The sequence below is a fragment of the Kosakonia sp. Marseille-Q7440 genome (genome assembly GCF_965119485.1).
In genome coordinates, this window is the sequence record NZ_CBCPLT010000002.1 from 56,855 (window position 1) to 171,807 (window position 114,953).

The 114,953-nt window shown below is 55.3% G+C and carries 103 protein-coding genes, 4 tRNA genes, 3 rRNA genes, 1 pseudogene and 1 other annotated feature (2 of these 112 running past the window's edge); of the genes and pseudogenes, 54 read left to right on the forward strand and 57 right to left on the reverse strand.

The window, feature by feature from the left end:
• From ACWPW2_RS14140 to trxA, 11 genes are all read right to left on the reverse strand, one after another.
• Positions 1-767: the 5' portion of a TDP-N-acetylfucosamine:lipid II N-acetylfucosaminyltransferase gene (locus tag ACWPW2_RS14140; RefSeq protein ID WP_454123739.1), read on the reverse strand. It extends 313 nt beyond the left edge of the window; only the first 767 of its 1,080 coding nucleotides appear in the window; its start codon is at positions 765-767; its stop codon lies beyond the left edge, outside the window.
• Positions 764-2,014 carry a lipid III flippase WzxE gene (gene wzxE / locus ACWPW2_RS14145; RefSeq protein ID WP_454123741.1) on the reverse strand — a complete coding sequence of 417 codons (1,251 nt, stop codon included), beginning with the start codon at positions 2,012-2,014 and terminating at the stop codon, positions 764-766. Before wzxE ends, ACWPW2_RS14140 begins: the two co-directional genes overlap by 4 nt.
• Position 2,015: 1 nt before the next feature.
• On the reverse strand, positions 2,016-3,146 hold the full coding sequence (gene rffA / locus ACWPW2_RS14150; RefSeq protein ID WP_454123743.1) for a dTDP-4-amino-4,6-dideoxygalactose transaminase: 1,131 nt from the start codon (positions 3,144-3,146) through the stop codon (positions 2,016-2,018).
• A 4-nt stretch (positions 3,147-3,150) separates the two neighbouring features.
• A complete protein-coding gene (rffC, locus tag ACWPW2_RS14155) occupies positions 3,151-3,828 on the reverse strand; it encodes a dTDP-4-amino-4,6-dideoxy-D-galactose acyltransferase (RefSeq protein WP_454123745.1) in 678 nt (225 codons plus the stop codon).
• A 9-nt stretch (positions 3,829-3,837) separates the two neighbouring features.
• Positions 3,838-5,100, reverse strand: coding sequence for a UDP-N-acetyl-D-mannosamine dehydrogenase (gene wecC, locus ACWPW2_RS14160; protein ID WP_454123747.1), 1,263 nt, complete (start codon positions 5,098-5,100; stop codon positions 3,838-3,840).
• On the reverse strand, positions 5,097-6,227 hold the full coding sequence (gene wecB, locus ACWPW2_RS14165) for a non-hydrolyzing UDP-N-acetylglucosamine 2-epimerase (RefSeq protein ID WP_023479595.1): 1,131 nt from the start codon (positions 6,225-6,227) through the stop codon (positions 5,097-5,099). The genes wecC and wecB overlap by 4 nt, the downstream gene beginning before the upstream one ends.
• A 55-nt stretch (positions 6,228-6,282) precedes the next feature.
• Positions 6,283-7,329, reverse strand: coding sequence for an ECA polysaccharide chain length modulation protein (gene wzzE / locus ACWPW2_RS14170; protein WP_454123749.1), 1,047 nt, complete (start codon positions 7,327-7,329; stop codon positions 6,283-6,285).
• A gap of 13 nt (positions 7,330-7,342) precedes the next feature.
• Positions 7,343-8,446 carry a UDP-N-acetylglucosamine--undecaprenyl-phosphate N-acetylglucosaminephosphotransferase gene (gene wecA / locus ACWPW2_RS14175; RefSeq protein ID WP_023479557.1) on the reverse strand — a complete coding sequence of 368 codons (1,104 nt, stop codon included), beginning with the start codon at positions 8,444-8,446 and terminating at the stop codon, positions 7,343-7,345.
• A 241-nt stretch (positions 8,447-8,687) separates the two neighbouring features.
• Positions 8,688-9,947, reverse strand: coding sequence for a transcription termination factor Rho (gene rho, locus ACWPW2_RS14180; protein WP_023479599.1), 1,260 nt, complete (start codon positions 9,945-9,947; stop codon positions 8,688-8,690).
• Positions 9,948-10,034: 87 nt separating this feature from the next.
• Complete coding sequence (locus ACWPW2_RS14185) at positions 10,035-10,133, reverse strand: rho operon leader peptide (RefSeq protein WP_124971653.1); 99 nt, start codon at positions 10,131-10,133, stop codon at positions 10,035-10,037.
• A 161-nt stretch (positions 10,134-10,294) separates the two neighbouring features.
• Complete coding sequence (trxA, locus tag ACWPW2_RS14190) at positions 10,295-10,624, reverse strand: thioredoxin TrxA (RefSeq protein ID WP_023479590.1); 330 nt, start codon at positions 10,622-10,624, stop codon at positions 10,295-10,297.
• Between the two features lie 144 nt (positions 10,625-10,768).
• On the opposite strand from trxA, the gene rhlB reads away from it, so the two are divergent.
• Together rhlB and ppx are read left to right on the forward strand one after the other, a co-directional pair.
• Positions 10,769-12,040, forward strand: a complete 1,272-nt coding sequence (rhlB, locus tag ACWPW2_RS14195) for an ATP-dependent RNA helicase RhlB (protein WP_023479570.1) — start codon at positions 10,769-10,771, stop codon at positions 12,038-12,040.
• Between the two features lie 5 nt (positions 12,041-12,045).
• A complete protein-coding gene (ppx, locus tag ACWPW2_RS14200; protein ID WP_454123753.1) occupies positions 12,046-13,530 on the forward strand; it encodes an exopolyphosphatase in 1,485 nt (494 codons plus the stop codon).
• A gap of 51 nt (positions 13,531-13,581) precedes the next feature.
• Here ppx and ACWPW2_RS14205 read toward each other — a convergent pair whose 3' ends face one another.
• The 7 genes from ACWPW2_RS14205 to rep all read right to left on the reverse strand — a co-directional run bounded on the left by ACWPW2_RS14205 (position 13,582) and on the right by rep (position 21,603).
• On the reverse strand, positions 13,582-15,210 hold the full coding sequence (locus ACWPW2_RS14205; RefSeq protein WP_454123755.1) for a class I SAM-dependent methyltransferase family protein: 1,629 nt from the start codon (positions 15,208-15,210) through the stop codon (positions 13,582-13,584).
• Between the two features lie 61 nt (positions 15,211-15,271).
• Complete coding sequence (locus ACWPW2_RS14210) at positions 15,272-16,222, reverse strand: hypothetical protein (RefSeq protein WP_454123757.1); 951 nt, start codon at positions 16,220-16,222, stop codon at positions 15,272-15,274.
• Between the two features lie 30 nt (positions 16,223-16,252).
• The gene (fabG, locus tag ACWPW2_RS14215; protein WP_023479582.1) at positions 16,253-16,993 is read right to left on the reverse strand and encodes a 3-oxoacyl-ACP reductase FabG; all 741 of its coding nucleotides are present in this window, start codon (positions 16,991-16,993) and stop codon (positions 16,253-16,255) included.
• A gap of 12 nt (positions 16,994-17,005) precedes the next feature.
• Positions 17,006-17,779 carry a MaoC/PaaZ C-terminal domain-containing protein gene (locus ACWPW2_RS14220; protein ID WP_454123759.1) on the reverse strand — a complete coding sequence of 258 codons (774 nt, stop codon included), beginning with the start codon at positions 17,777-17,779 and terminating at the stop codon, positions 17,006-17,008.
• Positions 17,776-19,050, reverse strand: coding sequence for a beta-ketoacyl-[acyl-carrier-protein] synthase family protein (locus ACWPW2_RS14225; protein WP_454123761.1), 1,275 nt, complete (start codon positions 19,048-19,050; stop codon positions 17,776-17,778). Before ACWPW2_RS14225 ends, ACWPW2_RS14220 begins: the two co-directional genes overlap by 4 nt.
• 1 nt (position 19,051) lies before the next feature.
• Entirely contained in the window at positions 19,052-19,303 is a 252-nt protein-coding gene (locus ACWPW2_RS14230; protein WP_454123763.1) for a phosphopantetheine-binding protein, read from the reverse strand.
• A gap of 278 nt (positions 19,304-19,581) precedes the next feature.
• Positions 19,582-21,603, reverse strand: coding sequence for a DNA helicase Rep (rep, locus tag ACWPW2_RS14235; protein WP_277174521.1), 2,022 nt, complete (start codon positions 21,601-21,603; stop codon positions 19,582-19,584).
• Positions 21,604-21,748: 145 nt separating this feature from the next.
• Between rep and ppiC the strand changes: the two genes are divergently transcribed.
• A complete protein-coding gene (gene ppiC / locus ACWPW2_RS14240; protein WP_001140255.1) occupies positions 21,749-22,030 on the forward strand; it encodes a peptidylprolyl isomerase PpiC in 282 nt (93 codons plus the stop codon).
• Between the two features lie 50 nt (positions 22,031-22,080).
• Here the strand turns inward: ppiC and ilvC are convergent, their stop codons facing one another.
• Positions 22,081-23,556, reverse strand: coding sequence for a ketol-acid reductoisomerase (gene ilvC / locus ACWPW2_RS14245; protein ID WP_023479616.1), 1,476 nt, complete (start codon positions 23,554-23,556; stop codon positions 22,081-22,083).
• A 153-nt stretch (positions 23,557-23,709) separates the two neighbouring features.
• Here ilvC and ilvY point away from each other — a divergent pair, with 153 nt between their 5' ends.
• Positions 23,710-24,600: an HTH-type transcriptional activator IlvY gene (gene ilvY / locus ACWPW2_RS14250; RefSeq protein ID WP_124970897.1), complete on the forward strand. Its 891-nt coding sequence runs from the start codon at positions 23,710-23,712 to the stop codon at positions 24,598-24,600.
• Here the strand turns inward: ilvY and ilvA are convergent.
• From ilvA to ilvL, 6 genes are all read right to left on the reverse strand, one after another.
• Positions 24,597-26,141 (reverse strand): threonine ammonia-lyase, biosynthetic, encoded by a 1,545-nt coding sequence (ilvA, locus tag ACWPW2_RS14255; RefSeq protein ID WP_279794897.1) that lies wholly within the window; start codon positions 26,139-26,141, stop codon positions 24,597-24,599. The two genes, ilvY and ilvA, sit on opposite strands and share 4 nt — an antisense overlap.
• A gap of 2 nt (positions 26,142-26,143) precedes the next feature.
• Complete coding sequence (gene ilvD, locus ACWPW2_RS14260; RefSeq protein WP_023479566.1) at positions 26,144-27,994, reverse strand: dihydroxy-acid dehydratase; 1,851 nt, start codon at positions 27,992-27,994, stop codon at positions 26,144-26,146.
• A 186-nt stretch (positions 27,995-28,180) separates the two neighbouring features.
• On the reverse strand, positions 28,181-29,110 hold the full coding sequence (locus tag ACWPW2_RS14265; protein WP_076770438.1) for a branched-chain amino acid transaminase: 930 nt from the start codon (positions 29,108-29,110) through the stop codon (positions 28,181-28,183).
• Between the two features lie 17 nt (positions 29,111-29,127).
• The gene (gene ilvM / locus ACWPW2_RS14270; RefSeq protein ID WP_023479554.1) at positions 29,128-29,397 is read right to left on the reverse strand and encodes an acetolactate synthase 2 small subunit; all 270 of its coding nucleotides are present in this window, start codon (positions 29,395-29,397) and stop codon (positions 29,128-29,130) included.
• Positions 29,394-31,040: an acetolactate synthase 2 catalytic subunit gene (gene ilvG / locus ACWPW2_RS14275; protein WP_454123768.1), complete on the reverse strand. Its 1,647-nt coding sequence runs from the start codon at positions 31,038-31,040 to the stop codon at positions 29,394-29,396. Before ilvG ends, ilvM begins: the two co-directional genes overlap by 4 nt.
• A gap of 138 nt (positions 31,041-31,178) precedes the next feature.
• Complete coding sequence (gene ilvL, locus ACWPW2_RS14280) at positions 31,179-31,277, reverse strand: ilv operon leader peptide (protein ID WP_032229281.1); 99 nt, start codon at positions 31,275-31,277, stop codon at positions 31,179-31,181.
• 319 nt (positions 31,278-31,596) lie between these two features.
• Between ilvL and ACWPW2_RS14285 the strand changes: the two genes are divergently transcribed.
• The gene (locus ACWPW2_RS14285) at positions 31,597-33,117 is read left to right on the forward strand and encodes a YifB family Mg chelatase-like AAA ATPase (RefSeq protein WP_279794896.1); all 1,521 of its coding nucleotides are present in this window, start codon (positions 31,597-31,599) and stop codon (positions 33,115-33,117) included.
• A 26-nt stretch (positions 33,118-33,143) separates the two neighbouring features.
• On the opposite strand, the gene ACWPW2_RS14290 is transcribed toward ACWPW2_RS14285, so the two are convergent.
• Positions 33,144-33,482, reverse strand: coding sequence for a DUF413 domain-containing protein (locus ACWPW2_RS14290; protein WP_023479578.1), 339 nt, complete (start codon positions 33,480-33,482; stop codon positions 33,144-33,146).
• A gap of 118 nt (positions 33,483-33,600) precedes the next feature.
• Between ACWPW2_RS14290 and hdfR the strand changes: the two genes are divergently transcribed.
• Positions 33,601-34,422 carry an HTH-type transcriptional regulator HdfR gene (gene hdfR / locus ACWPW2_RS14295; RefSeq protein ID WP_034812870.1) on the forward strand — a complete coding sequence of 274 codons (822 nt, stop codon included), beginning with the start codon at positions 33,601-33,603 and terminating at the stop codon, positions 34,420-34,422.
• A gap of 123 nt (positions 34,423-34,545) precedes the next feature.
• On the opposite strand, the gene ACWPW2_RS14300 is transcribed toward hdfR, so the two are convergent.
• From ACWPW2_RS14300 to ACWPW2_RS14330, 7 genes are all read right to left on the reverse strand, one after another.
• Positions 34,546-34,621: transfer RNA gene (locus tag ACWPW2_RS14300), tRNA-Trp, on the reverse strand.
• 8 nt (positions 34,622-34,629) lie between these two features.
• Positions 34,630-34,706 (reverse strand) — tRNA-Asp (locus ACWPW2_RS14305).
• A 55-nt stretch (positions 34,707-34,761) separates the two neighbouring features.
• A 5S ribosomal RNA gene (rrf, locus tag ACWPW2_RS14310) occupies positions 34,762-34,877 on the reverse strand.
• 92 nt (positions 34,878-34,969) lie between these two features.
• A 23S ribosomal RNA gene (locus ACWPW2_RS14315) occupies positions 34,970-37,876 on the reverse strand.
• A 178-nt stretch (positions 37,877-38,054) separates the two neighbouring features.
• Positions 38,055-38,130 (reverse strand) — tRNA-Ala (locus ACWPW2_RS14320).
• Between the two features lie 108 nt (positions 38,131-38,238).
• Positions 38,239-38,315, reverse strand: a tRNA-Ile gene (locus ACWPW2_RS14325).
• A gap of 73 nt (positions 38,316-38,388) precedes the next feature.
• Positions 38,389-39,930: ribosomal RNA gene (locus ACWPW2_RS14330) — 16S ribosomal RNA — on the reverse strand.
• The 16S, 23S and 5S rRNA genes sit together here with 4 tRNA genes alongside, the layout of an rRNA operon.
• Positions 39,931-40,384: 454 nt before the next feature.
• On the opposite strand from ACWPW2_RS14330, the gene ACWPW2_RS14335 reads away from it, so the two are divergent.
• Both ACWPW2_RS14335 and mdtD read left to right on the forward strand, forming a co-directional pair.
• On the forward strand, positions 40,385-41,074 hold the full coding sequence (locus ACWPW2_RS14335; protein WP_454123771.1) for a FadR/GntR family transcriptional regulator: 690 nt from the start codon (positions 40,385-40,387) through the stop codon (positions 41,072-41,074).
• A 10-nt stretch (positions 41,075-41,084) separates the two neighbouring features.
• Positions 41,085-42,488 (forward strand): multidrug transporter subunit MdtD, encoded by a 1,404-nt coding sequence (gene mdtD / locus ACWPW2_RS14340; RefSeq protein ID WP_454123773.1) that lies wholly within the window; start codon positions 41,085-41,087, stop codon positions 42,486-42,488.
• On the opposite strand, the gene rbsR is transcribed toward mdtD, so the two are convergent.
• The 7 genes from rbsR to kup all read right to left on the reverse strand — a co-directional run bounded on the left by rbsR (position 42,480) and on the right by kup (position 50,409).
• On the reverse strand, positions 42,480-43,472 hold the full coding sequence (rbsR, locus tag ACWPW2_RS14345; protein ID WP_094192957.1) for a ribose operon transcriptional repressor RbsR: 993 nt from the start codon (positions 43,470-43,472) through the stop codon (positions 42,480-42,482). The genes mdtD and rbsR overlap by 9 nt on opposite strands.
• Before the next feature lie 3 nt (positions 43,473-43,475).
• On the reverse strand, positions 43,476-44,405 hold the full coding sequence (gene rbsK, locus ACWPW2_RS14350) for a ribokinase (RefSeq protein ID WP_454125226.1): 930 nt from the start codon (positions 44,403-44,405) through the stop codon (positions 43,476-43,478).
• Between the two features lie 111 nt (positions 44,406-44,516).
• Positions 44,517-45,407, reverse strand: coding sequence for a ribose ABC transporter substrate-binding protein RbsB (gene rbsB / locus ACWPW2_RS14355; RefSeq protein ID WP_076769274.1), 891 nt, complete (start codon positions 45,405-45,407; stop codon positions 44,517-44,519).
• A gap of 26 nt (positions 45,408-45,433) precedes the next feature.
• Positions 45,434-46,399 carry a ribose ABC transporter permease gene (rbsC, locus tag ACWPW2_RS14360; RefSeq protein ID WP_042711909.1) on the reverse strand — a complete coding sequence of 322 codons (966 nt, stop codon included), beginning with the start codon at positions 46,397-46,399 and terminating at the stop codon, positions 45,434-45,436.
• A 5-nt stretch (positions 46,400-46,404) separates the two neighbouring features.
• On the reverse strand, positions 46,405-47,910 hold the full coding sequence (gene rbsA / locus ACWPW2_RS14365) for a ribose ABC transporter ATP-binding protein RbsA (protein WP_454123776.1): 1,506 nt from the start codon (positions 47,908-47,910) through the stop codon (positions 46,405-46,407).
• Positions 47,911-47,917: 7 nt separating this feature from the next.
• Entirely contained in the window at positions 47,918-48,337 is a 420-nt protein-coding gene (rbsD, locus tag ACWPW2_RS14370; protein WP_124971049.1) for a D-ribose pyranase, read from the reverse strand.
• A gap of 203 nt (positions 48,338-48,540) precedes the next feature.
• Positions 48,541-50,409 carry a low affinity potassium transporter Kup gene (kup, locus tag ACWPW2_RS14375; RefSeq protein WP_076769276.1) on the reverse strand — a complete coding sequence of 623 codons (1,869 nt, stop codon included), beginning with the start codon at positions 50,407-50,409 and terminating at the stop codon, positions 48,541-48,543.
• 223 nt (positions 50,410-50,632) lie between these two features.
• On the opposite strand from kup, the gene ravA reads away from it, so the two are divergent.
• Together ravA and viaA are read left to right on the forward strand one after the other, a co-directional pair.
• Entirely contained in the window at positions 50,633-52,126 is a 1,494-nt protein-coding gene (gene ravA / locus ACWPW2_RS14380) for an ATPase RavA (protein ID WP_279793887.1), read from the forward strand.
• On the forward strand, positions 52,123-53,574 hold the full coding sequence (gene viaA, locus ACWPW2_RS14385; protein ID WP_139567942.1) for an ATPase RavA stimulator ViaA: 1,452 nt from the start codon (positions 52,123-52,125) through the stop codon (positions 53,572-53,574). The genes ravA and viaA overlap by 4 nt, the downstream gene beginning before the upstream one ends.
• Here the strand turns inward: viaA and asnA are convergent.
• A complete protein-coding gene (gene asnA / locus ACWPW2_RS14390) occupies positions 53,571-54,563 on the reverse strand; it encodes an aspartate--ammonia ligase (RefSeq protein ID WP_454123780.1) in 993 nt (330 codons plus the stop codon). The two genes, viaA and asnA, sit on opposite strands and share 4 nt — an antisense overlap.
• Positions 54,564-54,713: 150 nt before the next feature.
• Between asnA and asnC the strand changes: the two genes are divergently transcribed.
• The 13 genes from asnC to ACWPW2_RS14455 all read left to right on the forward strand — a co-directional run bounded on the left by asnC (position 54,714) and on the right by ACWPW2_RS14455 (position 66,227).
• A complete protein-coding gene (asnC, locus tag ACWPW2_RS14395) occupies positions 54,714-55,172 on the forward strand; it encodes a transcriptional regulator AsnC (protein ID WP_039054911.1) in 459 nt (152 codons plus the stop codon).
• Between the two features lie 117 nt (positions 55,173-55,289).
• Positions 55,290-55,739: an FMN-binding protein MioC gene (gene mioC, locus ACWPW2_RS14400; RefSeq protein ID WP_124971061.1), complete on the forward strand. Its 450-nt coding sequence runs from the start codon at positions 55,290-55,292 to the stop codon at positions 55,737-55,739.
• Positions 55,740-56,111: 372 nt separating this feature from the next.
• Positions 56,112-58,001 (forward strand): tRNA uridine-5-carboxymethylaminomethyl(34) synthesis enzyme MnmG, encoded by a 1,890-nt coding sequence (gene mnmG / locus ACWPW2_RS14405; RefSeq protein ID WP_454123782.1) that lies wholly within the window; start codon positions 56,112-56,114, stop codon positions 57,999-58,001.
• Between the two features lie 95 nt (positions 58,002-58,096).
• Positions 58,097-58,720, forward strand: coding sequence for a 16S rRNA (guanine(527)-N(7))-methyltransferase RsmG (gene rsmG / locus ACWPW2_RS14410; RefSeq protein ID WP_042717098.1), 624 nt, complete (start codon positions 58,097-58,099; stop codon positions 58,718-58,720).
• A 618-nt stretch (positions 58,721-59,338) separates the two neighbouring features.
• On the forward strand, positions 59,339-59,719 hold the full coding sequence (gene atpI / locus ACWPW2_RS14415; RefSeq protein ID WP_124971064.1) for a F0F1 ATP synthase subunit I: 381 nt from the start codon (positions 59,339-59,341) through the stop codon (positions 59,717-59,719).
• 8 nt (positions 59,720-59,727) lie between these two features.
• Positions 59,728-60,546, forward strand: a complete 819-nt coding sequence (gene atpB, locus ACWPW2_RS14420; RefSeq protein WP_242388953.1) for a F0F1 ATP synthase subunit A — start codon at positions 59,728-59,730, stop codon at positions 60,544-60,546.
• Between the two features lie 48 nt (positions 60,547-60,594).
• The gene (gene atpE / locus ACWPW2_RS14425) at positions 60,595-60,834 is read left to right on the forward strand and encodes a F0F1 ATP synthase subunit C (protein ID WP_007369368.1); all 240 of its coding nucleotides are present in this window, start codon (positions 60,595-60,597) and stop codon (positions 60,832-60,834) included.
• A gap of 58 nt (positions 60,835-60,892) precedes the next feature.
• Entirely contained in the window at positions 60,893-61,363 is a 471-nt protein-coding gene (atpF, locus tag ACWPW2_RS14430; RefSeq protein WP_042714832.1) for a F0F1 ATP synthase subunit B, read from the forward strand.
• A 13-nt stretch (positions 61,364-61,376) separates the two neighbouring features.
• Positions 61,377-61,910 (forward strand): F0F1 ATP synthase subunit delta, encoded by a 534-nt coding sequence (atpH, locus tag ACWPW2_RS14435; RefSeq protein WP_042714834.1) that lies wholly within the window; start codon positions 61,377-61,379, stop codon positions 61,908-61,910.
• A 12-nt stretch (positions 61,911-61,922) separates the two neighbouring features.
• A complete protein-coding gene (atpA, locus tag ACWPW2_RS14440) occupies positions 61,923-63,464 on the forward strand; it encodes a F0F1 ATP synthase subunit alpha (protein ID WP_042714836.1) in 1,542 nt (513 codons plus the stop codon).
• Between the two features lie 50 nt (positions 63,465-63,514).
• Positions 63,515-64,378 carry a F0F1 ATP synthase subunit gamma gene (gene atpG / locus ACWPW2_RS14445; protein WP_124971067.1) on the forward strand — a complete coding sequence of 288 codons (864 nt, stop codon included), beginning with the start codon at positions 63,515-63,517 and terminating at the stop codon, positions 64,376-64,378.
• Between the two features lie 26 nt (positions 64,379-64,404).
• Positions 64,405-65,787 carry a F0F1 ATP synthase subunit beta gene (gene atpD, locus ACWPW2_RS14450; RefSeq protein ID WP_124971070.1) on the forward strand — a complete coding sequence of 461 codons (1,383 nt, stop codon included), beginning with the start codon at positions 64,405-64,407 and terminating at the stop codon, positions 65,785-65,787.
• A 20-nt stretch (positions 65,788-65,807) separates the two neighbouring features.
• Positions 65,808-66,227, forward strand: coding sequence for a F0F1 ATP synthase subunit epsilon (locus ACWPW2_RS14455; protein ID WP_042714842.1), 420 nt, complete (start codon positions 65,808-65,810; stop codon positions 66,225-66,227).
• A 334-nt stretch (positions 66,228-66,561) separates the two neighbouring features.
• Here the strand turns inward: ACWPW2_RS14455 and ACWPW2_RS14460 are convergent, their stop codons facing one another.
• Positions 66,562-68,667 carry a right-handed parallel beta-helix repeat-containing protein gene (locus tag ACWPW2_RS14460; RefSeq protein ID WP_454123788.1) on the reverse strand — a complete coding sequence of 702 codons (2,106 nt, stop codon included), beginning with the start codon at positions 68,665-68,667 and terminating at the stop codon, positions 66,562-66,564.
• Between the two features lie 343 nt (positions 68,668-69,010).
• Here ACWPW2_RS14460 and glmU point away from each other — a divergent pair, with 343 nt between their 5' ends.
• From glmU to ACWPW2_RS14480, 4 genes are all read left to right on the forward strand, one after another.
• Positions 69,011-70,381, forward strand: a complete 1,371-nt coding sequence (gene glmU / locus ACWPW2_RS14465; protein WP_454123790.1) for a bifunctional UDP-N-acetylglucosamine diphosphorylase/glucosamine-1-phosphate N-acetyltransferase GlmU — start codon at positions 69,011-69,013, stop codon at positions 70,379-70,381.
• A gap of 243 nt (positions 70,382-70,624) precedes the next feature.
• Complete coding sequence (gene glmS, locus ACWPW2_RS14470) at positions 70,625-72,454, forward strand: glutamine--fructose-6-phosphate transaminase (isomerizing) (RefSeq protein ID WP_454123792.1); 1,830 nt, start codon at positions 70,625-70,627, stop codon at positions 72,452-72,454.
• 97 nt (positions 72,455-72,551) lie between these two features.
• A complete protein-coding gene (locus ACWPW2_RS14475) occupies positions 72,552-74,813 on the forward strand; it encodes a type VI secretion system Vgr family protein (protein ID WP_279793899.1) in 2,262 nt (753 codons plus the stop codon).
• Between the two features lie 10 nt (positions 74,814-74,823).
• Complete coding sequence (locus tag ACWPW2_RS14480; protein WP_042714846.1) at positions 74,824-75,171, forward strand: hypothetical protein; 348 nt, start codon at positions 74,824-74,826, stop codon at positions 75,169-75,171.
• A gap of 44 nt (positions 75,172-75,215) precedes the next feature.
• On the opposite strand, the gene ACWPW2_RS14485 is transcribed toward ACWPW2_RS14480, so the two are convergent.
• Positions 75,216-75,605, reverse strand: coding sequence for a hypothetical protein (locus ACWPW2_RS14485; protein WP_454123795.1), 390 nt, complete (start codon positions 75,603-75,605; stop codon positions 75,216-75,218).
• Positions 75,606-76,040: 435 nt separating this feature from the next.
• Here ACWPW2_RS14485 and pstS point away from each other — a divergent pair, with 435 nt between their 5' ends.
• The 5 genes from pstS to phoU all read left to right on the forward strand — a co-directional run bounded on the left by pstS (position 76,041) and on the right by phoU (position 80,669).
• A complete protein-coding gene (gene pstS, locus ACWPW2_RS14490) occupies positions 76,041-77,081 on the forward strand; it encodes a phosphate ABC transporter substrate-binding protein PstS (protein ID WP_454123796.1) in 1,041 nt (346 codons plus the stop codon).
• A gap of 124 nt (positions 77,082-77,205) precedes the next feature.
• Entirely contained in the window at positions 77,206-78,165 is a 960-nt protein-coding gene (gene pstC, locus ACWPW2_RS14495) for a phosphate ABC transporter permease PstC (protein WP_076769285.1), read from the forward strand.
• Positions 78,165-79,055, forward strand: a complete 891-nt coding sequence (gene pstA / locus ACWPW2_RS14500; RefSeq protein WP_076769286.1) for a phosphate ABC transporter permease PstA — start codon at positions 78,165-78,167, stop codon at positions 79,053-79,055. Before pstC ends, pstA begins: the two co-directional genes overlap by 1 nt.
• A 46-nt stretch (positions 79,056-79,101) precedes the next feature.
• Positions 79,102-79,875 carry a phosphate ABC transporter ATP-binding protein PstB gene (gene pstB, locus ACWPW2_RS14505; RefSeq protein ID WP_042714852.1) on the forward strand — a complete coding sequence of 258 codons (774 nt, stop codon included), beginning with the start codon at positions 79,102-79,104 and terminating at the stop codon, positions 79,873-79,875.
• Between the two features lie 68 nt (positions 79,876-79,943).
• A complete protein-coding gene (gene phoU, locus ACWPW2_RS14510; RefSeq protein ID WP_042714854.1) occupies positions 79,944-80,669 on the forward strand; it encodes a phosphate signaling complex protein PhoU in 726 nt (241 codons plus the stop codon).
• Between the two features lie 38 nt (positions 80,670-80,707).
• On the opposite strand, the gene ACWPW2_RS14515 is transcribed toward phoU, so the two are convergent.
• Genes ACWPW2_RS14515 through yieH form a run of 3 tightly spaced genes read right to left on the reverse strand, consistent with a single transcriptional unit; the run spans position 80,708 to position 82,916 of the window.
• Positions 80,708-81,610 (reverse strand): ADP-ribosylglycohydrolase family protein, encoded by a 903-nt coding sequence (locus ACWPW2_RS14515; RefSeq protein ID WP_279793902.1) that lies wholly within the window; start codon positions 81,608-81,610, stop codon positions 80,708-80,710.
• A gap of 27 nt (positions 81,611-81,637) precedes the next feature.
• Positions 81,638-82,225 carry a PF03691 family colicin E2 tolerance protein CbrC gene (cbrC, locus tag ACWPW2_RS14520; RefSeq protein WP_042714856.1) on the reverse strand — a complete coding sequence of 196 codons (588 nt, stop codon included), beginning with the start codon at positions 82,223-82,225 and terminating at the stop codon, positions 81,638-81,640.
• Positions 82,226-82,250: 25 nt separating this feature from the next.
• Positions 82,251-82,916 carry a 6-phosphogluconate phosphatase gene (yieH, locus tag ACWPW2_RS14525; protein WP_124971165.1) on the reverse strand — a complete coding sequence of 222 codons (666 nt, stop codon included), beginning with the start codon at positions 82,914-82,916 and terminating at the stop codon, positions 82,251-82,253.
• A gap of 167 nt (positions 82,917-83,083) precedes the next feature.
• On the opposite strand from yieH, the gene ACWPW2_RS14530 reads away from it, so the two are divergent.
• A complete protein-coding gene (locus tag ACWPW2_RS14530; protein ID WP_312120400.1) occupies positions 83,084-84,421 on the forward strand; it encodes an NCS2 family permease in 1,338 nt (445 codons plus the stop codon).
• A 53-nt stretch (positions 84,422-84,474) separates the two neighbouring features.
• On the opposite strand, the gene ACWPW2_RS14535 is transcribed toward ACWPW2_RS14530, so the two are convergent.
• The 6 genes from ACWPW2_RS14535 to rpmH all read right to left on the reverse strand — a co-directional run bounded on the left by ACWPW2_RS14535 (position 84,475) and on the right by rpmH (position 89,368).
• Entirely contained in the window at positions 84,475-85,212 is a 738-nt protein-coding gene (locus tag ACWPW2_RS14535; protein ID WP_454123801.1) for a 4'-phosphopantetheinyl transferase family protein, read from the reverse strand.
• Positions 85,213-85,422: 210 nt separating this feature from the next.
• Entirely contained in the window at positions 85,423-86,787 is a 1,365-nt protein-coding gene (gene mnmE, locus ACWPW2_RS14540; RefSeq protein WP_094422653.1) for a tRNA uridine-5-carboxymethylaminomethyl(34) synthesis GTPase MnmE, read from the reverse strand.
• 193 nt (positions 86,788-86,980) lie between these two features.
• A complete protein-coding gene (yidC, locus tag ACWPW2_RS14545; RefSeq protein ID WP_454123804.1) occupies positions 86,981-88,627 on the reverse strand; it encodes a membrane protein insertase YidC in 1,647 nt (548 codons plus the stop codon).
• A gap of 2 nt (positions 88,628-88,629) precedes the next feature.
• The gene (yidD, locus tag ACWPW2_RS14550; RefSeq protein WP_076769289.1) at positions 88,630-88,887 is read right to left on the reverse strand and encodes a membrane protein insertion efficiency factor YidD; all 258 of its coding nucleotides are present in this window, start codon (positions 88,885-88,887) and stop codon (positions 88,630-88,632) included.
• The gene (rnpA, locus tag ACWPW2_RS14555; protein WP_076769290.1) at positions 88,851-89,210 is read right to left on the reverse strand and encodes a ribonuclease P protein component; all 360 of its coding nucleotides are present in this window, start codon (positions 89,208-89,210) and stop codon (positions 88,851-88,853) included. The genes yidD and rnpA overlap by 37 nt, the downstream gene beginning before the upstream one ends.
• A gap of 17 nt (positions 89,211-89,227) precedes the next feature.
• On the reverse strand, positions 89,228-89,368 hold the full coding sequence (gene rpmH, locus ACWPW2_RS14560; RefSeq protein ID WP_000831330.1) for a 50S ribosomal protein L34: 141 nt from the start codon (positions 89,366-89,368) through the stop codon (positions 89,228-89,230).
• A gap of 603 nt (positions 89,369-89,971) precedes the next feature.
• Here rpmH and dnaA point away from each other — a divergent pair.
• The 11 genes from dnaA (at position 89,972) to ACWPW2_RS14615 (ending at position 103,360) form a co-directional block, all read left to right on the forward strand.
• Complete coding sequence (gene dnaA, locus ACWPW2_RS14565) at positions 89,972-91,369, forward strand: chromosomal replication initiator protein DnaA (protein WP_094422659.1); 1,398 nt, start codon at positions 89,972-89,974, stop codon at positions 91,367-91,369.
• A 4-nt stretch (positions 91,370-91,373) separates the two neighbouring features.
• A complete protein-coding gene (gene dnaN / locus ACWPW2_RS14570; protein WP_042715130.1) occupies positions 91,374-92,474 on the forward strand; it encodes a DNA polymerase III subunit beta in 1,101 nt (366 codons plus the stop codon).
• Between the two features lie 138 nt (positions 92,475-92,612).
• Positions 92,613-93,686 carry a DNA replication/repair protein RecF gene (recF, locus tag ACWPW2_RS14575; RefSeq protein WP_042715128.1) on the forward strand — a complete coding sequence of 358 codons (1,074 nt, stop codon included), beginning with the start codon at positions 92,613-92,615 and terminating at the stop codon, positions 93,684-93,686.
• A gap of 28 nt (positions 93,687-93,714) precedes the next feature.
• Positions 93,715-96,129 (forward strand): DNA topoisomerase (ATP-hydrolyzing) subunit B, encoded by a 2,415-nt coding sequence (gene gyrB / locus ACWPW2_RS14580; protein WP_454123808.1) that lies wholly within the window; start codon positions 93,715-93,717, stop codon positions 96,127-96,129.
• Positions 96,130-96,256: 127 nt separating this feature from the next.
• Positions 96,257-97,069, forward strand: a complete 813-nt coding sequence (yidA, locus tag ACWPW2_RS14585) for a sugar-phosphatase (protein ID WP_042715125.1) — start codon at positions 96,257-96,259, stop codon at positions 97,067-97,069.
• 243 nt (positions 97,070-97,312) lie between these two features.
• Complete coding sequence (dgoR, locus tag ACWPW2_RS14590; protein WP_042715123.1) at positions 97,313-98,002, forward strand: D-galactonate utilization transcriptional regulator DgoR; 690 nt, start codon at positions 97,313-97,315, stop codon at positions 98,000-98,002.
• Positions 97,999-98,877 carry a 2-dehydro-3-deoxygalactonokinase gene (locus tag ACWPW2_RS14595; protein WP_454123811.1) on the forward strand — a complete coding sequence of 293 codons (879 nt, stop codon included), beginning with the start codon at positions 97,999-98,001 and terminating at the stop codon, positions 98,875-98,877. Before dgoR ends, ACWPW2_RS14595 begins: the two co-directional genes overlap by 4 nt.
• A complete protein-coding gene (locus tag ACWPW2_RS14600) occupies positions 98,861-99,478 on the forward strand; it encodes a 2-dehydro-3-deoxy-6-phosphogalactonate aldolase (RefSeq protein WP_454123813.1) in 618 nt (205 codons plus the stop codon). Before ACWPW2_RS14595 ends, ACWPW2_RS14600 begins: the two co-directional genes overlap by 17 nt.
• On the forward strand, positions 99,475-100,623 hold the full coding sequence (gene dgoD, locus ACWPW2_RS14605; RefSeq protein ID WP_054803538.1) for a galactonate dehydratase: 1,149 nt from the start codon (positions 99,475-99,477) through the stop codon (positions 100,621-100,623). The genes ACWPW2_RS14600 and dgoD overlap by 4 nt, the downstream gene beginning before the upstream one ends.
• Before the next feature lie 121 nt (positions 100,624-100,744).
• Positions 100,745-102,082, forward strand: a complete 1,338-nt coding sequence (locus tag ACWPW2_RS14610; RefSeq protein WP_454123815.1) for an MFS transporter — start codon at positions 100,745-100,747, stop codon at positions 102,080-102,082.
• A 51-nt stretch (positions 102,083-102,133) separates the two neighbouring features.
• A complete protein-coding gene (locus tag ACWPW2_RS14615) occupies positions 102,134-103,360 on the forward strand; it encodes a DUF3748 domain-containing protein (RefSeq protein WP_454123817.1) in 1,227 nt (408 codons plus the stop codon).
• Position 103,361: 1 nt separating this feature from the next.
• Here ACWPW2_RS14615 and ACWPW2_RS14620 read toward each other — a convergent pair whose 3' ends face one another.
• A complete protein-coding gene (locus tag ACWPW2_RS14620; protein ID WP_124966932.1) occupies positions 103,362-103,691 on the reverse strand; it encodes a YceK/YidQ family lipoprotein in 330 nt (109 codons plus the stop codon).
• Positions 103,692-103,937: 246 nt separating this feature from the next.
• Positions 103,938-104,009: a sequence feature (ROSE (Repression Of Heat Shock gene Expression) occurs in the 5'-region of heat shock genes and acts as an RNA thermometer to modulate expression.), on the forward strand.
• Between ACWPW2_RS14620 and ibpA the strand changes: the two genes are divergently transcribed.
• From ibpA to ACWPW2_RS14640, 4 genes are all read left to right on the forward strand, one after another.
• Positions 104,003-104,416 carry a small heat shock chaperone IbpA gene (ibpA, locus tag ACWPW2_RS14625; protein ID WP_042715112.1) on the forward strand — a complete coding sequence of 138 codons (414 nt, stop codon included), beginning with the start codon at positions 104,003-104,005 and terminating at the stop codon, positions 104,414-104,416. It overlaps the preceding feature by 7 nt.
• Before the next feature lie 108 nt (positions 104,417-104,524).
• Positions 104,525-104,956, forward strand: coding sequence for a small heat shock chaperone IbpB (ibpB, locus tag ACWPW2_RS14630; protein WP_454123820.1), 432 nt, complete (start codon positions 104,525-104,527; stop codon positions 104,954-104,956).
• Between the two features lie 103 nt (positions 104,957-105,059).
• Positions 105,060-106,193, forward strand: coding sequence for an AAA family ATPase (locus tag ACWPW2_RS14635; RefSeq protein ID WP_454123822.1), 1,134 nt, complete (start codon positions 105,060-105,062; stop codon positions 106,191-106,193).
• Entirely contained in the window at positions 106,193-106,660 is a 468-nt protein-coding gene (locus tag ACWPW2_RS14640) for a PIN domain-containing protein (RefSeq protein ID WP_454123824.1), read from the forward strand. The genes ACWPW2_RS14635 and ACWPW2_RS14640 overlap by 1 nt, the downstream gene beginning before the upstream one ends.
• A gap of 107 nt (positions 106,661-106,767) precedes the next feature.
• Here ACWPW2_RS14640 and oxlT read toward each other — a convergent pair.
• A pseudogene (oxlT, locus tag ACWPW2_RS14645) lies at positions 106,768-108,033 on the reverse strand (oxalate/formate MFS antiporter).
• A gap of 276 nt (positions 108,034-108,309) precedes the next feature.
• Between oxlT and ACWPW2_RS14650 the strand changes: the two are divergent.
• From ACWPW2_RS14650 to ACWPW2_RS14665, 4 genes are all read left to right on the forward strand, one after another.
• Positions 108,310-109,980 carry a putative transporter gene (locus tag ACWPW2_RS14650; protein WP_454123826.1) on the forward strand — a complete coding sequence of 557 codons (1,671 nt, stop codon included), beginning with the start codon at positions 108,310-108,312 and terminating at the stop codon, positions 109,978-109,980.
• A gap of 33 nt (positions 109,981-110,013) precedes the next feature.
• Positions 110,014-110,361, forward strand: coding sequence for a YidH family protein (locus ACWPW2_RS14655; RefSeq protein ID WP_042715102.1), 348 nt, complete (start codon positions 110,014-110,016; stop codon positions 110,359-110,361).
• On the forward strand, positions 110,351-110,701 hold the full coding sequence (locus tag ACWPW2_RS14660; protein WP_042715099.1) for a DUF202 domain-containing protein: 351 nt from the start codon (positions 110,351-110,353) through the stop codon (positions 110,699-110,701). Before ACWPW2_RS14655 ends, ACWPW2_RS14660 begins: the two co-directional genes overlap by 11 nt.
• 94 nt (positions 110,702-110,795) lie before the next feature.
• Positions 110,796-111,884, forward strand: a complete 1,089-nt coding sequence (locus tag ACWPW2_RS14665) for a cellulase family glycosylhydrolase (RefSeq protein WP_454123828.1) — start codon at positions 110,796-110,798, stop codon at positions 111,882-111,884.
• Here the strand turns inward: ACWPW2_RS14665 and emrD are convergent.
• From emrD to tisB, 3 genes are all read right to left on the reverse strand, one after another.
• Positions 111,787-112,971 carry a multidrug efflux MFS transporter EmrD gene (emrD, locus tag ACWPW2_RS14670; protein ID WP_139567958.1) on the reverse strand — a complete coding sequence of 395 codons (1,185 nt, stop codon included), beginning with the start codon at positions 112,969-112,971 and terminating at the stop codon, positions 111,787-111,789. The genes ACWPW2_RS14665 and emrD overlap by 98 nt on opposite strands.
• 177 nt (positions 112,972-113,148) lie before the next feature.
• Entirely contained in the window at positions 113,149-113,982 is an 834-nt protein-coding gene (locus ACWPW2_RS14675; protein ID WP_454125228.1) for an EamA family transporter, read from the reverse strand.
• A 119-nt stretch (positions 113,983-114,101) separates the two neighbouring features.
• Positions 114,102-114,197 carry a type I toxin-antitoxin system toxin TisB gene (gene tisB, locus ACWPW2_RS14680; protein ID WP_076769296.1) on the reverse strand — a complete coding sequence of 32 codons (96 nt, stop codon included), beginning with the start codon at positions 114,195-114,197 and terminating at the stop codon, positions 114,102-114,104.
• Between the two features lie 515 nt (positions 114,198-114,712).
• Here tisB and ivbL point away from each other — a divergent pair.
• Positions 114,713-114,811, forward strand: coding sequence for an ilvB operon leader peptide IvbL (ivbL, locus tag ACWPW2_RS14685; RefSeq protein ID WP_124966939.1), 99 nt, complete (start codon positions 114,713-114,715; stop codon positions 114,809-114,811).
• Positions 114,812-114,916: 105 nt separating this feature from the next.
• Positions 114,917-114,953 carry the 5' end (the start) of an acetolactate synthase large subunit gene (gene ilvB / locus ACWPW2_RS14690; RefSeq protein ID WP_124966940.1) on the forward strand. The gene runs 1,652 nt beyond the window's last position, so the window shows 37 of its 1,689 coding nt (coding positions 1-37); the start codon lies at positions 114,917-114,919; its stop codon lies off the right edge, out of view.

The window sequence follows — 114,953 nt, forward strand, 5'->3', positions numbered from 1 at the left end:
GCATCAAAATCCATTTTCTCATCGAGGATGCGCAGGTTATCAGCGCTGAAGAGCGCCAGCCCGGCGCTGCGCACCGACGCGATATAAGCCTCGTTATTCGCCGGGTAGCCCATCGGCACAATGATACTGACCGTATCGCCAAACTGACGGTGGATCGCCTGCAAAGCAGCAATATGCTCATTGCTGGCATCGCCGGAGTTGCCGACCAGAATCGTCAGCTTGCCCGTCTGCGGGCGCTCATCCGCCATATTGTTCAGCGCCGGATCCATACGCGTTGGGAAGTAGAGCAATTCACCGGGCACTTTAGGATTACGTTCGGCAAACCACGCCAGATCGCCACGGGTTGCGAAGATACGGCCCACGCGGCGCTGCGCTAAGCGCCGCAGCGGATAGAAGAGACGGAATTTCAGGCTGCGGGAGACCTCATACAGATCGGCGCCCCAGGCGTGCCAGTAAAATTGCTCGCGCTTGATAGCCCCTTGCAGAAGTGCCAGCCAGAGATCGAAATTAAACTGACCATGAAAAAAGAAGCGTTGCTGACGTTGCGCTTTCGCCTGGGCAATTACCGCCTTTGCCAGCGTCTTTTTGTCGGGATAAAAATGCAGCGTCAGCGCAGGATAGAGCGCCCGCTGCGACTCGTCGCGCCCGACAACCATAAACTCGCGGGCATACTCTCCCGATGCCGCGAGATGGTCATTAAAGAAGCGCAGCACAGTTTGGTTATGGTGTGGGATATCCGATCCCAGTATGTGAATCAGTGCAGTCATGCCTTTTTACGCCAAATCAAAAAAACGCCGCAACAAACAGCGAAATAGATAATGTAGGTGGCCATGTAGGCCTGCGCCGCGCCCGCCGCGCCGTGCGCCGGGATAAGCCAGCGCGCAAAGAGCGTCAGCAGCGCAAACTGGCTTATCTCAGCCAGTATATAGAATCGCAGTGAAGCCTTCGCGATGACTAAATAGCCAAAGACGTAAGCCCCCACTTTCAATACATCCCCGACCAGCTGCCAGGCGAAGAGATCGCGCATGGCGATAAACTTCTCGGAAAAGAGCAGCCAGATTGCCAAATCGCGCAGCAGCCAGACGCCGAGGCTTACCGCCGCAACGGCAGGCAGAACAAAGCGCAATGACCTGCCGATTTCACGCGAAATCTCCTGCTTCGTCACCAGCCGCGACAATGTCGGTAACAGATAGACGCTAAACGAGGCGGTAATAAACTGCAGGTAAGCATCTGAGATGGTGCTTACACCCTGCCAGATCCCCACATCATCCCAGCTGTAATGAGCAGCAAGCTGGTTTCGCATCATCACGTAAGCCAGCGGCATCGTAAACGAGGTGATGAGTGCCATCAGGGTAAATTTACCCAGTTGGCCGGCCAAAACACGATCCCACTGCGGCCTAAAGAAACGCAACGGTATCGCTTTACGTCTCAGCAACATCGCCATCGCCGGGATCACCACCAGCGCGGGTACCAGCGCCAGCCCCAGCAGCGCACCCTGATAGCCGCCGATGCGATAACAGAGATACCAGGCCAGCACGCCAATGAGGCTACCGATAATCAGCGACAGCGCATTTCCTGCCGCATCGCGGAACCCCTTCATCACTGCAAGCAGCAGGTTGGCCCAGGCGATGCCCATCTGCACCAGCGCAACTAAACGCACAAGACCCTGATAGTGGGTATGACCAAACAGCCCCTGGCTGATGGGCGCAGCGGCGAGCAGGAACAGCAGCGCCAGCAGGGTTGAGAAACCGAGCACCATCGCCGATGAGGTGCCAACAACCACGCGCAGACGCGCTGGATCGTCATGAGACTGCGCCACAAACTTAGTGACGCCATTAAAAATCCCCGCGCCCGCCAGCACGCCAAGCACGGTAATTAGCTGGCGAAAGTTACCAGCCTGTCCGACGCCGGATGGCCCGAACGCCATCGCCAGCAGCTTGACCACCAGCAGGCCCGCGCCGATTTTGACCAGCGTGCTTGCGGCAGTCCAGAGCGATGCTTTTGCCAGTGACATATCAGCTGAAGTAGCTCAGAAGCGTGCTGATCACCGTCCGCTGATTGACCGACGCCAGGTTGTAGAAGAGCGGCAGGCGAAGCAACCGCTCACTCTCTTGCGTGGTATAGCGGTCTTCGCCGTGAAACGTGCCGAACTTCTCACCGGCCGGCGAGGCATGCAGCGGAATATAGTGGAACACCGCCAGGATCTCCGCTTCCTTCAGGAAAGCGATCAGTTTGCTGCGATCCGCTTCGTCGCGCAGCTTAATGTAAAACATGTGCGCGTTGTGGCTGCACTCTGCCGGAATCGAGGGCAGCTCAATGCGCCCGGATTTTGCCAGCGGGGAGAGCGCATCATAGTAGTTTTGCCACAAGGCCAGCCGCTGCTGGTTAATGCGATCGGCCGACTCCAGCTGCGCCCACAGGTAGGCAGCCTGCAAATCGGCCATCAAATAGCTGGAGCCGATATCGCGCCAGGTGTACTTATCGACCTGCCCGCGGAAAAACTGGCTGCGGTTGGTGCCCTTTTCACGAATCACTTCGGCGCGTTCAACCAGCGCGCGATCGTTAATCAGCGTCGCGCCGCCTTCACCGCCCGCGGTGTAGTTTTTGGTTTCGTGGAAACTAAAGCAGCCAATATGGCCGATGGTGCCTAATGCCCGCCCTTTGTAGGTCGACATCACGCCCTGCGCGGCATCTTCCACCACAAACAGCTTATGCTTTTGCGCGATCGCCATGATGGTATCCATTTCGCAGGCGACGCCCGCGTAATGCACCGGCACAATCGCGCGCGTCTTATCGGTGATTGCCGCTTCAATCCGCGTCTCATCGATGTTCATCGTATTCGGGCGGATATCAACGAAGACAATCTTCGCCCCGCGCAGCACAAAGGCGTTGGCGGTGGAGACGAAGGTGTAGCTCGGCATGATCACTTCATCGCCAGGCTGGATATCCAGCAGCAGCGCGGCCATCTCCAGCGATGCGGTGCATGAAGGCGTCAGCAGGACTTTGGCACTGCGAAAACGCTGCTCCATCCACTGCTGGCAGCGGCGGGTAAAACCGCCGTCGCCGCATAATTTCCCGCTGCCCATTGCCGACTGCATGTAGTCAATTTCCGTTCCTACTACCGGTGGTGCATTGAAAGGGATCATAGCGTTACCTGTATAGCCATAAGGCGGTGCTTTCTATATTCGCGCCGCTCTGAATATATCGTTTAAGTGCGGCAGTATTCCCAAGCTGGGTCGCCACACGCACATGCGTTAACTGCCGCGCTCGCGCCCACTGGCACGCCGCCTGCATCAGTTTTTCGCCCATACCGCGTCCGCCGAGCAGGCCAATACGCGCCTCGTGCTCATTAAGCTGGCGAAGGGAGACAAAACCGCTAATTGCATCGTCCTGCGCGTGGAAGATCAGACACTGGTGGTCGAAAAGCCCCTTTACCGCATTTTCAATCCACTGCGCATAGAAACGACCGCTCGCATCAGGCGCGTACCAGGGCGTACGAAAGCGGCTCTGGACAAACATCTCTTCCGCCATCTGGCGCAGCGCGGGAATATCGCTTTCATCTGCCACAGTGGCGACGGGATCGATACCCTGTGCGGCAACCGGCAGCAGCAGATCGATTTCACCTTCGACCAGTTGAAAACCCTGCTGTTGCAGGGCATCAAGCTGATGGGTTTGCGCGGCGGGCAATTTCACCTGCAGGCGTTCCCACTGTGCAAAATCTGCGCCAGTGAGCGCGGGCGCGGAAGAATTCAGACGAATAATCCCACTGCGCACGCCAAAAAAGGCGCTTTCCCATGCCAGCTCATCTATCGTGCCATGCACCGCCATGCTAAATCCTTAGCGCCAGACGCCTTTGGTATCAACGACCCACAGCTGCGAAATGGTGGCGGCATCAACCGTTTTAAACTGCTTATGGTCGACCAGCATCACCAGCACATCGGCCTGCGCCAGCGCATCCTGGGTATTAACCAGCGTGCTCTGCCCGGCCATTTTCTCCGGCAGCGTGTCGATATTCGGTTCGACGACCAGCGTTTGGCCGCTGTGCCACTGGGCGATGTCGTGCGCGATCTCCATTGCCGGGCTTTCACGCAGATCGTCAATGTTCGGTTTAAACGCCAGCCCGAAGCAGGCAATTTTAACCTCGCTGGCGCGCTTGCCAGTCGCGGTCAGGCAATCGGCGACCGTGGCTTTCACCTGGTTCAGCACCCAGTGCGGTTTGTGATCGTTCACTTCACGCGCGGTACGGATAAGCCTTGCCTGATCGGGGTTCTGCGCCACGATAAACCACGGATCGACCGCGATACAGTGACCGCCAACGCCCGGGCCGGGTTGCAGGATATTGACGCGCGGATGGCGGTTCGCCAGGCGGATCAGCTCCCAGACGTTGATCCCCTGATCGGCGCAAATCAGCGACAGTTCATTGGCAAAAGCGATGTTAACGTCGCGGAAGCTGTTTTCCGTCAGCTTGCACATCTCAGCGGTGCGGGCGTTAGTCACTACGCACTCGCCTTCAAGGAAGATTTTATAAAGCTCGCTGGCGCGGGCGGAACACTTGGGTGTCATGCCGCCAATCACGCGGTCATTTTTAATCAGTTCGACCATTACCTGGCCCGGCAGCACGCGCTCCGGGCAGTAGGCGATATTCACGTCCGCCTGCTCGCCAGCCTGCTGAGGGAAGGTGAGATCCGGGCGCGCCTCGGCGAGCCACTCTGCCATCTGCTCCGTCGCGCCAACCGGCGAGGTCGATTCGAGGATCACCAGCGCGCCTTTATGCAGCACGGGCGCAATGGATTTAGCTGCCGCTTCAACGTAGGCCATATCCGGCTCGTGATCGCCCTTAAAGGGTGTTGGCACCGCAATCAGGTAGGCGTCTGCCGCAACAGGCGTGGTGCTGGCGCGCAGGTAACCGCCCTCCACCGCCGCTTTTACTACGCTATCCAGTTCCGGCTCAACGATGTGGATCTCACCACGATTAATGGTCTCCACGGCACGCGCGTTGATATCCACCCCCACGACCTGCTTCTGCCGGGAAGCAAAAGCCGCTGCGGTAGGCAGGCCAATGTAGCCGAGGCCAATCACGGAAATGGTTGTAAAGCTCATAGTGTTACCTGATTGTGTTTAAGTGCGTGCAAAATTCGGCCACAAGCCTGCCCATCCCCGTAAGGGTTGTGCGCGCGGCTCATGGTCTGCCATGCTTCATTGTCATTAAGCAGGAGCGTGACCTCATCGACGATGCGCTGGCGATCGGTACCCACCAGTTTTACGGTTCCGGCATCGACGGCCTCTGGCCGCTCGGTCGTGTCACGCATCACTAGCACCGGTTTACCCAGTGAAGGCGCCTCCTCCTGAATACCGCCGGAGTCCGTCAGGATCAGCCAGGCGTGGTTCATCAACCACATGAAGGGTAAATAGTCCTGCGGCTCAATCAAAAAGACATTTTCAACCGGCCCGAGAATGCGGTTTACCGGTTCGCTGACGTTAGGATTGAGGTGCACGGGATAAACAATCTGGACATCGTCATGCCGGGCAGCAATATCTGCCAGCGCGTGACAAATCTGCTCGAAGCCCTGGCCGAAGCTCTCCCGGCGATGGCCGGTAACCAGCACCAGCTTTTTCTTTGCATCAAGGAAAGGATAACGGGCTGCCAGCGCCTCATATTGCGCGGGGTTGTTCATCACGCTATCGCGTACCCAGAAGAGCGCATCGATCACCGTATTACCGGTGACGAAAATGCGCTCATCGGCGACATTTTCCCGGCGTAGATTTTGCCGGGAGTTCTCCGTCGGCGCGAAGTGGTACATTGCCAGATGACCTGTCAGCGTGCGGTTAGCCTCTTCCGGCCAGGGTGAGGAGAGATCGCCGGTGCGCAGACCCGCCTCCACATGCCCCACGGGTATGCGTTGATAAAACGCGGCGAGGCTTGCAGCAATAGTGGTAGTGGTATCGCCGTGAACCAGCACGACATCCGGACGAAATGCTTCAAGAATGGGTTTTAATCCCTGCAAGATGCCGCAGGTAATTTCGGTCAGCCCCTGCCCGGGACGCATAATATTTAGATCGTAATCCGGGACAATAGAAAAGAGGTTCAGCACCTGATCGAGCATCTCCCGATGCTGTGCAGTGACGCAAACTCTTGCCTCAAAGTCAGGATCCTTTGCCAGCGCATGAACCAGCGGTGCCATTTTGATGGCTTCTGGTCGCGTGCCGAATACGGTCAGTACTTTCACAACGATTCTCTTTAATTAGAGGATGGAGGCATAGCGCCCCCATCTCAGACGGCGTTTAGTTCGAACGGCGACGTGCTAACGCCACCCCAGCTCCGGTTAACGCACCGACAATTCCCCACATAATCATCAGGAAAGCACGACGCGGGCTGTCGCGTTTCACCGGCTCTTCCGGTGTACGCAGATATCGATAGGTCTGAAAACGCGGATCCAGCGTCGGGCCGACGTTGAGAGTATTCAGCATCGCCCGGTTTTGATCATAGTCCAGATCGTATTGCGGCCCCACCGCCTGCAGGTTTTCCAGACGTGCCTGCAGCATCGGGCGACCAAGCATAAAGAGTTCAGAATCCGGCAGTTCATCTGTCGGAATATCGGTCACATTGCGCGAGATATTGTTTTGCTCAGCGATTTTCAGCGCCTGCTCAACATTGTGGACGCGCCGTTTGTAGATAGCTTTCGCCACCTCTTCCTGACGTTTCACCTGCGCTTTCATCTGAATAGTACGCGCAGCCCATGCACCTTTCAGTTCATCATTCAGATGGCTGGCGGCGCGCTGGCTGGCGAAAGCAATGTATTGACGCAGCAGATTGTTCGCGTCCGGCGCGGTTTCGGCGATCAGCTTGACGTTGTCATTCTGGTTGCGCACGGCATCACCTGGCGTGTACTGGATATTGTTGATGAGGTCGTCAAGCATCGCGGCATCCGCTTTGCTGTTGCCGACACGGCGCTGCTTGTAATAGTCGGTTTGCGACCAGAAATCACGACGCGTGTCCCAGGCAGCAAGCTGCATGATGAACTCTTTATACGCCTCATCCATGACAGAAACTTGCTCTACTGGCGCAAGGTTCGCTTTAACATCCAGGTTGCGCAGAAATTGCTGCTGAGAGTAGTAACCGCCAAGCATGTTGACGGTTGGGCGGTCGGTAACAGCGGTGGCTCCCCACTCCTGGGGAGCAAAAAAGGTCCAGACCAGCGCCAGCAAAGAGAAGAGCAGCGCTACGCCAGCAATCCAAAATTTTCCTGCCCACAAAGTACGAAACAAACCCCGAATATCCAGTTCATTTTCCGTAACAGCTGAAGGTGTTTCCGACGCTTGTTGAATCATCGCTTTCCCGATTTTACTTGGTTAGTGTTGATTTTTGACCTCTGCTACGGCGCATTCTGCGTTTGATCCGTTTGATAAAACGCGCCACTTTCCATGCGCGCTTAATACAGTAGCCATACAGAAAGAATGCTAGCAAGAATAATGCCAACATCACCCATTCAGGGACCAAATGAAGATATTCCGCAGTCACGCCAATCGTTGCCAGCAGCGCAGCGGCAAGCGTAATGAGAACGAATGCCTGACGAGAGGTAAAGCCAGCGCGCATGATCAGATGGTGAATATGTTGGCGATCGGGAGAGAAAGGACTCATGCCTTTGCGCAGGCGACGGTACATAATCGCCACCATATCCATCAGCGGAATGGCGATTATCCACAGCGCCGTCACCGGGCTAATAGGGTGAGTTTTGCCCTGCGTAGTTTCCAGTAAAATCCAAATCACGGTAAAGCCGATGAGCGTACTCCCGGCATCACCCATAAAGACTTTGTAGCGACGCCCAAGCGCGCCCAGGTTAAGCAGAATGTAGGGCAAGATGGCGGCAATCATGGCGAAACACCACAGCGCGAGGCTTGATTGACCATCGAACCACAGAATGAAGCCAATCGCGGCAAACGATACGCAGGAGAGCCCGCCAAGCAAGCCGTCGATACCGTCGACCATATTAAAGGCGTTGATCGCGGCCCACACGGCAAAGAGCGTAAGCAGGTAACCGAACGGGCCGAGCACCATCTCCCATGAGCCGAAGATGTAGCCAAGGCTGCTGAGATAGAGTTTACCGACCACCATCATCACGACGGCGACAAGGGCCTGAACAGAAGCACGGAATTTAACGCTGATGTCGAAGCGATCGTCCAGCGCGCCAATTAAAACCAGCGCGCCGGCGCAAAGAAGATAGAGAGCGGCGTGAGGAATATAATAATTTGTGATCCCAAAGGTAAAGCAGATGCCCGCATAGACCGAGATGCCACCAACCAGCGGTATCAATCCCTGGTGACGCTTACGGAAGTTGGGCTTGTCAACCAGACCGATCCGTTTTGCTACTTTGCGCGCAACAAATAAGAAAAGCATAGTAAACAAAAAAATACTGAATAATTCAGTAAAAGCAGTGAGTAGATTCACAATGCATGCTCTCAGCTAATGTTTATCCTAACAGTATAACGACAGAGCTATGGCCCATAAAAGGAGAAAGCGAGCCTTACGCTGATATTATTTTTTTCTTTTAAACCAGCAGATATTTTGAAGATCAATAACCTATCCGGTCCCGCCAGCTCTGGATAATGCCTGGTCCAGTGCATATAGCGTATAGCCCACCAATGAAAAACGCCACGTAAAAACGTGGCGCTTCGGGGGTTTATTTAAATTAAGAGCGCTTCATCATGTCGAAGAACTCATCATTGGTCTTCGTCATGGCCAGCTTGTTGATGAGGAACTCCATCGCGTCAATCTCACCCATCGGGTGAATGATTTTGCGCAGGATCCACATTTTCTGCAGCTCTTCCTGCGTGGTGAGCAGCTCTTCTTTACGGGTACCGGAGCGGTTGTAATCAATCGCCGGGAAGACGCGTTTTTCCGCGATTTTACGTGAGAGGTGCAGCTCCATGTTACCGGTGCCTTTAAACTCTTCGTAAATCACTTCATCCATCTTCGAACCGGTATCGATAAGCGCAGTGGCGATGATGGTCAGGCTACCGCCCTCTTCCACGTTACGCGCAGCACCGAAGAAGCGCTTCGGACGGTGCAGGGCGTTCGCATCCACACCACCGGTCAACACTTTACCGGAAGCCGGAACAACGGTGTTGTACGCACGCGCCAGACGGGTGATGGAGTCGAGAAGGATAATGACATCTTTCTTATGCTCAACCAGGCGTTTCGCTTTTTCAATAACCATCTCAGCAACCTGCACATGGCGGGAAGCCGGTTCGTCGAAGGTTGACGCAACCACTTCTCCTTTCACCAGGCGCTGCATTTCCGTCACTTCTTCCGGACGTTCATCAATCAGCAGCACCATCAGCACGCAGTCAGGATGGTTGTAAGCGATGCTCTGCGCGATGTTCTGCAACAGCATAGTTTTACCGGCTTTCGGCGGTGCCACAATCAGACCACGCTGACCACGACCGATCGGCGAAGCCAGATCGAGAACGCGTGCAGTTAAATCTTCAGTAGAGCCGTTACCGCGTTCCATACGCAGACGAGAGTTCGCATGCAGCGGCGTTAAGTTCTCAAACAGAATCTTATTGCGCGCATTTTCCGGTTTATCGTAGTTCACCTCGTTAACTTTCAGCAGTGCAAAGTAACGTTCACCTTCTTTAGGTGGGCGAATCTTACCTGAAATGGTGTCACCGGTGCGGAGGTTGAAACGGCGGATTTGGCTGGGGGATACGTAGATGTCGTCGGGACCGGCAAGGTAGGAGCTGTCTGCGGAGCGGAGGAAACCAAATCCATCCTGCAGAATCTCCAGCACACCGTCGCCGAAGATATCTTCGCCACTCTTTGCGTGCTGCTTCAGGATGGCGAAAATGATGTCCTGTTTGCGCATACGGGCCAGGTTTTCCAGCCCCATATTTTCGCCGAGAGTGATAAGCTCAGAAACCGGCGTATTCTTTAATTCGGTAAGATTCATAATGGTGTGGGTTCTTAAACTCGGGGTGATACTCGAACTTAATGTTGTGAATGGTATGGCAGGGTCATCCATGCCTGTTAGCGGCCATCAACTCATGTCTAATCGGTGCCTGGTCACAGGAGAGTACGCAGAACTGAAACGATAAGACGGAATGAGCGACAAGCCCGGAATCTGTCTACTTCTCAACGCGGCTGAGATGCTCAGCGGGAAGTATTGGGGTAATGCAAGGTTCAAACAACTATAGATATGTTTAGAACGAAGTCAAAACTAAATTAGCACGGCTGGGGTCGGGCGTCCAGCAATCCTGGCAATTTAGGAGAGCTGGCCGCACCGATGCGAGTCTGGAATTACGCCAGGTTAGCGTCCAGGAACTCTTTCAACTGACCTTTGGACAGTGCGCCCACTTTGGTCGCCGCCACTTCGCCGTTTTTGAACAGCAGCAGGGTCGGGATGCCACGGATACCATACTTCGGCGCGGTGCCTGGGTTCTGGTCGATGTTCAGTTTCGCAATGGTCAACTTGCCTTCGTACTCATTAGCGATCTCATCCAGAATCGGGGCGATCATTTTGCACGGTCCACACCACTCTGCCCAGAAATCAACGAGCACGAGCCCGTCCGCTTTGAGTACATCCGTGTCAAAACTATCGTCAGTCAGGTGAATAATTTTATCGCTCATATATAACTCCACAGGAATAAGCCTGGCATGTTGGTGTAGCATAAAACAGCAACGTGTTGATGCCACAATAGCCAACTAAAGGTTGACTTTATTTCACCGGATACGCTTTCGTAAAGCAATAGTAAGCTGATATTCTACCACACTATGAGCAAAACACATTTAACAGAACAGAAGTTTTCCGACTTCGCCCTGCACCCAAAAGTGATAGAAGCCCTTGAAACTAAAGGCTTTCATAATTGCACGCCTATTCAGGCTCTCGCCCTTCCGCTGACGCTGGCGGGTCGTGATGTTGCAGGTCAGGCGCAAACCGGTACCGGTAAAACGATGGCGTTTTTAACGTCAACGTTTCATTATCTCCTCTCTCACCCTGCAATCGAAGACCGTAAAGTTAACCAGCCGCGCGCGATTATCATGGCGCCGACACGTGAACTTGCGGTGCAAATTCACGCCGATGCAGAGCCGCTGGCACAGTCGACAGGGCTGAAGCTGGGTCTGGCTTATGGCGGTGATGGCTACGACAAACAGCTGAAAGTGCTGGAAAGCGGCGTCGATATTCTTATCGGCACCACGGGTCGTATGATCGATTACACCAAACAGAACCATATTAACCTGGGCGCGATTCAGGTCGTGGTGCTGGACGAAGCCGATCGCATGTACGATCTGGGCTTTATTAAAGATATCCGCTGGCTGTTCCGCCGTATGCCGGCAACCGATCAGCGCCTCAATATGCTCTTCTCCGCTACGCTCTCCTACCGCGTGCGTGAACTGGCATTCGAGCAGATGAACAACGCAGAATATGTTGAAGTGGAACCGGAACAGAAAACCGGCCACCGCATTAAAGAAGAGCTTTTCTACCCGTCTAACGACGAGAAAATGCGTCTGCTGCAGACCCTGATTGAAGAAGAGTGGCCGGATCGCGCCATTGTTTTCGCCAATACCAAACACCGCTGTGAACAGATCTGGGGCAGCCTGGCCGCCGATGGTCATCGCGTTGGCCTGCTGACGGGCGACGTGGCGCAGAAGAAACGCCTGCGTATCCTGGATGAGTTCACCCGTGGCGATCTCGATATCCTGGTTGCGACCGACGTCGCAGCGCGTGGCCTGCACATTCCGGCTGTAACGCACGTCTTTAACTACGATCTGCCGGATGATTGCGAAGATTACGTTCACCGTATCGGCCGTACCGGTCGCGCGGGTGCCAGCGGTAACTCGATCAGCCTTGCGTGCGAAGAGTACGCGCTGAACCTGCCGGCAATTGAGACCTACATTGGTCACTCTATCCCGGTCAGCAAATATAACCCGGATGCGCTGCTCAGCGAGCTGCCGCCGCCGAAGCGCTTAACGCGTTCTCGCCCGGCTAATGGTCCGCGCCGTAGTGGTGGTGGCGCGCCGCGTAATCGTCGTCGTTCAGGTTAATTACTATGCTCGGTTCCGCCTCGCTCTACGCAGCTATTGATCTCGGTTCCAACAGTTTTCATATGCTGGTTGTGCGCGAGGTGGCTGGCAGTATCCAGACTCTGTCGCGTATTAAACGCAAAGTCCGCCTCGCGGCGGGCCTGAGCCAGGACAATCGCCTCTCTCAGGAGGCGATGGAACGCGGCTGGCAGTGTCTGCGCCTCTTTTCCGAACGTCTGCAAGATATCCCGCAACAGCAGATCCGCGTGGTGGCGACCGCCACGCTGCGTCTGGCCGTTAATGCGCATGAGTTTCTCGACAAAGCGCAGGAGATCCTCGGCTGTCCGGTACAGGTGATCAGCGGCGAAGAAGAAGCCCGTCTGATTTACCAGGGCGTTGCCCACACTACCGGCGGCGCGGATCAGCGCCTGGTGGTCGATATTGGCGGCGCAAGCACAGAACTTGTGACCGGCACCGGGGCGCAAACTACCTCGCTGTTCAGCCTGTCGATGGGCTGCGTCACCTGGCTTGAGCGCTATTTCACCGATCGTCATCTGGCGCAGGAGAATTTCGACACCGCAGAGCAGGCGGCGCGTGAAGTGCTGCGTCCGGTCGCGGATGAGCTTCGCCGCCACGGCTGGAAAGTGTGTGTCGGCGCGTCCGGCACCGTGCAGGCGCTGCAAGAGATTATGATGGCGCAGGGCATGGATGAGCGCATCACCCTTGCCAAACTCCAGCAGCTTAAGCAGCGCGCGATCCAGTGCGGGCGGCTTGAAGAGCTGGAGATCGAAGGGCTGACGCTTGAGCGCGCGCTGGTCTTTCCCAGCGGCCTCGCCATTCTGATCGCCATTTTCACTGAAATGAATATTGAGAGCATGACTCTCGCCGGCGGTGCGCTGCGCGAAGGACTGGTTTACGGCATGCTTCATCTGGCGGTCGATCAGGATATTCGCAGCCGTACCCTGCGCAACATTCAGCGCCGGTTTATGGTGGATATCGATCAGTCGAGACGGGTCTCAATGCTGGCGGAGCGATTCGCGCAAAGTGTTTCGACAAGCTGGGATTTAGACGCTTACAGCACTGAAATCCTGCATGTCGCCTGCGAACTGCACGAAATCGGCTTAAGCATTGAGTTTAAGCAGGCACCGCTTCATGCCGCCTGGCTGGTGCGTAACCTCGATTTGCCGGGCTTTACCCCCGCGCAGAAAAAGCTGCTCGCCACGCTGCTGCTTAACCAGACCAATGCGGTCGATCTCTCCTCTTTGCACCAGCAAAATGCTGTTCCGCCGCGCGTGGCGGAGCATCTCTGCCGCTTGCTGCGGCTGGCGATTATTTTCGCCAGCCGTCGTCGTGATGATTTGCTGCCGGAAATCTCCGTCACCGCGCAGGGTGAACAACTCACGCTGGCGCTGCCGCAGGGCTGGCTGGCGAGCCATCCGCTGGGCGCAGAACTGATCGATCAGGAGAGCCAGTGGCAAAGCTACGTTCACTGGGCGCTGATTATTCGCTAAGAGCTTGAATCTATTGCCGCGAAGCCCTTTCGCGGCGATAAATCGATTACCCTACCTCACCTTTTTTGCCAGCGTAACGCTGAACAATCCCCAGCCATCTACCCGCTGAGTCACTTTGGCAAAACCGGCACGCTTCACCATCTGATCGATCTCGCGCTGGGTGCGCCGACGCAGTAACCAGAAAGCTCCTTTTTGGTGGCTGGGCAATACGCGCGCCATCAGCGCCAGTTTTGGGTTCCACAGCTTGGTCGTATAAACCAGATATCCCCCTTTCTTCACCGCATTAGCGAGGCCATTGAGCGATGCCAGCACCAGGTTGTTGTCGCTGAAGAGCTCATAGAGCCCTGACACCACCGCCAAAGTACGATCGGCAGGCAAGGTCGCGAGATCGGCAGACGAAAAAGCGTCACCCTGCTCGAAGCGCGCGCGCTCATTTAACTCTCGCTGTAGCAGGAGACGGTTCCCCTCTTCCACGTTGGCAGCATCAAAATCGCGCAGCAGAAGATGTTCTACCGGAGGCTCTATTTTTTCGATCGCATCGAGAATATAGCGCCCCTTGCCGGCAGCGATATCCAACAGGCGCACCGTCTGATCCTGCTGCGCAAGCAGCGACGCTGCCATCGCGATCAGCGCTTCAACATGTTGTTTGCGTTGTCGCGTACAGCGCCAGCCAAGCGTATTGAGGTAGTAGCGATCAACTGCTCTGCCCGCAGCGCCTCTACCCGTCGGTTGATTTTGGTAGACATACTCCAGCGAAGCGCCGGAGTCGAAGCCGGTTTCCAGCCCTAGCCGAATCCCTGATGAGAAGTGCCCCATGGCGCGCAGCGCAAGATTCGCCAGCCTCCAGTAGCCGCGCCGTAACAGAACTTTTTCCGGCATACGTAGCCTCTCATACTCCTCCCATGTTGCGCCCTGCTGCCAGGAATCAAATAGCGAAGGCACCGGGTGATGTTGAGAGAAATGCAGCCGCAAAAAGGTGCGTGTCTGGGCCAGCACGCTCTTATCCCATAGCTGTCCTGGGCAGCCGAAGCCGCTATCCGGCATCATTAACACCGTTTTTGTGCTGCTACCGAGATTAGCGTAAAAGGTCATCAGCGTACCCGCAGCGGCTCTGCGATCGCTTTGCGTGAGCACAAGCTGCGTCGGCGTCGGCCAGGCAAAGAGGCTGCGAAAAATACGTTGGCTGGTATAGCGCAGATCGCGCAGCGTGTTCCATGCCTTTGGCTTTGTAAGTAGTTCGAATAAGAGATCGCGTTTTCGCAGTAAAAACCGCGGTGAGAAGAGCGTAACGGAGCGGATGTCCGGGGCATAATCGACCATCCAGGCGGCAATAATCACGGCGCACTCCCGGTGCGCAACCAGGGCAACATCCTGCGTTCGTAGCCCGTGCTGCGCGGTTATATGCTCAATAAACTGCTGAAAATAATAACTTTGTAGCGAGAGCGCCGATGAGCCATCGGTCGTCTCTGCATCGAGTTTGCCGGGCGCAAAATCGACAGCGAAAAAGGTACACTCCGGCAACCCGAGCGCGGCTATTTTCTCTTTGAGATCCACGTTGTGATACAACAGCACGATGGCCGCCGCAGGTCCATTTTGCGAGCGCGCCGGAAAGAGCTGGTAAGGTATTTGCTGATTGTCATGGCTGACAAAGTGCTGCATCTGGCTGGTCTGCGTCATCATCACTCTTCCGCATGTTATCGCTGATCCCCAACGCGCGTCAGGCATCAGCGAGAGTAGAACGTTATCCTCGGGCACCTGCGCGAATACGCTGCCCGATCTTCTCTAACAAACGCGGTTCCCACTCGTTGTCCCAGCGTTCGACCAGTGATTTACGGCGAGCCAGGATCTCCGGCTCTCGGGCATTGAATCCTTCGACAATGTATTTCTTCGCCATCTGCTCACGATACTGGTAGGCCACGCTGTTAGTGATCTGCTCAACGGTGAGTTGCTGGTTAAGCATTCTGGCGACATGCAGGGTCGAAAGCAGAACCTGGCTGGCAAGCAGGTTGCGGCTGTGGACATGTTGATCGACTAAGGCGCGGGTCCAGACTTTCTCCTGATAAATGGTTTCGAACGCTTCGATCGAAACGCAGCAGTGCTCCATCTCTTCGGTGTAGTGATAGCCCAGTAAATAGAGCACGCCGAGGTTGCCAGAGAGATTACTCACCAGTTCAAAGCGGCCGTTTTCAAACAGGTTTTCAAAGAAAGAGAGCCCGGTCATGCACACCTGGCTTTCAAATATCGCGATGCTGCGTACCGCCTCTTTAAAAAATGCACCATCGGCTTTTTTGCCGTTGGCCTTATCACGCTCGATGCCGCCGATAATCGGCTCGGCCATCTCTTTATAAGCACCGTACAGAAAATCATAAACGCGGGGATGGAACTTCTCCCGGACCGGCGGAGCGATGCTCTTGGTAATAAAGTTATTGAGTTTCCGGTGTGCCGCCGCGTGCCTTTTTTCCTGCGTCACAAACAGGGCGAAGCGCTCATCCTTTTGCGGCGACTCCGGAATAAACTCATCGTAGTAATCACCAATGCGCTCTCCGTAGAATTCGAAAAACTCCAGCACATAGGATGTGCCAAGACCAATAAGCGAAGAGACGGGGTCGGGGTTCCACAGATAATTAAAATTCTCGTTCAACTCCATCACGCCATACACTTCTTGCGGTACCGCTCTTAATTTAAGATCCATACTCTTTTCCTCTTCATTTGAACGTCCTGATCAAATGGACAAGCCGCCGTCGATAACAAAGGTCTGTCCGGTAATATGTTTCCCGCCCCTACCGAGCAGAAAAGCAACCATGAGTGCCACATCTTCGGGCTGACCCAGCTTTCTGAGCGGGGTCATTTTGACAAGCTGCGAAACGGCTTTTTCCGGGAGCGCCGAAAGCATGTCGGTCTTCACCGGACCCGGCGCGATACAGTTCACGCGAATATTAAAATTCCCCACTTCCCGGGCCAGCGTTTTGGTAAAGCCATACTGCGCGGATTTTGATGCTGAATAGTTCGCCTGGCCAATATTGCCGCGTAAGCCAGCAACCGAATTAATATTGATAATGCAGCCATCTCTCTGCATTAACATCTCATTAAGCAAACAGTGATTGAGATAAAAGAGCGAGTTGAGGTTGGTATTAATTACATCCAGCCAGTCATCGAGGCTCATGGTAAAACTGAGCGCATCTTTGGTAATCCCGGCATTATTAATAATGGCGTAGGGGGTGCCATGATTTTTACGTAATATTTCGCTGAGCGCCTTCACCGATTCAACGCTCGAGACATCACAGGGGTAGCACCAGCAAACCTCGTGATCAACGTTGAGTGAATGCATCAGCACGGCCGCAAGCGCGCTATTATTTTTATAGGTGAAAACAACGTGATAATCTTGCCGCACCAGCTCTTTGACAATAGCAGCCCCGATGCCACGGCTGCCTGCCGTGACTAAAACCCATTTTTTATTACCCATTTTGTTAATCCTTTAACTTTCCTGCGTGCGATCGTAGACCCTGGTTAAACAATCGATAGAGGACTGGAAAATAATCTCATCATTCTCCAGTACATGAATAGTAAAGGTGTTGTAAGCAGAGTCCTGATCGATATAGATATCTTTATCTTCGATCAGATACCTGAGATCGGAATAACTTAATTCGCCTCCGGTAATTAACCGCTGGTGGATAAATATCTTATTCGCTACATGGTATGTCGTAATATTCTCTAGAGAATGAAATTTAGCTATTTTCTCAGCCTGCTTTTTGAAATAGTCATCTTTCCGTTGATTAAAAGAAATTGAAAACAGCAGGGTATCAAACATGACCCATTGATGGGTGATATGTGGATAACAGAGTCGCAATTGTTCAAGATGCGTCTGGATAGTTTGCTCGCTCACTGCCGCAGGATAGGCGCATATGGGGCGATCCGGCGGCTTTTGCGGCAAAACCGCCGCCGTAATAGAGCTATTCGGATCATCACCCACTTTAACCGCGACACTTCTCTTCCCGCACTCACACTTTATGCTCATCTGAACATCGGTATCGATCGGCACCGGCTTTTTAATATAAAAATTGAGCACAGAGGTTTGGTCGAGGCTATCCGCCAGCAGTAGCTTTGCATCAAGCAAAGGGAGCATGCCCTGCACGATAATATCTTTCAGGCCATTTTTTATCGCAAAGTCTCTATCAAAGTGAACACGATTGCGATCGCCGGAAAATTGCGCCCACCGCTCGATATCCTGCGCGCCATAGCGTCTTATCATGCGGAGAACCTCTTCAGTACCAGGCAGCTGTTTGCCCCACCAAAGCCGTAATTCACGTTGATGACATGATCTAATTTTTGACCGAAAAGATGGTTATTAGGGACGTAGTTGAGATCGCACTTCGGGTCCGGGCGCTGAAGATTTATCGTCGCCGGGATCATCCTGTCGGCCATACTTTTCAGGCAGAAGATCGTTTCCGCCCCGCCAGCCGCGGCAATAAGATGCCCCGTATAGGATTTGGTGCTGGAAACCGGAATAGCATGCGCGCGCTCGCCAAATACCTCTTTTAGCACCAGCGTTTCGTTGTAATCATTCATCGGCGTCGAAGTACCGTGAGCATTGATATAGTCAATGTCCTCAACCCCAAGCCCGGCATACGCCATCGCCCGCTGGATGGTGGTTACTCTGCCAATAAGATCCGGCGCAGGCGCCGTGAGATTGACGTAAGCATCGCTGTGATTCGCATAGCCCACCACTTCACCATAAATAGTCGCATTACGCGCCAGCGCATCTTCCAGCCGCTCAAGACAGACGGTCGCGGCACCCTCGGAGAGGATGAACCCGCTTCTGTCGAGACTGAAAGGACAGCAGGCCTTAACAACATCTTGCTGCTCTTTCGACAAGGCACCAAGAATGTCGACAGACCAGACGGTAAAAGGCTGCATCAGGCTCTCGCCGCCGCCGGCAATCATCATCCGTGCTTTTCCACTTTTAATAATTTCATAGGCATCGCCGATGGCGATATTGCCCGTGGCACAGGCGGCAACCGGGCTATTTTGATAGCCCCTGAGCTTCCAGTTGACGGTGATAAGTGAGGTGCCAATGCTCGGCATCGAGTGAAAACAGCTATGCGCCGATGCGGCCAGCGAGTGGGGATCGGAATAGGCATAATAGTTGATGGTTGAGCAATCAAACCCCGCCCAGCCGGTACCAAAGATGACGCCGCAGTCGCACGGATCGTAGTGGGAAAAGATATCCTGCTCGTTACCAAAGGCCATGGTGATGGCTTCATCCGCGGCAATCAGGCCGAGCTCGGCAAAACGCGGGGCGTTTTTAAGGACTTTTCTCGAGAAGCGAGAGAGATTTAGGGGAGAATTAACCCGTCCGAAGAATTTAGCGCCGACGCCTTTTCCCGGATCGTCCCATATTTCATAGCCTGTTTTTTTATCGCGTATCGCTTGCCATATTTGCTCGCTATTCTCGCCTAATGAGCAAATGGCACCATAGCCTGTAATAACAACGCGTTGTCCGTGATCTGCACCAGCATCCATTCTATTCCCCCCGAAGAGCGTTTTTTTGCAAATAGCCGATTAAATCGCCGTATGTTTCAGGCTGCGACTGCGCTAATGCATTCAAATCGATATCAATGCCAAGCACCTTTTTCGCTTCGACTTTGATAGTCACAAAGTCAAGGCTAATCAGCTCCAGTGCTTCGATGGGGGTATCGTGATTAAGCTCTGCGGTATCATAATCCGTTAGCTTATCAATTAATGACCGAAGAAAGTGATCGAGATTTTCGCTCATATTTATATCCTTATAAACATGTTTAGACAGTAAATATAAATAACTGATATACAGCAAAGATGTGACATAAATTAAACTACAAGCGCCATTTGATAATGTCAAAGATTATGCAAGATATATCTCTGCATTTAATAAGAGTGCGAAGAGAGTCACGATTAATAGCGAAGAGAATTAGACATGCAATAAATATGCTTTAATAGAAAACAAAATTCTGAATAATATTTAAGGAAATAAAAACAGAAGCTTCCCGATAATTACTTTGGAAGCTTCCGCTTATTTTATTGGCCCTTCGCTTTTGCCAGCATGGCGCGAATATTGGCAACGTTGGCCTGGCCTTTATGCATCCGCTCTTCAGCGCTGATAACTTTACGCTCCTGCTCCCAAATAAGATCGTCCTGCGGCAGTTCGAGCAAGAAGCGGCTCGGCTCCGGGCGCACCAGCTCGCCATACTGGCGACGCTCTTTGCACAGGGTAAATATCAGCTCTTTTTGCGCGCGGGTAATGCCCACATAAGCCAGACGTCGCTCTTCATCGACGTTGTCCTCATCAATACTGCTCTGGTGCGGCAGCAGCCCCTCCTCCATGCCAACTAAAAAGACATAGGGGAATTCCAGGCCTTTGGAAGCGTGCAGGGTCATTAACTGCACCTGATCCGATTCATCATCGCTTTCGCCGCGCTCCATCATATCGCGCAGGGTAAAGCGCGTGACCACTTCGGCCAGCGTCATCGCTTCATCCAGCTCGCTACCTTCGAGCATTTCGGTCATCCAGCCAAACAGCGTATTGACGTTTTTCATCCGCATTTCAGCGGCTTTCGGGCTGGGCGAGGTTTCAAATAGCCAGGATTCGTAATCAATGCCGTGAATCAAATCGCGCACCGCCGCGATCGGCTCACGCTCTGCCAGGCGCTGGATCTCGCCGAGCCATTGGGTGAAGCGCGTTAACGCTTCATAACCGCGCCCGGTTAGCGTCTGGTTAAGGCCGACATCAAAGCTGGCGGCAAACAGGCTCTTATTGCGCACCATCGCCCACTCGCCCAGCTTTTGCAGCGTGGCGGAACCAATCTCGCGCTTCGGCGTATTAACGATGCGCAGAAAAGCGCTGTCATCATCGCTATTGGTAAGCACGCGCAGGTAAGCGAGCAGATCCTTAATTTCCGGGCGTGAGAAGAACGACGTGCCGCCGGAAATTTTGTAAGGAATACGGTTCTGCATCAGGAATTTTTCAAACACGCGCGACTGGTGGTTGCCGCGATAGAGGATCGCATAATCCTTATATTGCGTTTTATTGATGAAGTGATGGGCGATCAGCTCGCCGGTCACGCGCTCGGCCTCATGCTCTTCATGGTTGGCGCTGAGGACTTTTAACTCGGTGCCGTAGCCCAGTTCCGAAAAGAGCCGCTTTTCAAAAACGTGCGGGTTATTGGCAATAAGGATGTTGGCCGCTTTCAGAATGCGCCCGGAAGAGCGGTAGTTCTGCTCCAGCTTCACTACCTGCAACGCAGGGAAATCCTGGCTTAGCAGAACAAGGTTTTGCGGTCGCGCGCCGCGCCAGGAGTAGATCGACTGATCGTCATCCCCCACCACCGTAAAGCGCGCGCGCTGGCCCACCAGCAGTTTTACCAGCTCATACTGGCTGGTGTTAGTGTCCTGATACTCATCCACCAGCAGGTAGCGGATCTTGTTCTGCCAGCGCTCGCGCACCTCTTCATTGCGCTGTAACAGCAGCGTCGGGAGCAAAATCAGATCGTCAAAGTCGAGAACGTTACACGCCTTCATATGTGCGTCGTACAGACCATAGCAGTGCGCGAAAATGCGATCCCGCTCGCCCGCTGCCTGCGCGGCAGCCTGCTGTGGCGTCAGCAGATCGTTTTTCCAGTTGGAGATCGTCGAGATCAGCTGTTGCAGCACAACCTTATCGTCATCGATCACCCCTTCGGTAAGATCTTTGAGCAGCGCCACCTGATCGGTATCGTCAAACAGCGAGAAGTTGGCTTTCATGCCAAGCGCAGCATATTCGCGCTTGATGATGGTCAGGCCCAGCGTATGGAAGGTGGAGATCATCAAGCCACGCGCCTCTTTGCGACCCAACGTCTGCGCCACGCGCTCTTTCATTTCGCGCGCCGCTTTGTTGGTAAAGGTGACGGCGGCAATATGCTTCGCCTGATAGCCGCAGCCGCGGATCAGGTGGGCGATCTTATTGGTGATCACGCGTGTTTTACCGGATCCCGCGCCTGCAAGCACCAGGCAAGGTCCGGTGACAAATTCGACGGCTTGTTGTTGTCCGGGGTTTAAACGCATAAAGAAACATCACTCAATGAAAGTCAGGGAAAATATACCGATTCGGCAAGGCGACGACGGGCCAACAAAGAGGCAGGCTGAAGGCCGAAGTGTATAAAGGCGTGGTAGTATAGCCAGCCTCAATAACCTCACTCAAGGCACGATCATGGCAAAAACTGCAGCAGCACTGCATATCCTTGTTAAAGAAGAGAAACTGGCGCTGGACCTGCTGGAGCAGATCAAAAACGGCGGCGATTTCGAGAAGCTGGCGAAAAAGCACTCTATCTGCCCGTCAGGCAAAAAGGGCGGTCACTTAGGTGAATTCCGCCAGGGCCAGATGGTTCCGGCGTTCGATAAAGTGGTCTTCTCCTGCCCGGTGCTGGAGCCAACCGGCCCGCTGCACACCCAGTTCGGTTACCACATCATCAAAGTGCTGTACCGCAACTAATAAAAAAGCCCGGTAGCATTTACCGGGCTTCTGTTACTGTTCTGCGAAAATCAACCTGCGACGGCGATACGCTTCATATCTTTCATATATCCACGCAGTTTGTGACCCACTTTCTCAATCTCATGGCTGCGAATCGCTTCGTTCACATCGCGCAGCTGCGCGTTATCAACCGCACCTTCAGCAATCGCTTTGCCCAGATCGCCGGTCTGCAGCGTGGTCATAAACTCCTTCAGCAGCGGCACACAGGCATATGAGAAGAGGTAGTTACCGTACTCAGCGGTATCGGAGATCACCACGTTCATTTCGTACAGACGCTTACGCGCGATGGTATTGGCGATCAGCGGCAGCTCGTGCAGAGACTCGTAATACGCCGACTCTTCGATGATGCCGGAAGCGACCATGGTTTCGAATGCCAGCTCAACGCCCGCTTTCACCATCGCGATCATCAGCACGCCTTTGTCGAAGTACTCCTGCTCGCTGATTTTGCCTTCATACTGCGGCGCGGTTTCAAAGGCGGTTTTACCGGTCTCTTCACGCCAGGTCAGCAGTTTCTTATCGTCGTTCGCCCAGTCAGCCATCATGCCGGAGGAGAATTCGCCGGAGATGATGTCATCCATATGCTTCTGGAACAGCGGTGCCATAATGCCTTTCAGCTGCTCGGAGAGCGCGTAAGCGCGCAGTTTCGCCGGGTTAGAGAGGCGGTCCATCATCAGCGTGATACCGCCCTGCTTCAGCGCTTCGGTGATGGTCTCCCAGCCGAACTGAATCAGTTTTTCCGCATAGGCCGGATCGGTACCTTCAGCCACCAGCTTGTCAAAGCAGAGCAGCGAACCCGCCTGCAGCATGCCGCAGAGGATAGTCTGCTCGCCCATCAGGTCAGATTTCACTTCGGCAACGAAGGAGGATTCCAGCACGCCAGCGCGATGACCGCCGGTCGCTGCGGCCCAGGCTTTGGCAATTGCCATGCCTTCGCCTTTCGGATCGTTTTCCGGGTGAACCGCGATCAGCGTCGGCACGCCAAAACCACGCTTATACTCTTCACGCACTTCGGTTCCCGGACACTTCGGTGCCACCATTACTACGGTGATATCTTTACGGATCTGCTCGCCCACTTCGACGATGTTGAAACCGTGGGAGTAACCGAGCGCCGCGCCATCTTTCATCAGCGGCTGAACCGTACGCACAACGTCAGAGTGCTGTTTGTCCGGCGTCAGGTTTACCACCAGATCCGCCTGCGGGATCAGCTCTTCGTAAGTGCCGACTTTAAAACCGTTTTCAGTCGCTTTACGCCAGGAGGCGCGCTTCTCGGCGATCGCTTCCGCACGCAGGGCGTAAGCGATATCCAGACCGGAGTCACGCATATTCAGCCCCTGGTTGAGACCCTGTGCGCCACAGCCGACGATGACCACTTTTTTACCCTGAAGGTAGCTTGCGCCATCAGCAAATTCTTCACGCGTCATAAAGCGACATTTGCCCAGCTGCGCCAGCTGCTGGCGCAGGTTCAGTGTATTAAAGTAGTTAGCCATGGTGTACTCCGTAGATGTTGTGTCGTGCTTATTGTTCGATTCGCTGTTGCGCGAGGTTGAACCCACTATATGTCAGGAAATGCGTTGCTTAAATTGATATATTAACAATGTGACATTGCAATTTTTGCAATGTAATTTTGTGGAGCGGGTCTCATGGATTTACGCGATCTGAAAATGTTTCTGCACCTGGCCGAGAGCCGCCATTTTGGCCGCAGCGCGCGTGCCATGCATGTCAGCCCCTCAACACTTTCGCGCCAGATCCAGCGGCTGGAAGAGGATCTCGGCCAACCGCTCTTTGTGCGTGATAACCGCACCGTCACGCTGACCGAAGCGGGCGAAGAGTTGCGGGTTTTTGCCCAACAGACGTTATTGCAGTATCAACAGCTGCGGCACACTCTCGATCAGCAAGGCCCGTCGCTCTCCGGCGAACTGCATCTCTTCTGTTCTGTGACCGCGGCGTACAGCCATTTACCACCGATACTCGATCGCTTTCGCGCGGAACACCCGTCGGTAGAAATTAAGCTCTCTACCGGCGATGCCGCCGATGCGATGGAAAAAGTGGTGACCGGCGAAGCGGATCTGGCGATTGCCGGCAAGCCGGAGACACTGCCAGGTGCCGTGGCCTTTTCGATGCTGGAGAATCTCACGGTCGTGCTGATTGCCCCGGCGCTGCCCTGCCCGGTACGCAACCAGGTCTCGCAGCCCGATCCGGACTGGTCGACGGTGCCGTTTATTCTGCCGGATCAGGGGCCGGTGCGCCGCCGTATTGAGCTCTGGTTCCGCCGCCATAAAATCAGCAATCCGTCGATTTATGCCACCGTCGGCGGTCATGAAGCGATGGTCTCCATGGTTGCGCTGGGCTGTGGCGTGGCGTTAATCCCGGAAGTGGTGCTGGAAAATAGCCCTGAACCGGTGCGCAACCGCGTGATGATCCTTGAGCGTAGCGATGAAAAAACGCCTTTCGAGCTTGGCGTCTGCGCACAAAAAAAGCGGCTGCATGAGCCGCTTATTAACGCGTTCTGGCAGATCCTGCCGGGCCATTAACCGGCGAGGAAGAAGCGAAACGCCGGGTTATGGGTCTCATCGTGACACTCATAGCCCAGTTCATTAAGCCGGGTTTCGAAATCCGGCTCATGCTCGCCCAGCTCAAACGCCGCCAGCACGCGCCCGTAATCGGTGCCGTGGCTGCGGTAATGGAACAGCGAGATATTCCAGTGGGTGCCCAGCGTATGCAGGAATTTCAGCAGTGCGCCTGGCGACTCCGGGAACTCGAAGCTGTAAAGACGCTCCTGCAACGGCTTGGACGGGCGACCGCCCACCATATAGCGCACGTGCAGCTTCGCCATCTCATCATCGGAGAGATCGACCACGCTGTAGCCGCCTTCATGCAGCAGAGCGAGGATCTCTTTGCGCTCTTCCAGCCCGCGGCTCAGACGTACGCCGACAAAAATGCAGGCATCTTTCGCATCCGCGAAGCGGTAGTTAAATTCCGTCACTGAGCGCCCGCCCAGCAGCTGGCAGAATTTGAGGAAGCTGCCCTTCTCCTCCGGAATGGTGACCGCCAGCAATGCTTCGCGCTGTTCGCCCAGCTCGCAGCGCTCAGAGACATAGCGCAGGCCGTGGAAGTTGACGTTCGCACCGGAGAGCACATGCGCCAGCCGCTCGCCGCGAATGTTATGTTTGGCGATATACTTTTTCATCCCCGCCAGCGCCAGCGCGCCTGACGGCTCCGCCACCGCGCGGACATCTTCAAACAGATCTTTCATTGCCGCGCAGATGGCATCGCTATCGACGGTGATGATGTCATCAAGGTAGGACTGGCAGAGCCGGAAGGTCTCATCACCAATGCGTTTGACCGCCACGCCTTCGGCAAACAGACCCACGCGCGGCAGGTCGACGGGATAACCGGCGTCCAGTGCCGCTTTCAGGCAGGCGGAATCTTCCGCTTCTACAGCAATCACTTTAATTTGCGGCATCAGCTGTTTAATCAACACCGCGACGCCCGCTGCCAGCCCACCGCCGCCCACCGGCACAAAGATGCGATCGATATGCGCATCCTGCTGCAACAGCTCCAGCGCCAGCGTACCCTGGCCGGCAATCACCATCGGGTGATCGAACGGCGGCACAAAGGTGTAACCTTGCTGCTGAGAGAGGGCAATCGCTTTGGCCTTCGCTTCGTCAAAGTTTGCGCCATGAAGCAGCACTTCGCCGCCAAACGCGCGCACTGCGTCAACTTTGATATCCGCCGTCGCAACCGGCATAACGATCAGCGATTTGATGCCGAGCCGCGTGGATGACAGCGCCACGCCCTGCGCGTGATTGCCCGCCGAGGCGGTGATCACGCCGTGGGCTTTCTGTTCTGCGCTCAGGCCGGCGATCATCGCGTAGGCCCCGCGCAGCTTAAAGCTGTGCACCGGCTGGCGATCTTCCCGCTTCACCAGCACAACGTTATCCAGCCGGGCAGAGATCTTCTCCATCTTCTGCAGCGGCGTTACCTGTGCCACTTCATAGACCGGCGCGCGCAGCACGGCGCGCAGATACTCCGCCCCTTCGGGGGCGGCAGAGAGGGGTTGGGCGTCGGCCATCATTAACCTCCCAGTTTGGATTTGTCGCGTACTGCGCCTTTATCCGCACTGGTAGCGAGAGTAGCGTAAGCGCGCAGCGCAAAGGAGACCTGGCGCTCACGGTTAACCGGGGTCCAGGCTTTATCGCCACGAGCTTCCTGCGCTTCGCGGCGGGCCGCCAGATCGCGGTCACTCAGCTGCAGCTGAATACCACGGTTCGGGATATCAATTGCGATGATGTCGCCATCTTCAATCAGACCGATATTGCCGCCGCTGGCAGCTTCCGGTGAAACGTGGCCAATAGAGAGGCCAGAGGTGCCGCCAGAGAAACGACCGTCGGTGATCAGCGCGCACGCTTTGCCGAGACCCATTGATTTCAGGAAGCTGGTCGGATAGAGCATCTCTTGCATGCCCGGCCCGCCTTTCGGCCCTTCATAACGAATAACCACCACATCGCCCGCCACCACTTTCCCGCCGAGGATCGCTTCAACCGCCGCATCCTGGCTTTCATACACTTTTGCCGGGCCGGTAAAGGTCAGGTTGCTGTCATCAACGCCCGCGGTCTTAACAATACAGCCGTTCTCCGCGAAGTTGCCGTACAGCACCGCCAGACCGCCCTCCTGGCTGTAAGCGTGCTCAAGGGAGCGGATACACCCTTCGGCGCGATCGTCATCCAGCGTATCCCAGCGGCAATTCTGCGAGAACGCCTGGGTGGTGCGAATGCCCGCCGGACCCGCGCGGAACATGGTTTTCACCGCCTCGTCCTCGGTCAGCATCACATCATATTTTTCCAGCGTCTGCGGTAGCGTCAGGCCGAGCACGTTTTTCACCTCGCGATTGAGCAGCCCGGCGCGATCCAGCTCGCCCAAAATGCCCAGCACCCCGCCCGCGCGGTGAACATCTTCCATGTGGTATTTCTGCGTGCTCGGTGCCACTTTGCACAGCTGCGGCACATGGCGGGAGAGACGGTCGATATCACTCATGGTGAAATCAATTTCTGCTTCCTGCGCCGCTGCCAGCAGGTGCAGCACGGTATTGGTGGAGCCGCCCATGGCGATATCCAGCGTCATGGCGTTTTCAAACGCTGCTTTGCTGGCGATCGCGCGCGGCAGCGCGGTTTCATCGTCCTGCTCGTAGTAGCGTTTGGTCAGCTCAACAATGCGTTTGCCGGCGTTGATAAAGAGCTCTTTACGATCGGCGTGGGTTGCCAGCAGCGAACCGTTACCCGGCTGTGACAGGCCGAGCGCTTCGGTCAGGCAGTTCATCGAGTTGGCGGTAAACATGCCTGAGCAGGAGCCGCAGGTCGGGCAGGCGGAGCGCTCAACCTGCTCGCTCTGATCGTCAGAGACTTTCGGGTCCGCGCCCTGAATCATCGCGTCCACCAGATCGAGTTTGATGATCTGGTCGGAGAGTTTGGTTTTCCCGGCTTCCATCGGGCCGCCGGAGACAAAAATAACCGGAACGTTCAGGCGCAGAGAGGCCATCAACATCCCCGGGGTGATTTTGTCGCAGTTGGAGATGCACACCATCGCGTCGGCGCAGTGGGCATTCACCATATATTCAACGGAGTCGGCGATCAGTTCGCGCGAAGGCAGAGAGTAAAGCATGCCGCCGTGACCCATGGCGATGCCGTCATCCACGGCGATGGTATTAAACTCTTTCGCCACGCCGCCTGCAGCTTCGATCTGCTCCGCAACCAGCTTACCGAGATCGCGCAGATGCACGTGGCCTGGCACGAACTGGGTAAACGAGTTTACGACGGCAATGATCGGCTTACCGAAATCGTCATCGGTCATTCCGGTAGCGCGCCACAGCGCGCGGGCACCCGCCATATTGCGCCCATGTGTGGTGGTGGCGGAACGGTACTTAGGCATGCTCTTTACTCCCGTCTGTCTTGTCGATGGGATGGTGCGTGCCATCCCATATTTATTTGCTCTACCCCAAACCATTCTGGTTGCAGGAAGGCAGCAAGCGAGCGAATCCCCAGGAGCTTACATAAGTAAGTGACTGGGCTGAACGCGTGCAGCCAACACACCGACAACCTGAAGTATGACGGGTATTTATGGATTAACTTGATCCAACCAGCCCCACTTATCTTCCGTTTCACCGGTGAAGAGGCCAAAGAATGCTTGCTGAATACGTTTGGTGACCGGGCCGCAGCGACCTTCGCCAACCTGAATACCATCGACGCTGCGCACCGGCGTGATTTCAGCCGCGGTGCCGGACATAAAGACTTCGTCGGCCAGGTAGAGGGATTCACGAGACAGCACCTGCTCGCGCACTTCGATACCGAGATCTTTTGCCAGCTTGATGATAGCGTCGCGAGTAATGCCCGGCAGCGCGGAGGAGGTAAACGGCGGCGTAAACAGGATGCCATCTTTCACTTCGAAGAGGTTTTCGCCCGCGCCTTCAGAGATATAACCGTGAACGTCCAGCGCGATACCTTCCTGATAACCATGGCGGCGCGCTTCGCTACCGACCAGCAGGGATGAGAGATAGTTACCGCCCGCTTTCGCAGCAGTTGGAATAGTGTTCGGTGCTACGCGATTCCAGGAGGAAACCATCGCATCAATGCCCTGATCCAACGCTTCTGCGCCCAGATAGGCGCCCCACGGGAAGGCGGCGATGATGACATCGGTGGTATAGTCTGCCGGCGGGTTAACGCCCATGCCGACATCACCGACAAACACCAGCGGACGGATATAGGCGCTGGTCAGGTTGTTTTTACGGATCACCGCGCGGCAGGCTTCCATCAGCTCGTCGACGCTCTGGGAGACCGGGAAGCGGTAGATTTTGGCGGAGTCGCGCAGACGTTGCATATGCTCACGATGGCGGAAAACAACTGGCCCTTTGTGCGAGTCGTAGCAGCGGATACCTTCAAATACAGACGTACCGTAGTGCAATGCGTGAGACATTACGTGAACTTTCGCGTCTTCCCAACGTACCATCTCGCCATTGGACCAAATGTAGTCTGCTTTTTTCGTCGTCATTATGCTTCCTTTTGCGCTTACGCGCGGATTTGTTGTGATGATGATGATGTAGCGCGCTGCCGGATATCGACCCTGGCAACGTCGACAAGTTTGCTCAACTGGCTAAACAGTAATTCGACAGGACGCGGGCTGGCAACGGTCAATTCAATATTTATGTTGCGCGCATCGCAGGCCGTTTCCATGTTCATTGCACATACCTGAAAGCCACGGTGGCGCACTACGCGCAGCACGCGTTCTAAGGTTTCCGGATTAAAGCGAGCTTCAACAGCGACGTCATGGTGCATCATGATAATTTCTCCAGCATTTGTGAGTTACTGGCACCGGGCGGCACCAGCGGCCAGACATTCTCGAGCTCATCGATCGAGACATGAAGCAGATAGGGCCCATCGCTTGAGAGCATTGCGTCAAGTGCCGCTTCAACCTGGTCTTTACGGGTAATGTGTTGGCCTGGGATGCCGAAGGCGTTGGCCAGCATGAGGAAATCGGGGTTATCGGTCAGGGTGGTTTCACTGTAACGCTCATTGAAGAACAACTGCTGCCATTGGCGAACCATCCCTAATCGCTGGTTATCGAGTAAAACGATCTTCAGCGGTAACTGCTTGCGTTTTACGGTGCCCAGCTCCTGCACATTCATCATGAAGGAGCCGTCACCGGAGATACAGATTACCGTATCCTCCGGACGCGCAACCTGCGCGCCAACGGCGGCGGGCAGGCCAAAGCCCATGGTGCCTAAGCCACTCGAGGTGATGAAGTTTTCCGGGCGGGTAAAGCTCAGATGCTGGGCAGCCCACATCTGATGCTGGCCAACATCCGTCGTCACGACGCTGTTTTCCGGTTTGCGATCTGAAAGCTGCTTTAACAGCAGCGGAGCATAGATTGCCTCGCCGGGGTGATCGTAGCGCCAGGCATGTTCGTGGCGCAGATCGGCACAGTGTTGACGCCACTCATCGATTGCCAACTGCTGTTGCAGCGCAGGCAGCAGCGCATTTAAATCGCCCTGCAAGGCAACATGCGCCTGGCGCAGCTTGCTCATCTCTGCCGGGTCGATATCCATATGGATAACGCGAGCATGAGGCGCGAAGGTGTTCAGTTTGCCGGTCACACGATCATCGAAACGCGCGCCAACGGCAATCAGCAAATCACACTCCTGTACGGCAAAGTTAGCCGCTTTCGTGCCGTGCATGCCCAGCATACCCAGGTAATAGGGGTAGGCTGGTGCCACCGCGCCTAAGCCTTTCAACGTGCAGGCAATCGGCATGTTCGTCTCTGCCAGGAACGCGCGCAGGGCAGGAACCGCTTGCGCCATCCCCACACCGCCGCCAACGTAGAGCATCGGTTTTTTCGCCTGAGCGAGCATCGCCGCGGCCTGAGAAGCCTCCGCCTGAGGAAATGCGACCTCCTCCTGCTCAGTGACGAAGTCCGGCTCCCAGTTACCAACGGCCAGCTGAATATCTTTCGGGATATCAACTAACACCGGGCCGGGGCGGCCGGAGTTGGCGATATGAAACGCTTCCGCCATCACGCGCGGCAGAGAATCAAGAGAGTCAACCAGGAAGCTGTGTTTGGTACAGGAGAGAGACATGCCCAGCACATCCACTTCCTGAAAAGCGTCGGTGCCAATCAGTGGAGCAGCAACCTGCCCGGTGATCGCCACCACCGGAACGGAATCAAGCAACGCATCCGCAAGACCGGTGATTAAGTTCGTCGCACCCGGGCCGGAAGTGGCAATGCAGACGCCGGTTTTACCCGTTGCGCGAGCATACCCGATAGCCGCCATCGCTGCGCCCTGCTCATGCCGACACAATAGGTGTTCCACGCCGCCGTCATATAGCGCATCGTAAACCGGCATGATTGCACCGCCAGGATAGCCGAAAACCGTATCGACCTGCTGCGCTCGCAACGCATGTACCACCCATTGTGCTCCATTCATAGCTACATCCCCGTCGAATATCGTGAGAAACAGAATTTTATGCTGATATTCATTTCTGTTCCTGGTTTGCGTTTTTTGGTGATAAAAAAACCCCCGGACCTTTCGGTGCGGGGGTCTTAGTTCGTTAAGGCTTGATTTCTAAGCCTTTCCTCGTCCAAGTGCAGCCCCGCACGGTGGGATAATAATCACCACCACGCTAATCACGATAAGGCTAATCACTCGTAGAAGGGCTGTCATAGTTGTTCGTTCTTGCTTCATGTTCGAAGGAATGCCTAAAGAGGTAACACAGATTTGCGATGTGGCACAAGAAAAAATTATGACGCCTCATTTGAAAGTTAAGGGGATTAACTAAAAAGCGTTTGTTTTATATAGCAAAAATATGAGGTGAAAATATTTCACGCTTTATCGGCTGGCTGGCAAGTTGTGAACTCCCTTCCAGCGTGGCGAAACATATACGAAATTGCAGCGATATGCTGGAAACAAACGCGTAATAACGATATCTGTTCGATGAAAAAAGCGGGAGGCAGCAAGATAATGCTATCGACAAGGAGGGTCTATGGCGTTGTCAGTAATCTATACAAGAGCGGTGTTAGGCGTCGCCGCACCGCTTGTCACCGTCGAAGTTCATATCAGCAACGGGCTGCCAGGATTAACCATTGTCGGGCTGCCCGAAACGACGGTTAAGGAGGCCCGCGATCGCGTACGCAGTGCCGTCATCAATAGTGGTTATGATTTCCCCGCAAAGCGGATCACCATTAACCTGGCACCCGCAGATCTGCCTAAAGAGGGTGGGCGATATGACTTACCTATCGCTATCGCGCTCCTGGCGGCCTCTGAGCAGGTGAACGCGGCGTCACTCGACCATTACGAATTCGTCGGTGAGTTAGCGCTTACGGGCGCGTTACGCGGCGTTCCCGGCGCTATCTCGTGCGTTATGGAAGCCGTGAAGGCTAACAGGCGAATTGTCATTGCGAAAGAGAACGAAGCGGAAGCGAGCCTGGCTGAGACGCAGGCGTGTCTGGTGGCGAATCATCTTCTGGAGGTGTGTGCGTTTCTGGAAGGTAAACAGACGTTGTTGAACCCTACCCCCCTGGCTGCGCTGGAAGATGAGCACAGAGAGGATCTGCGGGACATTATTGGTCAGGAACAAGGGAAGCGTGCGCTGGAAATTACAGCGGCCGGAGGGCATAACTTGCTTTTGATTGGCCCGCCGGGGACGGGAAAAACGATGCTGGCCAGCAGAATGAGCGGCTTACTTCCTCCGCTCTCTAATACCGAAGCATTAGAGAGCGCGGCGGTGATGAGTTTAATCAATAGCGCAAGCTTGACCCGCCACTGGAAGCGCAGGCCGTTTCGATCGCCGCATCACAGCGCCTCATTAACTGCCATGGTTGGAGGAGGATCCATACCAGCACCTGGCGAGATCTCTCTGGCGCATAACGGCGTGCTTTTTCTTGATGAGCTCCCCGAATTTGAACGCCGTGTTCTCGATGCATTGCGCGAACCGATTGAATCCGGGCAGATCCATATTTCGCGTACGCGGGCAAAAGTCACTTTCCCCGCCCGCTTTCAATTGATCGCAGCTATGAATCCAAGTCCGACCGGTCATTATCAGGGAAAACATAATCGCTGTTCGCCCGAGCAAACGTTACGTTATCTGGGAAAGTTATCCGGCCCTTTTCTCGACCGCTTCGATCTCTCGCTGGAGATACCGTTGCCCACACGCGGTTTAATGAGTGAACCACAACAAGGGGGTGAAGGCAGCGACGCTGTGCGTGCGCGAGTGGTTGAAGCGCAGGCGCAACAGCATCAGCGCCAGCAAAAGCTCAACGCGCAACTGGAGAGCAGCGAAACCAGGCGCTTCTGTGCGCTGACGAAAGAAGATGGGAAATGGCTGGAAGAGACGCTGACGCGGCTGGGTTTATCCGTACGCGCCTGGCAGCGGTTGCTTAAGGTAGCCAGAACCATCGCGGATCTTGAACAACAGGAAACCATTCGTCGGGAACATTTGCAGGAAGCGCTAAGTTACCGGGCAATCGACAGGCTACTCATTCATCTACAAAATATGTTGGCATAAAAAAAGGGGCCGGAGCCCCTTTCTTCTTAATCCTCGGATTCAGTGTAATCTTCCGCGCCTTCCATCTGCGGTTTTCCACCTGAGAGAGTATGGAAACGCTTCGGACGTTTGATGCGTGCCATATACTTGATCCATACACGTTCAGCTTCCGTGTTGGGTTCACGCTCACCACGGCAAACGGCAACAAACTGGTTCTCTTCTTCAGTCACCGGTTCACGCTTGCCGAGTTCCAGCTCGTTAAAAGCATAACCATGACGTTCAAGCAGTTGCGCCTCTTTGATGGTGAAATCACCGTGACGGGAGAACCCGCGAGGATAATTTTTATTGTCGAAAAAACGATTAGTCGTCGTAAAGCTTTCCGCCATCCTGCACGCTCCTAATTCTTTGGCCGAGCTATTTATGGCGCGGAGTATTAGTTACGCTTGACAGAGTGTAAAACAAAACATTTAAATCATTACGACAAAAAATTTTGCGGAGAAAACAGTGGATACGGAATTGTTAAAAACTTTCCTCGAAGTGAGCAGGACTCGTCACTTCGGGCGCGCAGCGGAAGCACTTTATCTCACGCAGTCCGCGGTGAGCTTTCGTATCCGCCAGCTGGAGAACCAGTTGGGGGTTAATCTCTTCACCCGCCATCGTAATAATATCCGCCTGACCGCGGCCGGCGAGAAGCTGCTGCCCTATGCAGAAACGCTTATGAGTACCTGGCAAGCCGCCCGTAAAGAGGTAGCACATACGTCGCGGCATCATCAGTTTTCAATTGGTGCCAGCGCATCGCTTTGGGAATGTATGCTGAGTGACTGGCTCTCCCGGCTTTACCATTTGCAAGATAACCTTCAGTTTGAAGCACGCATTGCGCAACGACAATCTCTGGTAAAACAGTTACATGAGAGACAACTCGATCTACTGATAACGACCGAGACGCCAAAGATGGATGAGTTCAGCAGCCAGTTATTAGGCCATTTCACACTTGCTCTTTATAGCGCCGAACCAGAAAAGAAAAAAAGCGATCTCAACTACTTACGCCTGGAGTGGGGGCCGGACTTTCAGCAACATGAGTCGGGATTGATCGCCAGTGATGACGTGCCGACGCTAACGACCAGTTCAGCAGAAGTGGCGCATCAACAATTACCAAAACTAAATGGTTGTACCTGGTTGCCCGTTTCCTGGGCTGAGCCGAAAGAGAGCTTATATCGTGTTGTCGATACAGAGACACTCTCGCGTCCGTTATATGCGATCTGGCTGCAAAACAGTGATAAACAGAGTCAGATAAAGGATCTTTTGAAGGTTAACGTTATCGAATAGGGCGTTCTGGAGGGCAAGGACGCTCTTCAGATCTTTTGAAGTATTAGAAAGGTACTGGCGCAAGAGGAGAGTTGCCTAAAAAAAAGCAAAAAAAAATCCTTAGCAGATGCTAAGGATTATTTCTGGCAGGGGCGGAGGGACTCGAACCCCCAACACCCGGTTTTGGAGACCGGTGCTCTACCAATTGAACTACGCCCCTAATTAGGGTGGCGGAACGGACGGGACTCGAACCCGCGACCCCCTGCGTGACAGGCAGGTATTCTAACCGACTGAACTACCGCTCCACCGAATTTTTCTACAACCACCGGTTTGTTGCCCCGGTTTACTGCTTAATTTGATGCCTGGCAGTTCCCTACTCTCGCATGGGGAGACCCCACACTACCATCGGCGCTACGGCGTTTCACTTCTGAGTTCGGCATGGGGTCAGGTGGGACCACCGCGCTAGTGCCGCCAGGCAAATTCTGTTGCCATCCCGCTTTCGCCGGACGGCTTAATCTGGTATCAGCTGAAAATCATCTCTCTTCCGCCAAAACATCTTCGGCGTTGTAAGGTTAAGCCTCACGGTTCATTAGTACCGGTTAGCTCAACGCATCGCTGCGCTTACACACCCGGCCTATCAACGTCGTCGTCTTCAACGTTCCTTCAGGAGACTTAAAGTCTCAGGGAGAACTCATCTCGGGGCAAGTTTCGTGCTTAGATGCTTTCAGCACTTATCTCTTCCGCATTTAGCTACCGGGCAGTGCCATTGGCATGACAACCCGAACACCAGTGATGCGTCCACTCCGGTCCTCTCGTACTAGGAGCAGCCCCCCTCAATTCTCCAGCGCCCACGGCAGATAGGGACCGAACTGTCTCACGACGTTCTAAACCCAGCTCGCGTACCACTTTAAATGGCGAACAGCCATACCCTTGGGACCTACTTCAGCCCCAGGATGTGATGAGCCGACATCGAGGTGCCAAACACCGCCGTCGATATGAACTCTTGGGCGGTATCAGCCTGTTATCCCCGGAGTACCTTTTATCCGTTGAGCGATGGCCCTTCCATTCAGAACCACCGGATCACTATGACCTGCTTTCGCACCTGCTCGCGCCGTCACGCTCGCAGTCAAGCCAGCTTATGCCATTGCACTAACCTCCTGATGTCCGACCAGGATTAGCTGACCTTCGTGCTCCTCCGTTACGCTTTAGGAGGAGACCGCCCCAGTCAAACTACCCACCAGACACTGTCCGCAACCCGGATCACGGGTCCACGTTAGAACATCAAACATTAAAGGGTGGTATTTCAAGGTTGGCTCCACGCAGACTGGCGTCCACGCTTCAAAGCCTCCCACCTATCCTACACATCAAGGCTCAATGTTCAGTGTCAAGCTATAGTAAAGGTTCACGGGGTCTTTCCGTCTTGCCGCGGGTACACTGCATCTTCACAGCGAGTTCAATTTCACTGAGTCTCGGGTGGAGACAGCCTGGCCATCATTACGCCATTCGTGCAGGTCGGAACTTACCCGACAAGGAATTTCGCTACCTTAGGACCGTTATAGTTACGGCCGCCGTTTACCGGGGCTTCGATCAAGAGCTTCACCTTGCGGTTGACCCCATCAATTAACCTTCCGGCACCGGGCAGGCGTCACACCGTATACGTCCACTTTCGTGTTTGCACAGTGCTGTGTTTTTAATAAACAGTTGCAGCCAGCTGGTATCTTCGACTGGTTTCAGCTCCGTGAGCAAGTCACTTCACCTACACACCAGCGTGCCTTCTCCCGAAGTTACGGCACCATTTTGCCTAGTTCCTTCACCCGAGTTCTCTCAAGCGCCTTGGTATTCTCTACCTGACCACCTGTGTCGGTTTGGGGTACGATTTCGTGTTACCTGATGCTTAGAGGCTTTTCCTGGAAGCAGGGCATTTGTCACTTCAGCACCGTAGTGCCTCGTCATCACGCCTCAGTGTTAAAGTGAACCGGATTTACCTGGAACACACACCTACACGCTTAAACCGGGACAACCGTCGCCCGGCCGACATAGCCTTCTCCGTCCCCCCTTCGCAGTAACACCAAGTACAGGAATATTAACCTGTTTCCCATCGACTACGCCTTTCGGCCTCGCCTTAGGGGTCGACTCACCCTGCCCCGATTAACGTTGGACAGGAACCCTTGGTCTTCCGGCGAGCGGGCTTTTCACCCGCTTTATCGTTACTTATGTCAGCATTCGCACTTCTGATACCTCCAGCATGCCTCACAGCACACCTTCGACGGCTTACAGAACGCTCCCCTACCCAACAACACATAGTGTCGCTGCCGCAGCTTCGGTGCATGGTTTAGCCCCGTTACATCTTCCGCGCAGGCCGACTCGACCAGTGAGCTATTACGCTTTCTTTAAATGATGGCTGCTTCTAAGCCAACATCCTGGCTGTCTGGGCCTTCCCACATCGTTTCCCACTTAACCATGACTTTGGGACCTTAGCTGGCGGTCTGGGTTGTTTCCCTCTTCACGACGGACGTTAGCACCCGCCGTGTGTCTCCCGTGATAACATTCTCCGGTATTCGTAGTTTGCATCGGGTTGGTAAGCCGGGATGGCCCCCTAGCCGAAACAGTGCTCTACCCCCGGAGATGAATTCACGAGGCGCTACCTAAATAGCTTTCGGGGAGAACCAGCTATCTCCCGGTTTGATTGGCCTTTCACCCCCAGCCACAGGTCATCCGCTAATTTTTCAACATTAGTCGGTTCGGTCCTCCAGTTAGTGTTACCCAACCTTCAACCTGCCCATGGCTAGATCACCGGGTTTCGGGTCTATACCCTGCAACTTAACGCCCAGTTAAGACTCGGTTTCCCTGCGGCTCCCCTATACGGTTAACCTTGCTACAGAATATAAGTCGCTGACCCATTATACAAAAGGTACGCAGTCACCCCATAAAAGAGGCTCCCACTGCTTGTACGTACACGGTTTCAGGTTCTGTTTCACTCCCCTCGCCGGGGTTCTTTTCGCCTTTCCCTCACGGTACTGGTTCACTATCGGTCAGTCAGGAGTATTTAGCCTTGGAGGATGGTCCCCCCATATTCAGACAGGATACCACGTGTCCCGCCCTACTCATCGAGCTCACAACCTGTGTGCTTTTGTGTACGGGGCTGTCACCCTGTATCGCGCGACTTTCCAGACGCTTCCACTAACACTCAGGCTGATTCAGGCTCTGGGCTGTTCCCCGTTCGCTCGCCGCTACTGGGGGAATCTCGGTTGATTTCTTTTCCTCGGGGTACTTAGATGTTTCAGTTCCCCCGGTTCGCCTCACAGCACTATGTATTCATGCTGTGATAGTGCAACGGATTGCACTGGGTTTCCCCATTCGGACATCGCCGGCTGTAACGGTTCATATCACCTTACCGGCGCTTTTCGCAGATTAGCACGTCCTTCATCGCCTCTGACTGCCAGGGCATCCACCGTGTACGCTTAGTCGCTTAACCTCACAACCCGAAGATGTTTCGTAAAACACCCTCAGTTGCGAAAATTTGAGAGACTCACAGAACAATTCGCATTGTTCAGTGTTTCAATTTTCAGCTTGATCCAGATTTTTAAAGAGCAAAACTTCGCAGCACACACAGAATGTGTACTCTGAAGTTTTTTAGTGACGAACAGTGAGGATGGTGGAGCTATGCGGGATCGAACCGCAGACCTCCTGCGTGCAAAGCAGGCGCTCTCCCAGCTGAGCTATAGCCCCATCGTAGTTAAATCCCGTTACCGGTAATTTTTCCTGAGACAAGGCGTGAAAGGGCGAAGCATACTGAAGTATGCGAGTCGTTTCACAACGCTGTATTCAGGGAAAATTTGGTAGGCCTGAGTGGACTTGAACCACCGACCTCACCCTTATCAGGGGTGCGCTCTAACCACCTGAGCTACAAGCCTGCAGAGATTTTCACTGCTCGTTATTTTTCATCAGACAATCTGTGTGGACACTGCAGGGAAAGGTTCTTTAAGGTAAGGAGGTGATCCAACCGCAGGTTCCCCTACGGTTACCTTGTTACGACTTCACCCCAGTCATGAATCACAAAGTGGTAAGCGCCCTCCCGAAGGTTAAGCTACCTACTTCTTTTGCAACCCACTCCCATGGTGTGACGGGCGGTGTGTACAAGGCCCGGGAACGTATTCACCGTGACATTCTGATTCACGATTACTAGCGATTCCGACTTCATGGAGTCGAGTTGCAGACTCCAATCCGGACTACGACGCACTTTATGAGGTCCGCTAGCTCTCGCGAGATTGCTTCTCTTTGTATGCGCCATTGTAGCACGTGTGTAGCCCTGGTCGTAAGGGCCATGATGACTTGACGTCATCCCCACCTTCCTCCAGTTTATCACTGGCAGTCTCCTTTGAGTTCCCGGCCTAACCGCTGGCAACAAAGGATAAGGGTTGCGCTCGTTGCGGGACTTAACCCAACATTTCACAACACGAGCTGACGACAGCCATGCAGCACCTGTCTCACAGTTCCCGAAGGCACCAATCCATCTCTGGAAAGTTCTGTGGATGTCAAGACCAGGTAAGGTTCTTCGCGTTGCATCGAATTAAACCACATGCTCCACCGCTTGTGCGGGCCCCCGTCAATTCATTTGAGTTTTAACCTTGCGGCCGTACTCCCCAGGCGGTCGACTTAACGCGTTAGCTCCGGAAGCCACGCCTCAAGGGCACAACCTCCAAGTCGACATCGTTTACGGCGTGGACTACCAGGGTATCTAATCCTGTTTGCTCCCCACGCTTTCGCACCTGAGCGTCAGTCTTCGTCCAGGGGGCCGCCTTCGCCACCGGTATTCCTCCAGATCTCTACGCATTTCACCGCTACACCTGGAATTCTACCCCCCTCTACGAGACTCAAGCCTGCCAGTTTCGGATGCAGTTCCCAGGTTGAGCCCGGGGATTTCACATCCGACTTGACAGACCGCCTGCGTGCGCTTTACGCCCAGTAATTCCGATTAACGCTTGCACCCTCCGTATTACCGCGGCTGCTGGCACGGAGTTAGCCGGTGCTTCTTCTGCGGGTAACGTCAATCGACGCGGTTATTAACCGCATCGCCTTCCTCCCCGCTGAAAGTACTTTACAACCCGAAGGCCTTCTTCATACACGCGGCATGGCTGCATCAGGCTTGCGCCCATTGTGCAATATTCCCCACTGCTGCCTCCCGTAGGAGTCTGGACCGTGTCTCAGTTCCAGTGTGGCTGGTCATCCTCTCAGACCAGCTAGGGATCGTCGCCTAGGTGAGCCGTTACCCCACCTACTAGCTAATCCCATCTGGGCACATCTGATGGCAAGAGGCCCGAAGGTCCCCCTCTTTGGTCTTGCGACATTATGCGGTATTAGCTACCGTTTCCAGTAGTTATCCCCCTCCATCAGGCAGTTTCCCAGACATTACTCACCCGTCCGCCACTCGTCAGCAAAGCAGCAAGCTGCTTCCTGTTACCGTTCGACTTGCATGTGTTAGGCCTGCCGCCAGCGTTCAATCTGAGCCATGATCAAACTCTTCAATTTAAAGTTTGATGCTCATCGAATTAAACCGTAATGAATTACGTGTTCACCCGTGAGACTTGGTATTCATTTATCGTCCGAGGACGTTAAGAATCCATGTCACCTGAGTGCCCACACAGATTGTCTGATAAATTGTTAAAGAGCAGTGCCGCTTCGCTTTTCGCAGCGGCGCGGGGTGTGCATATTACGCTTTCCCGCCGTGAAGTCAACTGATTGTTTTCAGAATTCTTCACCTGACAGGCCGGTGTGTTTGCCGTTGTGCCGTGTCAGTGGAGGCGCATTATAGGCAGTTAATTCTCCCTGACAACCCTTAATTTCAAAAAACTTTTCAACCGTATTTTTTTTCAACAAAGTGCGGTTAAAAGCGGCATAAATAGCGGGTATCGCTGTTTTTACCACCACTTATAGATATCGAATGGCATACTACCGAGTGAAATAAAGAAGAAGGAAGTGAGAAATGCCTTTAAACGCACAGCAACTTGCCGCGCAGAAAAACATCTCCTGGGTCATAGCCGAGAAACTGGCGCAGCAGATCCTGAGAGGAGAGTACGCGCCGGGAGCCATTTTGCCCGGCGAGATGGAGCTCGGCGAGAAGTTTGGCGTAAGCCGTACCGCAGTGAGAGAGGCAATAAAGACGTTAACCGCGAAGGGCATGGTCTTACCCCGCCCGCGTATCGGCACGCGCGTGATGCCGAAGGGAAACTGGAATTTCCTTGATACCGAGCTGCTCTCATGGTGGATGAGCGAAGACAATTTCCAGGAAGTGATCCAACACTTTCTTGTTATGCGCGCCAGTCTTGAGCCGCAGGCCTGTCTTCTCGCCGCCACACTTGCAAGCGCCGGGCAAAAGGCTTATCTGAATACATTAATGGAAGAGATGGTGTGCCTGAAAAAGTCGTTTAACCGTGAACGCTGGATAGAGGTGGACATGGCGTGGCATGAACATATCTACACCATGAGCGGTAATCCTTTCCTTATGTCTTTCGCCACACTTTTCCACTCGGTTTACCATACTTACTTCACCTCTATTACTGAAAACGAAGTGATTAAGCTGGATCTTCACCAGGCTATCGTCGATGCGATTCAGGAAAGCGACGGTGATAGTGCGTTTCAGGCGTGCCAGAGATTGTTGAATTCGCCTAATTAAAGGAATGAGTATGACAAAGAAGAAAGGGCGCAGTATGGCCGGGCTGCCGTGGATAGCCGCGATGGCCTTTTTTATGCAGGCGCTCGACGCCACCATCCTTAACACTGCCCTCCCCGCTATTGCGCAAAGTCTTAACCGTTCGCCGCTGGCGATGCAGTCCGCCATTATCAGTTACACCCTGACCGTCGCGATGCTTATTCCGGTCAGCGGCTGGCTGGCCGACCGCTTCGGCACGCGACGCATCTTTATGTTAGCCGTCAGCCTCTTCACCCTCGGCTCGCTGGCCTGCGCCCTCTCCAACTCTCTGGCCATGCTGGTTGTCTTTCGCGTAATTCAGGGGATTGGCGGCGCGATGATGATGCCGGTCGCGCGCCTTGCCCTGCTGCGCGCTTATCCACGCAGTGAATTACTGCCGGTGCTTAACTTTGTCACCATGCCGGGGCTGGTCGGGCCGATTCTTGGCCCGGTAATGGGTGGCGTACTGGTTACCTGGGCAAGCTGGCACTGGATCTTCCTGATTAATATTCCTATTGGTGTCGCCGGGTTGCTCTACGCGCGTAAATATATGCCGAACTTCACCACCCCGCGCCGCAGCTTCGATATGTGGGGCTTCCTGTTATTCGGCTTAAGCCTGGTGCTCTTCTCCAGCGGGATGGAGTTGTTCGGCGAAAAAGTGGTCGAAACCTGGCTTGCCCTCAGCATTATCTTCAGCGGCATCGCCCTGCTGCTACTCTATATTCGCCATGCCCGCCGCCACCCGACGCCGCTTATCTCGCTCAACCTGTTTAAGACCCGCACCTTCTCTGTCGGCATCGCCGGGAATATCGCTTCGCGCCTCGGCACTGGCTGCGTTCCTTTCTTAATGCCACTGATGCTGCAGGTTGGCTTTGGCTATCCGGCGCTGATTGCCGGTTGCATGATGGCACCGACCGCTCTGGGCTCCATTCTGGCGAAATCGACCGTCACGCAGATCCTGCGCTGGTTTGGCTATCGCAAAACGCTGGTTGGCGTCACGCTCTTTATTGGCGTGATGATTGCGCAGTTCGCTCTGCAAACCCAGGCGATGGCGATCTGGATGCTAGTGCTACCGCTGTTCATATTAGGCATGGCGATGTCGACGCAGTTTACCGCCATGAACACCATCTCCCTTGCCGACTTAACGGATGAGAACGCCAGTAGCGGCAATAGCGTGCTGGCGGTAACGCAGCAGCTGTCGATAAGCCTCGGTGTCGCCGTGAGCGCAGCGGTGCTGCGTTTTTATGAAGGGGTTGATGGCACCAACACCGTTGAGCAGTTCCACTACACCTTTATCACGATGGGCGCAGTAACGGTGGTCTCCGCTTTAACCTTTATGCTGCTGAAAGCGAAAGATGGCCGCAACCTGATCAAGGAGCGCCACAAAAAATCAGGCTGAGCCGCGCTCCATTAGGACCGGTGTCAGTTGCAGACGCTGTTGTTGCAGGCTCGGGTCGGCAATACGGTGGATCAGCACATCAATCGCCAGCTCACCCAGTTCATCCTTTGGCTGATGGATGGTGGTGAGCGGCGGCGTCATATAGCGCGCCAGCTCAATATCGTCGTAACCGACAATCGCCATATCCTGCGGGATCGACAGCCCCGCCTGGTAGAGCGCCTGATAAGCGCCAACTGCCATCGCATCATTGCCGATAAATACCGCCTGAGGGCGCTCATCCATCGCCAGCAAACGCTGCATCGCCGTCAGGCCACCGCCAAACTCAAAATCACTTTCGATCTCATCGCCGTCGCGAATCGTTAGCCCGGCGCGCGCCATCGCCTCGCGGTACCCCTCCAGTCGCAGCCGGGAGGGCGTTTTATCCAGCGGGCCGGTAATACAGGCGATACGCGTCATCCCTTTATGAATGAGATACTCCGTCGCCATCATGCCGCCCAGCAGCGAGTTGTCCTGAATCAGATCGCTGTCGCCATCGAACGGCGCCCAGTCCATCATCACGGTAGGAATCGAGGGGTAACGGCTCATGATGACTTGCGAAGGCTGATGCGTTTCGGTGCAGAGCAGAAGCAGCCCGTCGACGCGCTTTTGCATCAGCGTTTCCAGATTGCGGTTCATCCGCTGCTCGTCGCCTTCGGTATTGCATAACACCAAGCTGTAGCCACGCTCGAAGCAGCTGCGCTCCACCCCACGCACCAGCTCAGAGTAAAAAGGGTTGGTACTGGCGGTGATCAGCATCCCAATCGTGCGCGTCTGTTTAAGCTTCAGGCTGCGCGCCACCGCGGAAGGCGCATAGTTCAGCGACGTGATCGCGGCGTCTACCTTCTCGCGAATCGCCTCACTAACAAAGCGATCGTTATTAATAACGTGGGAGACGGTAGAGGTAGAAACGCCCGCCAGGCGGGCAACATCCTTCATGGTGGCCACGCGTCACCCCTGCTGAGCGAGAAAATCATCAATCTCATTACGCCACGGAACCGAAGGCTGCGCCCCTTTGCGCGTCACGGCGATAGCCGCCGCCGCATGGGCAAAGCGGATCGCCTCATCCAGCGGCTTCTCTTCCAGCAGCGCAGTCATCAGCGCGCCGTTAAAGGTGTCGCCCGCGGCGATGGTATCAATGGCCTTCACCTTGAAACCAGCTACCCGCTTGCCTTCACCGTTTACGCTGGCCCACACACCGCGGCTGCCGAGAGTAATGATGACCGTACGGATGCCTTTCTCATGCAGCACCCGCGCGGCACGCGCCGCATCTTCATCACTGGAAACCGCGATGCCGGTGAGTTTTTCTGCTTCGGTTTCATTGGGGGTAATGATGTCCACCAGCGCCAGCAGCTCATCGGAGAGTTGCCGGGCGGGGGCGGGGTTTAGCGCGACCGTAGTATGGTTTTGCTGTGCAATACGGGCTGCCGCCAGCACGCTCTCAACCGGTGATTCCAGCTGCATTAACAGTGCCGAGGCCTCTGCAATTAACGTCTGCTGCTCAGCCACGCGTTCGGTGGAGAGCGCCGCATTGGCGCCGGCATGAATACCGATGACATTCTCCCCTTCGCCGTTAACGAAAATCAGCGCCACGCCGGTCGACTCGCCCGCAACCACGCTGACAGGTGCCACATCAATGTTGTCGCTGGCGAGCTGCTTACGCACCCGCGCGCCGGTATCGTCATCGCCGGTGCAGGCGATAAAGGCGATATCCGCGCCGCTGCGTCCGGCCGCGACCGCCTGATTGGCCCCTTTGCCGCCGAACGCCACCTGATAGTGGTTGCCGGTTACGGTTTCGCCGGGTGTCGGGAAAGATTCAAGGTTAAGAATGTGATCGGCATTGATACTGCCAAGAACGACGAGTTTGCCTGCGGTTTTCATGATGAGCGTGTCCATAAAGTGCGCCACCGCGAACGGTGGCGCGTGCCATGCTTTTCTTTTATTACCTTGTCCCTCAGGCTGACAGAACGTACATCGAGCCTGAACGTTCTGTTACTGCTTGATGACCAGCTTCAGGTCAACCGGATTTTTAGCGTAAACTTTTTCGCCTTTCAACACTTTGTCTGCGGTATCAACGCCTTTCGCGCCAATCTGCTCAGGCAGCTGGGCAACGGTAGCAGCCAGTTTGCCGTCGTTAACCGCTTTTTCACCATCCGGCGTACCGTCAAAACCGACCACCATCACGTCGCTTTTGCCCGCGGTCTGCAGCGCGCGCAGCGCACCGAGCGCCATCTCATCGTTCTGGGCGAATACCGCCTGCACATCCGGATGCGCGGTCAGCAGGTTCTGCATCACGTTCAGGCCTTTGGTGCGGTCGAAGTCTGCCGGCTGGCTGGCGAGGACTTTGAATTTGTGCGCAGCAACAGCCTGCTGGAAACCTTCACCACGCTCGCGCGCGGCGGAGGTCCCGGCAATGCCCTGCAACTCGATCACTTTCGCGCCTTCACCCGCTTTCTTGGCGATGTAATCACCGGCAATTTTACCCCCGAGCACGTTATCAGAGGCGATATGGCTTACCACTTCACCGCTGCTGGCAACGCGGTCGAGGGTAATGACCGGGATTTTGGCCTGGTTAGCCATTTTGATGGCGTTACCGACCGCATCGGAATCGGTCGGGTTGATCAGCAGAAGCTTGGTGCCGCGAACGGTTAAATCCTGGACGTTCGCCAGCTCTTTCGCCGGGTTGTTCTGCGAGTCCAGCACCACCAGGTCATAACCCAGTTTGTCGGCCTCTTTCTGTGCGCCATCCTTCAGCGAGACGAAGAAGGGGTTATTCAGGGTCGAGATCACCAGAGCAATAGAGTCTTTCGCCATCGCGTTCGCACTTACCGTGGCGCTCAGGGCAACAGCAGAAACCAGAGTGGCCAGTTTTTTCATGTTCATGTTCATGAGTCCTGTTGTGTAGGGAATTACTGCTTTTTGTTGTCTACCAGCACCGCCAGCAGAATCACCACTGCTTTAACGATCATCTGGTAATAGGAAGAAACGCTCAACAAATTCAGGCCATTATTGAGGAAGCCAAGAATCAATGCGCCGATCAATGTCCCAACAATACGACCTTTCCCGCCGGCAAGGCTGGTACCGCCCAGCACTACCGCGGCAATCGCATCCAGTTCATAACCCGCGCCCGCGGTCGGCTGCGCTGAGGAGAGACGCGCAACTTCAATAATGCCCGCCAGCGAGGCCAGCAGGCCGCTCAGGGAGTAGACGATAATTTTGACTTTATCGACGCTGATACCCGAGAGACGTGTCGCCGCTTCGTTACCGCCCAGCGCATAGATGTAGCGCCCCAGACGGGTGTGATGCAACAGATACCAGGCGGCAATAAAGACAACGGCCATGATCCACACCGGGGTCGGCACGCCGAGCGGGCGACCGATACCAAACCAGCCAAAAATATCGGCGTTAGCGGTAAAACCAGTGTTGGCGGGGCTGCCGTTGGTGTAAACCAGCGTCACGCCGCGCAGCAGCAGCATCATCACCAGCGTGGCAATAAATGCCTGAACACGGCCTTTGGCGACGATAGTGCCGGTAACAGCACCCACCGCCGCGCCCAGCGCCAGCGCACCGGCGACCGCCACCAGCGCATTCACCTCCATACCCACCAGCGAAGCGGCGACCGCACCAGTGAGCGCCAGCAGAGAACCGACGGACAGATCGATTCCCGAGGTCAGGATCACCAGCGTCATGCCCACCGCCATAATGGCGTTCACAGAGGTCTGCTGGAGAATATTCAACAGGTTATTGACGGTAAAAAAGTTGGGACTCATGGTCGAAACGATGGCGATCAACACCAGCAGGGCGATCAGCGATTTTTGTTCCATCAGCCACGCTTTGCTGAAATAGCGGCGACCAGAAACGGCCTGGGTAGTCATCTCTCTTACTCCTGATTCACACGATTAAGCTTGCCCACAGCGGCAGCCATCAACACTTCCTGAGTGGCCTGCTCGCGCGTGAATTCCCCGCCGAGATGCCCTTCATGCATCACCATGATCCGATCGCTCATACCCAACACTTCCGGCATTTCCGACGAAACAAGAATGATGCTCAGGCCATCGGCCTTGAACTGGTTAATAAGTTGGTAAATCTCTTTCTTCGCCCCCACGTCCACGCCGCGCGTGGGCTCATCGAGGATCAGCACTTTCGGGCGGGTCATCAGACCGCGCGCAATCGCCACTTTTTGTTGATTACCGCCGGAGAGCAGACCGATCTGCTGCTCCATCGACGGCGTTTTAACATTGAAGAGACGAATAAAATCACTTACCGCCTGCTGCTCTTCTTTATGCTTAAGGTTGCCGCCCGTGCGGCTGAAGTAGCGTAGCGCGGTCAAAGACATGTTCTCTTTTACCGACATGCCGAGCACCAGCCCGTCGCGCTTGCGGTCTTCGGAGATATAAACAATGCCGTTCGCCAGCCCATCCTGTGGCGTCCTCGTGATCACTTCATGACCGTCGAGGGTGACATAGCCACTGGTGCGCGGCAGTGCGCCATACAGCACTTTCATCAGCTCCGTACGCCCGGCGCCCATCAGCCCGGCAACGCCGAGGATCTCGCCTTTGCGCAGCGTAAAGCTGACGTTATCAACCCCCGGCCCGCAGAGATTATCGACCTGCAGCCGTACTTCGCCCGGCGCTTTGTCCAGACGCGGATATTGATCTTCCAGTTTGCGGCCGACCATCATCTCAATCAGCGTATCTTCCGTCAGCGTCGCGACTTCACGCTCAGCAATAAACTGCCCGTCGCGAAACACGGTGACGTCATCGCAAATCTCGAAGATCTCTTTCATACGGTGGGAGATATAGACGATGCCGCGCCCCTGCGCTTTCAGCTCGCGGATCACGCGAAACAGCGACTCGGTTTCGGTATCGGTCAGCGCATCGGTCGGCTCATCCATAATGATGACCTGCGACTCATAGCTCATCACTTTGGCGATTTCGACCATCTGCTGATCGCCAATAGATAGCTCGCCTACCGTGCGATCGCTTTTAAAACGCAGATTGAGTTTGGCCAGCAGCGTGTTGGCTTCGGCGAACATCTTTTTCCAGTCGATTTTGCCGAAGCGGTTAACAAACTCGCGGCCAAGAAAGATGTTCTCGGCAATGGTGAGCTGAGGAATCAGGTTCAGCTCCTGGTGAATAATGCCGATGCCCGCTTCCTGAGAGGATTTTGGCCCGCTGAAGGTGGTCTCTTTACCCAGCCAGAGCAGCGAACCGGCGTCACGGCTGTAGATGCCGGTCAGCACTTTCATCATTGTCGACTTTCCGGCGCCATTTTCACCGACCAGCGCCATCACGCGGCCGGAATAGACGTTCAGCGCAGCGCCGGAGAGGGCTTTAACGCCGGGAAAGGATTTATCAATGCCTTTAAGTTGCAGTAATGCGTCCATGATCGCCTCAGAAGGTGACGCCGGCACAGAGAATGATATTCGCAAACGGGGAACACTCCCCGCTGCGAATAACCGCCTGACTACCTGCGGTCTCTTTTTTGAATTGTTCGTGCGTAACGTACCGCACTTCGATGGTATTCCCCTGGTGTTGCTGCAGCTGCTCAAGGTGAGTGAGCAACGTTTCGTGGAGCTGCGGATTCAACTGCTTGATCTCCGACGCGATGATTGCGGCCTCAACCTGCATTTCCGCGGTCACCACTTCCAGCACCTGCATAAAGGAAGGCACGCCCTGGGTTAACGCCATATCAATGCGTTGCGTACTGCGCGGCACCGGCAACCCGGCATCACACACCACCAGCGTATCGGTATGACCAAGACGAGAGATGACAGAAGAAATATCAGCGTTCAGAACACAACCTTTTTTCATATTTTTGCTCCATGAGCGAAACGTTTCGCTGACGGCAGTGTAGTACGAAGATTGTTCTGAAAACTATCGCCTGATTGAAGAAGTGTGATCGAAATCGAAACGTTTCGCTCATCGCGATGGCGAAAAAAACGGCGCAGCTTTCTTAAGGGAAATTTCTGGCAATTGATAGCAAAAACCCCTCTTAGGGAGGGGTTTGAAAGGTGTCAGATTTCGACCTGCGTTCCGAGTTCGATAACCCGGTTCGGTGGGATCTCAAACTGGTCCGGCGCGCGCAGGGCGTTGCGTTGCAATACCAGGTAGAGCTTACCGCGCAGGCGCAGATACCACGGACGTTTACCGAGGATCAGCGACTCGTGGGACATAAAGAAGGAGGTTTCCATCATCCGGCAACTCAGCCCTTCCAGCCCGCAGCGGTGGAACACCTCTTCGACGTTCGGCGTTTCGCGCCAGCCGTAGCTTGCCACTACGCGCCAGAAAGTGGGCGAAAGCTGCTCAATCTGCACGCGGCGAACGTTATGCACATAAGGCGCGTCCTCCGTGCGTAACGTCAGCAGGATCACACGCTCATGCAGCACCTTGTTGTGCTTCAGGTTGTGCATCATCGCAAAAGGAATGACGTTCAGCGCGCGGGACATATAAACCGCTGTTCCCGGCACGCGAACCGGCGGCGATTTCTCCAGCGAGGCGATCATCGCCTCCAGCGAGTTACCGTGCTCATGCATCCGGCGCAGCAGGCGGAAACGCTCGCTCTTCCAGGTGGTCATCACCAGGAACATCACCAGACCGAGGCTCAATGGCAGCCAGCCGCCGGAGACAATCTTATCGAGGTTCGCCGAGAAGAGCGGCACATCGATGCAGAGGAAGAAGAGCAGCAGCATGCCGACCAGAATCTTATTCCAGTGCCAGTTTTTGCGCGCCACGGTGGTGAAGAGCATGGTGGTCAGCACCATGGTACCGGTCACCGCAATACCATACGCCGCCGCCAGGTTGCTGGAGTGCTCGAAGCTGACAATCACCAGCACCACTGCGAAGTAGAGCAGCCAGTTGATAAACGGGATATAGATCTGCCCGGACTCCATCTCCGAGGTGTGAATAATCCGCATCGGCGCCAGATAACCGAGGCGTACCGCCTGGCGCGTCAGGGAGAAGACACCGGAAATGACCGCCTGCGAGGCAATCACCGTTGCCAGCGTGGCGATAATCAGCATCGGGATCAGCGCCCATTCAGGGGCTAACAGGAAGAAGGGGTTTTTAATCGCTTCGGGGGTTTTCAGCAGCAGCGCGCCCTGGCCAAAGTAGTTCAGCACCAGCGATGGCAGCACCACGCTAAACCACGCCACGCGGATCGGCAGCTTACCAAAGTGGCCCATATCGGCGTAGAGCGCTTCCACGCCGGTAATTGAGAGCACAACGGCCCCGAGGGCGACAAACGAAATGGCTTTGTACTGCAAGAAGAAGTTAACCGCCCACATCGGGTTAAGCGCCTGCAGCACTTCCGGGTTGGCAATAATGCTGCGCACGCCGAGCACGGCCAGAATCAAAAACCACGCCAGCATAATCGGCGCAAAGAGTTTGCCCACCAGCCCGGTGCCATGTTTTTGAATCGCAAACAGCAGCGTCAACACCACGATGGAGAGCGGTACAATCCACGTGTCGAGGGAGGGAGCGACAATCTCAAGACCTTCGATGGCCGACATCACCGAGATGGCGGGCGTAATCACCACTTCGCCATAGAAGAAGCTGCCGCCGATCAGGCCCATAATCACCAGCACCGACGTCATTCTGGCGGAGGTATTACGCCCGGCAAGCGACATCAGCGTCAGGATCCCACCTTCACCGGCGTTATCCGCCCGCATCACGAAGGTGAGGTACTTAATCGAGACGACAAAAACCAGTAGCCAGAAAATCAGCGACAGGAAGCCAAAGACGGCATCGCGCTCAACGCCGAAGCCGAACTGGCCAGACAAACATTCACGCAGTGTATAGAGTGGGCTGGTACCAATATCACCGTAGACAACCCCAATTGCCGCGAGTGTGACCGCGGGTAACGATTGTTTCTTATCAGTGCTCATAGACTAATCTTTTGATTGAATGCAATTATGTGTGCTTAGTCCCTTGGCCCACAAAAAGCGCACAGTATGCACGATTATCGACGGAATCGTACCCCTAAATGCAACCACATTAATCTGGCTCAATGAAAACAAAGCCGTTCTTCAGTCTATTACAGGCACTTTCAGGAACGTTTATAATCGCTCTGACAAGCCGGAAACCACGGCGAAAGGACGCAGATTCATTATGGCTCACTTACATCTATTAGCAGAAAGAATTTCCCGCCTCAGCAGCGCGCTGGAGAAAGGCCTTTTTGAGCGCAGCCATGCGATCAGGCTCTGTTTGCTCGCCGCCCTGAGCGGCGAAAGCGTATTTCTGCTGGGTCCACCGGGCATCGCCAAAAGCCTGATTGCCCGCCGCCTGAAATTCGCCTTCAAAAATGCCCGCGCCTTTGAATATTTAATGACCCGTTTCTCTACGCCGGAAGAGGTCTTCGGCCCACTTTCCATTCAGGCGCTGAAAGATGAAGGGCGCTATGAGCGTCTCACAAGCGGCTATTTACCGGAAGCGGAAATCGTCTTTCTGGATGAAATCTGGAAAGCAGGCCCGGCGATCCTTAACACCCTGCTGACCGCCATTAACGAACGCCGTTTCCGTAACGGTGCCAGCGAAGATCACATTCCGATGCGCTTGCTGGTAGCAGCCTCTAACGAACTACCGGAAGCGGACAGCAGCCTGGAAGCGCTCTATGACCGCATGCTGATTCGTCTCTGGCTCGACAAAGTGCAGGAGAAGAGCAACTTCCGCTCAATGCTTATCAGCCAGCAGAGTGAGAGTGAAAACCCGGTACCGGCGGAGCTGCAAATCACCGACGAAGAGTACATTCGCTGGCAGCACGACATTTCACAGGTGGCGCTGCCGGAACCGGTGTTTGAGCTGATTTACACCCTGCGCCAACAGCTGGATACCCTGCCGAACGCGCCGTATGTTTCCGACCGGCGCTGGAAAAAAGCAATTCGCCTGTTACAGGCCAGCGCCTTGTTCAGCGGCCGGGACGCGGTGGCCCCCATCGATCTGATTCTGCTGAAAGATTGCCTGTGGCACGACGCGGAAAGCCTGCGCCTGCTGCAACAGCAGCTTGACGTTTTGATGACCGGGCACGCCTGGCAGCAGCAGGCGATGGTGACGCAGCTGAGTGCGATAGCCCAGCGACACCTGCAACTTCAGCAGCAGCAAAGCGATAAAACCGCACTTAGAGTGGAACGTCAGGGCGGCATGTTCAGCCGTCGTCCCCATTACGAACTTCCTGCGGATCTGACCGAGCCGGTGCTGACGCTTCTGCTACAGCAACCGCTGAAACTGCACGATCTTAACGTCATCCACATTACCCTTGAGCGCAGTGCGCTGGAGCAGTGGCTGACGAAAGGGGGAGAGATCCGCGGCAAGCTTAACGGCATTGGCTTTGCCCAGCCGCTTAATATGGAAGTGGATGCCAGCCAGCACCTGCTGGTGCGCGATGTCAGTTTGCAGAGCTCGCGCCTGGCGCTGCCGGGTACGGCGTCAGAGAACGTGCCGGATGAGATCAGGCAGCAGCTGGAGGCGCTGGACACCACCTGGCACCAGCAGCACACCCGTTTTAGCGAACAGCAGAAGTGTCTGTTTATCTCCAGCGACTGGTTGGGTCGCATTGAAGCCAGCCTGCAGGATGTCAGAGCGCAGATCCAACAGGCGCGTCAATGATCCCACTCGATACGCTCAATGTGATGCTGACCATCAGCGAAGAGGCGTTGATAGAGGATCTTATTATCCTCTTACTGGCCTCGCCGCAGCTGGCGATCTTTTTTGAAAAGTTTCCCAAGCTCAAGCACGCCATTACGGAAGATCTGCCGCGCTGGCGCGAAGCGCTAAAAAAGCACCTTAAAGAGGCGGAAGTACCCAAAACGCTGGCGGAAGAGGTACTCGCCTTTCAGCAGAGCCAGCTGCTCTCCACCTCGCAGTTTACCGTTCAGCTGCCGCAAACCCTGGCGCTACTCGATAAGGTGCAATCCCCTTTCGCGGCGCAGGCTCGCCAGATGGTCAGCGATAACCCGGCCTTCACCCCGGCCCTGCATACCCTGTTTCTTCAGCGCTGGCGTCTGAGCCTGGTGGTGCAGACCACCGCCTTTAACCAGCAACTGCTGGAGGAGGAGCGCGAACAACTGCTGAGTGAAGTGCAGGCGCGCATGACCCTTAGCGGTCAGCTTGAACCGGTGTTGATTGAAAATGAGAACGCGGCCGGCAGGTTATGGGATATGAGCGCCGGGCAGCTAAAACGCGGTGATTACCAGCTGATCGTCAAATATGGTGATTTCCTCAAAGAGCAGCCCGAACTCCAGCAGCTGGCAGAGCAGTTGGGCCGTTCGCGGGAGGCGCGTTCGGTGCCACGTAAAGACGCCCCGATGGAGACCTTCCGCAGCCTGGTGCGCGAGCCGTCGACGGTGCCGGAGCAGGTCGATGGCCTGCATCAAAGCGATGATATTCTGCGCCTGCTACCACCTGAGCTGGCGACTCTCGGCATTACCGAGCTGGAGTATGAGTTTTACCGGCGGCTGGTGGAGAAGCAGCTGCTGACCTACCGGCTTCACGGCGATGCCTGGCACGAAAAGATCACTGAGCGTCCGGTTATTCATCAGGATTTTGATGAGCAGCCGCGCGGGCCATTTATCGTCTGCGTCGACACCTCCGGTTCCATGGGCGGCTTCAACGAACAGTGTGCGAAAGCCTTCTGCCTGGCGTTGATGCGCGTGGCGCTGGCCGACAAACGGCGCTGCTTTATTATGCTCTTCTCCAGCGAAGTGGTGCGTTATGAACTGACCTGCGATAGCGGTCTGGAGCAGGCGATCCGCTTTCTGAGCCAGCGCTTTCGCGGCGGCACCGATCTGGCGAGCTGCTTTCGGGCGGTGATCGAGCGGATGCAGGGCGGCGAGTGGTATGACGCCGATGCGGTGGTGATCTCTGACTTTATCGCCCAGCGGCTGCCAGACGAGGTGATCGGTAAGGTAAAGGAGCTGCAACAGCTGCATCAACACCGCTTTCACGCGGTGGCGATGTCAGCCCACGGTAAGCCCGGCATCATGCGCATCTTTGACCATATCTGGCGCTTTGATACCGGGATGCGCAGCCGCTTGCTGCGCCGCTGGCGGCGTTAAAGCAGGCCGGCAATTTCGTCGCGCACGGCGGCGGGCCATACGCCGCACTGCACCTGGCCGATGTGCGAGAGTTGTAACAGCAGCATGGTGAGGCGCGACTGACCAATGCCGCCGCCGATGGTTTGCGGCATCTCACCGCGCAGCAGCGCCTGGTGCCAGTCAAGTTGCAGCCTCTCTTCATCACCGGTCAGTTTCAGCTGGCACTTCAGCGCTTCGGCATCAACGCGGATCCCCATCGATGAGAGCTCAAGCGCATCCTCCAGCACCGGGTTCCACACCAGGATATCGCCGTTGAGGCCGCTGAAACCGGCTTCGGCTGGCGTGCTCCAGTCATCATAATCCGGCGCGCGAACATCGTGACGCTTGCCGTCGCTAAGCTTGCCGCCAATCCCCATCAGAAAGACAGCGCCCAGCTCTTTGGCAATCGCTTTTTCGCGCCCTTTCGCATCTAAGTGTGGGAAGCGGCTAAGCAGCGTTTCGCTGTGCACGAAGTGGATCTGTTCTGGCAGGAACGGTGCCAGACCAAACTCTTCGCTAACCGCGGCTTCGGTCGCTTTGATCCCGGACCAGATCGCCTCGACGGTCGATTTCAGGGTCGCCAGCTGGCGCTGACCATCACCCAGTACGCGCTCCCAGTCCCACTGATCCACATACACGGAGTGAACGGGCGAGAGGCGATCTTCATCGGGGCGCAGAGCTTTCATATGGGTGTAAAGCCCTTCTCCCGCGCTGAAATCGTGCTGTCCCAGCGTCTGACGTTTCCACTTTGCCAGCGAGTGCACCACTTCAAAGCGGGCATCCGGCAGCGTCTTCACATTGACCTGTACCGCTTTCTCGCAACCCGACAGGTTATCCTGCGTGCCATCCCCTACCCGGCTGAGGATCGGTGCCTGCACTTCAATCAGGCCCAGTTTCTCTTCAAGCTGACGAGAGAAGAAGGATTTCACGAAGGCAATCTGGCGCTGTTTTGCGATGTAGGCGGTTTTCATTTTTTAACTCCTGTCTGCGTAGGCTTGCAATTAAGCAACAGAAACAGGCGTCAGTTCAATAATCCACAATTAAAAAGGCTAACAGGCTTTTGAATCGCTAAAATAGCCGGCTAAAATAGAATGAATCATTAATCTACATAAGAAAAACGTATGGAAAATTATCAGATCGACAATCTGGATCGCGGCATCCTTGAGGCTTTAATGGCCAATGCCCGTACGGCGTATGCTGAACTGGCGAAACAGTTCGGCGTCAGCCCGGGCACCATTCATGTGCGGGTAGAGAAGATGAAGCAGGCGGGTATTATCACCGGCGCGCGCATCGACGTCAGCCCGAAGCAACTCGGTTACGATGTTTGCTGCTTTATCGGCATCATTTTGAAGAGCGCCAAAGATTACCCCTCGGCACTGGCAAAACTGGAGAGCCTCGAAGAGGTGACCGAAGCCTACTACACGACCGGGCACTACAGCATCTTTATTAAAGTGATGTGCCGCTCGATCGACGCGCTGCAACAGGTACTTATCAACAAGATCCAGACCATTGATGAAATCCAGTCCACCGAGACATTGATCTCGTTGCAAAACCCCATCATGCGCACGATCCGCCCGTAACCGGGCGTTTTCATCCACGATCAATACCCGCATTGTCCACAGGTAGATCCCAGCTCATTCACAGCGTACAATAAGCCCCACTTTGTCGTCGCAGGGCGACTAAAACGGAGCGGGTTCATGGCAGACATTACTCTTATTAGCGGCAGCACCCTTGGCGGTGCGGAATACGTGGCAGAACATCTGGCTGAAAAGCTGGAGGAAGCAGGGTTCAACACCTTTACGTTCCATGGACCGTTATTAGAGGATTTGCCGCAGCAGGGGCTCTGGCTGGTGGTCACTTCCACCCACGGCGCGGGCGATATCCCGGACAACCTGCTGCCAATGTATGAAGAGCTTAATGAGCTGAACCCGGATCTGTCGCAGATTCGTTTTGGTGCGATCGGTATCGGCAGCCGTGAATATGACACTTTCTGTCAGGCGATCGAAAAAATGGAAGCCGGGCTGAAGAAAAACGGCGCCAAACAGATCGGTGAAACGCTGAAGATCAACATCCTCGATCACGATATTCCGGAGGATCCGGCCGAAGAGTGGCTGGGATCCTGGATTAAATTGCTCAATATTGTGTAAAGATCGTGCGATCAGCAGTGGATAACTAGGCTTAAAAGCGCTTATTAACCGGTAGTTATCCAATGAATAACTCTGCTCACCGATCCGCCCTGTGTATAACTAGCCCTTTTGATCCCAGCTTATACGTTGCAGGATCACCGATCATTCACAGTTAATGATCCTTCCTAATGAACTGATCTTAAAGCGATGATCCGGCTTATCCACAAGAGATCGCGATCCTAATAAGAGATCACAATAGAACAGATCTCTATATATAAAGATCTTCTTTTTAATAGCCGGGATCCGGAGTCTTTCTCACTGGACTAAAGTTGAGTAGAATCCACGGCCCGGCCACAAATTCACTTTCTAACCGCTCAGGCGAGGCATACCACCATGTTTTATCCGGATCCTTTTGACGTCATCATCATTGGCGGGGGTCATGCAGGCACTGAGGCCGCAATGGCCGCAGCGCGTATGGGTCAGCAGACTCTGCTTTTGACACACAATATCGACACCCTGGGGCAGATGAGCTGCAACCCGGCGATCGGCGGTATTGGGAAAGGACACCTGGTTAAAGAAGTGGATGCACTGGGCGGGCTGATGGCGAAAGCGATCGATCATGCCGGGATCCAGTTTAGGATACTAAACGCAAGCAAAGGCCCTGCCGTTCGGGCGACCCGTGCTCAGGCGGATCGCGTGCTCTATCGCCAGGCTGTACGCACTGCGCTGGAGAACCAGCCGAACCTGATGATCTTCCAGCAGGCGGTTGAGGATCTGATCGTCGAAAACGATCAAGTCGTGGGTGCCGTTACTCAGATGGGGCTGAAGTTCCGCGCGAAAGCGGTGGTACTGACCGTCGGCACCTTCCTGGATGGCAAGATCCATATCGGGCTGGATAACTACAGCGGTGGCCGCGCAGGCGATCCGCCGTCGATCCCGCTCTCCCGCCGTCTGCGTGAACTGCCGCTGCGCGTCAGCCGTCTGAAAACCGGTACGCCGCCGCGAATTGATGCGCGCACCATCGATTTCAGCGTGCTGGCACAGCAGCACGGCGACGACCCGATGCCGGTCTTCTCGTTTATGGGCAATGCTGCGCAGCATCCGCGCCAGGTGCCGTGCTATATCACGCACACCAACGAAAAGACCCATGAGGTGATCCGCAATAACCTCGATCGCAGCCCGATGTATGCTGGCGTGATCGAAGGGATCGGCCCGCGCTACTGCCCGTCGATCGAAGATAAAGTGATGCGCTTTGCCGATCGCAACCAGCACCAGATCTTCCTTGAGCCGGAAGGACTTACCTCCAACGAAATTTACCCGAACGGCATCTCTACCAGCCTGCCGTTTGATGTGCAGATGCAAATCGTCCGCTCGATGCAGGGGATGGAAAACGCGAAGATTGTTCGTCCGGGCTACGCCATTGAGTATGACTTCTTCGACCCGCGCGATCTGAAACCGACGCTCGAGAGTAAATATATCAACGGCCTCTTCTTCGCTGGCCAGATCAACGGCACCACCGGTTACGAAGAAGCTGCCGCGCAGGGGCTGCTGGCTGGTCTGAACGCCGGGCGCTACTCGGCGGATAAAGAGGGCTGGGCACCGCGTCGCGATCAGGCTTACCTGGGCGTGCTGGTAGACGATCTCTGCACGCTGGGCACTAAAGAGCCCTACCGCATGTTTACCTCCCGCGCGGAGTATCGCCTGATGCTGCGCGAAGATAACGCCGATCTGCGTCTGACCGAAGCCGGTCGCGAGCTGGGTCTGGTGGACGACGAACGCTGGGCGCGCTTCAACGAGAAACTGGAAAGCATTGAGCGCGAACGTCAGCGCCTGAAATCCCAGTGGGTGTCTCCGGCATCTGAACATGCGCCGATCGTTAACGCGCATCTGACCGCGCCGTTGTCCCGCGAAGCCAGCGGTGAAGATCTGCTGCGTCGCCCGGAGATGACCTACGAGCAGCTGGTGCAGCTGACGCCGTTCGCACCGGGCTTAGAAGATAAGCAGGCTGCGGAACAGGTTGAAATCCAGGTGAAGTACGAAGGCTACATCGCCCGTCAGCAGGATGAGATCGAAAAGCAGCAGCGCAATGAGAATACGATCCTGCCGGCGACCCTCGATTACCGCCAGGTAAATGGCCTGTCGAACGAGGTGATCGCGAAGCTTAACGATCACAAGCCCTCTTCCATCGGCCAGGCCTCGCGGATCTCAGGTATTACGCCAGCGGCGATCTCGATTCTGCTGGTGTGGCTGAAGAAGCAAGGGATGCTGCGCCGCAGCGCATAACCGTATCACTCAGGCCTGCACGCCGGGCCTGATAACGCTAAAAGGCGGGGAAGCATCGCGCTATCCGCCATTTCGTCTCTCAACAGGTATTCGTTGTGCTCAATAAACTCTCTCGTCTGCTGGCCGAAGCCGGCATTTCGCTGTCCGATCAGCAACAACAGCAGCTGGTGGCGTATGTTGAAATGCTGCACAAGTGGAACAAAGCCTACAACCTCACCTCGGTTCGCGACCCGAACGAGATGCTGGTGCGCCATATCCTCGACAGCATCGTCGTCGCGCCGCATCTGCAGGGAACACGTTTTATTGATGTCGGCACCGGCCCTGGCCTGCCGGGTATTCCGCTCTCCATCGTGCGTCCGGAATCCCACTTCACGCTGCTCGACAGCCTCGGCAAGCGCGTTCGCTTCCTGCGCCAGGTGCAGCATGAACTGAAGCTGACCAATATCGAGCCGGTGCAGAGCCGCGTCGAGGACTTCCCCGCCGAGCCGCCTTTTGATGGTGTAATTAGCCGCGCTTTTGCCTCGCTAAACGATATGGTGAGCTGGTGCCACCACCTGCCGGGCGACGCGGGACGCTTTTATGCTCTGAAAGGGCAGTTGCCGGAAGATGAGATTGCGCTGTTACCGGCGGGCTTAGCGGTGGAATCGATTGTCGAATTAAAGGTTCCGCACCTCGAAGGCGAACGCCATTTGGTTATCGTTAAAGCAAACAAAGTTTAATTTTTATCAAAAAATGTTGCATTGATGCTGTTGCATGAATGTTAAAAAAGGCGACGAAAAAGAGTGATACTTCCGGTTACATTTAACTTAAATTTAACCAGGATTTATCTGACATTTAACGTCGCTTTTTTTCATTCAGCATCAGAATAATCAACAATGAAAATATCAGGCCGCTAAAAATCGGCAGCCAAAACCAAGTCGACTTGTAAAATAATTATTAAAAATGTCAAACAAAGGTTTTTGTTGTAGAGGTGAGTGTTTTAAAAAGAGTTGTGATAAATCGGCTTTGTTTTCATAAAGATGAAAAGCTTTAAAATCTGCGTGCTTTTAAAACGATGGCTGCATATATGTTTAATTTGTGACCTGGTGCACGCTTTATCGCCGGGTTTTTCGCGTTATTTGCACTTTTGCTCGAGGGTACATCGTTTGTACAAAAGTTTAAAAATAGACCTCGGGAAAAATATTTAAACATTTATTCACCTTTTCGCTACTTATTGTTTGAAATCACGAGGCCGCACCGTATAATTTGACCGCTTTTTGATGCTTGACTCCGGGCCGTAAAGAACGTTTTATACGACACGCGACATACCTCAAAGGGAGCAGGAGTTAAGAAAGAATATGTCTGTGTCGCTCTTTAGCCGAAACGTTGCTCGCAGGCTTCTGCTTATTCAGTTTCTGGCAGTAATGGCAAGTGGATTGCTGTTTAGCCTCAAAGACCCCTTCTGGGGCATTTCCGCCGTGAGCGGAGGTATGGCAGTCTTATTGCCGAATATGTTGTTTATGATTTTTGCCTGGCGTCATCAGGCGAATACACCTTCTAAAGGCCGTGTGGCCTGGACCTTCGCCTTCGGTGAGGCGCTCAAGGTGTTACTGACATTCGTGTTACTGGTGGTGGCGCTGGCAGTTTTGAAGGCGGTGTTTTTGCCGCTGATAGTCACGTGGGTTTCGGTGCTAGTGGTTCAGATACTGGCACCTGCTGTAATTAACAACAAAGGGTAAGAGGCATCATGTCTGCAGGAGAAAATTCAACACCGCAGGAGTACATCAGTCACCATCTGAATAACCTTCAGATTGACTTGCGTACCTTCTCGCTGGTGGATCCGCATAACCCCCCGGCCACGTTCTGGACGCTCAATATCGACTCCATGTTTTTCTCGGTGGTCCTGGGTCTGTTGTTCCTGGTGATGTTCCGTAGCGTAGCGAAGAAAGCGACCAGCGGCGTACCAGGGAAATTCCAGACGGCGATCGAGCTGGTGATTGGTTTTGTTAATGGTAGCGTCAAAGACATGTACCACGGCAAAAGCAAGCTTATCGCGCCACTGGCCCTGACGATTTTCGTCTGGGTATTCCTGATGAACCTGATGGATTTGCTGCCTATCGACCTGCTGCCGTATATCGGTGAGCATGTGTTCGGTCTGCCTGCGCTGCGTGTGGTGCCGTCTGCTGACGTTAACATCACGCTCTCGATGGCACTGGGCGTGTTTATCCTGATTCTGTTCTACAGCATCAAAATGAAGGGTATTGGCGGTTTCGCTAAAGAGCTGACTCTCCAGCCGTTCAACCATCCGGTATTTATTCCGGTAAACCTTATCCTTGAGGGCGTGAGCCTGCTGTCCAAACCGGTTTCTCTCGGTCTGCGACTGTTCGGCAACATGTACGCGGGTGAGTTGATTTTCATTCTGATCGCGGGTCTTCTGCCGTGGTGGTCACAGTGGATTCTGAATGTGCCATGGGCCATTTTCCACATCCTGATCATTACGCTGCAAGCCTTTATCTTCATGGTTCTGACGATCGTCTATCTGTCGATGGCGTCTGAAGAGCACTGATTTTTAACAACACTACTACGTTTTAACTGAAACAAACTGGAGACTGTCATGGAAAACCTGAATATGGATCTGCTGTACTTGGCTGCCGCTGTGATGATGGGTCTGGCGGCGATCGGTGCTGCGATCGGTATCGGCATCCTCGGGGGTAAATTCCTGGAAGGCGCTGCGCGTCAGCCGGATCTGATTCCTCTGCTGCGTACTCAGTTCTTTATCGTTATGGGTCTGGTGGATGCAATCCCGATGATCGCTGTGGGTCTGGGTCTGTACGTGATGTTTGCTGTCGCGTAGTAAGGGTTGCTTTTCAAGCAATTGTTTAGAACGTTAACCAGATAAGAGGCATTGTGCTGTGAATCTAAACGCAACAATCCTCGGCCAGGCCATCGCGTTTGTCCTGTTCGTTCTGTTCTGCATGAAGTATGTATGGCCGCCGTTGATTGCTGCCATCGAAAAACGTCAGAAAGAGATTGCTGACGGTCTCGCTTCCGCAGAACGGGCCAAAAAGGACCTGGATCTTGCACAGGCCAATGCGACCGACCAGCTGAAAAAAGCGAAAGCTGAAGCTCAGGTTATCATTGAACAGGCGAACAAACGCCGTGCTCAGATCCTGGACGAAGCGAAAGCTGAAGCCGAGCAGGAACGTAACAAAATCGTGGCGCAGGCGCAGGCGGAAATTGACGCCGAACGTAAACGCGCTCGCGAAGAGCTGCGTAAACAAGTGGCTCTGCTGGCTGTTGCTGGCGCCGAGAAGATCATCGAGCGTTCCGTGGATGAAGCTGCTAACAGCGACATCGTGAATAAACTGGTCGCTGAACTGTAAGGAGGAGGGGCTGATGTCTGAATTTGTAACGGTAGCTCGCCCCTACGCCAAAGCAGCTTTTGACTTTGCCGTCGAAACCCAAAGCGTTGACCGCTGGCAGGATATGCTGGCGTTCGCCGCTGAGGTGACGAAAAACGAACAAATGGCCGAGCTGCTCTCCGGTGCGATTGCACCGGAAACGCTCGCCGACTCGTTTATCGCCGTATGTGGTGAGCAACTGGACGAAAAAGGCCAAAACCTGATTCGTGTGATGGCCGAAAACGGTCGTCTTAAGGTGCTCCCTGATGTTCTTGAGCAGTTCATTCAATTGCGCGCGGCCAGCGAGGCTATCGCCGAAGTCGAAGTGACTTCCGCCTCCGCACTGAGTGAAGAACAGCTTGCGAAAATCAGCACAGCGATGGAAAAACGTCTGTCACGTAAAGTGAAGCTGAATTGCAATATCGATAAGTCTGTAATGGCAGGCGTAATCATCCGAGCGGGTGATATGGTCATTGATGGCAGCGTACGCGGCCGTCTTGAGCGCCTTGCAGACGTCTTGCAGTCTTAAGGGGACTGGAGCATGCAACTGAATTCCACCGAAATCAGCGAACTGATCAAGCAGCGCATTGCTCAGTTCAGTGTTGTGAGTGAAGCTCACAACGAAGGTACTATTGTTTCTGTAAGCGACGGTGTTATCCGCATCCACGGCCTGGCCGACTGTATGCAGGGCGAGATGATTTCTCTGCCGGGTAACCGTTACGCTATCGCACTGAACCTGGAGCGCGACTCCGTAGGTGCAGTTGTGATGGGTCCGTACGCTGACCTCGCCGAAGGCATGAAGGTCAAATGTACTGGCCGTATTCTTGAAGTTCCGGTTGGCCGTGGCCTGCTGGGTCGTGTGGTGAACACCCTGGGTGCGCCAATCGACGGTAAAGGTCCGGTTGATAACGATGGCTTCTCGCCAATCGAAGTTATCGCACCGGGCGTTATCGATCGTCAGTCCGTCGACCAGCCGGTTCAGACCGGTTACAAATCCGTCGACGCCATGATCCCAATCGGTCGTGGTCAGCGTGAGCTGATCATCGGCGACCGTCAGACCGGTAAAACGGCGATGGCTATCGACGCCATCATCAACCAGCGCGACTCCGGCATCAAATGTGTGTACGTGGCCATCGGCCAGAAAGCGTCCACCATTGCTAACGTGGTTCGTAAACTGGAAGAGCACGGCGCACTGTCCAACACCATCGTTGTTGTGGCAACTGCCTCTGAATCCGCTGCACTGCAATACCTGGCACCGTATGCCGGTTGCGCTATGGGCGAATACTTCCGTGACCGCGGTGAAGATGCGCTGATCGTATACGATGACCTGTCTAAACAGGCCGTTGCTTACCGTCAGGTCTCCCTGCTGCTCCGTCGTCCGCCAGGACGTGAAGCGTTCCCGGGCGACGTATTTTACCTCCACTCCCGTCTGCTGGAGCGCGCATCCCGCGTAAACGCGGAATACGTAGAGAACTTCACCAAAGGTGAAGTGAAAGGTAAAACCGGCTCCCTGACTGCCCTGCCGATTATCGAAACGCAGGCAGGTGACGTTTCCGCGTTCGTTCCGACCAACGTAATCTCCATTACCGATGGTCAGATCTTCCTGGAAACCAACCTGTTTAACTCCGGTATTCGTCCGGCGGTTAACCCGGGTATCTCCGTATCCCGTGTGGGTGGTGCAGCGCAGACCAAGATCATCAAGAAACTGTCCGGTGGTATCCGTACCGCACTGGCACAGTATCGTGAGCTGGCGGCGTTCTCTCAGTTCGCATCCGATCTGGACGAAGCAACCCGTAAACAGCTGAGCCACGGTCAGAAAGTGACCGAGCTGCTGAAACAGAAACAGTATGCCCCTATGTCTGTTGCACAGCAGGGCCTGGTGCTGTTCGCGGCTGAACGCGGTTACCTCGAAGATGTGGAACTGGCGAAAATCGGTAGCTTCGAAGCCGCTCTGCTGGCGTACGTTGACCGTGAACACGCTCCGCTGATGCAAGAGATCAACCAGTCCGGTGGCTATAACGACGAAATCGAAGGCAAGCTGAAAGGCATCCTCGATTCCTTCAAAGCAACCCAGTCCTGGTAACGTCTGGCGGCCTGTCTTAGGGCAGGCCGTAAGGCATTGAGGAGAAGCTCATGGCCGGCGCAAAAGAGATACGTAGTAAGATCGCAAGCGTCCAGAACACGCAAAAGATCACTAAAGCGATGGAGATGGTCGCCGCTTCCAAAATGCGTAAATCGCAGGATCGCATGGCGTCCAGCCGTCCTTATGCAGATACCATGCGCAAAGTGATTGGTCACCTTGCGAACGGTAATCTGGAATATAAGCACCCCTACCTGGAAGAGCGCGATGTAAAACGCGTGGGCTACCTGGTAGTGTCGACCGACCGTGGTCTGTGCGGTGGCTTGAACATTAACCTGTTCAAAAAACTGCTGGCGGATATGAAAGCATGGTCCGATAAAGGCGTTCAGAGCGAACTCGCGATGATCGGCTCTAAAGGCGTCTCTTTCTTCAATTCCGTTGGTGGCAACGTGGTAGCTCAGGTGACCGGTATGGGTGATAACCCGTCCCTGTCAGAACTGATCGGCCCGGTGAAAGTCATGCTGCAGGCTTACGACGAAGGTCGTCTGGATAAGCTTTATATTGTTAGCAATAAATTTATCAACACCATGTCTCAGGTTCCGACCATCACTCAGCTGCTGCCTTTACCGGCTGCGGAAGATGAAGAGTTGAAGCATAAATCCTGGGATTACCTGTATGAACCCGATCCAAAAGCGCTGCTGGATACGCTCCTGCGCCGTTATGTTGAATCTCAGGTTTATCAGGGTGTTGTTGAAAACCTGGCCAGCGAGCAGGCCGCACGTATGGTGGCGATGAAAGCCGCGACCGACAATGGCGGCAGCCTGATTAAAGAGCTGCAGTTGGTATACAACAAAGCTCGTCAGGCCAGCATTACTCAGGAACTCACCGAGATCGTCGGTGGTGCATCCGCGGTATAACCAGGTTAATTCGTAGAGGATTCATGATGGCTACTGGAAAAATTGTCCAGGTAATCGGCGCCGTGGTTGACGTCGAATTCCCTCAGGATGCCGTACCGCGCGTGTACGATGCTCTTGAGGTTCAGAATGGTAACGAGACGCTGGTGCTGGAAGTTCAGCAGCAGCTCGGCGGCGGTATCGTACGTACCATCGCCATGGGTTCTTCCGACGGTCTGCGTCGTGGTCTGCAAGTAACAGACCTCCAGCACCCGATCGAAGTCCCGGTAGGTAAAGCAACACTGGGTCGTATCATGAACGTGCTCGGTCAGCCGATCGACATGAAAGGCGACATCGGTGAAGAAGAGCGTTGGGCTATCCACCGTTCTGCGCCGTCCTATGAAGAGCTCTCCAGCTCTCAGGAACTGCTGGAAACCGGCATCAAAGTAATCGACCTGATGTGTCCGTTCGCCAAGGGCGGTAAAGTCGGTCTGTTCGGTGGTGCGGGCGTAGGTAAAACCGTAAACATGATGGAGCTGATCCGTAACATCGCGATCGAGCACTCCGGTTACTCTGTGTTTGCGGGCGTGGGTGAACGTACTCGTGAGGGTAACGACTTCTACCACGAAATGACCGACTCCAACGTACTGGACAAAGTATCCCTGGTGTACGGCCAGATGAACGAGCCGCCGGGAAACCGTCTGCGCGTTGCACTGACCGGCCTGACCATGGCTGAGAAGTTCCGTGACGAAGGTCGTGACGTTCTGCTGTTCGTCGACAACATCTACCGTTATACCCTCGCCGGTACTGAAGTATCCGCACTGCTGGGCCGTATGCCTTCAGCGGTAGGTTACCAGCCGACGCTGGCGGAAGAGATGGGTGTTCTGCAGGAACGTATCACCTCTACCAAAACCGGTTCTATCACCTCCGTTCAGGCGGTATACGTACCGGCAGATGACTTGACTGACCCGTCTCCGGCAACCACCTTTGCGCACCTTGACGCAACCGTGGTACTGAGCCGTCAGATCGCTTCTCTGGGTATCTACCCGGCCGTTGACCCGCTGGATTCCACCAGCCGTCAGCTGGATCCGCTGGTCGTTGGCCAGGAGCACTACGACACCGCGCGTGGCGTACAGTCTCTGCTGCAGCGTTATCAGGAACTGAAAGACATCATCGCCATCCTCGGTATGGATGAGCTGTCTGAAGAAGACAAACTGGTGGTTGCTCGCGCTCGTAAGATCCAGCGCTTCCTCTCCCAGCCGTTCTTCGTTGCGGAAGTATTCACCGGTTCTCCGGGTAAATACGTCTCCCTGAAAGACACCATCCGTGGCTTTAAAGGCATCATGGAAGGCGAATACGATCACCTGCCGGAGCAGGCGTTCTACATGGTCGGTTCCATCGACGAAGCCGTGGAAAAAGCCAAAAAACTTTAACGCCTTAATCGGAGGGTGATATGGCAATGACTTACCACCTGGATGTCGTCAGCGCAGAGCAACAGATGTTCTCTGGTCTGGTCGAGAAAATCCAGGTAACGGGCAGTGAAGGTGAACTGGGTGTTTTCCCGGGTCACGCACCGCTGCTCACCGCCATTAAGCCTGGTATGATCCGCATCGTTAAACAGTTCGGTCATGAAGAGTTTATCTACCTGTCCGGCGGCATTCTCGAAGTGCAGCCTGGCAGCGTGACCGTTCTGGCTGATACAGCAATTCGTGGCCAGGATCTCGACGAAGCGCGAGCTCTGGAAGCGAAGCGTAAAGCAGAAGAGCACATTAAAGGCTCTCACGGTGACGTGGATTACGCTCAGGCGTCTGCAGAGCTGGCGAAAGCTATCGCGAAACTGCGTGTTATCGAGTTGACGAAGAAAGCGATGTAACACCGGCTTGAACGTTAAAAAGCCAGTCTGGTCTCCAGGCTGGCTTTTTTTATGGCTGCGTTTCAGGAAAAATGAAACTAAAAAGGTGTTTTAATATTTTGTGATAAATGTCACGAAAATGTTGATCGATTTAACAACGAGGCGTAGACTCCTTTTCTGTGATGTACATCACATAACCAAATTCAAAAAAGGAAGCCATCATGAAACTGATCAACAAAATTATCGCTATGTTCAGCAACATGAACGTCTCTTTCGGCACGTTCAATCACTGATTGCTGTGATGCCGTGTGGCGCTGCGCTGACTCCGCCTGGAGAAGCGAGCGCCATCGGGCTATCACTTCAGCGCCGCCTCCACCGCCGCGCTCTCCAGCTCCTTCCCTTCGCTGTTCACGCTCTTTCCCTGCCTGATAAAGTAGTTAGTGTTATCAATATTCCCGATCACCGCATCGTCATAGCGACCCGGCGCGCTGCGCACCGATTTGTTGCCGCGAAACACCCCCTGCGTTGAAGCGTCGCCATACGGGCTGGGCCGGAAGATAAAATTGAAGCGCTCGTTATCAGCCGCAATATTGTTCTCTACCACCAGCCTGCCTGGGTTGAAGTTATCGGTAAACCCATCCAGATGGTTACCCACCGCTTTACTGTTACGGATCTGATGCGCCACCGGCTGCCCTTCCCCGCCGAGCTTAAAGCCGTTGCTGGTATTGTTGCGGGCAATTGAATTCTCGATCACCACTACCCCATTGGCACCATCTTCAATCTTGTTAAACAGGTCGAAGCCGTCATCAATATTGTCATGGGCGTAGCAGCGGATCAGCCGGTTCCCCTCCCCTACGCGCATTTTTACCGCAAAGCCGTCGGCGTTGATCTTGCCCGCATCTTCATTGCCCCAGGATTCTGAATCGACTACCCGGTTATCGCTGGCCCACAGCGCACGGCCAATCTTCTCCGGGGAGGAGATCTGGATGCCTGTATCGTCATTACGCCAGGCAACCACCTTTTCAATCAGGTTATGGCTCCCCTGCACGCGCAGGCTCTTCTCCGTCACCTCAATCCCTTTGATACGCCAGTAGCTGGCATCAAGCAGCAGGCCATGGATCACCACTTTACCCTCCGCTTCCAGCGTTTTGCGCTGTTTGAGCAGACCGCTCGCCGTTAGCGGGATTTCGGTATAGGGGTAATCGCCAGCCTGTAGCACGATTTTACCGCCCGGCGGCAGCAAGCGGATTGCCGTAGCGATATCCAGCGGTGCGGCGGCAGTGCCGGCGCCCTCAGCCGTACCCTGCGGCGAAACATGCAGCGTCAGCGCTACCGGGTCGATTTTCTCAACCTTGATCTGTTGAACCACGGGTTTACCTTCCGCTTTTGGGATGAAGGTGAGCGCAAAAGTGGTGTTTTGCTTCAGCCGCGTCGGCAGGGTGTACATCTCGCCCGCTTTTACCGGTTTCTCATTACCGATCACCACTTCATTCTCCCGCACGCTGAAGCTGCCATCGTAGTTGGCCCGCGCCTGGAGCAGGTATTTTTCACTGCCGCTTTGCGCAGGAGAGGCGATTTGCACCACCACCGGCAACGCGGGTGGCTGCCAGGGCGCAGAAGCAACTGTGTGGGCTTCAGTGGTGGTTAACGAGGCATCGGTAACGGTGATTTTCGCGTTACGCGAGGCGAAGAAACCAACGTAATAAAATGCTTTGTCCTGTACCGCAATGAGATCGGCGCGTGGGATCTGCTGGCTGACCCAGCTATCGCTCCCGGCGGGCGCCCAGCTAGTGATAAAACCGCTATCCGTGCGCTCAAGCTTAAGCCGGAAAGCCGGTGTTTTACGCAGATCGACCTCTTCCCGATAGCTGGTTTTGACAATCGCCGCGCCGGCGTTGCCCCACGGCTGCGTGATGCCTTCCCGGCTGATGGCCTGCATTTTGACGCGGAAATTATCCTTTTTGTCCTGCGTCATAATGGCGTTCATCACCATATTGGAAGCGGCAGGAAACTCTTCATACCCCTCCTGCAAAGGCTGCTGGCGCGCGGAACCGATCACATCGCGCACCAGTAAGCCCGCGCCCTCTTGTGCCGCAGGCTTTGCGCCATTTTCCGGGCCAAACTGATCGACGGTGATATTCGCTTGCAGGACAAAGTTTTTATCGACCGGCAGCTTTGTATAGAAGAAGGTGAGGCCATCATGGGCGTTGGCAATTTTGCCGCCGCGGCTCTCAAGGGTGATGGGTTTCGATAGATCGGCGATTGCTTCGGTTGTCAGCTTTTTACCCGCAATCGTCACATCATTGACGCCAATCTTTTCGGCAAGCACGTTTGAGGAGAAATTGAGGTCGGTCGACTGGCCGAAAGCTATAGCTTTCCACTCTGCCGTGGGTTCAGCAAAGGTTGGGGCGCAGACAAGAGAACTGCATATCGCGAGGGCCAGAGGTATTTTATAATTCATTTTATTCTCCTGATGGATAATTGCCGTTGATTATCATCAATATGAAACGGTGTTTCTTTTTTATAGCTCACACTCTTTGCTTAATAAAACGTCGTTTTGTTTTGTGCGATCTTTATTCAGGATGAAAAATAACAGCTAACTCATTGTATAAATGAGCAGCAGTGAAAAATGGAGCGACTTTCTGGCGGTAAACTGCTTTACTCTGCCGATAAAAAGCGCGTAACCGGGCGCCTGGCGTGGAATGTTGCGCGTTTCACCAGCACTCCATTTCATGCTACAAAATATGTAGTATTTTCAATATGAAAGAGGTTAACTTCTTTCCCAAATAATAGTCAGGACGAATATGTTGAACTCAAAAATGAGCGTGGTGATCCTTGCAGCTGGCAAAGGCACACGCATGTACTCCGATCTTCCCAAAGTGCTGCATACTCTTGCAGGTAAAGCGATGGTGCAGCATGTTATTGATGCTGCTACGAAATTGGGTGCGGATCATGTTCATCTCGTATACGGCCACGGTGGCGAACTGCTTAAACAGCGCCTCGTAGACGACAAACTTAACTGGGTGCTGCAAGCGGAACAGCTCGGCACCGGTCACGCCATGCAGCAGGCGGCGCCCTTCTTTGCTGACGATGAAGATATTTTAATGCTCTACGGCGATGTGCCGCTGATCTCCGTCGAGACGCTCGAGCGCCTGCGTGAAGCCAAACCGCAGGGCGGCATCGGGCTGCTTACCGTTAAACTCGACGATCCGACCGGTTATGGCCGCATTACCCGTGAAAACGGCGTGGTCACCGGCATCGTTGAGCAGAAAGATGCCACTGAAGCCCAGCGGCAGATTAATGAGATCAACACCGGCATTCTGATCGCCAACGGCGCGGATCTGAAGCGCTGGCTCGCTAAGCTGACCAATAATAATGCGCAGGGTGAATACTACATCACAGACATTATCAGCCTGGCTTATCACGAAGGGCGTGAAATTGCCGCCGTTCATCCGCAGCGCTTAAGCGAAGTGGAAGGGGTGAATAACCGCCTGCAACTTTCGCGTCTCGAGCGCGCGTACCAGGCTGAACAGGCAGAAAAACTGCTGCTGGCAGGCGTGATGCTGCGCGATCCGGCGCGTTTCGATCTACGCGGTACGCTCTCCCATGGCCGCGATGTTGAGATCGACACCAACGTTGTTATCGAAGGCAACGTTACGCTGGGTAATCGCGTGAAGATTGGCGCAGGCGTGATCCTGAAGAACTGCGTGATTGGCGATGATTGCGAGATCAGCCCCTACAGCGTAGTGGAAGATGCCTGCCTCGACGTGGAGTGCACCATCGGCCCGTTCGCGCGTTTACGTCCGGGCGCAGAGCTGCTGGCTGGCGCGCACGTCGGCAACTTCGTCGAGATGAAAAAAGCGCGTCTCGGCAAAGGCTCGAAAGCGGGTCATCTGACCTACCTCGGCGACGCGGAGATTGGCGACAACGTTAACGTCGGCGCAGGGGTGATTACCTGCAACTACGACGGTGCCAATAAGTTCAAAACCATCATCGGCGACGATGTGTTTGTCGGCTCCGATACGCAGCTGGTGGCTCCGGTGACGGTCGCCAAAGGCGCGACCATCGCCGCTGGTACCACCGTTACCCGCGATATCGCCGAAAACGAGCTGGTATTAAGCCGTGTGCCGCAGGTGCACAAGCAGGGCTGGCAGCGCCCGGTGAAAAAGAAGTAAAGCAATAAGACCGGATATGCTCAGCGCTATCCGGCATAGATTCAGGGATGAGAGGAAGATAATCCTCCGCCCGCCAGGCAGTACCTATAACAATAACCCCACTCTCTACAAGGCTCGGGGCGTCCGCAAAACGGACACGTACACGGAATGATTCGCGGCACCGCACAACGGTGGCCCGATCGCGACGTGTAAACAGGTTGACCGACAACAAAAGGCATAATGCCAAAATCGGAATCAAAAACTATGTGTGGAATTGTAGGCGCAGTCGCGCAGCGTGATGTTGCAGAAATTCTTCTCGAAGGCTTACGTCGCCTCGAATACCGTGGCTATGACTCTGCCGGTCTGGCAGTCGTCGACAACGAAGGTCATATGACCCGTCTGCGTCGCCTCGGTAAAGTGCAGATGCTGTCGCAGGCGGCGGAAGATCATCCGCTGCACGGCGGAACCGGTATCGCGCACACCCGCTGGGCGACCCATGGCGAACCGTCGGAAGGAAACGCGCATCCGCACGTTTCTGAACATATCGTTGTCGTGCATAACGGCATTATCGAAAACCATGAACCGCTGCGCGAAGAGCTGAAAGCGCGCGGGTATGTGTTTGTCTCCGAAACCGACACCGAAGTGATTGCTCACCTGGTGCACTGGGAGCTGGAACAGGGCGGTACGCTGCGTGAAGCGGTACTGCGCACCATCCCGCAGTTACGCGGTGCCTACGGCACGGTGATTATGGATACCCGTAATCCTGAGACTCTGCTGGCCGCGCGCTCCGGCAGCCCGCTGGTTATCGGTCTCGGCATGGGCGAAAACTTTATCGCTTCTGACCAGCTGGCTCTGCTGCCGGTTACCCGTCGTTTTATCTTCCTCGAAGAGGGTGATATTGCGGAAGTGACCCGCCGTAGCGTGACGATATTTGATAAATCAGGTGTGGAAACCAAACGCCCGGATATCGAATCCAGTCTGCAGTACGACGCGGGCGATAAAGGTATCTATCGCCACTATATGCAGAAAGAGATCTACGAGCAGCCGAACGCTATCAAAAATACCCTGACGGGTCGCATCAGCCATGGTGAAGTCGATCTCAGCGAGCTGGGACCGAACGCGAACGAGATGCTGTCGAAAGTCGAACATATCCAGATCGTCGCCTGCGGTACCTCTTACAACTCCGGTATGGTGTCACGCTACTGGTTTGAATCGCTGGCCGGCGTGCCGTGCGATGTGGAGATTGCCTCAGAGTTCCGCTACCGCAAATCCGCCGTGCGTCGCAACAGCCTGATGATCACCCTTTCGCAGTCCGGTGAGACGGCCGATACGCTGGCAGCGCTGCGTCTGTCGAAAGATCTGGGTTACCTGGGGTCACTGGCAATCTGTAACGTGCCGGGCTCTTCGCTAGTGCGTGAATCGGATCTGGCGATGATGACCAAAGCCGGTACCGAAATCGGTGTTGCTTCAACCAAAGCCTTCACCACCCAGTTAACGGTGCTGCTGATGCTGGTGGCGAAACTGAGCCGCCTGAAAGGACAGGATGCATCGATTGAGCACGATATCGTGCACGGCTTGCAGGCGTTGCCGAACCGCATTGAGCAGATGCTGTCGCAGGATAAACGCATTGAAGCGCTGGCAGAGGATTTCTCTGACAAGCATCACGCGCTGTTCCTCGGCCGCGGCGATCAGTACCCGATCGCGCTGGAAGGCGCGCTGAAGCTGAAAGAGATCTCCTATATTCACGCCGAAGCCTACGCCGCAGGCGAGCTGAAACATGGCCCGCTGGCGCTGATTGACGCCGATATGCCGGTTATCGTGGTTGCACCGAACAACGAACTACTGGAAAAACTGAAATCCAACATCGAAGAAGTGCGCGCCCGCGGTGGCGTGCTGTATGTCTTCGCCGATCAGGATGCCGGTTTCACCAGCAGCGACAACATGCACATCATTGATATGCCGCACGTAGAAGAGACGATTGCACCGATCTTCTACACCGTGCCGCTGCAATTGCTGGCCTATCACGTTGCGCTGATTAAAGGCACCGACGTTGACCAGCCGCGCAACCTGGCAAAATCGGTAACGGTGGAATAATCCTAAACTAACGTCATCTGCCCATCGGGAGGGTGACGTTAACCGTAGTGTAAATAAGTCCGGATATGCTCCTTAAAAAAGCATACCGGATTTTTTTATGTCTCAAATTCGTATCACGGTTAACCTGGCTGCCGCGCCTGACCTGCTTTTCTGGAAAATGTCCGGCAGTGAATCGCTCTCTGAGCCTTTTGAATATGCACTTACGCTATTGGGCGAAGATGCCCGCATCGACCGAAGTCAGATCCTCGGGCAGCCCATCACTATTGATATTCCTGCGCAAGGCGGCGCGGTAAGGCGTTATATCAATGGCAGGGTGACCAGCGTTGCCGTCTCTTCCGTCGAGCTATCCGGTGAGCGTTACGCCGCCTATCAGCTCAGCGTTGAGTCCGACCTCTGGCCAATGCGGCTGGCGCGCGATATGCGTATCTTTCAGGCGCAAACCATCCCGCAGATTGTGCAGACGATGTTGTCCGAACAGGGCGTCAAAGTAGACGATCAGCTGACGCAAAGTTACCGGGTGTGGGAATATTGCGTGCAGTACCAGGAGAGCAGCCTGGACTTCATCTGCCGGCTGATGGAGCTGGAGGGGATCAGCTGGTATTTCCGCCACCAGCCGGATAGCCACACGCTGGTGCTGGCGGATGCCGGTACCGCTTTTCCCTCTGCGCCAGGTTATGAGGTGATCCCCTATATTCAAACCGCCGCAGGCGGCGTGGCTGATTTTGAAGGCATCAGCCAATGGTCGCTGCACGATCGCGTCACGCCAGGGCTTTTTAGTACCGAAGATTATGATTTTCGTAAGCCCAACGCCTGGCTGTTCCAGGCGCGGCAGAATCCCGCCTCGCCCTCTCCCGGCCAGATCGATGTTTACGAATGGCCCGGTCGCTTTGTTGAGCAAAATGACGGCGAATATTATGCCCGCATCAAACAGGAGCGCTGGCAGGTTGATCATCAACAGATTTCCGCCACCGCCACCGCAAGCGGCATTGCGGCCGGTCATACCTTCCAGTTAACCCATGCGCCGTTTGCGCAGGATAACGGGCGTTATCTGGTGACAAAAACCGTACTGCACATTGAAGAGAACCGCTATGCCAGCGGTGATGAGGGTGCCAGCTCGCGGTTGATAAACTTCAGCGTTATTCCTGCGTCGCTGGTCTGGCGGCCGGAGCAGCGAACCGCCTGGCCTCGCACCTATGGTCCGCAGACTGCCCGCGTTGTTGGCCCCGCCGGGGAGACGATATGGACCGATAAATATGGCCGTATCAAGGTGAAATTCCACTGGGATCGGCTCGGCAAGAGTGATGAAACCAGCTCCTGCTGGGTGCGTGTCTCCAGCGCGTGGGCGGGCCAGGGATTCGGCGGCGTGCAGATCCCGCGCGTCGGCGATGAGGTGGTGATTGATTTTATTAATGGCGATCCCGACCGGCCCATCGTCACCGGGCGCGTCTACAACGATGCCAATATGCCTCCATGGGCGCTACCCGCTGCCGCCACGGTAATGGGGTTTATGACGCGCTCGAAAACTGGCAGCTGTGACAACGCCAGCTATTTGCTCTTTGAAGATAAGCTCGGCGTTGAGCGGGTCGATATGCATGCCGAAAAGGATATGAATATCTCCGTTGAGAACAACCAGGCGATCACCATTGGCGGCAACAGAAGCCTGACGGTGTCGGGTGAGCTTGCTGATGAGGTGACGAAAAAAGCGGATTTTACATACCACGCTACCCGCACCACGCTGGTGGAGCAGAAGGACACGCGCACGGTGAATAATGGCGAAGAGCTGACGGTCACCAATGGCCGCGTGAAGAGCGTCACCAGCGGCGGGGAGAAGGTGACGATCAAAGGGGGACGCGTTGAGGAGATTGAAGGCGCGGCTTCACAGCATGTCACTGCGTTAGTGAGCTATACCTTTGATAGCGGCGTCACCTCGACTATTACCGGCGATCGTCAAGAGCAGATTTCTCAACACCTGACGCAGACCATCGAGGGAAATAGCGCGGCCACCATCAACGGTAGGTGGGATCAGACCGTCGCCGAAGGGGCGAAAATCTATTCGCCGAAAACGATCATCATTGAGAGCGCAGAGAAGGTACATATTAAGACGCCGCATGCGTTTGAATATAAAGATCATAAAGAGACGGCATCGCTTTTCTCTTTTGATTTCACCGCCCTCAAGGTCGCTACCGAAGGCTCTTCATTCACCCTGTCAGCGATAAGCAAGGTGGGCTTAACGAGCCTGAAGTTCGATAAATCGGCATTTGATTTAGCCTCGCACGAAGGGCGCGTCGCATTTGGCAAAGCGATGATGCAGTATGGCCAGGTCATGGCGTCGGTTCATGGCTTAACGATGTTTATGTAAGGGATTGAGTATGAAGATTGCGATCGCTTTTTCTGTCCTCTTTATCGTAGGGATGATCGCCTACATCGTTTACCTGTTTAATCGCGATCACCGCATCCAGACTCAGGGGCGCGACCTGCAGGCGACCATCGAAGAGGTGAGCTATATCAGCTCTAATGATAACGGGACTCAAAATATCCGTTACCGGCTGGCGATTCATGATGGGAGCGTGACGCGCTCGGTCGAGGGGAAAGAGACCATTGCTGCGTTCAACTCGCCGAAAATGCAGAAAGGGCAGAAGGTCGATATTAAGTACCTGGATGACCAGCATATTCTGTTTATTTTTGATAAGCAGGAGTCGTCGGCGAACCCGGGGTAATGCGGGATGAAAAAGAGGCTGCCAGGCGGCAACCTCTTTAGACCTTATTTTACTTTCTGGCTCAGGTCAGCAAGCTGTTTCTCAAGGGTGCTGATGCTGCGCTGCATATCATCGACTTTGCGGCTGAGATCGTCATTGCTTCTTTTCAGCTCATCCCTTTCGCGGCTCATCTTTTCAAGGTCACTTTCCATGCCCTTAATTTTACCCTGCTGCTTAGGGTAATCGCGCTGGATCTCGGAAAGGGTTCTTGCGCTGAGATCGGATGCCGGTGAGATATACGTTTTTCCTTGGGCAGACGAGCCCTGTTCATAGGTCATCAGTGTATCGCCCGAATAGTGGTTAGACATGAAATATACGGGTTCATCTGCCGCCTGGCTGAAGGTAGCGGGTAACAACGTTAGCAATCCTGTCGCGAAAACAATTGTTCTGTTCATACTCATCCTTAGTGTCCACTCAGTGGTGTTAACAACGCCTGTTCAACCCCGCTATATACATATGAAAACCAGACTTTGTCTCCTACCTCTTTTCAGTAGTGGTGAAGGATAAAAAATCAGCATTGGATGATTGCGAAGTGCGTGGGAAAGCGCGTGGTAGAGGCGGGGGTTTTGCGTAAAATTTGTTCGGTCAGGGCGAGCAGCCTCGCCTTTTCAGCTACATTTGGATTGTCATAAAAATAAAACATCAGCGAATTGTTAAGGTGTTATCTAACCTTAATATTTTGATTTTTATAGCTAATAAATATTGGTGCTGCGAAAAGCCGCCGCTGTCATCAAACAGTAACAATCGTTGCATATAACTGTCATCAAAGTGTCCTATTTTGCTCCGAGTAGCAACTCAAACAACGATTTACGATTCCTGCAGGAGACATTATGAACGTTATGCGTACCACTGTCGCAACTGTTGTCGCCGCGACCTTTTCTCTGAGCGCTTTTGCTGTAAATGCCGCAGCTAGCCTGACTGGTGCGGGCGCAACTTTCCCTGCGCCGGTGTATGCCAAGTGGGCTGATACCTACCAAAAAGAGACGGGCAATAAGGTCAACTATCAGGGCATCGGCTCCTCCGGTGGCGTGAAGCAGATCACCGCCAAAACCGTTGATTTCGGCGCATCTGATGCACCGCTGTCTGACGAAAAACTCTCCCAGGAAGGCCTGTTCCAGTTCCCGACTGTGATCGGCGGCATTGTGCTGGCTATCAACGTACCGGGCGTTAAATCTGGCGAGCTGGTTCTCGACGGTAAAACGCTGGGCGATATCTACCTCGGCAAAATCAAAAAATGGGACGACGCGGCTATCGCCAAACTCAACCCGGGCCTGAAACTGCCTTCACAGAACATCGCCGTGGTTCGCCGCGCTGACGGTTCCGGTACTTCATTCGTCTTCACCAGCTACCTGGCGAAAGTGAACGAAGAGTGGAAATCCAAAGTCGGTGCTGGCTCTACCGTTAACTGGCCGACCGGTCTGGGCGGTAAAGGTAACGACGGCATCGCCGCTTTCGTTCAGCGTCTGCCGGGCTCAATCGGTTACGTTGAGTACGCTTACGCGAAGCAGAACAACCTGACCTACACCAAACTGATGTCTGCCGATGGCAAAGCCGTTAGCCCGACCGAAGAGAGCTTCTCTAACGCGGCAAAAGATATCGACTGGAGCAAATCCTTCGCCCAGGACCTGACCAACCAGAAAGGTGCTGACGTGTGGCCAATCACCTCCACCACCTTCATCCTTGTACACAAAGAGCAGGCGAAACCTGAGCAGGGCGCTGAAGTACTGAAGTTCTTTGACTGGGCGTACAAAAACGGCAGCAAACAGGCTAACGATCTCGATTACGCAACCCTGCCGAGCAGCGTTGTTGAACAAGTTCGCGCCGCATGGAAAACCAACGTGAAAGACAGCAGCGGTAAAGCCGTTTACTAATCGCTAATTTTTGAAGAACATGGCGGATGGCGCTTACACCATCCGCCTTACAGATCCTCTGTAGGCCCGGTAAGCGCAAGCGCCTGCGGGCAACTTCGTAAGACGTCAAACTGAAGAGTAATTTATGGCTGCAACCAAGCCGGCATTTAACCCACCGGGTAAAAAAGGCGACATGATCTTCAGCGCACTGGTAAGACTGGCTGCGCTGATTGTGCTATTGCTGCTGAGCGGCATCATCGTTTCGCTGATTTTCTCCTCCTGGCCCAGCATCCAGAAATTTGGTTTCTCCTTCCTGTGGACCAAAGAGTGGGATGCGCCGAATGAAATTTACGGCGCGCTGGTGCCCATTTACGGCACCATCGTGACCTCTGTTATCGCACTGCTGATCGCCGTGCCGGTGAGCTTCGGTATCGCGCTGTTCCTGACGGAACTCTCGCCCGGCTGGCTGAAGCGCCCGCTGGGTATCGCCATTGAACTGCTGGCGGCGATCCCGAGTATCGTTTACGGCATGTGGGGGCTGTTTATCTTCGCCCCGCTGTTCGCGACCTACTTCCAGGAGCCGGTCGGCAATGTGCTCTCCAACATTCCGTTTGTCGGCGCCCTCTTCTCCGGCCCGGCGTTCGGCATTGGTATTCTCGCCGCCGGGGTGATCCTCGCGATTATGATCATCCCCTACATTGCGGCGGTGATGCGCGATGTCTTTGAACAGACCCCGGTGATGATGAAAGAGTCGGCTTACGGCATCGGCTGCACCACCTGGGAGGTGATCTGGCGCATCGTGCTGCCGTTTACCAAAAACGGGGTGATAGGCGGCGTCATGCTCGGTCTCGGCCGCGCGCTGGGTGAAACCATGGCGGTGACCTTTATCATCGGCAACACCTACCAGCTCGACAGCGCCTCGCTCTATATGCCGGGCAACAGCATTACCTCTGCGCTGGCGAATGAGTTTGCCGAAGCGGAATCGGGCCTGCACGTTGCGGCGCTGATGGAGCTGGGGCTGATTCTGTTTGTCATCACCTTTATCGTGCTGGCGATCTCGAAATTTATGATCCTGCGCCTGGCGAAAAACGAGGGGGCACGCTGATGGCTACGCTTGAAATGCAGCACACCGCAGAGCTGGCTGAATCCCGTCGCAAAATGCAGGCGCGCCGCCGGTTGAAAAACCGCATCGCCCTGACGCTCTCAATGGCGACCATGGTGTTTGGCCTCTTCTGGCTAGTGTGGATCCTCTTCTCTACCGTGACGCGCGGTATCGACGGTATGTCGCTGGCGCTGTTTACCGAATCGACCCCGCCGCCAAACACCGCGGGCGGTGGTCTGGCGAACGCCCTGGCGGGCAGTGGCCTGCTGATCCTGTGGGCGACGGTAATCGGTACACCGCTGGGCATTATGGCGGGGATCTACCTGGCAGAGTATGGCCGTAAATCCTGGCTCGCCGAGATTATCCGTTTTATCAACGACATCTTGCTCTCCGCGCCCTCTATCGTGGTCGGCCTGTTCGTCTACACCATCGTGGTGGCGCAGATGCAGCACTTCTCCGGCTGGGCAGGCGTGATTGCGCTGGCGCTGCTGCAGGTGCCGATTGTCATTCGTACCACGGAAAACATGCTGAAACTGGTGCCGGATAGCCTGCGTGAAGCGGCTTACGCGCTGGGCACGCCGAAGTGGAAGATGATCTCCGCGATTACGCTGAAAGCCTCTGTCTCCGGCATCATGACCGGCGTACTGCTGGCGATAGCGCGTATCGCCGGTGAAACGGCACCGCTGCTCTTTACGGCGCTCTCTAACCAGTTCTGGAGCACCGACATGATGCAGCCTATTGCTAACCTGCCGGTGACGATTTTCAAATTCGCCATGAGCCCGTTTGCCGAATGGCAGCAGCTGGCCTGGGCCGGGGTGCTGATTATCACGCTCTGCGTACTGCTGTTGAACATTCTGGCGCGCGTTGTCTTCGCCAAGAATCGACACGGTTAATTTTTGCGACGCGGCGAAGGCGGCGTCGAGTTGAGGAAAGAGATAAATGAGTATGGTTGATACTACGCCGGGCAAGATTCAGGTTCGTGATTTGAACTTCTATTACGGCAAATTCCATGCACTGAAAAACATCAGCCTGGATATTGCCAAAAATCAGGTGACGGCGTTTATCGGGCCGTCTGGCTGCGGGAAATCCACGCTGCTGCGCACCTTTAACAAAATGTATGAGCTCTATCCTGAGCAGCGCGCCGAAGGCGAAATCCTGCTGGATGGCGACAACATTCTCACCAATACCCAGGATATCGCTCTGCTGCGCGCGAAAGTGGGCATGGTGTTCCAGAAACCGACGCCGTTCCCGATGTCGATTTACGACAACATCGCCTTTGGCGTGCGTCTGTTTGAAAAGCTTTCGCGCCCCGATATGGACGAGCGCGTGCAGTGGGCCTTGACCAAGGCCGCATTGTGGAATGAAACCAAGGATAAATTGCACCAGAGCGGCTACTCTCTCTCCGGCGGCCAGCAGCAGCGTCTCTGCATCGCGCGCGGCATTGCTATTCGCCCGGAAGTGCTGCTGCTGGATGAGCCTTGCTCGGCGCTGGATCCGATCTCAACCGGCCGTATCGAAGAGCTGATCACCGAGCTTAAGCAGGATTACACCGTGGTTATCGTGACGCACAACATGCAGCAGGCGGCGCGTTGTTCCGATCACACTGCGTTTATGTATCTCGGTGAGTTGATTGAGTTCAGCAATACAGACGATCTGTTCACCAAGCCTGCGAAGAAGCAAACGGAAGATTACATTACCGGGCGCTACGGCTGATTGCCGAACCACAGAGGTGGCAGCCACCTCGTTACCACGTGAAATTTGTCGGGCATTTGGAGTGCACCATGGACAATCTGAACCTTAACAAACATATTTCCGGGCAGTTTAACGCTGAGCTGGAAAGTATTCGCACTCAGGTCATGACGATGGGTGGAATGGTAGAGCAGCAGCTCTCGGATGCGATCACCGCGATGCATAACCAGGACAGCGAGCTGGCAAAGCGCGTTGTTGAAGGGGATAAGCAGGTCAATATGATGGAAGTCGCCATCGATGAAGCCTGCGTGCGCATTATCGCCAAGCGTCAGCCGACGGCGAGCGATTTACGCCTGGTGATGGCGATCATCAAAACCATCGCCGAGCTGGAGCGTATTGGTGACGTGGCGGATAAAATCTGCCGCACGGCGCTGGAGAAGTTCTCCCAGCAGCACCAGCCGCTGCTCGTCAGCCTCGAGTCGTTAGGCCGTCACACCGTGCAGATGCTGCACGACGTGCTCGACGCCTTTGCGCGGATGGACATTGACGAAGCGGTGCGAGTCTATCGCGAAGATAAGAAGGTGGATCAGGAGTATGAAGGCATTGTGCGTCAGCTGATGACCTACATGATGGAGGACTCCCGCACCATTCCGAGCGTGTTGACCGCCCTCTTCTGCGCCCGCTCTATCGAGCGTATCGGCGACCGCTGCCAGAACATCTGCGAGTACATCTTCTACTTCGTTAAAGGCCAGGATTTCCGCCACGTTGGCGGCGACGAGCTGGACAAGCTGCTCGCCGGAAAAGATCCGAAAGAGTAAGCGCAATAAAAACCCCCTCTTGATGAGGGGGTTTTGCTTCACGCTGACTTAGTGAGTAACTGACCGGCAAGCGTTGCGATCTCATCGCATTGCCACAGCTTCTCCCGCCAGCGATGCGGGATCCCCTCCACGCCGTACCAGGCACCAGCCAGCTGCCCGGCAATCGCCGCAGTGGTATCCGCATCGTCGCCAAGGTTGGTCGCCAGCAGGATCGTCTCTTCGAAACTCTCCCCGTGAGCGAAGCACCACAGCGCCGCCTCCAGGCTTTGCACGCAGTAACCGGTGCCGAACACCTCTGCACGCGATTTCTGCCGGTAATGCCCTTCGGCGATCTGGCGCAGATTAGCCTGTTCCGGCAGCTGCGCAATATCTGTCAGCGTGTCGGATTTACTTTTGCCCTGCAGCGCATTGATGAGCATCTGCGCGAACAGACGGCAGCTGGCCAGTGCTTCTGGCGCGGCGTGCGTCGTTCGCGATGACGCTTCGGCATACTCCAGCGCCTTTGGCACATCCGGATAGTACCAGAGCACCACCGGCGCAAGCCGCATCAATGAACCGTTGCCCGCCGTGTTCGGATCGCTCGAGCCGGCAAAGGGTTCGCCGTTGAGCGTAAAGCGCCGCAGCGCGGATGAGACGGTCATCCCGATATCAAAACAGCTGCCCGTGGAGCTTAAATAGCCCCACTTCCACCAGTTCAGATAGCGGTTCATCTGATCGGTCGCATCAAATCCTTTACAGGCGATCAGGCTATGCGCGAGGCAGAGCGCCATTGAGGTGTCATCCGTCCACTGCCCGGCTTTTAAATGAAACGGGCCGCCGCCGACCATATCGGTGACCGGGGTAAAGCTCTCTCTGGGACTGAACTCTACCGTTGTGCCAACCGCATCTCCGGCCGCGAGGCCGAGAAGAGACCCCTGATAACGCGCAAGTAAATCCGACATCTTTTATTCCTTATTTCGGGCAAGTCGTCAGGAGAAGTCTGCCCACAAACGCAGCTTCCCACAGTGGAGGCAGCGGAAGAGGTAGCCCTGACAGTCGCCGCCGTCGCGCAGATACTCCTGTAGTTTATTGATATCCATACCAAACGCCCGGCAATCGGCATCCAGATCGGCAAACTGATCCAGCTTGTCGGCTATCTCTTTCCAGCCGACGTAACCGATAAAGGCGCAGAAATCATTGCAGTGCGCCAGCCAGTGTTCCTGCTGCCAACCGCAATAGCCTGGGGTGCGTTGCGTCAACTCAGCAACGGTAGCTTCCGGCCACGAACTGCTAAAACCGGTAAATTCGCCCTCATCGTCAAACTCCCCTTCTACACCTTCAAGGCTGCAATCATCCTGAAATGTGCCGTTGAATTTCTCTGCTGCTGAGCCATCCGCAATGCACCAGGGGCAGAGCGTATCGACATCTTCAGCAGTAAAGAACGGGTTGGTGTAGTAGACGTCTGTTGGCTGTGAACAACAGGCGCAGGTCACGGTTTTGCCTTCAGAGAAGACGCCCGTTTCCAGGGGTTGTGGATGGTATTTGAATACCGGGAGAGGGCGATTATTCTGGTCCATAAAAACATCCTGTTTTGTAGGTAAGTTAGCGCGTAACAGACCACCCGCGAGCACGCCACAATGCTGGCAGCTGTGCTAAGTCAGTAAATGTCGTCACTTTTGGGTGATCGATAGGTACGTTATGCGGATCGGCGCAGAAGTAAAACACTTCCATCCCTGCCGCAATGCCAGATTGCGCTCCGGCGGCGGAATCATCCACCAGAATGCACTTTTCCGGCGAGACATCGAGTACCTCTGCTGCATGGTACATTAACGCTGGATCGGGCTTCCAGCGCTGGATGTCATAGCCACTAAACAGTTTTTCCGGAAAGTGGTGCAACATCCCAAGTTTACCTAATGAGTGTTGCATTTTGCTCACCGGCCCGTTAGAGACCACGCACATGGGTACGCTAACGGCATCAAGCAGAGCACTGGCACCCGGAATCACCTCCAGCTCGCTGTCGAACAGCCGCGCCACTTCGGCGCGATAAACCGGCTCAAGAGTAGCTTTATCCAGCGTTTTACCATGTTCCTCGCCGATAACATCAATAATTTCATACAGCTTCATGCCCTTGAAACGCTTAAAGACCTCTTCAAGGTCCAGCGTGATGCCAACGGTTTGAAACATATGGACGTATGCGCGGGAACAGATCACTTCGCTATCGACCAGGGTGCCGTCACAGTCGAAAAAGATCGCTTCAATGTGGGACATGCCATTTCCTGTGATTACAAGTTTAACGATTACTTAACGCAGATTGCGGGACGCAATCGTTGCCGTATAAGCAAATTCAATGAAAAAAAGTGCGTGATAACCGTCAATACTGCCTCATTTTGGTATAGGATAGCGACGAATTTTCCCTCCTATTCCGGAAATTGATAATGAGCCAACAACAGACTTCCCAGGCCTCTCGCCCGGGGTTGCTTGACCGCGTGTTCAAACTGCGTGACCACGGCACAACGGCGCGCACCGAAGTGATCGCCGGCTTCACGACGTTTTTAACGATGGTCTACATCGTTTTCGTTAACCCGCAAATTTTAGGCGTCGCCGGAATGGATACCAGCGCAGTTTTTGTCACCACCTGTCTGATTGCCGCGTTCGGCAGCATCCTGATGGGTCTGGTGGCTAACCTGCCGGTCGCGTTGGCTCCGGCAATGGGATTGAACGCCTTCTTCGCCTTTGTGGTGGTGGGCGCAATGGGGCTCTCCTGGCAGGTCGGCATGGGCGCGATCTTCTGGGGTGCGGTCGGTCTGCTGTTGCTGACCATTTTCCGCGTACGTTACTGGATGATTGCCAATATCCCGATGAGCCTGCGCGTTGGCATCACCAGCGGGATCGGCCTGTTTATCGGCATGATGGGTCTGAAGAATGCGGGCGTGATCGTCGCCAACAAAGAGACGCTGGTCAGCATCGGTAATCTGACGTCGCACAGCGTGCTGCTGGGCGTGCTTGGCTTCTTTATCATCGCTATTCTGGCGTCGCGCAATATTCACGCCGCGGTGCTGGTCTCTATCGTCGTGACCACGCTTTTAGGCTGGCTGCTGGGCGATGTGCAGTATCACGGGATTGTCTCTACGCCGCCAAGCGTGATGTCGGTGGTGGGCAATGTCGATCTCGCCGGCTCCTTTAACCTCGGTCTTGCGGGCGTGATCTTCTCGTTTATGCTGGTGAACCTCTTCGACTCCTCCGGGACGCTGATCGGCGTGACCGACAAAGCCGGGCTGGTGGATGAGAAGGGCAAATTCCCGCGCATGAAACAGGCGCTCTACGTTGACAGTATCTCCTCTGTGACCGGCTCCTTCTTCGGCACATCGTCGGTTACCGCCTACATTGAATCCTCTTCGGGTGTCTCCGTTGGCGGGCGTACCGGCCTGACGGCAGTAGTCGTGGGTTTGCTGTTCCTGCTGGTGATCTTCCTCTCGCCGCTGGCAGGAATGGTGCCGGGTTATGCGGCTGCGGGCGCGCTGATTTACGTCGGGGTGCTGATGACCTCAAGCCTGGCGCGTGTGAAGTGGGAGGATCTCACCGAAGCGGTACCGGCGTTTATTACTGCCGTGATGATGCCGTTTAGCTTCTCTATCACCGAGGGGATCGCGCTTGGCTTTATCTCCTACTGCGTGATGAAAATCGGTACCGGCCGTCTGCGCGAGCTTAGCCCGTGCGTCATTGTCGTGGCGCTGCTGTTCCTGCTGAAAATCGTCTTTATCGACGCGCATTAATCCCTTCTCCCTCTCCCGCTTCGGGGGAGGGAAAGCTTTACCCTCACGCTTATTCAGATCAACGCTTTTTCGGCGGGCAGGCTGGTGAAACGCATCAGGCGGGAAGCCGGATCGTTGGCGCGGGTCAGCACATCCGTCAGGTAGTGCCACCCTTTCTGGCTATCAAACTCCCAGATACGCAGGCTTTCAATCGCTGGCGCGACCGCAACAGACCAAATCAGCACATCTTCGGCATCGCACATCAATTCTACCTGCGCATGTTGTGCGACGCGAAGCCGCCCGGAGCCAGGCAGCAGTTGGAGCTGCATCGGGTCGTCCTGCATCTGGTGAATCAATTTCATCACGCTCTGGCGCAGCGTTAACAGCTGCGTTTGCGCTTCACTGGCATCGTTCTGGTTGTTTATCCACAGCTGCTCATTGTTGCTGAAGGTGTGTTTGTGCCCGTGCGGGCTGTGGAAGCTGCGCGTCGCGCGCTGTAGCTCCATATCAAGGCCGCACTCGCCTTCGGTAGCGATGGCAACGCCAACCAAATTCCCGGCGTAGGCCAGTGAAAAGCTCGGCAGGCTGCTGTCGGCGAAGCGCGGTCGTCCGCTCTCCTCAACCACCATCTCCGGCAGTTCGCTGATGCCATAAAGCATAAACATCATCTCGGCGAGCAGTGCCCGGGAAGCGATATAACGGGAGCGGCGATGTTCCGGTAGTTGCCCTGCGGCCTCAAGGCACGCCTGAGGGAGCCGGGTCGAAACAAGATGACCTTCTGAGAGGATCCCTCTTGCAAAGTGTGTCGCCATTTTTCGCTCCGTGATAATGGGCTGCGTGAATCAAATCGATAATCGACATTATCGCCTGTGATGAATAGGTTTTAATGCGAAAAGTCCCATCTGAAAAGTCCTAAGGGGTGATATTTACACTTTCTTTCGTCAATGGGGAGCACTTTCAGAAAAAGTGATGAAATGACGGCTAACGAGCGTTAAAACGCCCGCCAGCCGCGGGATGAGGGATTATTTACCAATACAGAAACTTGAGAAAATCCTGCCCAGCAGGTCATCAGAAGTAAATTCGCCGGTGATCTCGCTCAGGCTCTGCTGGGCCAGACGTAACTCCTCTGCGAGCAGCTCGCCCGCCCAGGCACCCAGCAGTTGCGCTTTGCCCTGTTGCAGATGTTCAGCCGCCATTTCCAGCGCCTGTAAGTGACGACGACGCGCAAGGAAGCCGCCCTCCATGCTGGTGTCGAAACCCATGCTCTGCTTGAGATGCTGACGCAGTACGTCCACCCCTTCGTTGGTGCGCGCAGAGAGACGAACAAGTGAGTGATTGTTCACTTCGCTGATACCCGGCTGCTCGCCGGTGACGTCTGCTTTATTACGCACCACGGTGATGGGCAGTTTCGCCGGTAAACGGGCGATAAAATCAGGCCAGATATCCGCCGGATCGACGGCATCGGTGGTAGTGCCGTCCACCATAAACAGTACGCGGTCCGCCTGCTCAATCTCCTGCCAGGCGCGCTCAATCCCGATGCGCTCCACTTCGTCGCTGGCTTCGCGCAGCCCGGCGGTATCGATAATATGCAGCGGCATACCGTCGATATGGATATGTTCACGCAGCACATCGCGCGTGGTACCGGCGATATCGGTAACAATTGCCGCTTCGCGACCGGCCAGCGCGTTAAGCAGGCTCGACTTCCCGGCGTTTGGGCGCCCGGCAATCACCACCTTCATCCCTTCACGCAGCAGGCTGCCCTGGCGCGCTTCGGCGCGCACCGCATCGAGATCGCTTATCACATCATTAAGCTGCGCTTCGATTTTGCCGTCAGAGAGAAAGTCGATCTCCTCATCCGGGAAGTCGATTGCCGCTTCGACGTAGATGCGCAGGTGAGTGAGTGCTTCCACCAGATGATTAACACGCGCAGAAAACGCGCCTTGCAGGGAGTTAAGCGCTGAGCGCGCGGCCTGTTCGGAGCTGGCATCAATCAGGTCGGCAATCGCTTCTGCCTGCGCCAGGTCGAGCTTGTCATTGAGAAACGCGCGCTCAGAGAATTCACCCGGTTTGGCGATGCGCAGGCCAGGCAGGGTCAGAATGCGTTTTAACAGCAGATCGAGGATCACCGGGCCGCCGTGGCCCTGTAGTTCCAGCACATCTTCACCGGTAAAGGAGTTGGGGCCGGGGAACCACAGCGCAATGCCCTGGTCCAGCGCGCTACCGTCGGCATCCTGAAACGCAAGATAGTCGGCATAACGCGGTTTCGGCAGCTTGCCCAGCACCGCCTGCGCGACGTCGCGCGCTTTCAGGCCGGAGATACGCAGGATGCCCACACCACCGCGTCCCGGTGGGGTTGCCTGGGCGACGATAGTGTCGTTATGGCTCATGGTTTATTTTCCAAAATCTCAAAATAAGAAAGGCGGTCAGTTGACCGCCTTGTCTGAATCTTACAGGTAATACGCAAAATAATTTACGTTGCAGGAAGGCGGCAAGCTTGTGAGTCCCCAGAAGTTTACATCAGTAAACGACTGGGGTGAGCAAGTGCAGCCAACGCACATGCAGCTTAAAGAATGAAGCGTATTAAGAGCTTTTCTTCTCGCGGCTATGGAGACCACGTTTCTCCAGACCACGGTAAATCAGCTGCTGCTGCAGAATGGTTACCAGGTTGCTGACGATGTAGTACAGCACCAGACCAGACGGGAACCACAGGAAGAACACCGTGAAGATGACCGGCATAAAGGTCATGATCTTCTGCTGCATCGGGTCGGTCACGGTGGTCGGCGACATCTTCTGAATGAAGAACATCGTTACGCCCATCAGGATCGGCAGGATGTAGTACGGGTCTTGCGCAGAGAGATCGTGGATCCACAGCGCGAACGGCGCATGGCGCAGCTCAACGGAGCCCATCAGCATGTAGTAGAGCGCAAGGAAGATTGGCATCTGGATCAGCAGCGGGAAGCAGCCACCCAGCGGGTTCACTTTCTCCGCTTTGTACATCGCCATCATTTCCTGGCTCATACGCTGCTTATCATCGCCCAGACGCTCACGCATTGCCTGAATCTTCGGCTGCAGCATGCGCATTTTCGCCATCGAGGTGTACTGCGCTTTGGTCAGCGGGTACATGATGCCGCGCACGATGAAGGTGATCGCGATGATAGAGAAGCCCCAGTTGCCGAGGAAGCTGTGGATCCATTTCAGCAGCTTAAACAGCGGCTGAGAGATGAACCACAACCAGCCGTAATCCACGGTCAGATCCAGGTGCGGCGCCGCAGCGGCCATCTTGTCCTGAATCTCCGGGCCGACCCACAGGGTGCTGTTCAGTAAGCCAGTCTGGCCTGCTGCGATGGTAATAGGCTGAGATTTGTAGCCGATTGCCGCAACGCCGTTACCCAGATTCACGGTGTAGAAGTTATTCGCGCCGTCGTTACGTGGGATCCACGCCGTGGCGAAATATTGTTGCAGCATCGCAACCCAGCCGCCTTTCGAGCTGACGTTCAGGTTTTCGTCATCGGCGATGGTGTCAAACTTGTACTTCTCATACTTGGTGTCCGGCGTGGAGTACGCCGCGCCGCGGAAGGTGTGCAGTGCAAAGTTGCTGCTGCCGGTATCGCGGTGAGAAGGGAGTTTGATGGTCTGCTTCAGCTGACCAAAGGTGGCCACCTGCAGCGGCGTCGCACCGGCGTTTTTCACGCTGTAGCCAACGTTCACCGCATATTCACCGCGTTTCAGGGTGAAGGTTTTGGTGAAGGTGTTGCCAGCCGCATCGGTATAGGTCAGCGGGATCGCCAGCTCGTTCTGGCCTTCTGCCAGCACAAACGCATCTTTATCGACGTTATACAGCGGACGTGGGCCGTTAGCCGGGTTGTCCGGGCCGTTCTGGCCGGTCAGACCGCTCTGCGCCTGGTAGACAAACTCAGGCGTGGTTTCCAGTAACTGGAACGGCTCGTTGGCACCCAGCTCTTTCGGGTACGTCGGGAGCAGTGCCTGCTCAACATCACCACCACGGGTGTTGATGGTCAGCTCAAGCACGTCGGTTTTAACCGTAATCAGTTTCCCCTGGCCACTGGCCGGAACGCTCTGGTCGGCTGCGTTACCCGCTGCGGTGGTCGTAGTCTGCGTGGTCTGCTGCTGCGCCGGAGGAGGATTTTGTTCCTTCTCCCACGTTTGCCAGATCATGAAAGACACGAACAACAAAGCGATGATAAAAAGATTGCGTTGCGAATCCATCGTTAGTGTTCTCTGGTTTTAGAAGGTCCTGGCGGGACGGGATCGTCGCCACCCGGATGTAAAGGGTGGCATTTTAATACGCGTTTCACTGTCAACCAACTGCCTTTTAACACCCCAAACCTGCGCAAGGCCTCAATTCCATAGTGAGAACAGGTAGGGGTGAAACGGCAGTGCGGCCCGAGTAGCGGACTAATCAGGCGTTGGTAGACCCGTATAAGGGCTATCAGGACCCTTGAGCCTGGCGACAATGGCGGCGCCATAATTTTTCCAACGCTTCCGTGAGAGCACGGTTATCGAGGTCGGCAACCCCTTTCTTTGCCACCACCACAAAATCCATGGCCGGCAGGTCATGTTGGTGCAAACGGAAACTTTCACGCGTCAGACGTTTAATCCGATTGCGTTCATGTGCGCGTTTGACATTTTTTTTGGCGACGGTAAGACCGATACGGGGATGCCCCAGCGAATTCAGGCGGCCGAGGATGGTGATTTGCGGCGTGCCAGCCCGTTGTGGCTGCTGGAAGACGAATGTGAAATGAGTGGGAGTTAACAAACGTAACTCCCTGGGAAAAGCGAGCTTAACCACTCAGGGGTTAGCTTTTATTACTTGGAAACGGTCAGACGTGCGCGGCCTTTAGCGCGACGACGAGCCAGAACCTGGCGACCATTTTTAGTAGCCATACGAGCACGGAAGCCGTGAGAACGGTTGCGCTTCAGTACAGACGGTTGAAAAGTGCGTTTCATGGCGATTTCTACCTAAACTTGAATAAATTCACTGACTTTTGCGTATGCCCGAACGAATATCGAACGACCGGCGCGCAAGCCATGGGTAATTAAAGAGGCCGGATTGTAATAATTGTACACTCCGGAGTCAATTCTCTTTCCTTATAGCGCACGTATTTTTGCACAGATCTGCGCAAAAACTAAGCGGCTTCCGGCGCCTGAAAAGAGTAAGACGCGCCGGGGGCAGAATTATACGGGGCAAATGGCAAAGCGCAAGGATCCGCCTGGATCTTCCTTAGATCGTTTATGGGATTATTCGGTGAAAACCATTTAATTTTCCAATATGCGGCCTAAATCTTCCCGCACCCGCGCCTGGATCGTTTACACTTAGCGCGTTCCGGATCGGCCTGTGGATAAATCGTGAAGAATCTGTGAGAAACAGAAGATCTCTTCGGCGGTTTACGCTATGATCCGCGGTCCCGATCGCGATCCACGATCGCTCTGGGGCAAAAACCGTAAACAGCGGTTCGCACATCACCCCGCTGGGTCTTATCGATGTGTGTCAAAAAAGATTAATGTCTCTGTCTTTACTATTTATCGATTTACGTTCGAGTGGAGTCCGCCGTGTCACTTTCGCTTTGGCAGCAGTGTCTTGCCCGATTGCAGGATGAGTTACCAGCCACTGAATTTAGTATGTGGATCCGCCCGTTGCAGGCGGAACTGAGTGACAACACGCTGGCTTTGTATGCGCCAAACCGTTTTGTGCTTGATTGGGTAAGAGACAAATACCTCAATAATATCAACGGCCTGCTTAATGAGTTTTGCGGGGCGGACGCGCCACAGCTGCGTTTTGAAGTGGGCGCTCGTCCGGCTAACCAGACATTGAGAGAGCCCGCCACCGTGGCTGCGCCCGCTCAGGCGGCGCAGATCGTGATTCCGCGCGCTGCGCCTGTCGCCCGTTCAGGCTGGGACAACGTGCCCGCCCCGGCGGAACCGACCTACCGCTCAAACGTCAACGTCAAACACACCTTTGATAACTTCGTCGAAGGTAAGTCGAACCAGCTGGCCCGCGCGGCAGCCCGCCAGGTAGCCGATAACCCCGGCGGCGCTTACAACCCGCTCTTTTTATATGGCGGCACGGGTCTCGGTAAAACGCACCTGCTTCACGCGGTGGGTAACGGCATTGTGGCGCGTAAGCCGAATGCCAAAGTGGTGTATATGCACTCCGAGCGCTTTGTCCAGGACATGGTAAAAGCCCTGCAAAACAATGCGATCGAAGAGTTTAAACGCTACTACCGCTCCGTTGACGCCCTGCTGATCGATGATATTCAATTCTTCGCCAATAAAGAGCGATCCCAGGAAGAGTTCTTCCACACCTTTAACGCCCTGCTTGAAGGCAATCAGCAGATCATTCTCACCTCGGATCGTTATCCGAAAGAGATCAATGGCGTTGAGGATCGTCTCAAATCCCGCTTCGGCTGGGGGCTGACCGTGGCGATCGAACCGCCGGAGCTGGAAACCCGCGTTGCGATCCTGATGAAAAAGGCCGACGAGAACGATATCCGTCTGCCGGGCGAAGTGGCCTTCTTTATTGCCAAGCGCCTGCGATCCAACGTGCGTGAGCTGGAAGGGGCACTGAACCGTGTCATCGCCAACGCCAACTTTACCGGGCGCGCCATCACCATTGATTTCGTGCGCGAAGCGCTGCGCGATCTGCTGGCGCTGCAGGAGAAGCTGGTCACCATCGACAATATCCAGAAGACGGTGGCGGAGTATTACAAGATTAAGGTGGCAGATCTGCTGTCGAAGCGACGCTCCCGTTCCGTTGCCCGCCCGCGCCAGATGGCGATGGCGCTGGCGAAAGAGCTGACCAACCACAGCCTGCCGGAAATCGGCGATGCCTTTGGCGGCCGTGACCACACCACCGTACTGCATGCCTGCCGTAAGATTGAGCAGTTGCGTGAAGAAAGCCATGATATCAAAGAAGATTTTTCCAATTTAATCCGAACTCTCTCTTCGTGACGCTATGAAATTTACCGTTGAACGTGAACATTTATTAAAGCCGCTGCAACAAGTTAGCGGCCCGCTGGGCGGACGCCCGACGTTGCCTATTCTCGGTAATCTGCTGCTTCAGGTTACCGACGGCGCGCTCTCGCTGACCGGCACCGATCTTGAAATGGAGATGGTTGCCCGCGTGGCGCTTGTCCAGCCCCATGAACAGGGCGCGACAACCGTACCGGCACGTAAATTCTTCGACATCTGTCGCGGCCTGCCGGAAGGGGCGGAAATTGCGATGCAGCTGGAGGGTGAGCGCATGCTGATCCGTTCCGGGCGCAGCCGTTTCTCCCTCTCAACCCTGCCCGCGGCGGATTTCCCTAACCTGGATGACTGGCAAAGCGAAGTGGAGTTCACGCTGCCGCAGGCCACCATGAAACGCCTGATCGAAGCGACGCAGTTCTCGATGGCGCACCAGGACGTCCGTTACTACTTAAACGGCATGCTGTTTGAAACCGAAGGTGAAGAGCTGCGTACCGTGGCTACCGACGGCCACCGTCTTGCCGTCTGCTCGATGCCGATTGGGCAAACATTGCCGAACCATTCGGTGATCGTGCCGCGTAAAGGGGTGATTGAGCTGATGCGTATGCTCGACGGCGGCGATACGCCGCTGCGCGTGCAGATCGGCAGCAACAACATTCGCGCCCACGTCGGCGACTTTATCTTCACGTCGAAGCTGGTTGATGGTCGTTTCCCGGATTATCGCCGCGTATTGCCGAAAAACCCGGATAAAACGCTGGAAGCGGGCTGCGATTCGCTGAAGCAGGCTTTTGCCCGCGCGGCGATCCTCTCTAACGAGAAGTTCCGCGGTGTGCGTCTCTACGTCAGCGAGAACCAGATCAAAATCACCGCCAATAACCCGGAGCAGGAAGAAGCGGAAGAGTTTCTCGATGTCACCTACGGCGGTAGCGAAATGGAGATCGGCTTTAACGTCAGCTACGTGCTTGATGTGCTGAACGCGCTGAAGTGCGAGAACGTGCGCATTCTGCTGACCGATTCCGTTTCCAGCGTGCAGATTGAAGACGCGGCGAGCCAGAGCGCAGCCTATGTCGTTATGCCAATGCGGTTGTAGAAAATAGCGGGCTATCTTTCTGGTTACTCTGGCTTCGGGCAGCGCCCGCACTCTTCACGTACTTCGGTACGCTGCGGTTGCTGCGCGCTGGCCGAAGTCAGGCTAACTGCGACGATACGCCCTGGTAATGAGTGAATCATGTCGCTAACCCGCTTACTGATAAAAGATTTCCGCAATATCGAAAGCGCGGATCTCGCGCTCTCCCCTGGCTTTAACTTTCTGGTGGGCGCTAACGGCAGCGGGAAGACCAGCGTGCTGGAGGCGATCTACACCCTCGGGCATGGCCGTGCGTTTCGCAGCCTGCAAATTGGTCGCGTTATTCGCCATGAGCAGGAGGCGTTTGTCCTGCACGGGCGTTTGCAGGCCGAATCGCGCGAAATCGCCATTGGCCTGACCAAAGATAAGCTCGGCGACAGCAAAGTGCGTATCGACGGCACCGACGGCCATAAAGTGGCAGAGCTGGCGCTGCTGATGCCGATGCAGCTTATTACCCCCGAAGGGTTTACCTTGCTTAACGGCGGCCCGAAATACCGTCGTGCCTTTCTCGACTGGGGATGCTTCCACAATGAAAGCGGCTTTTTTACCGCCTGGAGCAATCTCAAGCGCCTGTTAAAACAGCGCAATGCCGCTTTACGCCAGGTGAGCCATTACGGCCAGCTGCGTCCGTGGGACAAAGAGCTTGTGCCGCTCGCCGAGCAGATCAGCCGCTGGCGCGCGGAGTACAGCGCCGCTATCGCGGAAGATATGGCCGACACCTGCCGGCAGTTCTTACCGGAATTTTCCCTGACCTTCTCTTTCCAGCGCGGCTGGGAGAAAGAGACCGATTATGAAGAGGTGCTGGCGCGCAGTTTTGAGCGCGACCGCATGCTCACTTACACCGCGCACGGCCCGCATAAAGCGGATTTCCGCATTCGTGCGGATGGCGCGCCCGTTGAAGACACCCTTTCGCGCGGGCAGTTAAAACTCCTGATGTGCGCGCTGCGCCTGGCGCAGGGGGAGTTCTTAACGCGTGAAAGCGGGCGACGCTGTTTATACCTGATAGATGATTTTGCCTCGGAGCTTGATGACGAAAAGCGCGGGCTGTTAGCCAGCCGGTTAAAAGCCACCCAGTCACAGGTTTTCGTCAGCGCCATCAGCGCTGAACACGTTATGGACATGTCGGACAAAAATTCGAAGATGTTCACCGTGGAAAAGGGTAAAATAGCCGATTAACCCAAGTTGAAATGAGCGAGAAACGTTGATGTCGAATTCTTATGACTCCTCCAGTATCAAAGTCCTCAAAGGGCTGGATGCAGTGCGTAAGCGCCCGGGTATGTATATCGGCGATACGGATGACGGCACCGGTCTGCACCACATGGTATTCGAGGTAGTAGATAACGCTATCGACGAAGCGCTCGCAGGGTACTGTAAAGACATTATCGTCACCATTCACAGCGATAACTCTGTCTCCGTACAGGATGATGGCCGTGGTATTCCGACCGGTATTCACCCGGAAGAGGGTGTTTCCGCCGCGGAAGTGATCATGACCGTACTGCATGCGGGCGGTAAGTTCGACGATAACTCCTATAAAGTCTCCGGCGGTCTGCACGGCGTTGGCGTTTCAGTGGTAAACGCCCTGTCGCAGAAACTGGAGCTGGTTATCCAGCGCGATAACAAAGTTCACCGTCAGATCTATACTCACGGCGTGCCGCAGGCTCCGCTGGAAGTGACGGGCGAAACGGAAAAAACCGGTACCATGGTGCGTTTCTGGCCGAGCTACGAAACCTTCACCAACGTCATTGAATTTGAATATGAAATTCTGGCGAAACGCCTGCGTGAGCTCTCCTTCCTGAACTCCGGCGTGTCGATTCGCCTGCGCGACAAGCGCGACGGTAAAGAAGACCACTTCCACTACGAAGGCGGTATCAGGGCGTTTGTTGAGTACCTCAACAAAAACAAAACGCCGATCCACCCGAATATCTTCTACTTCTCCACCGAAAAAGACGGTATCGGCGTCGAAATTGCGCTGCAATGGAACGATGGTTTCCAGGAAAATATCTACTGCTTTACCAACAACATTCCGCAGCGCGACGGCGGTACCCACCTTGCAGGCTTCCGCGCGGCGATGACCCGTACGCTGAACGCCTATATGGATAAAGAGGGTTACAGCAAGAAAGCCAAAGTCAGCGCCACCGGCGATGATGCCCGTGAAGGCCTGATTGCGGTGGTGTCGGTAAAAGTGCCGGACCCGAAATTCTCCTCGCAGACCAAAGATAAACTCGTCTCCTCCGAGGTGAAATCGGCGGTGGAACAGCAGATGAACGAACTGCTGGCCGAATACCTGCTGGAAAACCCGGGTGATGCGAAGATCGTCGTCGGCAAAATCATTGATGCTGCGCGTGCCCGTGAAGCGGCGCGTAAAGCGCGTGAAATGACCCGCCGTAAAGGCGCGCTGGATCTGGCCGGTCTGCCGGGCAAACTGGCGGATTGCCAGGAGCGTGACCCGGCGCTGTCCGAACTCTACTTAGTGGAAGGGGACTCGGCGGGCGGTTCTGCCAAACAGGGCCGTAACCGTAAGAACCAGGCGATCCTGCCGTTGAAAGGTAAAATCCTCAACGTCGAGAAAGCGCGTTTCGACAAGATGCTCTCTTCTCAGGAAGTGGCAACGCTTATCACTGCGCTCGGCTGCGGCATTGGTCGCGACGAGTACAACCCGGATAAACTGCGCTACCACAGCATCATCATCATGACCGATGCGGACGTCGATGGCTCGCACATCCGTACGCTGCTGTTGACCTTCTTCTACCGTCAGATGCCGGAAATCGTTGAGCGTGGCCACGTCTACATCGCGCAGCCGCCGCTCTACAAAGTGAAGAAAGGCAAGCAGGAGCAGTACATCAAAGACGACGAGGCGATGGATCAGTATCAGATCTCCATCGCGCTCGATGGCGCAACGCTGCATACCACCGAAGGCGCGCCTGCTCTGCAGGGTGAAGCGCTGGAGAAAATGGTCTCCGAGTACAACGCTGCGCAGAAGATGATTGGCCGCATGGAGCGCCGCTTCCCGCGCGCGTTGCTGAAAGAGCTGGTCTATCAGCCGACGCTGGCGGAAGCGGATCTTGCCGATGAGCGTACTGTTACGCAGTGGGTCTCTCAGCTGATTACCGTGCTGAATGAGAACGAAGCTCACGGCAGTACCTGGAAATATGATGTCCGGGTGAACAGCGAGCTGAGCCAGTTCGAGCCGATTATTCGCGTGCGTACCCACGGCGTGGATACCGATTACCCGCTCGATCACGAGTTCGTGACCGGCGGCGAATACCGTCGTCTCTGCACGCTCGGCGAGAAGCTGCGCGGCCTGATTGAAGAAGATGCCTATATCGAACGTGGCGAACGCCGTCAGCCGGTGACCAGCTTCGAGCAGGCGCTGGAGTGGCTGGTGAAAGAGTCCCGTCGCGGTCTCTCCATTCAGCGTTATAAAGGCCTCGGCGAGATGAACCCGGATCAGCTGTGGGAAACCACCATGGATCCGGAAAGCCGCCGCATGCTGCGCGTTACCGTAAAAGATGCGATTGCAGCCGATCAGCTCTTCACGACCTTAATGGGCGATGCCGTTGAACCGCGCCGCGCCTTTATCGAAGAGAACGCCCTGAAAGCGGCGAATATCGATATCTAAGGTAATCCTGCATTAAAAGGGGGATCCCGTATCCCCCTTTCTCTCCCCCTTTTCTCCCCGGCGCGCTGCTGTTTTTTGAGCGGAATCGCGTTAGCATGAGGTCAAACACTTCTCATCTGGGGATCTCATGGCTATCAAACTCATTGCAATCGATATGGACGGCACGCTGCTGCTGCCCGACCACACTATCTCTCCTGCGGTAAAAAATGCGATTGCCGCCGCGCGCGAACGCGGCATCAATGTCGTGCTGACCACCGGACGCCCTTACGCTGGCGTACACAGCTATATGAAAGAGCTGCATATGGAGCGGGAAGGTGACTACTGCATTACCTATAACGGCGCGCTGGTGCAGAATGCCAGTGACGGCAGTACCGTGGCGCAAACCACGCTGAGCTATGACGATTACCGCTATCTGGAACAACTCTCCCGCGAAGTCGGCTCGCACTTCCACGCGCTGGATCGCAACACGCTCTATACCGCAAACCGCGATATCAGCCCCTATACCGTGCATGAATCTTTTGTCGCCACCATTCCGCTGGTCTTCTGTGAAGCGGAGAAGATGGATCCGCAGACCCAGTTCCTGAAAGTGATGATGATTGATGAGCCGACGATCCTCGACCAGGCGATCGCCCGCATTCCGCAGGAGGTGAAAGAGAAGTACACGGTTCTGAAAAGCGCGCCCTACTTCCTGGAAATCCTGCATAAAAGCGTCACTAAAGGTACTGGCGTTAAAGCCCTTGCTGATGTGTTAAACATCAAACCGGAAGAGATTATGGCGATTGGCGATCAGGAAAATGATATCGCCATGATTGAGTTTGCCGGCGTCGGCGTGGCGATGGAGAACGCCATTCCGTCGGTGAAAGAGGCGGCAGATTTCGTTACCAAAACCAACCTCGAAGATGGCGTTGCTTACGCGATCGAGAAGTTTGCCCTCAACTAATCCCTTCCCACTCTCCCTGACCCGCGCCCTGCGCGGGTTTTTTTTGCCCCGCGCACCATTCTGATAACAATTTGCTTACCAATTGTCGTTTTTGTGATCCAAATTGTAGTGCAACACAAAGTGATTGTACTACGATTGCGCCATCTCTTGCGGGGAAGTCAGCATATTTGTACTTCAATGTTGAGGGAAATTGCGGCAGAGGCGATAAAGTAGTGGTAGAGAAACCGTTGCTAAGGACGCGTTATGACCATGAATAAAACCGACCGCATTATCGTCTCGCTGGGCCGCCAGATTATCAGCGGCAAATATGTCCCTGGCTCGGCGTTACCCGCCGAAGCTGAGCTGTGCGAAGAGTTTGAAACTTCGCGCAACATCATCCGCGAGGTCTACCGCGCGCTGATGGCAAAGCGGCTGATTGAAATGAAGCGTTATCGCGGCGCGTTTGTCGCCCCGCGTAACCAGTGGAACTACCTCGATACCGAGGTGCTGCAATGGGTGCTGGAGCACGACTACGACCCGCGCTTAATCAGCGCGATGAGCGAAGTGCGAAACCTGGTGGAACCGGCCATCGCCCGCTGGGCGGCGGAACGCGCCACCTCCAGTGACCTGGCCAATATTGAGTCGGCGCTCAATGACATGATCGCCAATAACCAGGACCGGGACGCCTTTAACGAGGCCGATATCCGCTACCACGAAGCGGTGTTGCAATCGGTGCACAACCCGGTGCTGCAACAGTTGAGTGTGGCAATCAGCTCACTGCAACGGGCGGTATTTGAACGAACCTGGATGGGGGATGAGGCAAACATGCCGAAAACCCTGCAGGAACATAAGGCGCTGTTCGATGCGATCCGGCATCAGGACAGCACAGCGGCAGAGCAGGCGGCGCTCACCATGATCGCCAGCTCAACACGAAGGTTGAAGGAAATTACATGACAGCTCGCTACATCGCAATCGACTGGGGATCCACCAACTTACGCGCCTGGCACTTTCAGGATGGCGTTTGCCTGGAGAGCAGGCAGTCTGAAGCGGGTGTAACCCGACTTAATGGCCGATCCCCCGAAGCGGTGTTAGCAGAAGTAACCGAGGGCTGGAGCAGCGACACCACGCCGGTGGTAATGGCGGGCATGGTCGGCAGCAATGCGGGCTGGAAAATCGCCCCCTATCTGCCCTGCCCGACTTCGCTTGACGGCATCGGTGAGCAGCTGACCCAGGTAAAAGAGCGTGCCTGGATCATCCCCGGCCTGTGCGTCTCCAGCGATGACAATCACAACGTGATGCGCGGCGAAGAGACCCAACTGCTCGGCGCCAGCGAGCTTGCCCCCGCCTCGTTGTATGTGATGCCCGGCACCCACTGCAAATGGGTCGAGGCTGATAACCATCAAATCCGTGATTTTCGCACCGTAATGACCGGTGAACTGCATCATCTCCTGCTGCGCCACTCGCTGGTGGGCGCAGGGTTGCCGGAGCAAACCGCCAGTGATGATGCCTTCGACGCAGGCCTGACGCGCGGCCTCGCGTCCCCTGAGATCCTGCCGCAGCTTTTTGAAGTTCGTGCCGCCCATGTGCTGGGCACCCTTGCGCGCGAACAGGTGAGCGAATTCCTTTCGGGCCTGTTAATCGGCGGTGAAGTGGCGACCATGAACGCCCGCTTCGCCGGTTCGCAGGCAATCACGCTGGTCGCCAGCCCATCCCTCTCCGCCCGCTATCAGCGCGCGTTTCGCGCCACTGGGCGGGCGGTAAACACGCTGGATGGCGACACGGCATTTCAGGCAGGTATCAGGAGGATTGCCCATGCAGTGGCAAACTAAGCTTCCGCTGATCGCCATTTTACGTGGCATCACCCCGGATGAGGCGCGCGAGCACGTCGCCGCCATACTCGACGCAGGTTTCGACGCCGTCGAGATCCCGCTCAACTCCCCCGACTGGGAGACCAGCATTGGCGATATCGTAGCGAACTTCGGCGATCGCGCGCTGATCGGCGGCGGTACGGTGCTGAAACCGGAACAGGTTGATCGGCTGGCGGAGATGGGCTGTAAGCTGATTGTGACGCCGAATACGCAGCCGGAGGTGATCCGCCGCGCGGTCAGCCACGGCATGACCGTGTGCCCAGGCTGCGCGACTGCCAGCGAAGCCTTTACCGCGCTGGAGGCTGGCGCGCAGGCGCTGAAAATTTTCCCCTCCTCCGCCTTTGGCCCCGATTACATCAAAGCGCTGAAAGCGGTTCTGCCCGTGGACGTACCGGTGTTTGCCGTCGGCGGCGTGACGCCGGAAAACCTGCACCTGTGGCTACAGGCAGGCTGCGTCGGCGCCGGGCTGGGCAGCGATCTCTATCGCGCCGGTCAGCCGGTAAGCCGCACCATCGAGCAGGCGAAAGCATTTGTTAACGCGTATCAAGAGGCTGTGCAATGAAGATAACCAAACTGACGACTTACCGCTTACCGCCGCGCTGGATGTTCTTAAAAATCGAAACCGATGAAGGCGTGGTCGGCTGGGGTGAGCCGGTGATCGAAGGGCGTGCGCGCACCGTTGAAGCGGCGGTACATGAGCTTGGCGACTACCTGATTGGCCAGGATCCTTCTCGTATCAACGACTTGTGGCAGGTGATGTACCGCGCAGGTTTCTATCGTGGCGGCCCGATCCTGATGAGTGCCATCGCCGGGATTGACCAGGCGCTGTGGGATATCAAAGGCAAAGTGCTCAACGCGCCGGTGTGGCAGCTGATGGGCGGCCTGGTGCGCGACAAAATCAAAGCCTACAGCTGGGTCGGCGGCGACCGTCCGGCAGAAGTTATTGATGGCATCAAAACCCTGCGCACCATCGGCTTCGACACCTTTAAATTAAACGGCTGCGAAGAGTTAGGCATTATTGATGATTCGCGCAAAGTCGATGCGGCGGTCAATACCGTGGCGCAGATCCGCGAAGCGTTTGGTAACGAGATTGAGTTTGGCCTCGATTTCCACGGTCGCGTCAGCGCGCCGATGGCGAAAGTATTAATTAAAGAGCTGGAGCCCTATCGCCCGCTGTTTATTGAAGAGCCGGTGCTGGCCGAGCAGGCGGAGTATTACCCGCGGCTTGCCGCGCAAACCCATATTCCGATTGCCGCCGGTGAACGTATGTTCTCGCGCTTCGAATTTAAGCGCGTGCTGGAAGCGGGCGGCATTGCGATTTTGCAGCCGGACCTCTCCCACGCGGGCGGCATCACCGAGTGCTACAAAATTGCCGGTATGGCGGAAGCGTACGACGTGGCGCTGGCTCCACACTGCCCGCTCGGCCCGGTGGCGCTCGCAGCCTGTCTGCATGTCGACTTCGTCTCGCACAATGCGGTGTTCCAGGAGCAGAGCATGGGCATTCACTACAACAAAGGTGCCGAACTGCTCGACTTCGTGAAGAACAAAGAGGACTTCAACATGGAAGGCGGCTTCTTTAAGCCGTTGATGAAACCGGGCCTTGGCGTAGAGATCGACGAAGAGAAAGTGATTGAGCTAAGCAAAAATGCGCCGGACTGGCGTAATCCGGTATGGCGGCATGCGGACGGCACCGTCGCCGAGTGGTAATGCGCCGGATGACACTAACGTTTATCCAGCCTACATAACGCGTAGGCCCGGTAAGCGCAGCGCCACCGGGCAATAAATATTTTTATTAAAAAAACAAAACACCCTCTGTATTTAACAGGGCATGGTGAGCGGCTTCGCCATGCCCAAAACCCGGAGACAGACAGTTATGGATATTTCTGTAACGACTGCAAAAACAGGGCGTCGCCGCTATTTGACGCTGCTGATGATCTTTATCACGGTGGTCATTTGTTATGTCGACCGCGCCAACCTGGCCGTGGCCTCTGCCCATATTCAGGAGGAGTTCGGTATTACCAAAGCGGAGATGGGCTACGTCTTTTCCGCCTTCGCCTGGCTCTATACCCTCTGTCAGATCCCCGGCGGCTGGTTCCTTGACCGTGTCGGTTCGCGTCTCACCTACTTCATCGCCATCTTTGGCTGGTCGGTTGCCACGCTGTTTCAGGGTTTCGCCAGCGGCCTGCTGTCGCTGATTGGCCTGCGCGCCATTACCGGCATTTTTGAAGCACCCGCTTTCCCGACCAACAACCGCATGGTGACCAGCTGGTTCCCGGAGCAGGAGCGCGCTTCGGCGGTCGGTTTTTACACCTCCGGGCAGTTTGTCGGGCTGGCTTTTCTCACCCCGCTGCTGATCTGGATCCAGGAGCTGCTGAGCTGGCACTGGGTGTTTATCGTCACCGGCGGCATCGGCATTATCTGGTCGCTGATCTGGATTAAGGTCTACCAGCCGCCGCGCCTGACCAAAAACATCAGCCAGGCGGAGCTGGAGTACATCAAAGCGGGCGGTGGCCTGATTGATGGCGATGCGCCGGTGAAAAAAGAGGCGCGCCAGCCGCTGACCAAAGCGGAGTGGAAACTGGTGTTCCACCGCAAGCTGATTGGCGTCTATCTCGGCCAGTTCGCCGTCACCTCAACGCTGTGGTTCTTTCTCACCTGGTTCCCGAACTATCTGACGCAGGAGAAGGGCATCACCGCGCTGAAAGCCGGGTTTATGACCACCGTACCGTTCCTGGCCGCCTTCTTTGGCGTGCTGCTCTCCGGCTGGGTCGCCGATACGCTGGTGAAAAGGGGCTATTCGCTGGGCATCGCGCGTAAAACGCCGATTATCTGCGGTCTGCTTATCTCCACCTGCATCATGGGCGCGAACTACACCAACGATCCCGTGTGGATTATGACGCTGATGGCGCTGGCCTTCTTCGGCAACGGCTTTGCCTCGATCACCTGGTCGCTGGTGTCGTCGCTGGCACCGATGCGCCTGATTGGTCTCACCGGTGGGGTGTTTAACTTTGTCGGCGGGCTGGGAGGCATTACCGTGCCGCTGGTGATTGGCTACCTGGCGCAGGATTACGGCTTTGGCCCGGCGCTGGTCTATATCTCCGCCGTGGCGCTGATTGGCGCGCTCTCCTACATTTTGCTGGTTGGCGATGTGAAGCGAGTAGGCTAACGCCGCGCAATCTTATACCCTGAGGCCTGTTTATGGCTTCAGGGTATTTTCATGAAACAGCTCACCTTCGCCCCGCGCAATCATCAACTGACCAATATCAACACCTGGACGGCGGACAGCCAGTGGCTGGTGTTCGATGTGCGCCCCTCCGGCGCCTCCTTTACCGGCAAAACCATCGAACGCGTCAACGTTCACTCCGGCGACGTTGAGGTGATCTATACCGCAACAGATGGCGCGCATGTTGGCGTGGTGACCGTTCATCCTGAAGCGCAGAAGTATGTGTTTATTCACGGCCCGGAAAACCCGGATGAGGCGTGGCAGTACGATTTCCACCATCGGCGCGGCGTAATAACCGGGCAGGGCCGCACAACCAATCTTGATGCGCTGGATATCACCTCGCCCTACACGCCCGGCGCGCTGCGCGGCGGCTCGCACGTGCATGTCTTTAGCCCGAACGGGCAGAACATTAGCTTTACCTATAACGATCACGTAATGCATGAGCGCGACCCGGCGCTGGATCTGCGCAACGTTGGCGTCGCGGTGCCGTTTGGCCCGGTAACGCCGCCCTGCACCCATCCGCGTGAATATGGCGGCAGCCACTGGTGCGTGCTGGTGAGCCGCACGACGCCGACGCCTGCGCCCGGTAGCGATGAGATCAACCGTGCGTATGAAGAGGGGTGGGTTGGCAATCAGCGGCTGGCGTTTATTGGCGATACGCTCTCCGCCAGCGGCGAAAAAGTGCCGGAGCTGTTTATTGTCGATCTTCCTGCTGATGAGCAGGGCTGGAAAACTGCGGGCGATGCGCCACTTGCTGGCACAGATCAGACGCTGCCCGCGCCGCCAAAAGGCGTGCAGCAGCAGCGCCTCACCTTCACCCATCACCGGCCTTATCCGGGGCTGGTTACGACGCCGCGCCACTGGGTGCGCAGCAACCCGCAGGCGAGCGAGATTGCCTTTTTGATGCGTGACCACAACGGCGTTGTGCAGCTCTGGTTAATCAGCCCGAATGGCGGCGAGCCGCGGCAGTTAACCCACAGCGAGACGGGGATCCAGTCGGCGTTTAACTGGCACCCTTCTGGCGAGGCGCTGGGGTTTGTGCTGGATAACCGCATTGCGCTGTGCGACGCGCTAAGCGGAGAGATAACCTTTTTGACGGCCGATCACGCCAACCCGCCTTCCGGGGATGCGGTGGTCTTCTCACCGGACGGTAAGCAGATAGCCTGGATGGAAGAGGTCAACGGTTTCCGCCAGCTCTGGATGACGCAGACCGGTTACTAAATCAGTGCACCGGCATCGGCGCGGGCGGGATAAGGGAGTTAATCGCCTCGTTTTCCCGTTCGCTCTTTTCGACTCTCGATTTCACCGAGTTATCTCTGCGAAAGAGATCCCAGGGAATCAACAGCGTGTCGAGAAGGGCGGTAAAGGGCATATCCAGCGCCACCAGCGATTTCATGCCGATGCCGGTATCGTCATCGGAAATCATCGACGAACTCGCTTTTGTGCCGGGATAAAGCCCCTCTTTGCCGCCCGTATGCGACATCACGCTGGAACAGCCCGAGACCATCACTCCGCAAACCAGTGCAGAAACTATCAAACGCGTTTTCATCATCGATTAATCATCGTTGTTTATTGTCTGAATGCTGTCACGGCGTTTATAGCCCTACGCCTGCGAAAACAACAGCATTCGCGCTCCGCTCTGTGGCGGCATTCGCACTTTAACCCTTTGTGCGGTCCCCCCAGTCTATGCCCTGACAGAGAAAGTGCAAAAAAAGTCAAAAATTTGCCCTTGAAAAAATTCGCGACAGCCACATTTTATCACTGTAGCCGCAGAACACGCCGCAAGGGTGTTGGGCTATATGGCATGAAGATCGGTCCATTATGGAAGGTCTTACACACTCGCTGATTTCAGGAGCTTTAACTATGCGTAATTTTGATCTCTCCCCGCTTTATCGTTCAGCTATCGGTTTTGACCGCCTGTTTAACCTGCTGGAAAACAACCCGAACCAGAGCAATAACGGTTACCCTCCGTACAACGTTGAATTAGTGGATGAAAACCACTACCGCATTGCTATCGCCGTGGCTGGTTTCGCTGAAAGTGAACTGGATATTACCGCCCAGGACAACCTGCTGGTGGTGAAAGGCTCCCACGCCGCTGAACAGAAAGAGCGCTCCTATCTCTACCAGGGCATCGCCGAGCGTAACTTCGAGCGTAAATTCCAGCTGGCAGAAAATATTCAAATCAAAGGCGCCAACCTGGTGAACGGCCTGCTCTATATCGAACTGGAGCGCGTCATCCCGGAAGAGAAAAAACCGCGCCGTATCGAAATTAACTAATTACGTCGGGTCGCTCGCGCGGCCCACTCCCGAAATGCTCGCCGACAGGGGGCATATGTGAGCCGAAAGCTCGCAGGTATTCACTCGCTTCTTTGAAGGAGAAACACAATGCGTAACTACGATTTATCCCCGCTTCTGCGTCAGTGGATTGGCTTCGACAAACTGGCAAACGCTCTGCAAACCACCAATGTCGATCAGCAGGCGTTCCCGCCCTACAACATCGAAAAGAGCGACGACAACCACTACCGCATTACCCTTGCGCTGGCCGGTTTCCGCCAGCAAGAGCTGGATATTCAACTGGAAAATGGTCGGCTGACCATTAAAGGCACGCCGGAAAAACCGGCCAACGAACCGAAATGGCTCCATCAGGGTCTGGTGATCCAGCCCTTTACCCTGAGCTTTACGCTGGCCGATTTTATGGAAGTTTCCGGCGCAACATTCGTGAACGGCCTGCTGCATATCGATCTGCTGCGTAATGTGCCCGAAAGCGCCGAACCGCAGCGCATTGCCATCAGCTCGCGCCCGGTGTTGAACAGCTAAAACCGCGCATAAAATCGCTAAGCCCTGCTTTCTGAGCAGGGCTTTTTTGTTTCTTTTGCAGGCTGGTATACACTGGAGCCATTGCGGCATTCAGGAGACGGCTATGCTTGGCGAAAAGCTTGAGATTGAAGGACTTATCGGCGTTGGGCGCGCGCAGCTAAGGCTTGAGCCTAACCAGCGGATTTATACCTTTATCGGCCCCAACGGCGTCGGTAAAACCAAAATGCTGGAAGCGCTGTTCCAGTTTATGTTTTTTAATAATGAGCTGGTGAAAAAATCCCTCGATTCTACCGATCAGGTTTTCTTCAAGTTCAAATCCGTCGCCACCAATCGCCCGGAACCTTATAAGGTTCAGCGGGAAAATAATGATTCTCCCCTATGGCAAATTGCCCGCGGTTATTTCCCCTCTTTGACCGCGAATACGTCCCCGGTTGTATTTCTTGGTGCCCAGGCGCGCGGAAAAATAGAGACTCAAACGAGCGTCACGAATACTTCGCTGGGCAACCTTGAGAACCGCAGAAAGTATTACTTCCAGACGCTGACCAGGCAGATGGAAGCGGATTTCGGCTCCATGAATATGTCAGCCAGTATTCAGGAGTGGTTTATTTCTATTGCGCGCTCTTCGAACCGCTGGCAGAAGAGTGAAGACAACCGCGAAGTTGAGATTTCGACGGTGCTGGGCCTGCTGCATGAAATCGATCAACGCATCGACCCGCACTTCCTGGAAATTAGCGGCGACGATCGGGTGAGCCTGAAAGTTGACGGGCAGGTGAGAGAAATCAGCCAGCTCAGCTCCGGTTTTACCTCCATCCTTAAACTGATTCAGGCGATTGTTTCCGGTTACGGCTATTTCACCAATGAAAGCAATATTCAGAAGGTGAAGGGCGTTGTCTTTATCGATGAGATAGAGAGCCACCTGCACCTATCCTGGCAGGCGAATATCGTGCCGTTGCTCAAGAAGCTGTTTCCCAATACGACGTTTTACATCACCACGCACTCCTCTGTTGTTCTCGCGCAGCTTAAAGAGGGTGAAGCGTATAACCTCTATCGCGACGGTGATGGCGTTGTGAAGACGAAAAAAATCGCCGCGCCGAACAAAGCCGCGCTGGCCGATATCCTGAAAGATGTATTCAGCGTTGATCTAAACCAGATGAAGCTTGAGAACAGCAGCGCCGACGAGCAGCAGGATGCGAAAGCGAACTTATTACGCTTGCTCAACCAGCAGGAGAAAGAGTAATGACACGGAAAATTTTGCTGGATACCAACCTTCTGATTGCGGCATTTGATAAAAGCGGCAGAACCTCCGCACAGATGAAAGCCTCCGCAATAGCGATGCTGGCTGAATTACTGGCTGACGATGAAGTGGCGCTGTTTATTACGCCGTTGATTCGCTATGAAGTATTGCGCGGCGTTAGCTGGTTAAATACAGCGGAATTTGATGAACTTCAGGCCACTCTGAATGGTTTTCCCGAGCTGGATATTACGCGTGATATCTCTGAGCTGTCGGCCAATCTGTTCCGTTTCGATAGCTGGCAGGCGGCGCAACCCGGTGCCGCAGCGCGTAACCTGGAGAAACGAAAGTTTGACGTTTTTCATTTCAGTAGCGCGCACTGCAACACTCTTGAGCTCTGCTCCAACGATTCCGATATCGGGCGCATCCGTCAGTTACATCAATCCTATGATTTAGCGGCCAGTAACCTCTGACAAACCTACTGCCTGATGGCGCTTCGCTTATCAGGCCTACGGCAAGATGCCATCTAAGGCATCGCGGTCACCCGGCACATAAGGCTCCGCATGCGGAGCCTTTTTATTCAGGCATGCACGCTCTGCAAAAAGCGCTGGCGCCAGGGCTTCAGCACAAAGAGGGCGAGCAGCGCGCAGAGAATATCCAGCGTGATTGCGCAGCCAAACACCAAGTTCCAGCTGCCGGTCTGTTGATAGAGCAGCGCCGCCAGCGGGCCGCCGAAGATCGAGCCTATGCCCTGCGAGATATAGAGCCAGCCATAATTTGAGGTGGCATGCTGCGTACCGAAGGTGTCAGTGAGGGTGGCTGGAAAGAGCGAGAAGATTTCGCCCCAGCCGAAAAAGACCACCCCGGAGAGCAACACAAACAGCAGCGGATCGTCTTTTCACAGCAGCCACAGCGCCATCGCGCACCCTTCCAGACCGAAGGCGACAAACATCATGTTTTCGCGCCCAATGCGATCCGAAATATAGCCGCACACCGGGCGCGTTAAACCATTCATAAACCGGTCAATGGTCATCGCCAGCGGCAGCGCCGCCATGCCGAGCACCGTGACGGCGGTAATACCGAAATCGTCGGCGAAAATTGCCATCTGCGAAGTGACCATCAGCCCGGAGGTGGACATCATAGTCATCATGACAAACATCAGCCAAAAGAGCGGCTTGCGCAGCATCTCTTTTGGCGCGAAGCTCTTCTCGCTCATCTTCAACTGGCTGCTCACCGGCTGCGCGCTGGCATGCTGCGGCGCGCGCAATCCCTGGCTGGCAATAAAACCGATAGCGGCCATCAGCAGGCCGAACTGCCACAGCGTGCTCTCCAGCCCTTTGGCGGCCAGCGATTGCGTCACTGGAAACGTGGTGAGGATCGCACCCATGCCGTAGCCTGCCGCCACCATCCCTGTGGCAAACCCACGTTTTTCGGGGAACCAGCGCACCATCAACCCAACCACGCCGATATAGACAATGCCGGTGCCAAGGCCGCCAATCACGCCGTAACAGAGATAGAGCCCCGTCAGGCTGCTGATGTTCGCCGTCAGCATCCAGCTTGCACCGCTCAGCACGGTACCAATGGCAATCAACCGGCGCGGGCCAAACTTATCAATCAGCTTGCCCTGAAAGGGGGAAAAGAAGGTTTGCAGAATAATCAGCAGTGAGAAGGTGAGCTGGATCTCCGCCAGCGGAACGCCCAGCTTGGCCATAAACGGCTTTGCCAGCAGCGCCCAGACATATTGCGGGCTGGAGATGGAGATCATGCACAGTAAGCCCAGCGCCAGTTGCACCCATTTCTTCGACGGGCTTGCTACCACTACGCTGGTTAAGGTTGTATTTGTCATTCTGCCACCCCTGTTGTTAACAAAAGTGGAGTTGTGCATTAACCATGCCATAACCTGCCAGCGCACGAATCCTCAGGAGAGAGTTAGCAGGCGCAGGGTTTTGCCTGCGGGTAAACGCCTCAGCTATGCGTTAATTGAGAGCAGCATCACATTATATGGTGCGCGGTTCGCCACATTAGAGGGCGCGAAAAGCCCTGCACTTTGTGCGCCATCGCCCATAAAACGACCCTCTTCTCTGCGAGAATTAGCCTAATCATCATGGAAAAGGATTGGATCATGAGTGAGATAGCATTAATGGTCAGCATGCTGGCGCTGGTGGCAGTGGTTGGGCTGTGGATCGGCAACATCAAAATACGCGGCATCGGCTTTGGCATTGGCGGCGTGCTGTTTGGCGGGATTATTGTCGGCCACATCGCCGATCGGCTGGGGATGACCTTAAGCGGGCCGATGCTGCTGTTCGTGCAGGAGTTCGGCCTGATCCTCTTCGTCTATACCATTGGCATCCAGGTCGGGCCGGGGTTCTTTGCCTCGCTGCGCGTCTCGGGGCTGCGCCTCAACCTCTTCGCCATATTGATTGTGCTGCTGGGCGGCCTGGTCACGGCGATCCTGCATAAACTCTTCGCCATTCCGCTGCCGGTGGTGCTCGGTATCTTCTCCGGCGCGGTAACCAACACGCCCGCCCTTGGCGCCGGGCAGCAGATCCTGCGCGATTTGGGCCTGCCCGCCGAACAGCTGGATGTAATGGGCACCAGCTATGCGATGGCCTACCCGTTCGGTATCTGCGGCATTCTGCTGAGCATGTGGCTGCTGCGGGTGCTGTTTCGCGTCAATGTGGATGAGGAGGCCCGCAAGCATGACGCCACGCTGAATAGCGGTGTCTCGCATATTCGCACCATTAATGTTCGGGTGGAAAACAGCAACCTCAACAATATGGCGATTCAGGATGTGCCGCTGCTCAACAGCGACAAAATCATCTGTTCACGGCTGAAACGGGACGAGCTGCTGATGGTGCCCTCGCCCACCACGGTAATTCAGGCGGGCGATCTGCTGCACCTGGTCGGCCTGCCGCGCGATCTGCATAACGCGCAGGTGGTGATTGGCAAAGAGGTTGAGACCTCCCTCTCGACGCGCGGCACCGATTTGCGCGTTGAGCGGGTGGTGGTGACCAATGAAAAAGTGCTGGGGAAAAAGATCCGCGACCTGCAAATGAAAGAGCGTTATGACGTGGTGATTTCGCGCCTCAATCGCGCCGGGGTGGAGCTGGTGGCCAGCTCTGACGCCAGCCTGCAGTTTGGCGATATCCTCAATCTGGTTGGCCGACCGGCGGCGATTGAGGCCGTAGCCAGCGAAGTGGGCAACGCGCAGCAGAAATTACAGCAGGTGCAGATGCTGCCGGTGTTTATCGGTATCGGTCTCGGCGTGCTGCTCGGCTCGGTGCCGCTGTTTATTCCCGGCTTTCCGGTGGCCTTAAAGCTTGGTCTGGCGGGCGGGCCGCTGATTATGGCGCTGATCCTCGGGCGCATCGGCACCATCGGCAAGCTCTACTGGTTTATGCCGCCGAGCGCCAACCTGGCGCTGCGTGAGCTCGGCATTGTGCTGTTTCTGGCGGTTGTTGGCTTGAAGTCCGGCGGTGATTTCTTTGCCACGCTAACTCACGGCGAAGGCGTGACGTGGATGTGTTACGGCATCTTTATTACCGCCATTCCGCTGCTGACCGTCGGCGTGCTGGCGCGGATGCTCGGCAACATGAACTACTTAACCCTCTGCGGTATGCTGGCCGGGTCGATGACCGATCCGCCGGCGCTGGCCTTCGCCAATAACCTGCATGCCACCAGCGGCGCGGCGGCGCTCTCCTATGCGACGGTCTATCCGCTGGTGATGTTTTTGCGCATTATTACCCCTCAACTCCTGGCGGTGCTATTTTGGGGGCTGGGCCAGGCGTTTTAGCCTGGGGAATGGCCTGCTTTATAAGGAGTGTTGATGAAAATCTCCCGCGTCGGCGAAGCGCCCGATTACCGCTTTTCGCTGGCCAATGAGCGTACCTTTCTGGCCTGGATCCGCACCGCGCTGGGCTTTCTCGCCGCGGGCGTCGGCCTCGATCAGCTGGCACCGCAGTTTGCCACGCCGCTGATCCGTGAAACGCTGGCGCTGCTGCTCTGCCTCTTCGCCGGAGCGCTGGCGCTGTATGGCTATCTGCGCTGGTTGCGTAATGAGAAAGCGATGCGCTTAAAAGAGGATCTGCCCTACACCCGCACGCTGCTGCTTATCAGTGTGGCGCTGGCGGCGGTCGCCGCAGTGGTGATGGTGCTGGTGTTCTATGCCGGATAGCCGCAGAGCGCGCCGTGCCGTCGATCCCGGTTTGCAGCCGGAGCGCACCTCGCTCGCCTGGCTGCGCACGCTGTTCGGTTACGGCGCGCTGATGGCGCTGGCGGTAAAGCATAACTGGCAGCAGTCGGGCACGCCGTTCTGGATCTCCCTTGCGCTGCTGGCGCTGGTGGCGGGCATTCTCTGGCGTTATACCCATCTGCGGCAGCGAATGGATGTGAACGCCGGTGACTTCGCGTTGCCCGGCAGCGTGCGAGACAAACTGCTTATCGCCCTTGGCGTCTTCTCCCTCGCCCTGCTGTTCGCCGTTACCCATATTCGGCAGTTATGGCTTCTGCTCTGAGTGCGGGAAAAATTTATTACGCTTTGCCGCTACGCGCGCTGAGCAAAAGCATGCTAAATACATGTAATCACCCCCGATTTTCGCAAGGTCAACCGTGCTAAAGCCACTGATTGCTGTTGTTATGTTGCTGGCGGCAACCGCTGTGTATGCCGCCGATACTCCGCTAACGGCGGCGCGTTACGCGCAGCAGTTGGGCGTTGGCATGGACGTTGACTGGGCGCGCACCGAGCGCGGCATTCGCGAATTTGACCCATTAGTGGTGCGTGATTTTTACAACGCCGGTATTCGCCATGTTCGTATTCGCGTGGCGGATAATATGACCGAAGCGCGGCTGATCCACCTGCGCAAGCTGGTCGAAGCCTGTGAAGCCTATGGCGTGACGCCGATCATCGCTTATCAGGCCGATGGTTTTAAAGCCGATCCCAACGCAAAAACCGAAGCGCAGCTGGTGGCCTGGTGGACGACGGTCGGGCAATTTTTTGGCAGCGATCATCCGACCCTCGGTTTTGATGTGATTTATGAACCCGCCGACAAACTGAACCGCGATCTGCCCGCGTTAAACCGTACTTATGACAATGTGGTGCGCACTCTGCATCAGATTGATGCCCAGCGTATGATCTTCATCGCCCCGCGATTGCGCGCCGCGCCTGAGGATCTCGCCTCGCTGCGGCTGCCTGCGCACAGCCAGAACTACCTGCTGGCGGAGTGGCATATCTTTCCGTGGGGGCCACTGAAAACTAGCGGCAAATATCCGTGGACCTCCGGTACGGCGGCAGAAAAAGCGGCGATCCGCGCCCGCATCGCTGCGGCGCTGCGCTGGCAGCAAAAAACCGGTCACGCCAGTTGGGTCGGTGGCTGGGCGGTGGGAGAGTCAATGAAAAACGCGCCGACCGCCTCGCAGATGGCCTTCGCCCGCTTTATGGCCTGCGAGCTGAATCGGGCGAAAATCCCGTATGCGATCAATGCCGATACGCAGTTTTATGATGGGGAAGAGGGCGCATGGCGGCCCGCGCCCGCGCCGCTGCTAAAAGAGATGATTACGCCAACCTGCGAAAAGCCCGACCAGAAGCCGGGCCATCATGAGGTTAAACCGCCTGTTCGTGGTGGCCAGGGCGCGACGCCAGCGGCAACCAGCACAACACAATCAGCAGCCCGGCCAGCGTCATCAGCATCCCAAGGCTAAACTGGCTGTTTTGCGGCAACTGCGCAGAGAGCCACGCCAGCCCGCCGGAGCCCATATTTTGCAGGCCGCCAATCAGCGCGCCCGCCGTACCGGCTAAGAAGGGGAATGGCTCCATTGCGCCGCTGGTCGCCAGCGGGAAGAGCATCCCGGCACCGAAGAAGAAGAGCGCGGCGGGCACCACTAAGGTCCAGATAGTCATCACGCCAAGGATACCGGGGATCCACATCAGGATGCCGGCCAGCAGGCAGCTTAACGACGCCTGCCACATCAGCGTAGTGAATCGCTTATTCTGCCGTCCGGCAAACCACGCGCCGAAAAACGCCGCCGGAATAGGCAGGATAAACAGCACGCTCACCATCATACTGTTCAGCCCCAGCACGCCGCCCATCAGCACGCCGGAGCAGGCCTCAAACACCGCAATGCCCGCCAGGCCGCCAATCAGCATCAGCAGATAACAGCTAAACGCGCCGTTACCGAGCAGGGTTTTATAGCTGGTGATCAGCCGCGAGCGCGGCGCATCCAGCGGGCGCGTTTCCGGCATCCAGCGCGCCATGCTGTAGGTGACAATCACACACAGCACCAGCAAGAAGATGAAGCAGGCGCGCCAGTTCACCAGCGTATTGAGCACGCCGCCAATCAGCGGTGCCAGCAGCGGGCTGACCAGAATACCCATATTTAACAAACTATTGGCATGACGAAGTTCGCTGCCCGCATAGAGATCGCGCGGCAGGGTGCGCGCCATTACGCCGCCGACGCCGGTGCCGACGCCCTGTAAGGCGCTGGCGAGGATCAGCACCAGTAAGCTGTTGGTGGTGATAGCGATAAGCGTCGCCAGCATAAAAATGGACATGCCCGCGAGGATCACCGGACGGCGTCCCACTCTGTCGGCCAGCGGACCGTAAAAGAGTTGCGAGATGCCATAGGTCAGCAAGTAGGCCGCCATTACGCTCTGCACCGCCCCTTTACTCACCGCCAGATCATGCGCCATATCGGCCATCGCCGGAATATAGATGGTTTGTGCCATCTGGCCGACTGCGACCAGAAGCACCAGCATCAATAACAAATTGACGTTTCTCTGCCTTTTCATATCGATGATTACTTTTCAAAAGTGAAGAATTATAGAATATATGGCTGCAATGCAGCCCAGGTTGCGGAGGAATCTACCACAAGGCGCGGGATGAGCCACCAGGGGGCTCAGTAATTGGCAAAGGGTGCCAGGCAGGATTTCTAAACAATTATCGGCAACTTTTGTTGCCAGAATGATCTACGAGAGGCGCAGCAGGATCGCCCCGGCGGCAATACCGCAGGCGGCAACAACGCGCACGCCCGCCACGCGCTCTTTGAGCACAAAGCAGGCTAACAGCGCGCCAAAGAGTATCGAGGTTTCACGCAGCGCAGCCACCACCGCCAGCGGCGCTTGCGTCATCGCCCATAGCGCCAGGCCGTAGGAGCCGAGCGTACCGATGCCGCCCGGCAGGCCCGATTTCCAGTTCGCCACCAGATAACGGGAAACCGCGTGGCGGCGCGCCACCATCGCCCACAGCAGCAGGCAGAAACCGTTGAGGAAGAAGGTCCAGAGGGTGTAACCGAGCGCCGTGCCGGAGAGGCGAACACCTGTCCCGTCGACCAGCGTATAGCTGGCGATAAAACAGGCGTTGAGCAGCGCCAGCCAGATCCCGGTGCGCGACTGGCTGCGCCCGTTAAAGGCCATGCCGAGAATCGACAGGCAGATCACCGCAATCCCGCCCCACGCCAGCGCGCTTAGCGCATCACCGAGAAACAGCACGCTGACTAACGCCACCAGCAGCGGCGCGGTGCCGCGCATCAGCGGGTAGGTCTGGCTCATCTCTGAGACCTGATAGGTTTTAGCGACCAGCACGGTATAAACCACCTGCAGGGCGCAGGAGAGGGCGAGGTAGGGCGCGCTGGCAAGCGCAGGCTGGGGAGAGAAAGGGAGCAATATCAGCGCAATTAGCGCGGCAAATCCGCTCACGGCAATGGCGGCGTAAAGCTTGTCGCTGCCCGCTTTGACGATGGCGTTCCAGCTGGCGTGGAGCAGCGCGGCGAAGAGCAGAATGCAGAAAACCGAAAGCGTCATGGCGACCTGCGCACGGGAAATGTCACCAAAATGTAACATGACCGGCGCAAGGCGCGCCAGAACGCGAATGTGAAAGAGGGGCGGTTGCCCGCCCCCCTTTGGTGCGACTTGAACCTGAGTTAACGAACAAACTTCAGGACTGCTTCAAGTAGTTGCAACAAGGCAACAATGAGTTTCAGGATCAGGATAACCATCTCCGTCTGGCCCATACGCATCTCCTCAGGTAAAGGAGCACCGGCTGACTTACCTTTCCGCTGCCTGTTATCAGCCGTGTTGTTGGCGTAACGCAGTGTGCTCTCAAGGGGTTAAGGCGCTGACGGCACCACCCGTTTCAGCCAGGACTTAGCGCGCCGTAGTTGCGGCCCCCACACAGATGCGCAACATCAGTATATGCGAGTACTGTATTTATATACAGTAATTATTGGTTTTTTTTACGCCATTGAACCATACTTAATGCGGATGATTATGTGTAAAAATTGCACAGCCAGATGATATAGCGTATAGTTCCGCTGTTGACGTAACGCAGTGTGCTTGCGGTCACCAGCCGCAAAAAGCTGCAAAAAAAACCTCGCTCCGGCGGGGTTTTTTGTTTTCATTTCGGCAATAAGAAATGTGATCAATGGCCCACTTTGCTGCCGGTGCGTAAAAAGCAGTTGTCGGCGAATGATTCCTGTGTTTGTATAAATCTCGTTAATGACATAAAAATTGTTCACACAACAACAGGTCCCCCATGAACGCTGCCACTAAACCGATGAACCTACTAAAAACCGCGCACAACGCCGCGGTGGTCGTCGTGCGTGTGGTGGTGGTCGTCGGCAATGCGCCGTAGGGTCCGGAACAACACACGATTCCAAAACCCCGCCGGCGCAAACCGGGCGGGGTTTCTTGTTTTATCCCTCCCGGAAAGTCGGCCCAGAATAAGAAGGACTGGAGCATGGCAAGTTCGGAAAGCACTCCTCAATCCACGCGCT

Bases quoted from the DNA above. Each gene is read 5' to 3' on its own strand.
- cbrC (WP_042714856.1), bottom strand. From the start codon at position 82,225: ATGGACCAGAATAATCGCCCTCTCCCGGTATTCAAATACCATCCACAA.
- ACWPW2_RS14225 (WP_454123761.1), bottom strand. From the start codon at position 19,050: ATGGATGCTGGTGCAGATCACGGACAACGCGTTGTTATTACAGGCTAT.
- ACWPW2_RS14595 (WP_454123811.1), top strand. From the start codon at position 97,999: ATGACAGCTCGCTACATCGCAATCGACTGGGGATCCACCAACTTACGC.
- glmU (WP_454123790.1), top strand. From the start codon at position 69,011: ATGTTGAACTCAAAAATGAGCGTGGTGATCCTTGCAGCTGGCAAAGGC.
- viaA (WP_139567942.1), top strand. From the start codon at position 52,123: ATGATCCCACTCGATACGCTCAATGTGATGCTGACCATCAGCGAAGAG.
- yidA (WP_042715125.1), top strand. From the start codon at position 96,257: ATGGCTATCAAACTCATTGCAATCGATATGGACGGCACGCTGCTGCTG.
- pstC (WP_076769285.1), top strand. From the start codon at position 77,206: ATGGCTGCAACCAAGCCGGCATTTAACCCACCGGGTAAAAAAGGCGAC.
- ilvC (WP_023479616.1), bottom strand. From the start codon at position 23,556: ATGGCTAACTACTTTAATACACTGAACCTGCGCCAGCAGCTGGCGCAG.
- dnaN (WP_042715130.1), top strand. From the start codon at position 91,374: ATGAAATTTACCGTTGAACGTGAACATTTATTAAAGCCGCTGCAACAA.
- atpB (WP_242388953.1), top strand. From the start codon at position 59,728: ATGTCTGCAGGAGAAAATTCAACACCGCAGGAGTACATCAGTCACCAT.
- rhlB (WP_023479570.1), top strand. From the start codon at position 10,769: ATGAGCAAAACACATTTAACAGAACAGAAGTTTTCCGACTTCGCCCTG.
- rbsA (WP_454123776.1), bottom strand. From the start codon at position 47,910: ATGGACGCATTACTGCAACTTAAAGGCATTGATAAATCCTTTCCCGGC.
- rbsK (WP_454125226.1), bottom strand. From the start codon at position 44,405: ATGAAAACCGCAGGCAAACTCGTCGTTCTTGGCAGTATCAATGCCGAT.
- rffA (WP_454123743.1), bottom strand. From the start codon at position 3,146: ATGATCCCTTTCAATGCACCACCGGTAGTAGGAACGGAAATTGACTAC.
- ppx (WP_454123753.1), top strand. From the start codon at position 12,046: ATGCTCGGTTCCGCCTCGCTCTACGCAGCTATTGATCTCGGTTCCAAC.
- mnmE (WP_094422653.1), bottom strand. From the start codon at position 86,787: ATGAGCCATAACGACACTATCGTCGCCCAGGCAACCCCACCGGGACGC.
- ACWPW2_RS14610 (WP_454123815.1), top strand. From the start codon at position 100,745: ATGGTGAGCGGCTTCGCCATGCCCAAAACCCGGAGACAGACAGTTATG.
- yidC (WP_454123804.1), bottom strand. From the start codon at position 88,627: ATGGATTCGCAACGCAATCTTTTTATCATCGCTTTGTTGTTCGTGTCT.
- ACWPW2_RS14460 (WP_454123788.1), bottom strand. From the start codon at position 68,667: ATGAATTATAAAATACCTCTGGCCCTCGCGATATGCAGTTCTCTTGTC.
- ACWPW2_RS14515 (WP_279793902.1), bottom strand. From the start codon at position 81,610: ATGTCGGATTTACTTGCGCGTTATCAGGGGTCTCTTCTCGGCCTCGCG.
- ravA (WP_279793887.1), top strand. From the start codon at position 50,633: ATGGCTCACTTACATCTATTAGCAGAAAGAATTTCCCGCCTCAGCAGC.
- rho (WP_023479599.1), bottom strand. From the start codon at position 9,947: ATGAATCTTACCGAATTAAAGAATACGCCGGTTTCTGAGCTTATCACT.
- ACWPW2_RS14265 (WP_076770438.1), bottom strand. From the start codon at position 29,110: ATGACGACGAAAAAAGCAGACTACATTTGGTCCAATGGCGAGATGGTA.
- ACWPW2_RS14650 (WP_454123826.1), top strand. From the start codon at position 108,310: ATGAGTGAGATAGCATTAATGGTCAGCATGCTGGCGCTGGTGGCAGTG.
- rpmH (WP_000831330.1), bottom strand. From the start codon at position 89,368: ATGAAACGCACTTTTCAACCGTCTGTACTGAAGCGCAACCGTTCTCAC.
- rbsC (WP_042711909.1), bottom strand. From the start codon at position 46,399: ATGACTACCCAGGCCGTTTCTGGTCGCCGCTATTTCAGCAAAGCGTGG.
- ibpA (WP_042715112.1), top strand. From the start codon at position 104,003: ATGCGTAATTTTGATCTCTCCCCGCTTTATCGTTCAGCTATCGGTTTT.
- atpG (WP_124971067.1), top strand. From the start codon at position 63,515: ATGGCCGGCGCAAAAGAGATACGTAGTAAGATCGCAAGCGTCCAGAAC.
- atpA (WP_042714836.1), top strand. From the start codon at position 61,923: ATGCAACTGAATTCCACCGAAATCAGCGAACTGATCAAGCAGCGCATT.
- ACWPW2_RS14455 (WP_042714842.1), top strand. From the start codon at position 65,808: ATGGCAATGACTTACCACCTGGATGTCGTCAGCGCAGAGCAACAGATG.
- ibpB (WP_454123820.1), top strand. From the start codon at position 104,525: ATGCGTAACTACGATTTATCCCCGCTTCTGCGTCAGTGGATTGGCTTC.
- dgoD (WP_054803538.1), top strand. From the start codon at position 99,475: ATGAAGATAACCAAACTGACGACTTACCGCTTACCGCCGCGCTGGATG.
- ACWPW2_RS14485 (WP_454123795.1), bottom strand. From the start codon at position 75,605: ATGAACAGAACAATTGTTTTCGCGACAGGATTGCTAACGTTGTTACCC.
- ACWPW2_RS14640 (WP_454123824.1), top strand. From the start codon at position 106,193: ATGACACGGAAAATTTTGCTGGATACCAACCTTCTGATTGCGGCATTT.
- ACWPW2_RS14230 (WP_454123763.1), bottom strand. From the start codon at position 19,303: ATGAGCGAAAATCTCGATCACTTTCTTCGGTCATTAATTGATAAGCTA.
- ACWPW2_RS14285 (WP_279794896.1), top strand. From the start codon at position 31,597: ATGGCGTTGTCAGTAATCTATACAAGAGCGGTGTTAGGCGTCGCCGCA.
- pstB (WP_042714852.1), top strand. From the start codon at position 79,102: ATGAGTATGGTTGATACTACGCCGGGCAAGATTCAGGTTCGTGATTTG.
- tisB (WP_076769296.1), bottom strand. From the start codon at position 114,197: ATGCGTATGGGCCAGACGGAGATGGTTATCCTGATCCTGAAACTCATT.
- atpD (WP_124971070.1), top strand. From the start codon at position 64,405: ATGGCTACTGGAAAAATTGTCCAGGTAATCGGCGCCGTGGTTGACGTC.
- ACWPW2_RS14290 (WP_023479578.1), bottom strand. From the start codon at position 33,482: ATGGCGGAAAGCTTTACGACGACTAATCGTTTTTTCGACAATAAAAAT.
- fabG (WP_023479582.1), bottom strand. From the start codon at position 16,993: ATGGGTAATAAAAAATGGGTTTTAGTCACGGCAGGCAGCCGTGGCATC.
- ACWPW2_RS14675 (WP_454125228.1), bottom strand. From the start codon at position 113,982: ATGACGCTTTCGGTTTTCTGCATTCTGCTCTTCGCCGCGCTGCTCCAC.
- ACWPW2_RS14615 (WP_454123817.1), top strand. From the start codon at position 102,134: ATGAAACAGCTCACCTTCGCCCCGCGCAATCATCAACTGACCAATATC.
- ACWPW2_RS14335 (WP_454123771.1), top strand. From the start codon at position 40,385: ATGCCTTTAAACGCACAGCAACTTGCCGCGCAGAAAAACATCTCCTGG.
- phoU (WP_042714854.1), top strand. From the start codon at position 79,944: ATGGACAATCTGAACCTTAACAAACATATTTCCGGGCAGTTTAACGCT.
- ACWPW2_RS14600 (WP_454123813.1), top strand. From the start codon at position 98,861: ATGCAGTGGCAAACTAAGCTTCCGCTGATCGCCATTTTACGTGGCATC.
- ilvG (WP_454123768.1), bottom strand. From the start codon at position 31,040: ATGAATGGAGCACAATGGGTGGTACATGCGTTGCGAGCGCAGCAGGTC.
- trxA (WP_023479590.1), bottom strand. From the start codon at position 10,624: ATGAGCGATAAAATTATTCACCTGACTGACGATAGTTTTGACACGGAT.
- gyrB (WP_454123808.1), top strand. From the start codon at position 93,715: ATGTCGAATTCTTATGACTCCTCCAGTATCAAAGTCCTCAAAGGGCTG.
- ilvY (WP_124970897.1), top strand. From the start codon at position 23,710: ATGGATTTACGCGATCTGAAAATGTTTCTGCACCTGGCCGAGAGCCGC.
- asnA (WP_454123780.1), bottom strand. From the start codon at position 54,563: ATGAAAACCGCCTACATCGCAAAACAGCGCCAGATTGCCTTCGTGAAA.
- recF (WP_042715128.1), top strand. From the start codon at position 92,613: ATGTCGCTAACCCGCTTACTGATAAAAGATTTCCGCAATATCGAAAGC.
- ACWPW2_RS14635 (WP_454123822.1), top strand. From the start codon at position 105,060: ATGCTTGGCGAAAAGCTTGAGATTGAAGGACTTATCGGCGTTGGGCGC.
- dgoR (WP_042715123.1), top strand. From the start codon at position 97,313: ATGACCATGAATAAAACCGACCGCATTATCGTCTCGCTGGGCCGCCAG.
- kup (WP_076769276.1), bottom strand. From the start codon at position 50,409: ATGAGCACTGATAAGAAACAATCGTTACCCGCGGTCACACTCGCGGCA.
- wzxE (WP_454123741.1), bottom strand. From the start codon at position 2,014: ATGTCACTGGCAAAAGCATCGCTCTGGACTGCCGCAAGCACGCTGGTC.
- emrD (WP_139567958.1), bottom strand. From the start codon at position 112,971: ATGAAAAGGCAGAGAAACGTCAATTTGTTATTGATGCTGGTGCTTCTG.
- asnC (WP_039054911.1), top strand. From the start codon at position 54,714: ATGGAAAATTATCAGATCGACAATCTGGATCGCGGCATCCTTGAGGCT.
- ACWPW2_RS14210 (WP_454123757.1), bottom strand. From the start codon at position 16,222: ATGGATCTTAAATTAAGAGCGGTACCGCAAGAAGTGTATGGCGTGATG.
- pstS (WP_454123796.1), top strand. From the start codon at position 76,041: ATGAACGTTATGCGTACCACTGTCGCAACTGTTGTCGCCGCGACCTTT.
- mdtD (WP_454123773.1), top strand. From the start codon at position 41,085: ATGACAAAGAAGAAAGGGCGCAGTATGGCCGGGCTGCCGTGGATAGCC.
- mioC (WP_124971061.1), top strand. From the start codon at position 55,290: ATGGCAGACATTACTCTTATTAGCGGCAGCACCCTTGGCGGTGCGGAA.
- ppiC (WP_001140255.1), top strand. From the start codon at position 21,749: ATGGCAAAAACTGCAGCAGCACTGCATATCCTTGTTAAAGAAGAGAAA.
- rbsD (WP_124971049.1), bottom strand. From the start codon at position 48,337: ATGAAAAAAGGTTGTGTTCTGAACGCTGATATTTCTTCTGTCATCTCT.
- ACWPW2_RS14535 (WP_454123801.1), bottom strand. From the start codon at position 85,212: ATGGCGACACACTTTGCAAGAGGGATCCTCTCAGAAGGTCATCTTGTT.
- ilvM (WP_023479554.1), bottom strand. From the start codon at position 29,397: ATGATGCACCATGACGTCGCTGTTGAAGCTCGCTTTAATCCGGAAACC.
- pstA (WP_076769286.1), top strand. From the start codon at position 78,165: ATGGCTACGCTTGAAATGCAGCACACCGCAGAGCTGGCTGAATCCCGT.
- ACWPW2_RS14220 (WP_454123759.1), bottom strand. From the start codon at position 17,779: ATGATAAGACGCTATGGCGCGCAGGATATCGAGCGGTGGGCGCAATTT.
- ACWPW2_RS14530 (WP_312120400.1), top strand. From the start codon at position 83,084: ATGAGCCAACAACAGACTTCCCAGGCCTCTCGCCCGGGGTTGCTTGAC.
- ilvL (WP_032229281.1), bottom strand. From the start codon at position 31,277: ATGACAGCCCTTCTACGAGTGATTAGCCTTATCGTGATTAGCGTGGTG.
- wzzE (WP_454123749.1), bottom strand. From the start codon at position 7,329: ATGATTCAACAAGCGTCGGAAACACCTTCAGCTGTTACGGAAAATGAA.
- wecC (WP_454123747.1), bottom strand. From the start codon at position 5,100: ATGAGCTTTACAACCATTTCCGTGATTGGCCTCGGCTACATTGGCCTG.
- ACWPW2_RS14620 (WP_124966932.1), bottom strand. From the start codon at position 103,691: ATGATGAAAACGCGTTTGATAGTTTCTGCACTGGTTTGCGGAGTGATG.
- atpH (WP_042714834.1), top strand. From the start codon at position 61,377: ATGTCTGAATTTGTAACGGTAGCTCGCCCCTACGCCAAAGCAGCTTTT.
- atpE (WP_007369368.1), top strand. From the start codon at position 60,595: ATGGAAAACCTGAATATGGATCTGCTGTACTTGGCTGCCGCTGTGATG.
- rffC (WP_454123745.1), bottom strand. From the start codon at position 3,828: ATGGCGGTGCATGGCACGATAGATGAGCTGGCATGGGAAAGCGCCTTT.
- ivbL (WP_124966939.1), top strand. From the start codon at position 114,713: ATGAACGCTGCCACTAAACCGATGAACCTACTAAAAACCGCGCACAAC.
- rep (WP_277174521.1), bottom strand. From the start codon at position 21,603: ATGCGTTTAAACCCCGGACAACAACAAGCCGTCGAATTTGTCACCGGA.
- ACWPW2_RS14655 (WP_042715102.1), top strand. From the start codon at position 110,014: ATGAAAATCTCCCGCGTCGGCGAAGCGCCCGATTACCGCTTTTCGCTG.
- yieH (WP_124971165.1), bottom strand. From the start codon at position 82,916: ATGTCCCACATTGAAGCGATCTTTTTCGACTGTGACGGCACCCTGGTC.
- ACWPW2_RS14205 (WP_454123755.1), bottom strand. From the start codon at position 15,210: ATGATGACGCAGACCAGCCAGATGCAGCACTTTGTCAGCCATGACAAT.
- ACWPW2_RS14480 (WP_042714846.1), top strand. From the start codon at position 74,824: ATGAAGATTGCGATCGCTTTTTCTGTCCTCTTTATCGTAGGGATGATC.
- ilvA (WP_279794897.1), bottom strand. From the start codon at position 26,141: ATGGCCGACGCCCAACCCCTCTCTGCCGCCCCCGAAGGGGCGGAGTAT.
- atpI (WP_124971064.1), top strand. From the start codon at position 59,339: ATGTCTGTGTCGCTCTTTAGCCGAAACGTTGCTCGCAGGCTTCTGCTT.
- glmS (WP_454123792.1), top strand. From the start codon at position 70,625: ATGTGTGGAATTGTAGGCGCAGTCGCGCAGCGTGATGTTGCAGAAATT.
- rbsB (WP_076769274.1), bottom strand. From the start codon at position 45,407: ATGAACATGAAAAAACTGGCCACTCTGGTTTCTGCTGTTGCCCTGAGC.
- yidD (WP_076769289.1), bottom strand. From the start codon at position 88,887: ATGGCGCCGCCATTGTCGCCAGGCTCAAGGGTCCTGATAGCCCTTATA.
- ilvD (WP_023479566.1), bottom strand. From the start codon at position 27,994: ATGCCTAAGTACCGTTCCGCCACCACCACACATGGGCGCAATATGGCG.
- ACWPW2_RS14660 (WP_042715099.1), top strand. From the start codon at position 110,351: ATGCCGGATAGCCGCAGAGCGCGCCGTGCCGTCGATCCCGGTTTGCAG.
- ACWPW2_RS14475 (WP_279793899.1), top strand. From the start codon at position 72,552: ATGTCTCAAATTCGTATCACGGTTAACCTGGCTGCCGCGCCTGACCTG.
- mnmG (WP_454123782.1), top strand. From the start codon at position 56,112: ATGTTTTATCCGGATCCTTTTGACGTCATCATCATTGGCGGGGGTCAT.